The following is a 115343-nucleotide window of genomic DNA, read 5'->3' on the forward strand; positions in this document are numbered from 1 at the left end:
ATCCTTTGCATTCCTTGTGACGAAGAGGGTCTCATGCAAGGCATCAAACATTTCATAGAACAGGGCTGGGCAGATGGAGTCGATGGGGCCATTATTTGTGAGCCTGAAGAAAATCAGGTTTGCATTGCCCAACGAGGTGCAATCCGATTACAAGTCGATATTTACGGAAAAATGGCCCATGGCGCTATATCATGGAGCGGTATCAATCCCAATTGGCGATTGGCAAGGTTGCTTGTTCAATTGGAAAAGCTGGAAAAGGACGAGCAAGAAAGATATGGGGAAGACCCCTTGTTAAAATGGCCTTCCATTACACCGACCATTATTCAATCTCCAGTCAAAGGGGAAGCCCAAATTAATGTTATTCCTGACCATTGCATGCTGACATTGGATATACGCACCGTCCCCGCTCAAAATCATGATGATTTATTACAACAGATATATTCCATTGTGGATCGTCTTAAAGCGGAAGATGCGGATTTTCGTGCAGAATTGACCGTCGTCGATAATCGCCCGCCTACCGCTACGTCAAAAGACGACCCAGTCGTACAAGCAGTATATGAAGCAGTGAAAGGTGTAACTGGCAAAACACCTGTTTATAACGGTGTGCCAGGTGCAACAGATGGGACATTTTTACATGTACATGGCATTCCAATTGTGACAATTGGTGCTGGTGATCGGGACGTGCCACATCAATTAAATGAATATGTTGAGATTGAGGAATTGGCTGAAACAACAGCGATATACCGGGAGGCGGCATTGCGCTTCTTAAACAGGGAAAATGATTAGAAAGCTAGATTGTCATCAAGCCTTTCGGTGACAGTCCTAAGTTGCGCTTATGAAATAGTTTTCCTATCCGCTAAATTATAAAGCATGAGTCGGCAAGGATTATTGTAGTTCAAATTCCGGGGAGGACCTGAAATGAAATCGTCAACAGTTGAAACTAACAAGCATAAAGAAGTCCTGCTCGAGGTTAATGACTTAAAGGTCTATTTCGATATAAACCGAAAAAAGGTTGCGAAGGCCGTCGACGGCGTGGATTTTTCTATACATAAAGGTGAAACAGTCGCTTTGGTCGGTGAATCAGGCAGCGGGAAAAGTGTCACTTCATTATCTGTTATGAGGCTGATCCAGATGCCTCCAGGGAAAATTGTCAGCGGCTCGATTAAGCTGGATGACAAGGAGTTGCTTTCCTTACCGGAGAAATCGATGAGAAGAGTACGAGGAAATGAGATCGGGATGATTTTTCAGGAACCGATGACATCCCTTGACCCTGTATTCACGATTGGTAATCAAATCATCGAATCCCTTGTCTATCATCAAGGCCTGTCTAAAAAATCAGCAAGAAAACAGGCAATCGAGTTATTAAATATCGTTGGGATTGCTAACTCTGAAAAGGTCATTGATGGATATCCCCATCAATTGTCTGGAGGCATGCGACAGCGTGTCATGATTGCAATAGCACTGTCAAATAATCCTAAATTATTGATAGCAGATGAGCCGACAACCGCTTTAGATGTAACCGTGCAATCCCAGATCCTGAAGTTGATGTTAAAAATGAAAGATACATTTAACTCTTCGATTCTATTAATTACTCATGATATGGGAGTTGTCGCAGAAACAGCCGATCGTGTACTTGTTATGTATGGTGGACAAATTGTCGAAGAAGCAGAAGTTAAAGAATTATTTCTGAATCCAAACCATCCTTATACGATGGCTCTCCTTAAAACGATGCCGAATCTGGATCAACATGTGAGAAGATTACCATCCATAAAAGGAAATGTTCCACCTGCACATATGTTTCCAGAAGGATGCCGTTTTGCGGATCGATGTGAATTTGCGATGGAAAGATGCAGATTAGTTGCACCAGAGCTCGAAAATATTTCAGATGGACATAAAGTTCGCTGCCATCTTCCGTTCATGAAAGGCGGTGAAGCCCTTGGCCAATAAAGAAGTCTTGCTAAAGGTGTCTCATCTGAAAACATATTTTCCAGTCAAAGCAAACTTTAAATTGGGAAAACGAGCCGTATTAAAAGCGGTAGATGATATCTCGTTAAGCCTTTATAAAGGAGAAACCCTCGGGATAGTAGGAGAATCCGGGTCCGGCAAATCCACCTTGGGACGTACGATTTTGAAGCTGGAAGAGCCAACAGATGGGGAAATTATTTTTGAAGGTCAGCATATTGAAAAACTGAAATCGAAAGCACTTCAGATCTATCGCAACCAAATGCAAATGATATTTCAGGACCCATTTGGTTCCCTGAATCCCAGGATGAAAATCGAAAAGATTATCGAAGAGCCGATAAAAATGCATACAACGCTCACAAAGTCAGAACGGAAAGAAAGAGTTCTGGAATTGATCGAAAAGGTCGGTTTGTCTGAGGAAGCCTTGAAGAAACTTCCTCATGAGTTTTCGGGGGGACAACGGCAGCGCATTGGAATTGCCCGGGCGCTGGCGATTAATCCCAAGTTTATTATTGCAGATGAACCTGTGAGCGCACTTGATGTATCCATACAGTCCCAAGTGCTGAACTTAATGATGGATTTACAGGATGAATTTGGTTTAACGTATTTATTTATATCCCACGATTTAAGTGTGATTAAGCATATTAGTGACAGGGTTGCGGTGATGTATTTAGGAAGAATCGTAGAAATTGCATCAAAGGATTCACTTTATGCTAATCCCTTACATCCTTACACGAAAGCGTTACTTTCGGCCATTCCCGTTGTTAACTTTGATCAGAAGCGGGAGGAAATTCCGATAACAGGTGAATTGCCAAGCCCTGTAAATCCACCAGTTGGCTGTGCGTTCCATCAACGATGTCCATTTGCAATGGAAAAATGCAAACAAGAAAGACCACAGTTAAAAGAAATCAATGAACAGCAGCAGGTTGCATGCTTTTTATATGATGATAAGGAAGAGATAGAGAAAAACTTGGGTTCCAGTATGGTTCAAGTATAAATGAATGGAGAGTGTGGTGATCAATGAATGAGATATAACAATATTACGGATGTACCTGGTGTCAAAGTGGGGAATTGCGAAGATGACCATGCATTAACAGGCTGTACAGCCATTTTGACAGAGGAAGGTGCTGTGTGCGGGGTGGATGTACGCGGGTCTGCACCCGGAACAAGAGAAACAGATGCACTTGACCCAATCAATGCGATTCAGGAAGTTCATGCCATTTGTTTGTCTGGCGGCAGTGCTTACGGATTGGAAGCGGCATCTGGAGTGATGAAGTATTTGGAAGAGCAGCAGGTCGGATTTGACGTAGGAGTGGCAAAAGTGCCAATTGTTCCTGGGGCCGTAATTTTTGATCTCAATGTTGGCGATCCAAACGTAAGACCGGACATCCAAATGGGATACAAGGCGGCAAGTATGGCAAAGGCTGGGGATTTTCGCCAAGGTAATGCAGGTGCTGGCTGCGGGGCGACGGTTGGTAAACTGGCAGGACCTGAGCTTGCGATGAAATCTGGCTTAGGAAGCAGTTCGGTTGAGGGTGCGGAAGATTTAATCGTTGGAGCGATCGTTGCAGTGAATGCGGTTGGAGATATCCGAGAACCACAAACAAACAACCTCCTTGCAGGTGCGTGGGATCCGGAAACATCGGAATTCATCGATAGTATTGACTACATAAAAAGAAACGTTTCTTCAAAAGCCCAAGCAGGAACAAACACGACAATTGGTGTCGTAGCCATGAATGCAAAACTGACCAAAGCGGAGGCGAAAAAAATAGCCGGCCTAACTCAGAATGCATTGGCAAGAGTCATCTTTCCCGTTCATACGATGTTCGATGGTGATGCGATTTTTGTATTAGGGACAGGCACAAAAGAGTATTCGGTCGATTATTTGGGCACACTTGCGGCGGAAACCATGGAAAAAGCCATTTTAAAGGGCGTTAAAGCAGCAGAACCGATTAACCATATGAAAAGTTATTCCAGCTTCATCGATTAAAAATATAAAAGGGGTGATTGATTTGTCAAAAAGAAAATATTGGTTGACAATCGTTTTGTTAGTGGCCGTGCTCTTCATTAGTGCCTGTTCCAACTCAGAAGAAGGAAGCGAAAAAGCAACGGAGAGTGAAGACGGCTCTGAAGCAACAGCAGGAGCATCAGATCAGGCGCAGGAAATTCGTGTACGGATTAATGACGATCCAGACTTCCTGGATCCGCATCGTGCAACAGCATCGATTTCATTTCAAATGATTCTAAATATGTTTGAAGGTTTATTTATTCCGCAAACAGACGGATCGTTAACGGAAGGATTGGCAGAAAGCTATGAAGTGTCTGAAGATGGGTTGACATATACGTTTACGATTCGGGATGATGTGACATTCCATAATGGAGAGCCATTAACCATTGATGACGTTGTATACACTTTTGAACGTTTGATGGGGCTAAATGGCGGAGAAAAATTATCCGGTAACTTTGATAATGTCGCGTCCATTGATGCACCAGATGAGAAGACATTTGTAATGACATTAAAAGAAGCACATTCCAATTTCCTCTATTCTTTAACTGCATTACAATCAGCGATCATACCACAAAGTAATGATGGCGAACATAATGAAAATCCGATTGGAACTGGCCCATTTGCCTTTGTTGACTATTCACCAGGTGCAAACCTTGAGCTGACGAAAAATGAAGATTACTGGCAGGATGGATTACCTTATCTGGATAATGTGACATTTGTCTTCCAATCAGATGACCAGGCAGCCGTAATGAATCTGTTGGCTGGAGAAGTAGATGTGACCGGTGTTCCAGGCCATCGTGTTTCAGAGGTGGAGGACAGCTTTAACATTTCCCATCAAAATAACAACTCGACATTAATCATCACCTTTAATCAAGAAAAAGAGCCTTTTAAAGATATGAAGGTTCGCCAGGCGATTAACCTGGCAATTAATAAACAGGATATTATTGACTCTGTTTTCTCTGGTTATGCAACTCCAATCGGTTCCAATATGAGTCCTGCCATGGGAGAATATTATCTTGATGGGCTCCAGGATGTATATCAGCGTGATGTGGAGAAGGCCAAACAACTGTTGGCGGAGGCTGGCTATCCAGATGGATTTGAAACGAAAATTACGGTTTCTTCCCACAATGATTTGTACTCCAGCGTTGCCCAAATCGCAGTGGAAAATCTAAAAGAAATTGGTATTGATGTAGAAATCGAAGTAGTGGAATGGGGCATCTGGTTAGAGCGTGTATATTTTGGACGTGATTATGAACTGACAACGATTGATTTAACGGGCAGACCGTCCGCATACGAGATTTTAGATGACTATATTTCAACCAATGATGCAGAAAACTTCTTCCTTTTTGATAATCAGGAATTCGATCAGGTAATGGCAGACGTACGAAAAGAAACGGAAATAGAAAAGCAAATCGACTATTACCACCGGGCTCAAGAAATCTTAAATGAAGAATCAGCAGCAGTTTATATCGCGGACTACCAGATTTTATGGGGATCGAAGCAAAATATTTCAGGATTAAAGAGCTACCCATTCTGGTTCCATGATATGAAAGAAGTCAAATTCGATTAAGCAGAGGGTTGGTACTATGTTTTACATCATTCGCCGCATACTATTGCTTGTCATTACTGTCGCACTCGTGTCAGTCATTACGTTTTCCGTTTTTCAAATATTACCAGGAGATCCGGTACGCACCATGCTGGGGACAGAGGCGGATGAAACGCAAATTGAAAGCTTGAGGAATGAGCTGGGTTTAAATCGTCCCTTGCATGAACAGTACGTTGATTGGATTCGCGGAATATTCACTGGTGACTTAGGCAATTCGATTCGGTTTTCGATGCCGGTAAGCGTCCTGTTGATGGAACGGTTGCCTGTTACTTTGTCTGTAGCGGGTATGGCATTATTCATCGTTGTACTCTTTGCACTCCCTTTAGGAATATTTGCGGCAAAACGGCAAAAGAAATTTAGTGATGTCGTGTTATCCTCTGTGACACAATTAGGAATGGCAATCCCATCTTTTTGGCTGGGAATGATCATTATTCTTTATATTGGAATGAACGTTGATTTCTTTAAGATTAACGGATATATTCCTTGGTCAGAAAGTATAAAGGGTGCATTAAGCACATTGATTCTGCCCGCTTTAACGATTGCCATTCCACAAATCGCCGTGAAATTCCGTTATGTAAGGACTTCTATTTTAGACCAAATGCAGCTCGATTACGTTCGTACCATCCGGAGCAAAGGATTACCGGAAAGAATAGTCGTATATAAACATATATTAAAAAACGCTTTGATCCCCATACTCACTATTTTTGGATTGATTACCGCAGAGGTAGTTGCAGGGACCATTATTGTAGAACAAGTCTTTGCATTGCCGGGAATAGGGCAATTGCTGATAACATCGATTAGTTATCGCGATTTTCCGTTGGTACAGGGAATCGTTATGTATATCACGATCACAGTGGTTTTTATTAATTTTGTAGTGGATATCTTATATTCTGTCATCGATCCAAGGATCCGGTTGCGTTAGGATGTGCCAACATGTGTAAATATATCAAAAATATAAATCTCGTTTTGGGGTCGCTGATCCTTTTTGTCTTCCTTTGCATGATGGTAGTGAGTTTCTTTTACACTCCTTACGATGTTAATTCGATGGATATCCCAAACAAACTTCAGGAACCAAGCAGCAAGCATATCTTTGGTACAGATGAATTCGGACGCGATATTTTCAGCAGGATATTAAAAGGGAGCCAAACAGCATTTATTGTAGGGATACTGACAGTGGCCATCGGTGTGTTCTTCGGTGTATTAATCGGTGGTATCGCGGGTTATACAGGTGGATGGATAGATGAGGTTTTTATGCGGTTCATGGATGCACTCATGGCCTTTCCTGGAATCATTTTAGCCCTCATGCTTGTAGCTGTTTTCGGACCGGGAATTATAAATACATCGATAGCTCTCGGTATTATTGCGATTCCAAGTATTGCAAGGGTAACAAGGAGCGGGTTTGTTCAGCAGAAGGAAGCGGAATATGTCACAGCATCCAAACTGATTGGAGTCAATGTGTATAAGATTATGTTCCGTCATATTTTACCGAACGTTTCTTCGCAAATCATTGTAGCTGCATCGATTGCATTTGCCCTGGCGATGTTAGCTGAAGCAGCACTTAGCTATTTAGGTTTGGGTGTTCAGCCGCCAGATCCGAGCTGGGGAAGAATGCTGAAGGATGCACAGGCCTATCTGATTGGTTCCCCATGGTATACCTATGCGCCAGGCGGTGCCATCACGCTTTTAGTTTTAGGGTTGTATCTATTGAGTAATGCGATTAGAGATATCATGGATCCCCGTTCGAAATCATAATAAATAACAAGGGGCTGTCCAGAAAGTTAGTGAAACACAGAATTAACTTTCTGGACAGCCATATTTTTTAGATGGTTATAATAACTGAAAACCTCTGCAAGGTTGTTTCACCTAACTAAATAGGCTATTTCCTCACTGCTCTCATAATCAGGCTTACAATGAAAATCAATACGATCGCACCGATTAAAGCCGGTATAATAAAGAAATCTCCAATTTCAGGTCCCCAGTCTCCTAAGAGTGAAGAACCAAGCCAAGCACCAATAAAACCTGCAATAATATTACCGATAATTCCACCTGGTATATCTTTTCCAACGATTAGACTAGCCAACCAACCGAGGATACCACCAATAATTAAACTCCAAATAAATCCCATTTCCATCTCTCCTTTATATCATGATGTATTATCTTGTATATCCTATTCTTTGGATTTATAAACGGATAATTATTTTATCAGAAAATAGAAAAAGCACAAACCTTCCAATTTGAAACTTACAACGAAAGTGATTGCCCTGGGTAAAGAGCATAAGGCAAGTTTTCTAAAAAAATAAGAAAGCATAAATTTTGGCAGCAATTAATTCTTACACATAAACGGCCACGTCCAGCTCCAGCGCCCAGGGACTACCGAGACTTCCTTCGCCTCCGTACGATAAGTCAACATCGACTCTCTCCGTTCGTCGTGTTTCCTTTATCTCCTACGTAGGAATGTTCGACAAGTCGAACCACCCCACAGTTCGGGGCGCAGTCCGTACGTCCCTAAACAGGCGCTTGCGCTTTTGTTCAATCAATAGGTGGTAAACCGTAATAGTTTCTGCAGCCAATATATTCCATACTTAATAGGGGTGATTGCATCGTCCTGTGTATCGTAAACGAGCGTAAACACTGCATCTTCGTTAAACCATATCCTTTGAAAATAGCTGTCGATATCCTGGATGAATGCACTGTGTGAAAGAGCGGTAATGCTGATATTATTTTCCAGATTGTAGTCATCAAGATTTCTTGAAGTGAAATTCGTGGAACCAGCAGTGACATAGCTTTCCACATCACTTTTGATATATGCGATTTTTGAATGGTACTGTTCCTCATTTGTATTGTACCAACGGATTTCAATCGTATCATCGGAGCGTTCCAGCAGTTCACGTGCAACAGGTATATTCGGAAGGCCGATTTTTTGTGAACCAAAGGCATTCGGATCTAAGATAATTCTTGTTCGAATATTACGCTCAGCTGCCCGCTGGATGGCATCGATTACATCCCTGTCAGAAAGATAGAACATACCAATCCAAACCTCATCCCCCACTAAAGTTCGATCCAGAGCACGTATAAAATCTTTTTGGATTTCCTGTTCAGTCACAATTTTGGCAGCAATGGCAGCATCATGCTGTGTGTCGGACGATATCGATGCATTCACGTCTTCTTCTGTCGGGAAGGCATCTAAATCACCACCGGAAAAAGCAGCCACTGCCCGCTCGGATTCGACCATGTCTTTTATAATAGGCCCCCTCACTTTGATGGCAATATTGGAATGAAACCCACTGGCATCATGCGCGTTGGCTGATAATACAAGTCCATGGTTTTCCGTAATAACCGCTTTTCGGTGGTTTGCTTTGACGTTCAATAACTGCAAGTAAGAGCGGGCTGTCACATCGGGGGAAGTTTCTCCAAATGGATTCGGTAGCCAGCCGTTCCCTTCCTGGCCGAACCATTGGAAAAACATTCTCCAGACACCGGAGTAAAGCAGATTCGGATCACGCAGTCTCGTTAGATCGGTATAGACGACTTCCGCTCCGTAATCTGTCAAATAATCAATGTGCTCGGCCTCATGCGAGTTATAGGTCCGATTGATGTCATCGGTAATAAAAACGACTTTCAGATTGGGATGTGCTTCCATCTGCTCCCTGATTTTTTGTGAAAAGGAGGAACTTAATTTGGGGAAATCCCTGCCTTCATCGGAAAATTCATTAACCATGAACATATCAATAATAAGAAATTCCTCTGCCTGTTCAATCATTGCAAACACTTCATCGAAAATTTCATGTTCATAGACTTCCTGACCATCCTTCGGGTAGGTCAGGTCATATAAAAACTCAATCTCATCTTCTGTAAGCATATGGGTATCCCCTGCATAGGAAATTCCTTCAGGCAGCGGCTTCTGCTGGTGATAGATGAGCGTACATATGTAGAGGAAAACGATCGCAGCCCCAAGCCATCGCTTTTTCTGATAACCTTTTCTCTTTTTCTTCATGACTGTTCTCCCTTATGTAAATTCGTTTTTGCAGACAAGGAAAGGTGAGGTCTGCAAAAATGCAGCGAAGGCCCGCGGGAGCGCCTAGCTTTCTAATTAACTTACCCTTTATGACGGATAATTACACTTTAGGAAGCGGCTTGGGAGTCTGTTCTATTTGAACGGGAAAAAGCATATGTATGACGATGTGATAAAATTTACAAAAAACTTTTCGAATATTCACCCCCTGGGCAACACTTATTTCGATTATATAGGTGAAGGCATAGTTAAAAAGAGTTGCTTTTTAGCGACAAAGGGGGATGTATATGGATAAAAAGAAAGTAACCTTTGAAGAGATTTTTGAGCACAATGAGCGCAGAATTCACTTTTACATGAGAAAACTAAACATTCGAGATCCACATGATGAGTTTTATCAGGAAGGTATTGTCGCCATGTGGAACGCATACGAAAATTATCAGCCTGATAAGGGAACACTGGCAACATACTTCAACTATACCATTCGCAACCGCATGATTGACCTCATGAGAAAGCAGAACAGGGAACAGGAGAAAGAAGAGCTGTGTGTACGAAGAAGTAGTGCACAGCTGTATGATGGCAACCTTTTCCAAAGTGCAGGAGCCGCCTATCCAATCATAAAGGCAGAGAGTTTTCAAATTCCTGATCGGGATTTTTGGCAAAACGTAAAGGACGAGCTCTCGGATAAACAATGGAAATGGGTGAAGTTCCATATTATGGAAGGTATGTCCGCCGATGCGGTAAAAAGCTGGGGGAAAGAGGCAAGGAGAAAGTTAAAAAAAGCGGATTTTTGGGAGGGAGGGGTGGATTAGAAGCATTCGATTTCCAACAGTATTCTGGATGAAGAACAATACATAAACCTTTATTGATAATATTTTTAAAAATGTAAAAATTTTAAGTTTATATGGTATGATATTTGTATCATGGTGAATTTATGTTGATGAATAGGGGGTCAATTTCATTATGTGTGGTTTTGTAGGTATGGTATTTAATAGTCCGACAGAATTGAATGAGAGAGATAAGCGCTTAGTTGAAATGCAAAATAATATGGTCACACATCGGGGTCCTGATGATGAGGGCTATTATTTTGATACCTACATATCAATGGGGTTCAGACGATTAAGCATTATAGATATAGAGAGCGGTAATCAACCATTAAGCTATGAGGATGGAAACATCTGGATGGTCTTCAATGGCGAGATATATAATTACGTAGAATTGCGTGAACGTCTGGCAGCTGAAGGCTTCTCATTCGCAACAGAATCAGATACCGAAGTCATTGCAGCAATGTTTTCCAAATATAGAGAGAATGCATTTCAATATTTGAGAGGCATGTTTTCGGTTATACTTTGGGATAAAAACAGTAAGACTCTATATGGCGCGAGGGATCCATTTGGAATTAAGCCGTTATTTTATCATGAAAATTCGGCTGCTGTGGTTTTTGCTTCGGAGAAAAAAAGTATCACATTGCTTCTTGAGGAGGAAATCCTCAGTAAAGAAGCTCTGCAGCACTATTTAAGTTTTCAATATGTACCGGAGCCGTTGACGATGACAACCGGAATCCAAAAGGTGGCACCTGGCCATTACTTTATAAAAAAGCTTGGTGAGCCAATTGCATTCACAAGATTTTTTCAAGCCACTTTTTCTCCAAAGACAAAAGGGAAAAATGAGTGGATTAAAAAGATTCAGGATGTCATGTACGAATCGGTAAAGCTGCATATGCGGAGCGATGTTCCTGTCGGTTCATTTTTATCGGGAGGTATCGATTCAACGTTAATTGTTTCTTTGGCCAAAGAATTTAACCCGAATATAAAGACATTTTCTGTAGGGTTTAGGCAAGATGGTTTTTCAGAGGTTGATGTAGCGAAGGAAACGGCAGATAAACTGAACGTTGAAAATATCTCCTATATGATTTCGCCGGAGGAATATATCGAAAAACTCCCTAAAATTATGTGGCACATGGATGATCCGCTGGCAGACCCTTCCTGTGTGCCATTATACTTCGTTTCCAGAGAAGCGCGGAAGCACGTAAAAGTGGTATTGTCTGGAGAAGGTGCGGATGAATTATTCGGTGGCTATAATATCTATCGTGAGCCGGATTCGCTTAGCATGTTCCAAAACATCCCGTCACCAGCCAAACAATTGCTGGCAAAGGTTGCTGCAGTTCTGCCTGACGGCGTGAAAGGGAAGAGCTTCCTGGAACGGGGAACAACGCCATTGAGGGAACGCTATATCGGAAATGCGAAAATGTTTGAGGAAGCTGAAAAGCAGCAGTTATTAAAGACGTATTCAACTGAGCTGTCGTATAGGGATATTACAGGGAAGCTCTTTGACCATGTTGCTGATTATCCACCTGTAAATCAAATGCAATATATTGATATTCATACATGGATGCGCGGGGATATTTTGCTGAAGGCAGACCGTGTGACGATGGCAAATTCATTGGAATTGAGGGTCCCCTTTCTCGATACGGAGGTTTTCCGAGTGGCCAATGAAATTCCTGTGGATATGAAAATTGCCAATGGAACGACGAAGCACATTTTAAGGGAAGCGTCCCGCGGCATTATTCCCAATCATGTCCTCCATCGTAAGAAACTTGGATTCCCAGTGCCGATTCGCCATTGGCTAAAGGATGAAATCAATGGCTGGGCAAAAAATCTTATTAACGAAAGCTGTACAGAGCACCTGATCGAAAAGAAATTCGTCCTAGGCTTACTCGAAGCCCACTGTCATGGGAAAGGTGACTACAGCAGGAAGATATGGACTGTGTTGATGTTTATGCTGTGGCATCAGATATTCGTTGAAGGTAAATATGATGTTGGTGAGTTAAGCAGGCTGGAAAATGAGGTTGTTGGTGATGATAAGGTGGAGCAGGAGCTGCTAAGTGAAGCAACTGTGTAAAGGGAACTAAATGGTATTTCTTCATAATAGTAAGTAGGAAGCAGAAAAAATCTTCTGCTTCCTTTTTTGATGAACGAGCTATAGTATCAAAGAATTACCTATAATATACAGGATAATATGGAGCGTAATAGCCATATGGTGGATATGTTGGATATGGCGGGTAAGGCGGATAATAATATCCTCCACCGTGTGGATAGAAAAGTGCACCTGCAAGCAGCCCACCTGCAATGCCGCCGACTAATGGAACGAATGGAAATCTGTAATCTTGAGAAGTACCTTCAACCGAATACGCTGGTTCAGAACGGTATTCGGCATACGGATATGCCCCATGGTCTCCTGTTTCTGAAATAAAATTATTCATCAATCAACCCTCACTTCTATATTTCTTTTCTCCAATAACCTATGCATCTGCCTAATGGAACTATTGGGCTATTGACCTGGATTGAGAAATAAATGGCGCACTGGTTGTTCTGTTCGGCACAGATTAATCCCCCCGTAAGAATAGTATAAGAGATGCAATTACATAGAAAATTATCAAAATAGATTGACAATGTACGGGAATCAAGGTAACTTAGATGAATGAACTTCTTATCAAGAGAGGTGGAGGGAAATGGCCCTTTGAAACCTCGGCAGCAGGCTCTATATGAGTACTGTGCCAATTCCATCAGACAACTGTCTGGTAGATAGGAAGAGGAAATCGGTTTAAACGAACCCTCTTCTTATTGATGGAAGCGGGTTTTTTGTATGCTTTTTCAAACAAAAAGCAGGAGCAGACCCTGTTCTTCCATATGACAAGATGCATAGATTTATTGCATAAAAGGAGGAAAAGTATGACAACGTACGGGATATGGATCATTATTTTAGCTATCGGTTATACTGCTGCATTGATTATTGCTGGGCAGCTTGCCAAACGGAGATTGACCAGGAAAGACAGTTATTTTGTTGGTAACAGGAATTTCAATAAATGGATCGTGGCATTTTGTATAACCGGTTTATTTTCGGGTTCTACATTTATATCCATTCTTGAGTTATCCTATTTAACCGGTGTATCAGCAATCTGGTATGGTGTGGCGGAAATTGTACAGATAACGATTATCGCCCTATTGATCATCCGGTCTTTCCGGGAAAAAATGCTTGTCACAATCACTGGTTTGATCGGTGATAAATATGGACGTACAGCAAAAGGTGTCTCTGGAGCGATCACTGCTTTTGCATTTCCGATGTGGTCGGTTGCAACAGCGATTGCATTTGCCTCGGCTGTTCATGTATTCACAGGGATATCGCTAAGCATGTCCGTGGCATTTACGGCTATACTGCTATTCATCTATTTGCAGGCTGGTGGTATGTGGTCCATCGCTTTTACCCAAACGATGAATATGGTCCTGTTCGGGCTGATGTTTATCATTGGAGGTATTGCCTTTTTCATCAATCCGGGAATCGATGGATTGCGCACACTGGCCTTGGAGCAACCAGCAATGTTTAACTTCGGCAGTGTCGGACTGCAGGTGATCGTCGTCTGGTTTGGAACCTTTCTCGTAAATGTCATTCTTGCCCAAGCGGCATTCCAAATGGCATTATCCTCCAGATCTCCTGAAGAAGGACAAAAAGGGTTGGTGCTTGCTAGTTTTATGGCGATTCCCTTTATTATCGGAGGAGTTTTGTTCGGTATCTCAGCAGCGGTCGTAATTCCGAATGCGCAAACAGGCCTTATTGCAGTTCCTCAATATTTAATGGAAGTTTTACCAGCACCATTGGTAGGTCTATTTTTCTTAGGAGTGTGGGGTTGTGCACTTGGATGGGGCGGACCATGCCAATTCTCTGGTGCGACCAGTCTCGGCCGCGATGTAGGCAGTGCATTAAACCCGGCAGCAACAGAGAACCAATTAATCAAATATACCAAAATATCCTTGCTGATTTTAACAGCCTTAATGATTATGTTTGGTTTATTGCGGACAGAGCAATCTGCATGGTGGAATGTACTCGCTTGGACAATCCGAAACAGTGCAACCTTTGCACCTGTTGTAGCAACATTATTTTGGCCGGTTGTTACCAAGCGTGCAGTTATTGCATCACTGTTTACTGGGTTTCTCAGTGGACTATCCTGGTATTACCTCGGCGATTGGCATCCACAGGAATTCTACCTGAACATACATCCGGTCTGGGTTGGAAGTACAGTTAATATTTTAACAATCACACTGGTAACATTAGCAAGCAGAAAATCGGACTGGGTCATTCAAAAACAGGACCGGGCTGGTTATGCAGCTATAATCGGTGCACTCCTATTTACTTTGGTAAATGTCATTTATTTCCAGGCGCTTTATGATAATGGATTATTTGGAATGGTTCTGTTTGTTGCGGTATTATGTTTCTTTATTTCTGCGATACGATTTGTCCGGCCGCAGAAAGAGGAACAGGTAATTAGTGACGTCTCTTGATGGTGCCTGTCACTCCCCGGTTTTTGTCGGTAATTGTCGAATGAAATCGGGGTAACTGGCGATTTTTTCTGACTTCAAATGGTCCTCTTTTTTGAATCAATTTGTCTAAACCTGTATTATACACTTAAACCGTATCCGTTAAAGGAGACAGAATTGATGAAAGATGAGAAATCGTGGTACCGACTTGATAATGCAGGAAAGCTATATTCATCCATAATATCTTCCAGAGCAACCACCTTGTTCAGGGTGTCCGTCACGCTTACCAAGCCGATCGAGCCGCAACTTCTCCAGGAAGCGCTTGAAGCAACACTGGAGCGATTTCCTTTTTATAAGGTTCAATTAAAGCAGGGCTTCTTTTGGTACTATTTTGAAGGAACGAACCAGACTCCAAAGGTGGAAGAGGAAATTTACTATCCATGTATGAGCCTCTCCATTAAGAGGCGAGGTTCCTTCCCATATCGGATATTATATTTCAATAAGCGAATTGCCGTGGAATTATCACACAGTATTACGGATGGTACAGGAGCGCTTAAGTTTTTGCACGTACTTATGGCCAATTACCTTCATTTGAAGGAATCAGTGCCACTGAAACGGGAAAGTATAAACGAGGAACAGCTGCATTCCGAAACAGAGAATGCGTTTCGAAAATATTATGAAAAAGATATTCCGGCCCCGATATCGCCTGTTGGAAAGTCCTTTAAGCTTCCAATCCAGCTCGACAAAAAAGGGCATTATCATATTGTGACAGGGATCATAAATGTGGAGGCTTTAAAGAAAAAAGCAAAAGCATATGATGTATCGATCACGATATTTCTGACTGCTGTTTATATTGATAGTCTGTTAAAGATTCAGGAAAGAATATCACGACGTAAAAAGCCAATCGTAATAAATGTTCCGGTTAATATGCGTTCTTTTTTTGAAAGCGAAACGATGCGGAACTTTTTTGTCAGCATAACACCTTCCATTGATGCAAGGCTTGGCGAATATGAATTTGAGGAAATCATCACAGAGCTGAAAATTGAATTCAGCCGTTTGCTCACTCCGAAAAAGTTAAAGCAGTATATTAAGCGAAGTGTAATCAGCGAAAATTCTTTCGTGCTGCGGTTAATGCCATCACCCGTAAAAGATATCGTCGCCCCGTCAATCTATTCTTTTTTTGGTGAAGGCCAATATACAAGTGGGTTATCCAACCTGGGAATCGTGCAGCTGCCCAGTGAACTGGAGGAGCATGTCGAAAGAATTGAGTGTTACCCACCACCGAGCATCGGGAATAAAGTAAAGGCGATGATGGTTAGCTTTCAACAAAATGTTTATCTCTCTTTTGGCAATTTGTCCAAAGACCGACTGCTGGAGCGGGAATTCTTTCGGAATCTGCGTAAGCTGGGAATGGAAGTCACGATAGAAACAAACGATGAGGGGGATTGAGATGGCATATTGTCCAAAGTGCGGCATTAAAGTTGAAAAAGATAATCGACCTTGCCCATTATGCAATTTTCACATCCCGAAAGTGAATGATACCGAGGACGAAACGGTCAGGAAATTTCCTAAGGCAGCTAATCCATATCCTGCACATTTGAGAAGAGTGCTGAATCGGATTTTCGTATTTGTGACATTATTGGTTTTCGTGGCTGTCAGCATCATGTTTTACGTAGACTATGAACTGAACGGCACGTTTACATGGTCAAGATACAGTAATATAAGTATACTTGCCGGCTGGGGTGTTTTATACTTTTCCTTCGGTTATGTTCAAAGCTATTATAAAGTGATTATTGGTATTGGAATGATATGCTTAGTCCTGTTATTTGGATTGGACAATTTTAATGGCAGACTTGAATGGTTCTTTCCGTTAGCATTTCCTATTGTTGTCGGGACATCTGTCATAGGTGTAGCATACTGGAGCGTCATAAGAGCCTTGTCTGTAAGAGGTTTTAACGTCCTCGGATTTTTCTTTATCGCAGTCGTAATCCTATCGATGTGGATAAACTTTTTTATCACCAGGTATCAAGGCGAAACAAATCTTTCAAATTGGCTAATTGTCACAGCACTGCAACTGTTGCCTGTAGTATTGATTATGATTTATGTTAAGTATGGGATGCCTGAAAAGGTGAAGCAGAAGATTGCGAGGAAGTTTCATTTGTGAGGAAGGCACTATGTGGTTGGAGTTTTGGGTATTGAGGGCGAACAGTGGAATACACTGCTCGCTCTCTCTCTGTTTAAATTGCGTGATTATTTGCCAGTGACTAGAGCGAGTAACAGCATACATCAAGTGATATTCATCTCGAAACAAGCGGCAGCCCCTAAACGCAACCTCCCAAATCGATCGCCTCCCAACAACTGCCCCTGTCATCTCCGTTCAAACCTCACTCCCCACAGCCTCAAACACAAGTCCAGCAAAAAAACATCATCCGGGTTATCCAGTGACCGGTCCGTCAGTTTTTCAATTTTTCTCAATCGGTACAGTAGCGATTGACGGTGCAGTGATAGAGTTCGGGCTGTCTGGCTTACATTTTTCTGATGGTGTATATAGGTTGCGAGGGTGTGCAACAGGTCAAGTCCTTTATTTTTGTCATAGGCTGCAATGTTTCCAATGGTAGAATGCATGATTTCGCTAGCGGACGGGTTGTTCATCAGTGCGCTCAGCAGTTGGTAGATTCCTGTGTTGGCATAGGTGAATCGTTGTCCTGGGCCTTTATGGGTCCTGCCAATCTCGAGTGCTGTCCTTGCATTTTGATAGCTTAGGTGGAACGTGAATTTTCCTGCCTGATTTTCTCCAATCCCCAAGGAAAATGCGGGAATCTTGCCTTTTTCAACAGACAGATCAATTTTATCCAGAAAAAGGTGTGCGTCCTCGCTAGCCTTTTCTTCTGTACATTCAATAAAAACGATAACGAAATTGCGATGAAAGGTGTATATCATCTTTTTCTTAAGTGACTTGGCTGCAGACTCGAGAATAGTTGATACGCTTTTTTTGAACGTATTTTCGATTTTACCGATGGAATCGCTGTTTGGGATTTGATAAAATTCCATAAGATTTTCAGGGTAACCAACGATACATACATAAGGTAACTCAACCTCGTAATTTAATTTTTCCCCCTGTTTAATAAAATCCTCCTTGCCATCGGTGGACCAGTCTCCATTCAATAGAATTTGCATGAATTCTTCTTTTTCCTTCTCTTCTCTGTTTATTTTTGTTTCTTGTTGCAGAATCCAGAGGGAAAGAATCGTAACGGCCTGTTTGAGAATCAGCCATGGAATTGGAGTGGCGTTCGGCGATTTCGATTCCAGCAGAAGCCGATATGATTCATGTGCTGGCATATGGATCGGGACGATTTGCGTAAAGCCGTGATTCTTGGAATGAATGATGTATGGCTCTTTCTGATGGTATGTGGTTAGTAGTGTATCTGAGTCATTTAATGTAGGGTCAATCCATGTGTTTTTGTCATCATTTTCTACAGTGACAGTCATTTTAAGATTCTTTGATAAATAGGAAAGCGCGTCGTTGAGGGATTTATTTTCCATATATAATCGGAGAAGCTTGCGTTGAATAATATCTGCCTTTGCCTGAGAGTTCTGTTCCCATTGGTTAATCTGTTCCAACGTGATCTTAATAATATCTCCAAACCGCAGCTCCCAGGGAAGTTCAATCAAAGGGAAGTTCTCGTTCTGACAAAAGCTGATAATTTGCTCGGGGATATCCAGCACATGCCTCCCTGTGGAAATGGCCATGGCCGCTGCACCGGCAGAGAAGACAGCCTCGACATATGAAAGAAAAAGGTCAGGATTGTTTCCGCATCCGATGGCTGTTGTTAAGACAAGCTCATTGTGATAAACAAAATCCTCGACAGGCATCTCCATTACGGTAACCGATTCAATTGGCTGGGAGGAAATGATCGTTTCAGCAGCCAATAGATTGGCAGAATTCAATAATGGATTCGTTAATAAATCCTTCACGGTATATTGCAATGTATGACCTCCTTTTCTGAATATGTATATGTTGACTATCGGCTTCTCTTGCTTTTAAGTGAGAGTATTGTTGTCATGCTTCATAAAAATCCTCAAAGGTTAGTTGCAGAGGCGCTTTTCCTAAACTTCCCCAACCTGTAAACCTCTCCAATCCACAATACCTTTGTTATGTATTCTGGCATATATCTATGTGGAATTCCACAAAAATCATTAAAATTAAAATAATAAAAACTGTCTAATAAACTTCATACAAAATGGTGAATAGTAATAGCAGACGATAAGTTATAAGATTATTATAATAATTCAATTAAATTTAATGGGGTTATTTTAATTACAAAGGGGTTGATTTGTGAAATGACTGCTTTTGAACTTACAGAGTATAAGGAACGCATTCGGAAGACAAAAGAAAAGATGACTGTAAATGAGCTGGATGTATTGCTTATCACCGACCCGGCGAACATGAATTATTTAACCGGCTTTGATGGGTGGTCATTTTACGTACATCAGCTTCTAATGATTCTTCCAGATGAAGAGGAGCCATTCTGGATTGGCCGTGAGCTGGACTTGAATGGAGCGAAGGCAACTACCTGGCTTAGTGAGACGCATATCATCGGTTACCCAGATATTTATGTTCATTCCAGGGAAAACCATCCCATGGATTTTGTCTGCCGGATTTTAAGGGAAATAGGTCAGGCAGGAAGCAGGATAGGAATTGAAATGGATACGTATTATTTTACGGCAAAATGTTTGACGCAATTACAGGCGGGACTTCCGCAGGCTGTGTTCATGGATGCGACGAATCTCGTGAATGATGTACGAATGATTAAATCGGATCAAGAAATCGAATATATGAAAAATGCGGCAAAAATCGTTGAGAAGGCAATGCAAACAGGGATTGATGCCATTGAAGTCGGTGTAAGGGAGTGTGATGTGGTTGCGAAGATCATGCATGCACAAATAAGCGGGACTGTTGAATTTGGCGGGGATTATCCTGCAATCATGCCACTTCTGCCATCCGGCAAAAAAACAGGAGCCCCGCATCTTACCTGGACAGATGCCCCCTATAAATCCGGTGTCCCAGTCACTTTGGAATTGGCTGGTTGCTATAAGCGCTATCATTCGCCGCTTTCCCGTACCGTCTATCTTGGAGAAGCTAATCCTAAAGTGACCTACCTGGCAGATGCTGTCATTGAAGGATTAAATGCAACAATCGATGGGATCAAACCGGGAATGACCGGGGAAGAGGTTGAGGCAGTCTGGAGCAAGTCAATTGCGAAAAGTGGTTTTATCAAAAATACGCGCATCGGCTATTCGATGGGTCTCAATTATCCGCCAGACTGGGGAGAGCATACTGCAAGCCTGCGACCGGGTGATCAAACAGTCCTGCAGCCAAATATGACGTTTCACGTTATACCGGGAATTTGGCTTGAGGAGTATGGCGTGGAACTCAGTGAATCGATAAGGGTAACGGAAAACGGATGTGAAACTTTTGCCGATTTTCCAAGAAAGCTGTTTGTCAAACCTTCACAACAGGTCTTTAAGATTGGTGGCTTACATGAGAATACTTGATAAAAGGGAAGGGAGCCATCCTGAGATGCTGATGGGTAATTTACAGGTAAAAAAGGGCTTTGGAATGAATGCCGGTTTCTAGGTCAAGGAGATGGTGGTTACAGCATTCAGATGCTGGCAGCTGATTGGTAAAAGGAAAATATAAATAAATGGGAGGCTGGTAACATGAGTAAAGAACATGGCAGGATTGGAACAAAATCAGTTTGGGCAGGGGAAGAGGATGTACTCGTTCATGGAGCTTCACAGGTTCCGGTCATTGTGAGTGTGGCATATAACTATGACGATATGGATGAATGGTATGATGTGGCGGTTGGCAAGAAACAGGGTCATATTTACGGAAGGAACACAAATCCGACGGTTCAGGCTTTTGAGGAAAAGGTGCGGATTCTCGAAGGTGCAGAAGCATCGACCAGTTTTTCCACAGGAATGGCGGCAATCAGCAATACGCTTTATACCTTTCTGAGGCCAGGCGACAGGGTTGTTTCCATTAAAGACACGTATGGTGGCACAAATAAGATTTTCACGGAATTTTTACCGAAAATGGATGTCGAAGTTACCCTTTGTGATACGGGGAACCATGAGAATATGGAAGCGGAGGTCGAGAAAGGCTGTAAAATTCTGTATTTGGAAACACCGACAAACCCTACCGTAAAGATTACCGATATCGAGCGGATGGCGAGAAAAGGAAAAGAGGCAGGTGCGCTTGTCATTGTAGATAATACATTTGCGACGCCAATAAATCAAAATCCGCTTGATCTCGGTGCTGACCTTGTGCTGCATAGCGCGACGAAATTTTTGGGAGGCCATGCGGATGCATTGGGTGGAGTCATTTGCGGATCGAAGGAATTAATTGAGCCGATCTATCATTACCGGGAAATCAATGGAGCTACGATGGACCCGTGGGCAGCCTACTTGCTGCTGAGAGGAATGAAGACGTTGAAGCTGCGGGTGGAGCAGCAGGAAAAGAATGCAATGGCGATCGCTGAATTTCTGCTTCAACAGGATGTGGTGGAAGATGTCTATTATCCAGGACTGAAGACACATGTCAATCATGATATTGCCTTGAAGCAGATGAGGGGGTTTGGCGGAATGCTCAGCTTTTCCCTTAAAGGTGGTATGGATGCTGTGAGAATCCTCCTTCCCAATTTAGTCTATGCCAATCGAGCTGCAAATTTGGGTGCCGTGGAAACAACATATGGACCTGCCAGAACAACAAGCCATATAGAATGTACACCGGAAGAAAGGGCGAAAATGGGAATTCCAGAAGGACTGGTGCGCCTTTCTGCCGGGATTGAAGATACAGAAGATTTAATTCGAGACCTGCAACAAGCATTCGCTACTTTATAGGTGCCTGTCACTTCCCGGTTTTTGTCATATTTTGTCGAGAGATGTGAGGAAGATGCTCGGCCAAAAGTGGTTTAGTTATAGAAAAATCCGAACTGTGATTCTGAATTCTTTAGTTAGAATTCGAATTAGTTCGGATTTTTTTCTTTTTTAAGCCTGCTAATCTTGCAATCACATGTTTTAGAAATGGTATTTTTAGTTATGGACCAGCCACTTATTTTCAATATACATAGTATATTTCTTAACTTCTCACCGTTCACTGCCACTTCATCAGATTCTATGATATTCTTATGCTAAACAGGAATATGAAAAATTCCGATAACGATGTCTTTAATCAACTTGATGCTGTTTGAATTAATTAACCACACAGTGGAACGCGGAAAAACACAACCCGCCTATAAACACATTATAAAGGATGGCGAATGATGGGAAACACGATTGAACAAAAAGTTAATGATACATTTCATTATCTGCATAATCATGCAGAGATCAGCTGGGAAGAGGTGGAGACGACTAAATATATTAAGAATCAACTAGAAAAAAGCGGCTGTAATGTTACAGTTTTTGAGGATTGTACAGGGGTCATTGGGGAGTTTGGGAATTTTGACAAAGGCCTTCCGGTTGTAGGGATACGTGCGGATATGGATGCATTGTGGCAGGAAGTCAACGGCAAATTTCAGGCGAATCACTCCTGTGGTCATGATGCACATATGGCGATGGTTTTAGGTGTGTTGTGGAAACTGGTGCAAACACCGGAAATAGCTGATCAGGTAGCGGTAAAATTTATTTTTCAGCCTGCTGAGGAAAATGGAACTGGCGCACTGAAAATGGTGGAGAAGAAGGTTATAGACAATGTCGATTATCTATTTGGTATTCACCTTAGACCTTCACAGGAAACTAAAATGGGACAGGCGACACCAGTAATCGTCCATGGTGCCACGAAAATGTACAGTGCAGACATTAAGGGAGAGGATGCTCATGGGGCGAGACCTCATCTTAATCATAATGCCATTGAAATTGGTGCACAGATTGTCAATATGATCAGCCAGATTCACTTGGATCCAAGGATTCCCCATTCTGTTAAAATGACTAAGTTCCAGGCTGGTGGAAAAAATACAAACATCATACCGGGAAACGCATCTTTCTCACTTGATCTCCGGGCACAAAATAATAAATTGATAGACCAATTGGAAAAGAAAGTGAACAGTATATTTGAATCGATTCGGAATTTATACGATGTAGATATCGAAATAACCTCTGTTGGCGGAATAGCTGCTGCTGAAACAAATGAAGAAGCAATTTCGATTATGAGTCAATCCATCAAAGAGACAATCGGTGAGGAGAATCTTACCCCGCCACTTGTTACACCTGGTGGCGATGATTTCCACTTTTATACGATAGAAAAACCATCCCTGAAAGCTACCATGTTAGGGTTGGGCTGTGATCTTCAGCCTGGACTGCATCATCCTCACATGACATTCAATGAGAAGGCATTGATGAATGGCGTGGAAATTTTGCACAGAGCGGTGCTGAATACGTATAACATTCAATAGGATTTTGAACTTCCGCAGTGGTTGCTGCGGAAGTTAGAGTTTTTTAGCAAGTAAGAAAGGGAGTATAAACTTTCTTGCTTGCATAAGTGCAACTAAGGCATTCGCCGAAAGGCTTGGCGCATGCCAAGTTTTCTAACGAAATAGCATCTCAGGAAAATGGATGTATGCAGCTATTGTTTTGGATATTACAATATCTTTCATGATAAGATAATTTGTAAACAGGAAAATTCATAGGAGTGGGGTGTAACGAATGAACATAGCTACAATTGGAACAGGAAGTATTGTTGAACTATTCCTTTCCGCCGTAGATGAAGTGGATGGGGAGCAGTGTGTGGCAGTTTATTCCCGCAGAGAGGAGTCTGCTGAAAGATTGGCAGATAAATTTGATATCTCTGCTATTTATACAGATTTGCATGCGTTAATGGAAAATACGGCGATTGATTTTGTGTATATTGCATCGCCGAACAGTATCCATTTTGAGCAGGCATATATGGCACTTCAACATGGCAAAAACGTTATTTGTGAAAAGCCATTTACATCAACCCTTCGAGAAGCGGAACAGTTAGCTGGGCTGGCGAGAGAAAAACAGCTGATGATTTTTGAAGCCATTTCAACGATACATATGCCAAATTATAAATTAATCAGCAAACATCTCGACAGTCTTGGTCCAATTAAGCTGGTTCAATGCAATTACAGCCAGTTTTCAAGCCGTTACGAAAAGTTGAAGAACGGTGAAATGCCGAATGTGTTCCACCCTAAATTTTCAGGTGGCGCTTTAGCGGATATCAACATTTATAATCTGCATTTTGTCATGAACCTCTTTGGCGGGCCGGAATCGGTAAGTTATACAGCGAATAAGCATGCGAATGGAATTGATACATCGGGCGTCGCTGTAATGAAATATCCGGATTTTATTGCCGAGTGTGTTGGCGCGAAGGATACGCAAAGTATGAACTTTGCAATGATCCAAGGGGAAAAAGGGTATCTGAATGTTTTAAACGGTGCGAATGGCTGTCAGGAAGTGATGATAACGATTGGCGATAGGGAAATAAGGATGAATGCCCAGACGAAAACAAACCGCCTATACTATGAAGTCGCAGAATTCCAGAAGATTTTTCAAGCGGGAGATTTTGAACGTTGTTATGAGCTGCTGGATTATACGCTGTCTGTTGTGGGTGTATTGGAAGAAGCAAGAAAAGACGGTGGGATAGTTTTTGAAGCGGATTGAATGGTGCAGGGTTACATAAAAGGAAATTTGCGTGATTCCAAAATAGATGTTTATTTCAACTTTCGAAAATTTAATTGCTGGAAGGAGTGGAATGATGGAGATTTTTGGTTACACAATTGATTTTGGGGAGATAGTTGGCGCTATTTTACCGGTGATTGGGCAAATAATTCTGCTGCTTATTCTATATGCGATCGTTGTTCCGATTGGCAAAAAACTTATAGAAAGAGCCTTGAACAAAGCATCCATTAGGCAGAAAACATCGCCTGGACGGATGAAAACACTTGAAAAATTGCTTGTTAACCTATTTTCATATGTAATGATTTTTATTTTAATTGTCATGTTATTAACGACACTCGGAATTGAAATAGGACCGATCATTGCTGGTGCCGGGGTAGCTGGGCTTGCAATTGCCTTTGGTGCACAGGGCCTCGTCAGTGATGTTGTAACAGGATTTTTTGTGCTGCTGGAGCGGCAAATTGAGGTCGATGATTATGTAACAACTGCAGGCTATGATGGAATCGTAGAGGAAATCGGTCTGCGCACCACTAAAATTCGCAGCTTTGATGGTACATTAAATTATGTGCCGAACCGTTACATTGAAGGGGTGGCGAATCACTCGAGAGGGAATATGCGAGCCCTCGTTGATATTGGCATTAGTTATGATACGGATATTGACCAGGCCATCAAGGTTCTGGAAACGATTTGCTCGGAGTTCCAGTTGGATGAACGTTTTAAAGATGGCCCAAATGCAATCGGCGTCCAAAGCTTTGGTGCCTCCGATGTTGTTCTCCGTGTGGTCGGCCAGACAGAGAATGGACTGCAATGGGAATGTGAGCGTGACATGAAAAAACGAATCAAAGAAGTATTTGATCAACAAAACATCGAAATCCCATATCCACATCAGGTGCTCATACAGAAATAACGGTGCCTGTCACTTCCCGGAATTTGTAGAATATTGTCGAATGAAGTAGTCCTTATTTTTATGGGGCTACTTTTTGTTTTGTTGGGGCCTACCTCACATACTGGAAATAGTTATCTGCCTCTAATAAATAGTCATTAATCCCTAGCCCACATTACCAATTTTTCCTGTAAAATAAACATCGGTGTTTATAAATATTACAACAAGAGGGGCTATTAATCATGAATGGAACAGCACACGCTGCAATAGGTGCAGCAGCAGGATTTATTGTTGCAAACAATGTTGCTTCAACGCCTGTTGATACATTCCTTCTAGTTGGATTGGGAGCGGTATCGGGATTGATGCCTGATCTTGATGTCGATGGCAAACTGCGCAATAGAATAACCTTTTCCCACAGGGTAATCCAGTCTGTTGCCCAAATAATCGGGCTATTGATGATTATTTATAGTATTTATGAAGGAAGGGCAGCGGATTGTTTTTCAGGTATAGGAATAGGTGTCGGAATGCTGGTATTATCCTCATACCTTAAGCAGAGGCATATGCTGTTGATTACAGGTATTGGAGTGATCGGGGGCGGTATTTCCCTGCAGGAAGTCTGGCTGATACTGCTCGGAGTATACATTCTGATCGCATCCTATGTTTCACATCGAACCTACACACACTCGGTATTGGGAGTTGTTTTTCTCGGAGCCATTGCTTATCAACTGGAAATATCCATTCAAGCTGACGGTGTTTTCTACACTTGCCTGGCTGGATACATAAGTCACCTGATTGCAGACAGCAAATTTCTCCCGGTCAACAAACGTGGAGTAAAATTGTTCTTACCTTTCTCTTCAGCGGAATTTTAGATGCCTGTCACTCCCCGAAATATGTCGAATTATGTCAAAAAGGATTTCCCGGAATCATACTTCCGATGGGAAATCCTTTTTTCATAGTATATATTTTATCAAGTTATATACGTTCAATAAAATAATCATCATTAGTGTTGAGTTAAATACCAGTTCTATTCGTACATTCGCCAGTTTGTTTACGAGTTTGCTACCGATAAAACCTCCGATTATGCCACCGACAATCATATAACCGATCATTGATAGATCATAATCGCCAAATCCTTCCGTTACAGCAATTAGTGCAAGAGCGGATAGCTGTGAGAAGAAAATGATGAATGTGGAGTTTACGACAGCATTTTTTGCATTCATGGAAAAAAGCAAATACAGGACAGCTACATTGAGTGGTCCACCGCCTATACCAAGGAAGGAGGAAAGCATCCCTAGGATGATGCCTACCGACAGAATAATTCCTTTACTGTACAGCTGGTAAGACTTCAGCAATCCTTTGTATCTCACATACAGGAAAATGATGGCTAATATGATGGCCAATAGCCCGGATTGCAGCATACCGATCATACTCGCCGAATTGACTTGATTAAGCAGAAAATTAAATAAACCTTTTCCTAAAAATCCTCCCAAAATAGATCCAAACGCAATAAGCAGTCCAATCTTTTTATCAACATTGGCATCCATATGTCTAACTTGGATAAGTGATACAGTAGCCATTGCCAGAACAGTAGCAGCTGACAATACGCCAATTGTCGCCAAATCATAATGACCGAACAGATCGAGTACAGGTTTTATAATAATTCCGCCACCCAATCCAGCCATTGCACCAAGCAATGAAGCTGACAGACCGATTAAAAAATACAAAATAAAAATCCAAATCATCTCCGCCCATAAGAAAATGGAGCTATCATATAATAGAATCACGTTTTCCAGAATAAATGAAAATATACCCTACAGAACTTCCATTTACCAATCCTAAATCAGGGAGCTATAAACGAAAGTATATTTATTATTGAATCATATTCCATGTGAAATTGGAAGCAGGTGGGTGCAAACCATAAGAGATACAGAGAAGACCACATGCTGCTTACAGCGATTGAAATGGACAAACGAAGTATATGCCTATGACAGTACACCTTCAAAAGTTGCCGGATATTACTCCTGATGAAAAGTTTTCATTAGAAAACTTGTTTGTCGCTAAGTCTTTTGGTGAAAGCCTTATCCGAACTTATTCAGATAGTTGCAGGAAACAGGCATTTATTAGCAGTAATGCAATTAATAAGTATAACTATTGTTAAGGTGGATTTTTTTACACTCTGACTAATGGCGGACGAACTGTTCATGATCGCCATGCAGGTTTCCGTCTGCCAAGAAAAGGAATCAGGGACACTATATCCCGGATTCCCCATGTTTGGAACATTTATTATCACTACCAACTGTAATTAAACATATCGACTCTATTTTCCGTACACAGAATCCACGATTGTACGTTTAAATGTATGCCCATCGTTTGTAATGCCTTCAATATCCACTGTTATATTATAAACGGTATTTGCTTTATCCAATTTCAATTGCTGGGAAAGATTTGATTTCCCTTTTACGGTCCATTTCTTTTCATTATTCGGTTTCGCTGATTCAGTTAAGTGATAGGTTGCACTTAAAGAGTCTTCAATAAGATGCTTCGTATCGATATTTAGTTGGTATAGATCGTCCTGCATCGTGAAATTCTTTATCAGTTCTGCCTGCATATACGGTTCTTTTTTCAAATCAGCAACCAATAAGTATGCATTGTCATCTGTATTGGTGCGCAATTCCAATTGCCATTCACCGGCTTCAGGATTTTCAATCGTAAGTGCGGAGCTGACAGCATCTTTGAAAATACCTTCTTCCAAATGAATCTGCTGTACATTCGTTTTCGCATTTTTTCCGGAGGGATTCGTTACTTTTAACTTGGATAGCTGTTTAGCGGTCAACAGATTAATCGTAAGTTTTTCAACATCCTCCTCCACATTTACAGTGATCACATCTTTCTTCGCCAATGGTGCCCCATGAACCCACTGGTTTGCCTTCGGTGGAAATGATTCGCTCTCACTGGTTTGAGTCGAAAAATCACTTGCAGGTGGCAATTGATCCCCTTCCAAATAGTCCTGAAAAGTTGGAAAAGTTATTCCAGTGCGAATGGTAGCGTGATTCCACTCTCTGATTGCCAATTCATATCCACCTGGAAGATTGCTGCTTCTGGCCGTGACAACCCCGTCGTTAGGTCCATAGCTTGATAGGTACATGCCGCCAAACCAGTTGGAGGAAAAAACTGCTCCCCAATCTGTTCCGCCGAGCGTAAAGTAGTCGTTCACATATGCATTGGGATTCGTGTCTGTCTCCGAGCGGAAGTTTTCCATATATGCCATTTGCATGGAATAGGTGCCCTCGCCCTGCATTCCGATTAAATCTGCAAGCCACCCTGCATCGGAGCTATAAGCAAGATCTGCCAGCTGGGAACCATGGTGTGGGCTCGATAAAGTGATGACATTGTCCACATAATCTGATGCTCCATAGTAAGTCAAGGCTGCCTGCGAATCGACCCCGCCTTTGCTGTAGGCAACAATGGTAATGTCTTTTCCACCAAAGTGATTTGAAATTTCTGTGATTTTTTCAGCCAGCAGTCTCCCATTATTCCACATGTCAGCCGACTCTCCACCAGCATCGTACAGCTGAACAAATGCCGTCTGATAACCTGCATGGTAGGCGGTCTGATACATATCATTGTCTTCCCAAAATATTTGAGCGACATTGTTTAATCCTGGAACGAACAACAATACGGGGGCATCGGGTTGTAAATCAGCAGGTGTTGCACCAAGATACCAAGTGCCAGGCGTTTCCTCATTGCCATTCCCGCCTTTTCCCATTATGGAGAATGATGCGGGGGAATCTATTCTGACGGGGTCGGTGACGGTTTTTGTGCTGGCGGAAACCTGTGATACCGGATAAATTCCAACGGTGATTAGTGCGGAAAGACAAAGCATAAAACCACTCCTTAAGCTTTTCATTTTTTCCTCTCCCTTAGAGTTTTTATAGGACATCATAAATGATGGGATTTTGAAAAAGCTGTGATTATAAGATGCTATTTTTAGAGGTTTAAATAAAATTAGGTGATATAGATAGGGGACCTTGGTGTAACCTTGGTGTATTTTCTACTATTATAGTTTATTAGAGTGTTAATTATACAGATGCTAATATTACTATTTTTATAAGAAAGTAGTATAACTTCATACTTGCAGTGGTGCAACTGAGGCATTCTCTGAGGAATTATATTCAGAGAAGAGTTCTCTTATACGGAAAAAATGTATGCTCCCTTTCCTATTTCGGAAAAGGAATATCCAATAACGGATGGTAAGCTCCGCTATAGATTTATTTATTCCAGTAATGACTGACCAATACACACTTCGACAATAACCGACAAAAACCGGGAAGTGACAGGCACTTTTTTCGTGGTTGAAATAAAACCGTCCAGCTAGTATAGTAAAAATATATTCCTCAGAAGTAGGTGAAATGATCATGGGAAGAAATTCTCGTAAGTTGGATATTTTGGATGCAGCTTCAAAGATAGTGAATGAACGTGGTATTTTTAATTTGACTTTGGATGCTGTTGCAGCTGAAGCCGGGTTTAGTAAAGGTGGTCTTCTCTATCATTACCCGTCTAAAGAAGCACTTGTTAGAGGAATGGTGGAGCATTTGGCTGAAAATTATCAGGAAAAGGTTCAAGCAGATATGGATAAAGATCCGGAACAAATAGGTAAATGGATCCGTGCCTATGTTAATGTCACTTTTAATCAAACCGATGAGAATAAGAATAAAAATGCAGTATTACTTGCCGCAAAAGCAGTGGGTCCCGAGTTGCTTGATCCGATCAGGGAAGTGTATGAAAGTTGGAAAGATCAAGCGGAGAAGGATGGAATTGATCCGATGAAAGCAACGATTATACAGCTGGCAGCAGATGGAATTTGGTTATCTGAGCTATTTGACATCAATCGGATGGAGGATAGTAAAAAAGAAGAAGTCTTTCAAGCGCTCATCAAATGGGCAAAAGAATAGCCAAACAGTTAACAATATAAATATCTATCGTGCGTGAACTGTCCTAAATTGTTCATTTACGATGGATTTTTTTATTTGCAATTTTCCTTTCCTGCTTCCAATTCCGGAAATTTTCAATTTAATTTAAATTTCGCCGAAGCCTTTTAGCATGTACATTGTAAGCGCCTAAAAATAGGTTTGAAACACTGAATCGCCTTGAAACGAATCAGGTATGATGTTATAGTTTCAAATGTATTTATAAACCGTCTGGATGGTAAAGTAAAAAATATTGGAAAAGGACACGGAGGTTTTACGATGAAAAAAGTTCTACTTACAGCTGCAGTTACTGGAGCTGGTGATACTTCACATAAAAGCAGCTATGTTCCTGTAACACCAAAGGAAATTGCTGATTCGGCCATTGCTTCGGCAAAAGCAGGTGCGACCGTAGCACATATTCATGCACGAGATCCGAAAACTGGCGGAATCAGTCACGATGTAGCGCATTATCGTGAGATTGTTGATCGTATTCGTGAGTCTGAAACGGATGTTGTCATCAACATTACAGCTGGTGGTGGCGGTGACTTTATCCCAAGCCTGGACACACCTGCAATGGGAGGCACCGGCACATTCATACAGACACCGGAGGAGCGGCATCGTCCAGTTGGGGAATTGCTTCCTGAAATGTGTACATTGGATTGCGGCAGCATTAATTTTGGCAACATTATTTATATGAGTCCGACTGATTGGTTGGAACAGCAAGCAAAATTAATTCAGCAAAGCGGTGTGAAACCGGAAATGGAATGTTTTGATACGGGTCATTTAAGCTATGCGAAACATTTGGTGGATCAAGGATTAGTCGATGGAGACCCAATGTTCCAGTTTTGCCTTGGGATTCCATGGGGAGCTGAAGCAGATGTGGAAACAATGCTTTATATGAAAAACCGTCTGCCTGAAAATGCAACATGGTCAGCATTTGGGATTGGACGCATGCAGCTTCCTATTGCACTACAGACTGCACTTCTTGGTGGAAATGTTCGCGTTGGACTTGAAGATAATCTTTATTTGGAAAAAGGTGTACTTGCACGTAATGAACAGCTTGTAGATAAGACTGTGAATATGCTTGGACAAAATGGTATTGAAATAATGACACCGGCAGAGGCACGTGAACAATATGGATTGCGGAAGATAAAATAGGAGGATTTTTTGATGAATAAGGAAATAATAAATATTGCCATTGTCGGTACAGGTGTGATCGGCAACGGATGGATAGCACGTTTTATAGCAAAAGGATATAAAGTAACTGCATTTGATCTTGCAGAGGGTGCAGAAGAACGTACGCGAGCAATGATCAATCGCGTTTGGCCTTCTTTGAAGGAGCTTGGGATAAGTGAAAATGCTTCCCTGGACAACTTAACTTTTGCAGAAACCCTGGAAGAGGCTGTTGTTGATGCTGATTATGTTCAGGAAAATGTACCGGAACGCGAAGACCTGAAAAAGAGCGTGCTTCAGTCAATCGATGCAAGCACTCGCTCATCCGTTATTATCGGCTCCAGTACTTCCGGAATTATGCCAAGCACACTGCAGGACGGACTGCAACATCCGAACCGACTGATTGTTGCACATCCATTTAATCCTGTTTATATCCTCCCATTGGTTGAGATTGTAGGAGGAGACAAAACGAGCAAAGAAACGATTGAAATAGCAGAAGCTCTGTTCACGGATATTGCAATGAAACCATTGATTGTCAATAAAGAAATCGAGGGGCATATAGCAGACCGCCTGATGGAAGCACTATGGCGCGAAGCACTTCACTTGGTTAATGATGGTATCGCGACAACAGAGGAAGTCGATAAGGCAATCATTTACGGTGCTGGTCTTCGCTGGGCACAAATGGGACCGTTCATGACATTCCATCTTGCTGGTGGAGATGCAGGAATGCGTCATATGCTGGAGCAATTCGGCCCGGCATTGAAACTGCCATGGACGAAGCTTGTGGCGCCGGAATTAACAGATGACCTGAAGGACAAAGTTATTACTGGTTGCGAAAGCAGTGCAGGTAATATGTCTATTTCCCAACTTGAAGAAATGCGAAACGAATTTTTAGTAAAACAATTGGAATTAGTAGCAGATTACTGGCCAGTGTTTAATAAGAAAGAAGAATCGATAGGGGGCTAACAATGGATCATACGTCTTTTGAATATGCTTGTCATGTTCCATCTGAATGGGTTGATTATAACGGCCATATGAATGATGCCGAATATGCGAGGATATTCAGCCTTGCTGTCGATAGCTGGATGGAAAAAATCGGTCTCGATGCCGATGCAAGGGAACGTTATGCCTATACGATTTTCACATTGGAAACCCATCTTTGCTATTTACAGGAAGCACATGAAAAAGAAAAACTCACGGTTTCCCTTCAGCTCCTTGATATGGATGCAAAAAGAGTCCATGGAATTTTTCTTATGAACAATGAAGAAGGACAACGGATTGCAACAAGTGAGCAAATGCTGATGGGAATTGATGCAGCCAGTAATCGTCCTGCACCATTTCCAGAAGCTGTTAATGAAAAAATCATTGAAATCTATAACAGGGATAAGGAAATGGAAAAACCGATACAAGCAGGACGGACAATAGGGATAAAGAGATAGTTCGTTCATAGACAAAAGAAAAGAGGAGAAAAGAAGCATGAATAAGATTGAAGTAAAAAATCTGACGAAAATTTTTGGTTCCCATCCTCAACAAGGTCTTAAACGAATGAATAATGGGGAAACGAAAGAAGAAATTTTGAAGAAGACTGGAATGACAGTTGGTGTCAGCCAGGCGAATTTCTCCGTAAAACCAGGAGAAATCTTCGTTATTATGGGGCTATCCGGAAGTGGTAAGTCAACTTTAATTCGTCTGGTCAACCGGCTAATTGATTCAACGAGTGGTGAGGTATACATCGACGGGGAAGACATCACCCAGATGAATAAAAATAAGCTGATCGAAACACGCCGTAAAAAACTTGCGATGGTGTTTCAAAAGTTTGGTTTGTTGCCGCATCGTACCGTATTGAATAATGTCGCGTATGGCCTGGAACTACAAGGTATTAATAAACAGGAACGCGAGGAACGTGCTGAAAAAACAATTGCAGATGTTGGCTTGAAAGGCTATGAAAGCAGTTATCCGAGTCAGTTGAGTGGCGGTATGCAGCAGCGTGTCGGACTGGCGCGTGCACTGACAAACGACAGTGACATTCTGTTAATGGATGAAGCATTCAGTGCACTCGATCCGATTATTCGTAAAGAAATGCAGGACGAGCTGATCCGTCTGCAAAATAAACTGGAAAAAACAGTGCTGTTCATTACGCATGACCTTGATGAAGCATTAAAACTTGGCGATCGGATTGCAATTATGAAAGACGGGGAAATTGTTCAAATTGGCACACCGGAAGAGATTCTTGAAAATCCTGCCAATGATTATGTCTCAAGTTTTGTTAAAGATGTGGATCGTTCCAAAGTTCTGGATGCCAGCGTTGTTATGAAAAAACCCGAAGTGCTCGTTACCTATAAGGATGGTTTACGGGTGGCTGTAAGAAAAATGGAAGATGTAGGCGCTTCAAGTATCTTTGTCGTAGATAAGGAGAAGAACTTCAAAGGCCTGCTGACCATTGATGATGCTATTCGGGCTTACAAAGAAGGCATACCGATGGAAGACGTTCTAGTAGATAATGTGTCGATAACATCTTCAGATACATTGCTGAATGATCTTGTCGGAATAGCTGCCGAGGCTAAATATCCAATAGCAGTAGTAGATGAAGGGAAATTAAGTGGGATTGTCTCCCGAGTATCAATCCTTTCAGGTCTTGTACTTGGTAAGGAAAGAGAGGAGGAAACAGAATGAATTATTTCAATTTCCCGCTCGAGGATGTTACCAACGATTTTGTAAATAATTGGCTGCTGCCAAACTTTAGTGGTTTTTTTGATGAAATCAGTGTCATTCTGCGATCTTTTGTAGATTCCGTTACAAATGTTTTGATTGCTACACCAGCTGAAGTAATTGCGCTTATCTTTGTTCTGCTTGCCTGGTGGATATCTGGAAAGGGTGTTGCGTTTTTTGCTGTCATTGGATTTTTATTTATCGGATCGATTGATTTATGGGATGAGTCGATGCAGACACTAGCAATTGTCATTGTATCAACAGTAATATCCATCATTTTCGGTGTTCCAGTCGGAATTTTAAGTGCAACGAATTCAATCATTGATAAAATTGTCAGGCCAGTTCTTGACTTTATGCAGACATTACCAATATTCGTTTATTTGATTCCTTCCATTTTATTATTTGGTTTAGGAGGAGTGCCTGCAGTAATTGCGACATTTGTATTTGCTGCACCACCAGCAGTAAGAATGACAAGTCTTGGTATTAAACAAGTACCTGAAGAAGTCGTTGAAGCTTCCAGGGCATATGGATCAACACCAAAGCAGTTATTGCTAAAAGTGCAATTGCCACTTGCTATGCCAACCATTATGGCCGGTGTCAATCAGACGATTATGTTGGCATTATCGATGGCAGTAGTTGCATCAATGATCGGTGCACCTGGACTTGGATCAACCGTATTGACAGGTATATCCCAGGTTAATGTAGGTCTTGGATTGACTGGTGGACTTGCGATTGTTGTATTGGCCATTTTGCTGGACCGAATTACACAAGGAATTACAAAAAAAGTTTAACGTGAGGAGTTTTATGGATGAGAAAAAAATTATTATTTTTAACAGTATTGCTAACCGTGTTAGTGCTGGCAGCATGTTCATCAAGTGATGAAACATCAAATGCGGCAAATGAGGAATCAGGAGATAAACCTGTCATTACCTTTGGTGTAACTCCATGGACAAGTACTGTACCACCAACAGAAGTAGCGAGCCTTATCTTGCAGGATATGGGATATGAAGTGGAACAAACGAGTGCAGATGCAGGTAACGTCTATATTGGACTTTCCCGAGGAGATATCGATGTGTTTATGGATGCATGGCTCCCGGCACATGAAGTTTATTTGGATAAATACAGTGAAAACATTGAAAGTGTTGCTGTTAGCTATGATGGAGCAGATGCAGGTTGGGTTGTCCCTACCTATATGGAAGATATAAATTCTATAGAAGATATCAAAGGGAATGAAGAACTGTTCAAAAACGAAATGTATTCCATTGAAGAAGGTGCAAGTGCAACTGGAATTATTGATGAAATGATTGCTGACTATGAACTTGACATAAACCAGGTGAATTCCTCAGAAGGAGGTATGATTGCACAGGCAATGCGCTTGATGCAGCAGGAAGAACCAGTAATTTTCTATGGATGGCGCCCACATACCATGTTCAATAAATTTGATTTGAAATTTGTTGAAGAAAATCGTGGCCACTTTAACAGTGCATCTGTTGAGGTTATCGCAAATAATGAACTAAAAGAGAATGCTCCAGATGTGTATGAATTCCTAAGCAATTGGACGATTTCGATTGATGATGTGGAATATATGATCCAGCAGATTGAAGATGAAGGTCGTGATTCTGCCGAAGTAGCACAGGAATGGATCGACAACAATCAGGATTTAGTAGATGAAATGCTTGGAGAGTAATCTTTAAAAGAAGGTGATGGACATGTTGTAGCTTCAAGAGCTTCAACGTGTCTATTCCTTTATCTTAGGCTTTTTTTGTAATGTTTGTTGCTTAATGGTAGTCGGGAGTTGATATAAAATGCGAAGTAAATTAAGTTTATTCGTGGAGATAAGTGCTCTTGCCGCCGTTCGGGATCGCTCTGGGCGGGTGCGCATCCTTAGGGCACGGCCTCAGCCCCGAAGAGAAAACCACTCTTCTGGTCTTCGGACACGTGCTTTTCCCGCAGGACAAGGAAAGCTTCGTCAGCTTTCACATCGCACGAAGGAAATTGATTTGTATTTCCGAGGAGTCACCGCCCGCCGCTCACCCGGACTGGTGAAACTGTGTGTTGCTAGTTTAGCTATTGCACAGGTAGTAATTGAGAGTAATCTTCAAACAAGCTCGGGGGAATACACGGAGACTCCTACGGGAAGAAAGGAATAGGTGAGACAACGTAGCGCTTTAGCGCAAGTTGGCTCACCAGCCGCCCGTGGAAAGCGCAGTGTATTTCCCCGAGCGGTCGCCGAAGACACCTTTCCCGCGTCACGGCTTATTCAAATCCAATTGTAATTAATTAAGTTACGTCGCAGTTAACATATTTTTTGTCATAAACAACAATTTCTTTGGTGAACGAGTAACCGCATCTCAAACTTTTAGAAAACAGCAATATTTAATAACAAGTGAGGGGTAGAACAATGAATGAAACGAGTAAAAATGTCCAGATTATTGTAGATCGAGAAGTTGCATGTACCCTGCGTGATGGAATAAAATTATATGCCAATATTTATCGGCCAAATGACGATGGTAAATATCCGGTTTTACTTACGCGTCTTCCATATGATAAAAATCTTCCTAATTTTTCACACCGGTATATCGATCCTATTAGGCTTGCCATGAATGGGTATGTTGTAATCATCCAGGATGTACGCGGAAGATTTGCTTCTGAGGGAGAATTTGAGCCATTTGTACAGGAGTTGAAAGATGGATATGACACGGTCGAGTGGGCAGCAGCACTACCATATGCCAACGGTAAGGTCGGTATGTTCGGATTATCTTATTATGCTTTTACGCAATTGTATGCCTTGATGGAGCAACCACCATCTCTAAAAGCAATTTTTCCTGCTATGACTGGTCATATATTTGGTGATGCTTTTAAACAGAGTGGTGTGCATATGCTGGCTTCCACAGAAACATGGGTATTGGATTCTGTTGCTGCTGATTATCTGAAGCGTAAACAGTCAGCTGAACAGTATGAACATACGATACAGGAGATTACGAATGATTTGGATAAGATGGATGAATGGCATGGATTCAAGCCTGTTAAAGAGTGGCCACCGGTCAAAAAGCATCCGGAACTTGTGGAGTTTTTCAGAAAATATCTGCATCAGGACTTCACAAAGGATGCTATGAAGCAATTCAGCTTCAAAGGGGATCCAAGTGAATTAGGTGTTCCGGCATATCATCTTGCTGGATGGTATGATAACTTTTTAGACGCTACAATCCGAAATTATGAATCGATGAAAGGATCTGCCAATAATCAGAAATTGATTATCGGGCCATGGGGTCATGGCATGTTTCATTCTGAACTTGGCGAGCGTAATTTTGGCATTAACAGTTCAGGTAATTCCATAGAAGGAAAAGAAGATATAACAGGACTGCATATCAAATGGTTTGATTACTGGTTGAAAGCTGATTTCGAGCAGCTTCCTGAAGATGAGGATCCTGTGAAAATCTTTATCATGGGAGAAAATAAATGGCGTTCTGAAAAAACATGGCCGTTGGAGCGGACCGTCTATACACCGTACTATTTACATGAAAATGGATCACTGTCTAAAAATGATCCAGCTGAAGAAGCACCGGATTCGTATGTTCATGATCCGAATCATCCTGTTCCAACTACTGGTGGTGGCGTATTATTTTACAATGGCAGAGGTGCTGGGCCACGTGATCAGAGCGAGTTGGAAAAACGGGATGATGTGCTTACTTATACATCAGAAGTCTTGGATACTCCTGTCGAAGTGACCGGTTGGATCAAGATGAAGCTTTGGGCTTCATACGATGCTCATGATACAGATTTTGTTGTAAAACTTATTGATGTTATGCCTGATGGAACTGCCTATAACCTGACAGACGGTGTTATTAGGGCTAAATATCGCGGTGGTAATGGGGGTAATAATCATTTACCAGAGGAAATCGTTGAGTTGGATGTGGATATGTGGGCGACAAGCAACGTATTTTTACCTGGACATTCCATTCGAATTGAAATTTCATCAAGCAGTTTTCCACGATACGATGTGAATCCAGGAACAGGGAATACAACAATTGATTCAACGGAAATGGTAACATCCAATCAAAAAATCTACCATGACCAAGAACACCCATCACATGTAATATTACCAATCATTAACTAGTGCCTGTCACTCCCCGAATTTTGTCGAAAACCGAACAGTGCCAGGCACCACCCGGATTTTGTCGAATATTATTAAAGGGCAGGAAATCGTTAACAGATTTCCTGCCCTTATTCATGTTTTGCCTACTTCCCAAAAAAAAGAGATTGTCCTTAGCTCGGGACAGGCAGTCACAACATCAACTAAATATTTTCAGAAATCCCATCTCGAAGGAAACGATCACGGCTGTGGTGAATCCAATCAGCATTACTAATGGAAAGAACCAATCTGTTTTCCTGATGGTAAATTGGCGGTAAAAGGTTCTGTCTTTATCCCCTGTAAATCCTTTCGATTCCATTGCCATCGCAGTTCTTTCGGCTTTACGAATTGCGCTTGCAAGCAGCGGAATGGAATAGCGTTTGTAATTATTCCATTTTTCCTTAATTGTTTTCGCCTGGTTCACCCCGCGCACACGATGTGCATCGTGAATAATTTTTATTTCGTCACGCATCATGGGCAGGAATCGATAGCCAGCCAAGACAGCATAAGCAATTTTAGGCGGCAATCGCAATTGCTGCATCATGCTCAGAATAAAATGAGCAATGTTTGTTGTGAAAATAAACAGCAAGGACAGTGCTGCAACATTGAGCACCCTCAAGGAAAGTGCAAGAGCGGTAAGAATGGATTCCCTTGGGTATTCCATGCCAAATATCAGAAGAATATCATTTTTGTTTGCTGGTGCATCAGCAAAGATGACAGTCGTCCAAAGCATTCCAAAAGCAAAGATCATAAAAGGTATAAAATACAATACATATTTTTTCCATGCCACTTTCCCAAATAAAAATGTAATGGATACTGTCCAAATCAGAAACAGCGACGGTGTAATAGGATCAAAAATTAATGCCAGCAGTACAACAAACAACAATATCGTCAATGCTTTTAAACTTGGATTAAGACGTTGTAGAAACATAATAAGCTTCCTCTTCACATATTTTTTGAATCTGGACCGAGACAGGGAGCTCAAGCTGCCATTCTTTTAATTTTTCTGGAGTCATGTCCCATAACTTTTCCGGCGGGCAATCGGCGACAGGCGCTCCATTATTCATGACGATGACCCTCGTTGCATATTGGTCCACAATTTCCATATCATGCGTGATCATTACAATTGTCGATCCTGATTGATGACGCTGCTGTAATAGGTGCATTAGCTCAGCATTTGAATGTGCATCCTGGCCGAACGTAGGCTCATCGAGAAGCAGGAAGGATTGATCGTCCACTATCATCGTCGCAACGCTCAAGCGGCGTTTTTGCCCCTGGCTTAATGAGAAAGGATGTTCATGCTTCAGCTCAAGCAGTTCACAAATTTCCAATATCAAATTGACTTTTTCTTCCATATTGTTTTCATTTTTTAGTTGCAAACTGAATGCAACCTCCTCAAACACAGTATTCGTAATGAATTGATGCTCCGGATTTTGAAAAACATACCCAATTTCCTGGCGCAGAAGCGATTCTTTCCAATCCTTCAATGCTTTTCCCTTTACCATGACACTTCCGGAAGAGGGCTTTTGAATGCCTGCAAGTATCCTGGAAAGAGAGGTTTTCCCACTGCCATTCGCTCCAACAATGGCGATAAATTCCCCGTCCCCGAACATGAGGGAGACATTGCTTATGATATCTCGTCTTTTTGTGGACCATGTGACATCATGTGTTTCAACAATCGTATCTGCCGTATATGCTGCTGTGCGTTTCCTCGGTTGTGGTTTTACATTAACTAATGTGGAAGCGAACTTGGAAAATTCCTCAACGGTGAGTGGAAGCTCCTCCAAGTCCGGCTGGCTATTTAATAAATACTGTGCCGTTTTTGGCAGCCAGATGCCTTGTTCCATCAATTGCAGACGATTTCTGCGTATTGCATGGCGTAATGAACCATCATAAAAGATTTCGCCTTGGCGATTCAGCAGGAGGCATCTTTCCGCTAAATCGGTCCAGCCTTCCAGCTTATGCTCAATAATGATCAGCCCAAAGGGAATTTTCCCCTGCAAATTTTTGATTGTTTCAATTAAATCTTTTGTTGCAATGGGATCCAAATTGGCAGTAGGCTCATCCAAAATAAGCAGGGATGGCTCCAAGGCAAGTATGCATGCAAGGGCAAGTTTTTGCTTTTGACCGCCAGATAATGATGCAATGGCAGATTCTTTGTATTCCTGCATGTGAACCAGTGAGAGGGCAGCATCAATTTTTGCTGACATCTCTTCAAATTCTTCACCGATATTTTCCAACCCAAACGCTACTTCATCTTCAACAGTAAGCATGCAAAACTGTGTTTCCGGATCCTGAAAAACAACTCCGACCTGTCTGCTTAGTTCACCTGGTCGGTAATCGGTTGTTCTTTTACCATCGATAAAAATGTCGCCTTCCATCTCACCATCCAATTCACGGGGGAACAGCCCGTTTAAACAGGAAGTTAATGTGCTTTTTCCACTTCCGCTTGGGCCAAGTAATAAGACACTTTCACCAGGATTTAGCTTGAAGCTAATATTGGATAGAATATTGCTTTGACTCGTTTCAAAACGTAAGCAAAGCCCGTTTACTTCCACAAATGGTTTCATGCCGCATTCTTCTTTCGGTATTCTTTTCCTAATGCAAAGCTTGACAGGACACCAGTTTGTGCCAGCCCATCACTCAATGCTTTACCAAGCAGTCCTGCAATCAATGCCCCACTGATCATACGGACAATGAACATGGCGGTCACATAGCCAGGTGCAAGTGCCGCATAACCACTCATGAAATATCCATAGATAAAACTAGTCACTGCGGAACCGACACCGGCAGCCATCAGTATCCATACGGAATAATTTTTCCAGCGGGTTGCAGCAAATGCAGCTTCCGCACCTAGTCCCTGAACCATCCCGGTAACGATGAGCATTGGTCCTATTGCATTCCCAATTAATACTTCAACCATTGCCGCAATCGTTTCGGATAGAAATGCGGCTCCAGGTTTCCGAATGATATAGGCTGCAATAATGGAAACGATGAACCAAATACCAAAAATGAAATCATAACCAATTGGTCCAAAAAATCCGACCAGAACCCCGCCTAGAGGTAAAAATGCTAAGTAAACAACTCCAAAAACGACAGATAGTGCTGCCATCACAACAATTTCCTTAAATCTCCAATTAGCCATTTGCTGCATCTCCTTTATGGGAAGGGCTGTTTGCTGAAATCGATAAGGTCATAACGGTGTGACTTGATCCGCCTTCAACGGTTGCCTGGAAGACCTGTTCCAACCCATCAAAAATCGCTGTGGCCTCTCCATCCAGACGTGTTGAATAATGTGCCGGGGATACGGTAACATGTTTTTTCATTGCTTCAATCTGTCCATAGATCACATCCATATAATCTCCGCCGCCTAGTGGGTAAAGTGAAAATTTGGATGCGACTGGTTGTTTGATGTCTTTTACACTTTCAAAATTTAGAGGTGTTTCATCCTCCGCCATGTATGCCTCGCCTTGGGAATCTCCAGGACACCCGAGGGAATAGGTTGCCTGAAATGCTACATGTTCTCCGGTTTTTGCTGCGTGAAGAAAGACTGCTTTTGTTACATCAAATACATGGACAAGCTTCCCTCTTACTGTTGTTGTAACGTCATCCGTTTTCATATGAACCTTGGAAGTATCGACTTCCTCAAGTGCACCCAGGATGATATCGATAAATTGATTGCTCATCGGGTGAATGGAAAAGCTTGCTCCTGCGATATCGCTTTTTGTACATGCTTGACTTTGATTGACCATGTAAATTTCCTCCTCGTTAAATTTTTTGAATAAAAAAGACTGCATCCCGGGGGAATGCAGTCTTATTGTAGGTATCTTTACTATTGCAAAAATGCAGATATACATGTCGACCGCACTTCCCCACGCTGGTATTATCCAGTTCGGGTGCAAAGGGTCAGAACAAAACAGTTCTTCTCAGCCGTTCAAACAGCTCCCCCAGCGCTACTAATTATGAAATTTTCTAATTATAGCCTAACACGATACATGACCGATGTAAAGACAGCAGTGCCGACTGTAGTGCCTGTCACTTCCCGAATTATGTCGAAAACCGAACAGTGCCTGTCACTTCCCGGATTTTGTCGAATGGCCAGTATGTTGCCACTGCCGGTTTCAGCTCCAATGAAAGCGGGTATAAAAGCCTATCTGATTTATTCAGTACACTACAAGGTAAAGGTGGGTGATTCAGCATGTTATTTACAATTATATCCTGTGCTTTTTTTATGGGATTGGTCGCATGGTATTCGTATGTGAAAACGAAGAATACGGTGAGTGATTCAGATGGGTACTTCCTGGCGGGTCGCGGATTGACTGGTGGCTTCATTGCTGGATCGCTGGTGCTGACAAATTTGTCCGCAGAGCAATTGGTTGGGTTGAACGGACAGGCATATAACGCCAATTTATCCAATATGGCATGGGAAGTAACTGCTGGTTTGTCTGTTATTATTTTGGCTTTAATCTTATTACCGCGCTACCTCGGTGGAGCTTTTACGACACTTCCTCAGTTTTTGAGTAACCGATTTGATAATGGGACGCGTACATATGTCGTTATTTTGTTTATGCTTGGGTATGCCTTTGTAACGATACCATCTGTACTGTATTCAGGTGGAATTGCCGTGCTTCAGCTGTTCAATGTACCGGAGCTTTTGGGGATTTCCCTTGAGCAGGCGCTTTGGATTGTTGTCTGGATTATCGGGATCATCGGTGCTGCTTATGCAATTTTCGGCGGTCTGCGGGCGGTCGCTATTTCCGATACATTGAATGGGATTGGTCTTCTTATTGTTGGTCTGCTCATCCCGATTCTTGGGTTTATTGCCCTTGGGGATGGAAGCATGGTGGAAGGGATGAAAACAATCTCTACAGAAAATCCGGAAAAATTGAATGCGATTGGTTCAGCGGATGACGCAGTCCCGTTTGGCACGATATTTTCCGGGATGATTTTTATGAATCTCTTTTACTGGGGGACCAATCAGTATGTTATTCAGTGAACCCTCGGAGCAAAGAGTTTGGCGGAAGGGCAAAAAGGGGTGCTGCTTACAGGATTTCTGAAAATAATGGTTCCGTTCATGATGATGATCCCTGGGGTGATCGCATTCCATCTGTATGGGCCTTCCTTGGCAACGATGGACTTAGCCTATCCAACTTTGGTAAATGATCTTTTTCCCGCGTTATTAACGGGTTTTTTCCTTGCTGTATTGCTAGGTGCAGTATTATCGAGCTTCAATTCATTATTGAACAGTGCCTCTACGATGTTTGCATATGACATATACAAGGCAGCGATTAAAAAGGATGCTACCGATAGGCAGATGATCCGCGTAAGTCAGTGGTTCGGCACTTGCCTTGCACTCTTTACGTTTTTCATTGCTCCATTGCTTTTACGGGCTCCGGATGGATTGTGGAACATCATCAGGGAGTTCACGGGGTTTTTCAATATACCGATCGTAGCTATTGTTCTAGTCGGGATTTTTGCAAAACGGGTACCGCCAATTGGACCAAAGATAGTCATTATATTTCATGTGATTACCTATTATATGCTGCTATGGGGATTACCTGCCTTCTTTAATGTGGAGGTGCCAATTAACTTTATTCACATCTCTGGAATGTTATTTGTTATTGAAGTAGCTATTATGCTTGTGGCAGGAAAAGTCAAACCATTGCCTAAGGATTTTGTGTTTAAAGCGAATGCAAAAGTAAATACGACTCCATGGAAATATGCGGTTCCAGTCTCAATACTGCTGTTTGGATTGATGGTGTTTGTGTATATTCTGTTTTCACCGATTGGACTCGCATTTGCTGACGGTATTGTTTCCCAGTGGTTCTGGCCTGCCAGCATCGCATTGGTGATTGTTACAGCATTGCTTTATTTCCTTGCGTTAAAATTATGGAACCAGAAACATGCAGTAGCGGAAAACGAACAAGAAAAATTGCAGATTTAATGCTGCAATACTTATCGACAAATTTCGGGCGGTGCCTGGCACTGTTCGGTTTTCGACAAATTTCGGGGAGTGACAGGCACCTTAAAATTTAGTATAGTAGATTAAAAGATTAAAAGATTGAATGATAGAAAAGGAGATTTGATAATTGTCCAGAGTAGCGTTTAGTCGTCTGATGTGTCTATTTTTTTCTTTATTTGTTCTCATTTCATTTGCCCCTGTAACCTCATATGGTATGGATAGTAATGAGGTTGAGGTGATCATAGGGTATGAAAATGAAGCTGGGAAACAGGTAATATTGGAAAAAAGTAGTGAGCTGGATTTTGATTTTAGTCGCATATCCGCTGTTGCCGTAACTATTGACCGAAATAATCTAAATGAATTCTATGACAATCCCAATATTACGTACATAGAAAATAATGCAGCTATAAAACTATCAAATACTGCTCAAACAATTACAGAAATTTCCGGGACGGATAGCGTAAACGAAACAGAACATTGGAATATACAATCAACTGGTGCCCCATTTGCATGGGCAGAAGGTTTTACCGGTAAGGGAATTAATATAGCAATCATTGATACTGGCATCTCCTCACACCCTGATCTGGAAATCGCTGGTGGATATTCAGCGGTTGATTATACAACAGAATGGACGGATGATAATGGCCATGGGACACATGTGGCTGGCGTTATCGGTTCAAAGCGGGATGATATTGGTGTTGTTGGTATTGCCCCAGAATCCAGCCTTTATGCTGTCAAGGCACTGGATGCTGATGGTAAAGGTGGGATATTCAATGTAGTGGATGCTATTGAATGGTCCATTGAAAACAACATGGATATTATTAATCTTTCCTTAGGTTATGAAAAGGATAGCGAAGACAGCGAAGCATTGCGAAATATGCTGGATGAGGCGTATGACTCTGGAATACTTGTCGTTGGAGCAAGTGGCAATGATGGAAACAGTGTCACCTATCCGGCCAAGTATGATAGTGTTATCGGGGTTTCCGCTGTAGATGGACGTTTGAACATTGCCGGATTTTCTTCAACTGGGGCGGAAGTGGAATTTTCCGCACCTGGATTCAATATTATCAGCACTTATTTGAATGATTCATATGGGATGGGAAGCGGTACATCACAGGCATCACCGCATGTGAGCGGAATGCTCGCCATATTGAAGCAAAAGTTTCCCCAGATGACAAATGGTGAACTCCGGGAAGAACTAATTAACCATACTGAAGATTTAGGAGAGCCAGGAAGAGATCCACTTTACGGCCATGGATTTATTACCTACACTCCTGATGATCAAATTGCTCCCGGAGAAGTTGCAGACATTAAAGTGAATGAATCAACTGCTGATTCTCTTTCAATAGGGTGGAAAAACCCGGAAGATGAGGATTTTTCTTCGGTCGCCATCTACTGGGATGATTCCTATCTAACAACTGTTGATAAGGATGAAGAAGCTGTTTATTTCGTGGAGGGATTGGAAGCTGATACGGAATATACCTTTACTTTTTATACCGAGGACATTTTCGGAAACCAATCTGAAGGTATATCCTTTACGGCACGTACAGTAGCTGAGGAACCCGAAGGAAATAATGAAGAAGTTACCATTAAAGAAAAAGACGATGAAGCAACGTTGGATAACGAACAAGATGAAAAGAAACAGAACAGCACTAGTGATTCTGATAATGAGCAAGTGGCCGTGACACCTGTAACAGATAAACCTAAGGAGGAGCAATTGAGCTCCGTTAAGGGAAAACACAGTTCCGAGAAAGAGGAGCAGCCCGCCGTATCAGACACAGTCGATGATTCAAAAGGTACCGATGGTGAACAAGGGGTTATTTCAGAAGATAATGAGGTTACTGAAGAGTCTCCTTCCAAAAGACCAGCTGCAGAAAAAGCATCACAAACGAGTGGCCGAGGAAATGCTAACCCAGTTGATTCAGATAAAATCAGATCTTCGCTTAATTCAGGGAAAAATAAGGAAGACGTTAGTGACTCGGAACAGAACGAAGCGGAAGAAAAAGAACAATTCGAGCTGACTCAACAGGCTGATGAAGGATCAGATGAAGAAAAAGACGAAGAAAATACAGAAGAAAAAGAGAGCGAAAGCAAAAACATTTTTACGCGTTTCTTCAACTTTATCGGAAACTTATTTGTAACAATAATTGACTGGCTAGGCAGCCTATTTAGTTAGGTGCCTGTCACTCCCCGAATTTTGTCGAATAAAAAGGCTGCAAGAATTAATGTTTAGTATGGACATTAAGCAGGGCAGCCTTTTAATATGTATATTAAAGATATGCAGTATTTCGGTGCTGTAATCGACAATTTATGACAAAAACCGGGAAGTGACAGGCACCATCCTGGAAAGAAATGGGGAATATGATGATGAACAGTTACTCTGAAGGAAAAATAAAAGCATATCAAGATAAAAATGAAAACCGTGCTCGTTTTTTAATCAAGTGTCCAGACCAGCCGGGAATTGTAGCGGCAGTGTCTCAATTTCTATATGAACACGACGCAAACATTGTAGCTTCCAATCAATATACAATAGACCCTGACGGTGGGGAATTTTTCATGCGGGTTGAGTTTGACTGTCCGAACCTTAAAAGTCGGAAAGAAAAGCTGGAAGAGTCATTTATTCCACTGGCAGAGAATTTCCATATGGACTGGAAAATCATGTATGTGAGTGAACTTAAAAATATGGCGATCTTTGTTTCGAAAGAACCACACTGCTTGCTCGAGCTTCTTTGGGAATGGCAAAGCGGCGATCTCATGGCAAATATTTCTCTTGTCATCAGCAATCATGAAACATCAAGAGAAATGGTAGAATCACTGGGTATCCCGTACTATTATATCCCTGCAAACAAGGAAATACGCAAGCAAGTTGAAGATAAACAGAAAGAGCTGCTCAAGCAATATGATGTGGACCTGATTGTGCTTGCGCGCTACATGCAGATTCTCACGAATGATTTTGTCCGGGGGTACGAAAACCGGATAATCAACATCCACCATTCATTCCTGCCAGCTTTTATTGGAGCAAAGCCATATGAGCGCGCATACCAGCGCGGGGTAAAGATGATCGGGGCAACTTCCCATTATGTAACGAGTGACCTGGACGAGGGTCCGATCATTGAGCAGAATATCGGCAGGGTCGACCACCGTGATAATGAGGAAGATATGAAAAAAATTGGCCAGTCCATCGAGCGGAGTGTGCTTGCTCGGGCAGTAAAATGGCATTTGGAAGACAGGGTCATTGTGCATCAGAATAAGACGATCGTTTTTTAAAAGAAAAAATAGTAGATGCTCCCCATCAGACAGCAAGATATTTTTTATTGCTGTCTGATGGGGAGTTTTTGCATTCTTATGGAATAATTGTTAATACGTTTGAAAACTGCAAAAAATAGCATTAAACATAGTAGATTCCCTCTAATATTTAGACATAACACCCTTTTTACTAGATACCGAAAACATAATCCCCTATCATTCGCAGCAATCTGTTTTAACCTAATAGGTAAATAGAATCAGAGATAATCACGAATATAGTTCCAAATGATTATTTTAGAATAATAGATTGTTATTACAATTTTTATACTATAAAATCGATTACAATAATTGAAATAACTTATATAGTTATTTTACAAAACTATCAAGGGGGAAAGTTGATGTACAAAAGTAAATACAAGCAAGCAGTATGTATTCTATTTAGTGTTTTGCTAGTTTTGACACCTTTTGCCAATGTACAGGCTGAGGGGTTTGATTATGATGAGAATTTTGTAAACTCTTACTATGAGCAGGAGCCAAGTGCAATAGGGAATGGGGGAGCAGTAGCAACAGAGCATCCGCTAGCATCAGAGGCGGCCATTGAAATTATGGAAAAGGGAGGAAATGCGATTGATGCTGCCATTGCTGCTGCAGCTGTGCAAAATTTAACACGACCGTTTTCAGGTGGAATTGGTGGTGGGGGAATGATGAACATTTACTTTGCAGAGGATGAAGAGAATGTAACACTTACCCATCGTTCTATGTCTCCCGCTTCGTTTGATATAGAATCGTTTGAGGACGAGAACGGAGATATCTACCCAAGTGACGTACGTATAAATGGAGGCAGATCTGTAGGAGTCCCTGGTACCGTATTAGCATGGGAAGAAGCCTTAGATAACTATGGAACGATGACATTAGCAGAGGTTCTTCAGCCGGCTATTACATCAGCTAAAGAGGGATTTGTCATTGATGATAACTTTGTCAGAGAAGTTACTGAAAATGCAGATCGTTTCCGTTTGTTTGAATCGACATCCGAGATTTTCTTGACGGAAAATGGGGAAATTCCCGAGGCTGGCAGTATATTAAAAAATCCCGATTTAGCATATGCATTTGAGCTGATAGCTGAGCATGGAAGTGAGGTTTTTTATAATGGCGAGATTGGAGAGGCCATAATAGGGGCGGTAAATAATCCGCCAACAGTTGATAATCCTGGTGCTGAGGTTTTAGCAGGAGAAATGACAATGGCAGATTTTGCCGCTTATGAGGTGGTTACTGGAGAACCAATCACGACGACGTACAGGGGATATGATTTTTACGGAATGCCTCCTGTGTCCAGTGGTGGCCTTTTAATTGGAGAAATACTTAATATTCTTGAGGCCTATGATCTCAGCAGTATGTCAGATACGGAATTTTATCATCATTTTATTGAAGCTTCCCGTCTGGGATTTGCTGATCGCGGTGCCTATCATGCGGACCCAGAACATATTGATGTACCAGTTAATGGATTGATTTCAAAACAGTTTGCTGCAGATCGTCGTCAGCATATAAATGATACGGCAGCCGTCGGAAAAATTGCTCCTGGGGATGCTTGGAAGTATGAAGAAGACCCCAATCGTGATCCTGATCCATTACCGGAGCTCGAAGCGAATTTCTCTTATGATTTTGCCGGAGATCAAGGGGATGCATGGGATAGTGACACGTTTTTTGTAGATACATCTTATGATACGACATTCGAGCTTGATGGAGAGGGGTTTGCTAACCTTCATATAGGAGATCGCAGAAATTCAGCCGGTCGTGCAACAGCTCAAATGGAATGGTCGGAAAATCAGGAATTATTAGTACCGTTTCGAATTAATGATCCTGGTCCAAATCGGTACATGCGTTTTTGGTTACGTGCTGATGGCTTTAATTTAAGCTCGAGTCCACATAACGGGTATGGGGTGGAAATCCGCTCTGGTTACAATGATATCCGATTGATTAATAGAGCTGATGGTGAAGGTGGAGCCTTCGCCCAATTCGATCATGATTTGACAGACGAATTACAATGGCTGCGATTTAAAGTTGTAGACAATCAACTATCTGTAAAAGTATGGAAGGACGGTACTGAGGAGCCAGAGAACTGGAATCTGGTTGTCGAGGATGATTCTGTTACAGATCCAGGAAGATTATTGATCAGTACAATTGAATTCGAAGACACAAACGGTGGTGGATCCTTCAGTATAGGACCACTTCAAGTGGAAGAAACGGACGAACGAAGCCCTGATTTAGAACCTGGATTTGAATACGACTTTTCCGGGGCTGAAGGTGATGGATGGGATAATGGTAAATTTTCCACTGAGACCGAGGATGGTGCCGTAGTCGATCTTGATGGGGAAGGATTTGGCCGTGTTGAACTTGCTGATCAGGATAGATCATCAGCAAGAATGTCAGCGCTAATGAAGCCAGCTGAAAATCAGGAATTGCTTGTCCCGTTCAGTATGGACCCAGGTAATAGCAGGGATCTGCGTTTCTGGTTGCGTTCAGACAATTTCACGAACCTTCAGAGTCCGAGTAATGGATATGGTGTGGATATTCGATCAGCATGGAACAGTATTCGGCTCGTGAAAACTGTAGATGGTTCACTTCAAGAGATTGGGCGATTCAATCATACAGTTACAGATGAACTGCAATGGCTGCGATTTAAAGTTGTGGATGAGCAATTGTCTGTAAAGGTCTGGAAAGGTGGGGAGGACGAACCTGACGACTGGAACTTGATTGCTGCAGATGATTCGGTTTCTTCTCCTGGAAAATTACTGATCAGTGCCCGGGAGTATAGGGATGGAGAGGGTGCAGGCGGATTTAAGATAGGATCCATCTCAGTAGAGGAAACGGATGAACAAACCTATACAGAACAAGGGTTTTCCCATCAATTTACCGGTGATGCCGGTGACCCATGGGATGAAAGCAAGTTTACACTTTATACTAGAAATTCCATTATGGACCAAAGTGGAGATGGTTATGGACGCATTGAGATACCAGAAAATACGTCTTACGGAACTGCAGTTGCCAATATGAGTGCAGCTGAAAATACAGAAATGCTGGTTCCATACCAATTTACAGATATGGATGAAGGTTCCAATCCACATCTTAGATTCTGGCTGCGTGCAGACTACCCTTCTCCGACTGTTTCACCATACAATGGTTACGGGGTTGATATCAGACCGTCAGAGGACCGAATTCGCCTGGTCAAAGCAGTGAATGGCGATAACACATGGTACCATGACATTGCATATGAATTTACAGATGAAGAACAGATGCTGCGGTTTAAGGTTGAAAATAACCAAATTTATGTCAAAGTATGGAATGGAAATGATGAAGAACCTAGTGAGTGGAGCTTTGTGACAGAGGATGATTCAGTTAGCACATCCGGAAGCCTGATGATCGGTGCGTATGAGTTCGGAACAGATGGTGCTGGAATTCATATTGGTGATATTCAAGTTGAGGATTTGGAAGCTTCCACGGTTGATAGCATGCAAACAGAATCTCAAGAAAATGAGCAAGATGAAACGGAAGAAAATTCTGATGAAGAAAAGAAGAATAGTGAAACAATTAATTTAACCGTAGCAGATTCGTATGGAAATGTTGTTGCATATACGAATACCATTGTCTCTATCGGTGGAAACGGTATGGTGGTTCCCGGGTATGGATTTTTACTGAATGATGTTTTGGCTAATCGGACCCGTTCTTTTGCCGCGGAAGGAGAGCCTAATAGTGCCGCTCCACATATGAAACCGTTAAGCACGATGGCTCCTACGATTATTATGCAGGATGGCGAACCTGTCTTTGCGGGTGGTGCTCCTGGCAGCCTTACCATTATTTCAACCGTAACACAAATTATTTTAGCTTATCTTGATCGTGGTGTGGAATTGCCGGATGCAGTTGAAATGGCCAGGCTGTCACAACAGAATAAAATATCTGGCAGAACAATTATTGAAAAACAATTTACAGAGACAGAAGAATATGAGGAGTTAAAAGCTCTGGGGCATAAATTTGAAGTTTCTGATCTTACTCAAGGTATAGGGTCATTTAACGGAATAGGATTTATGCCGGATGGTAATAAGCAGCCTGTTGCAGAAGCGGTTCGCAGGGGTGGCGGAAGTGCCATGGCGTATGATATAAATCTGGAACAAATGAATAATCTGTTGGAGCATTATATAGAAACAGCTGAAGTTAACGATCCGCTTAAAAGTCAGTTAACTACCAGCTTAAATCAAGTAGAACACCATGACGACAAAGGTCAAATGGAACAGTCAATAAAGAAGATGGAAGACTTTTTGAAGAAAATAAATAACAACGAATTGGAAAATCATATTTCACAAGATGCCAAAAATGCACTAATTAGTCACGCAGAGACTTTGATTGGGCAATGGAAGTAATGAATTGTGCTTGAGAAAAGCAGAACTATTTTAAGAGGCTGGGCCATAAGTAAAAGTCCCATTACAAAAGACAGATGATTGCAAGATAAATAATTTTATAAAGAAGAAAAAACCCGAACTAATTCGAATTCTAACTAAAGAATTCTGAATCAAAGTTCGGGTTTTTCTTTAAATAAACCAATTTTATCCAAGGATCTATTATGTTTTCTAGCAGTTAAGAAAAGCTGTCTTACTATATTTGCAACCAGCGCTGACACTGAAAAGACTTGGTAACAGTCCAAGTTTTCTATAGATTCTTCATATAACCCAAACAGCTGAAAAATAGATTCGAAAAAACCGGGCAAAATAGAGGCCCGGTTTTTCTAATTAAACAGCTTGCCGTTTATTCTTCTGAAGTTTCGCTAATGAAAACACTGCTACAACTAATAGGGCAGTTGTTAAAATAAGTGTCCATGCGCTTCCGGTGATACCGGCAACGATAAATCCTACAAAGGAAACAATCCCATTAAGCAAGGCATATGGAAACTGTGTTTTCACGTGATCGATATGGTCAGCTCCTGCCCCTGTCGAGGAAAGCAAGGTAGTGTCGGAAATCGGTGACGTATGGTCACCAAACATTCCGCCTGAAAGAATTGCACCGATACAGACAAGTAAGTGTGCATCCAGTGCAAATGCCATTGGGATAGCAATTGGGAGCATAATTGCGAATGTTCCCCACGATGTTCCGGAGGCAAGAGACATAATAAGACCTACAACAAATAATAGTGCAGGAATAATGAATACTGGAAGATTGCCATCGATGATTTCCACAATATACATTGCCGTACCCATTTCACTGATGATTGTGCCCAGGGCCCATGCAAGGATGAGTGTGACAGCAACATAGGCCATACGCTGCATCCCGGATGTATAAATATCAAAAATCGCGTTGAAGCTTTTAATCTTATAGACAAGCATCAAGATAATGATTGTTACTGCTGCAAATAGGTATGCAGTTGTCAATGAAATTCTGAAATCACTGCCTGCAACTTGTTCGAACGGGAATCCGAAAGAGATCATCAATCCGAATAAAGTTGTAAACAAGACCAATAGTGGCAGCCAAATCAGGATGGCTTTCGATCCTTCTGTATATTTCGCATTTTCATCAGGTTTCCGAAGTGGTTTGGACTCAGGCCAGTATAGTTCACCTGTCTCCTGAATTCGTCTTTCTGCCGTTGCCATCGGTCCAAAATCCAAATTTGTCATCGTAATGAGTGGTACCATGATGATCGCCATGATGGCATAAAATTGGAAAGGAATGACCTGGACAAGCGTATCAAATTCAGATGCGGTAATATTCAGCAGATCGAATTCATTTCGAATCAATCCCATGATATAGACTCCCCAACCGATGAAAGGAATCAGGACAGCAACTGGAGATGAGGTGGAATCAATGATCCACGCCAGTTTCTCCCTTGAGATCTTCAATTTATCAAAAACTTTTTCAAAAACAGGTCCAACGATCAGTGGCGTACCTAAATCAGAGAAAAAGATAATAATGCCGCCAATCCATGCAGACATTTGCGCTTTTGCGCGCGTATTGATGTATTTGATCGCGTTATAAGCAAGCGCTGCTCCCCCGCCCGAATTTTCCATCAGCGCAACAAATCCACCAATGAAGAATAATAATACGATGATCCCTGCATTATATCCATCTGACAGCTGTGGATAGATATAGTTGCCGATGGTCGACATCGTTGCTTCCAGTGGATTTCCTCCTACTATAATCAATACACCGATAAATACACCTGAAAATAAAGAAATAATAACATTCTTAGTAATGATTGCTAAAATAACTGCTACAATCGGCGGAATTAATGATATGAGTCCCATGTGTTCCAAAATAGTCTCTCTCCTTCTTTGTCAAACAATAATGTATATTTATGCACTTTAATGTAAAAATATACACTTGAGTATACTACGGTTTTATTGCTTTGTAAATAATATTTTTAACTTTATATATCAAAGTGATTAATAGTTGAAGAATTGCTTACCGCACATCTTCTTTTATTATATTCGACAAATTCCGCCAAAAAACGGGGAGTGACAGGCACTAGTTTGCAACTTCTCTGTAAAGGGTATTTTTTCTTTTGGGAGGGGATTTGCGTGGCGGCGATAACACATATTGGACTGGCTGTTCCTGATATTGAGAAGGCAATTGAATGGTATGAGGAAGTACTTGGTTTCAAATTAATAGCGGGACCCTATTCATTTAATGCAGAAAAGGAAGATAGGCGCAATATGACGAATGATTTGCTGGGCGGTCATATCAAAAAGATGAGAAATGCCCATCTGACGTCAGATAATCAGGTAGGGATCGAGCTGTTTGAAATTCAGGATCCAACGATGGAAAAAAGCGATAACAGGAATTATGATGGCTTTTTTCACATATGCCTGATAGCAGATGATATTGAAAAACTGGCTGACGAAATAGATTCTTCTGGAGGGAAGAAGCGGAGTGATATATGGAATACATGGAAAGGAAAACCATACTATCTTATCTACTGTGAAGATCCGTACGGCAATATTATTGAACTGTACAGCCACAGTACAGAAACGATGTATGTTAATAAAGATTAATAATTTATATAACGTAGAAAAAAGTTAGAATTGCGTGATAAAATAGGTATAGCAATAAAAAACAGGGAATAAAAAAGCAATTCTATCAGTGAGTATGATAACAAACAAGGTTTCTGAGAGTTTACACAGATTGAAAATGGAGGGGATTTTATGGGGAAAGTTCGAAAAGCCATTATTCCGGCTGCCGGAATGGGAACGCGGTTTTTACCTGCGACAAAAGCGATGCCCAAGGAGATGCTTCCTATCGTTGATAGACCGACAATTGAATATGTCGTACAGGAGGCGATTGAATCCGGTATAGAAGATATTATTATTGTCACTGGTAAAGGAAAACGGGCAATAGAAGACCATTTTGACAATAATTTTGAGCTTGAAAATAATTTAATGAAAAAAGAGAAGTATGATTTGCTGGAGAAAATAAACAAGTCGGCAAATGTGGAAATCCACTACATAAGGCAGAAGGAAGCGAAGGGACTTGGCCATGCGGTATGGTGTGCAAGAAAGTTTATCGGCAACGAACCTTTTGCAGTACTGCTTGGTGATGACATTGTCCAAGCTGAAAAGCCTTGTTTGAAACAGCTGATCGAACAATACGAAGAAACCCGTTCATCCATTATCGGTGTTCAAAGAGTTGCCGATGAAGATACACATCGGTATGGAATCATTGATCCCAAAACAACCCAGGGCCAACGTTATCAGGTTAGTAATTTTGTTGAAAAGCCTGAACAAGGGACTGCTCCATCAAATCTGGCAATTATGGGACGTTACATTTTAACTCCAGAGATTTTTGATTTTCTAGGCAAGCAGGAAACCGGTACAGGTGGAGAAATACAATTGACAGATGCTATCCAGAAACTAAATGAGCATCAAACTGTCTTTGCTTACGATTTTGACGGTAAGAGGTATGATGTGGGTGAAAAACTCGGGTTCATACGGACTACTATAGAGTTTGCCTTAAATAATGAAGAGATTGGTGAAGATGTCCGCAAAATACTGAAAGAGCTTGTGTTAGACAAAGAGGTTGTTAAAGAGTAGTACGGACATCGGAAGTTATCCGATAATTTTCGACAAATTTCGGGAAGTGACAGGCACTCTAGGAGGGGTAAGGATGAATATTTCAGTGGTTGGAACTGGCTATGTTGGGCTTGTGACAGGTGTGAGTCTATCGGAAATAGGCCATACCGTAACATGCATAGATATCGATGAAGTAAAAGTCGAGAAAATGAAGAAGGGAATTTCACCTATTTATGAACCTGGTTTGAATGACATGATGAAGCAAAATATCGAGAGGGACCGTTTATTTTTTACAACCTCCCATAAAACCGGTTTTAAGGATGCCGATGTTATCTATATCGCTGTAGGCACTCCTGAAAATACGGAAGGGGCTGCAGACCTGACATATGTGATGCAGGCAGCGAAGGATATCGCTGTGAATGTAACAAAGGATGCTGTCGTGGCGACTAAAAGTACGGTGCCTGTAGGAACAAACGATAAAATCAGGCAGACGATCAATCGGCATCTAAAAAACGATGTAAAAATTGACGTTGTATCCAATCCCGAATTCTTAAGGGAAGGTTCAGCCATTTACGATTCCTTTAACGGGGACCGCATTGTCATTGGGACAGATAGTGAAGAAGCGGCAAATATCATGGAAGAAATCAATAAACCGTTTGGTGTTCCGGTCTATAAAACAGATATCCGCAGTGCTGAAATGATTAAATATGCATCGAATGCATTCTTGGCCACGAAAATCAGCTTCATTAATGAAATTGCCAATATTTGCGAGCTTGTTGATGCAAACGTTGATCAAGTGGCAGCCGGAGTAGGTATGGACCAGCGGATTGGAAACCAGTTCCTGAAAGCGGGAATTGGCTATGGAGGTTCTTGTTTTCCGAAAGACACAAAAGCGCTTATTAAAATTGCTGGAAATGTAGATTACCATTTTGAACTGTTGAAAGGGGTCGTCCATGTTAACACCAAACAACAGGCACTTCTGGTCGAAAAATTAAACGAGCGCTTTTCATCTCTGGAAGGAAAGCGCGTTGCCGTCCTCGGACTGGCCTTTAAGCCGAACACCGATGACATGCGGGAAGCGGCGTCTCTGATCGTTACAGAAAAATTGATCGAACAAGGTGCAAATGTGGTCGGCTATGATCCAATTGCTGCAGACAATGCGCGCAGGTTGTTAAGCGAAAAAATGCACTATGCAGACAGCGTGGAAGAAGCCATAAAAGACAGTGATATCGTACTGATTTTGACAGAATGGGATGAAATCAGAAATGTCGATCTCAATGTTTTTCATACAATGAATATGCCACTGATTTTTGATGGAAGAAACTGTTTCGATTTACAGGGAATGAAAGCTCAAGGAATTGAATATCATTCGGTTGGCCGCCCACCGGTTTTGAGAAACGAGGATGTGCTGCTAGCCGACTAGTTAAAAATCTTTTAGGAAGGGAACGATTTCAGTACGAATAAGTATTTTGAAATCAAAAATGAACATCCCGTAGTTCCGATGAAAGATTCAGGAACTGCTGTGACAGAGGAACGGCTGTAAAGAGAATTGAAATGGGGGGTTCTGCCCTGTCCCTCAATTTCCCCGATTCGTCAAGAGTGACAGGCCCGCTTCCTGCTGCAAAATGTTTTCACCATAGGATTCCGGTGGTATAATAAGAACCTATGGTAGAAAGGATTGGTTTTGTGAATACATTTTCAGTCATAAAAGTACTCAACAATAATGTACTGATTGCAGCAGATACCGAAGGCCAGGAAGTGGTGCTCATAGGCAAAGGCATTGGTTTCAACAGCAAAAAAAATGACCCCATTGCCAAGGAAACCGTCGAAAAGCTGTTTGTGCTCCGAAATGAAAATGAGCAGGAGAACTATAAAAAACTGGTTAATGATATAGATGAAGATACACTGAATGCAATTGTATCGGGGGTTGAGATTATTAAAAAGAGATCCCAATCCATGCTTAATGAAAGTGTCCATGTAGCGCTGACAGACCATATTGTATTTGCAATTACACGTTTGCTGAAAGGCATGGCAATACGCAATCCGTTTTTGCTGGAAACGAAAGCGCTTTACCCTGGAGAATATGAAATTGCCGCTGAAGTAGTTGATTTCATTAACCAGTCACTGGATATCAATTTGCCGGAGGGAGAAGTCGGCTTTATTGCTCTGCATGTGCACAGTGCAATCACAGATTCCACTTTATCGGAGATTAACAGATATTCCCAGCTTGTCACTAAACTAATTGGAGTTATCGAGGAACAGTTTCGTATGGAAATAGACCGTGAAAGTATCGATTATATTCGTCTTATTAGACATCTTCGCTATACAATTGAAAGAGTGATGAACGATGAAAGGCTGGAAGAACCAAAAAAGATCGCAGACCTGTTGAAAAAAGAATATCCATCATGCTATAATCTTTCGTGGAAGCTTGTTAAAATCATGCAGCAGACGTTGAAAAAACAAGTTTATGACGCCGAGGCTGTATATCTGACGATGCACCTTCAGCGTTTAAGTGAAAAAATCGAAACGTATTGACAAGAGTGCAATTTTAATAAAATATATATCTCTTACGTGTTACTGATTCGATCAGGCATGAGTAGAGACATGTAAAAGTGGTATCAGGGCATAATAATGTGCACCTGTATCTTTTTTCGTGTTCTCTGTTCATGCCTTTTTTCGTTGTTTTAAACAAATGAATGCTGCAAATAATATTGATAAAGGAGAATTTCTTATGTTTAAAAAAGCTTTTGGTGTACTGCAAAAAATCGGTAAAGCACTGATGCTGCCAGTGGCACTTTTACCTGCTGCCGGTCTGTTGCTTGGGTTTGGTAATGCTGCCCAGCAGGAAACGATGATCGGCTATCTGCCATTTTTACAGACTGAATGGATTCAGCTTCTGGCAACCGTAATGGAAGATGCAGGGGGCGTTATTTTTGATAATCTGCCACTTATATTTGCCATTGGTGTTGCGATAGGACTTGCCAGTGACGGCGCGGCAGGACTTGCTGCACTTGTTGGTTATCTTGTGTTGAATCAGGTAATGGGTTCCTGGATGGGCGTTACCCCGGATATGGTTGCTGAGGACCCCGGATTTGCATCGGTTTTAGGTATTCAGACATTGCAAACCGGTGTATTTGGAGGGATCATAGCCGGGCTTATTGCGGCATACTGTTTTAATCGGTTCCACGATATAGAAATGCCTTCCTTCTTAGGATTCTTTGCCGGAAAGCGGTTTGTACCGATTGTAACTGCCGCATTGTCGTTTGTGGTTGGTCTTTTATTGATGATTGTATGGCCGCCAGTACAGGAGGCAATGAATGCTGCATCCTACTGGCTGATTGAAGAAGGCACATATATCGCTGTATTTATGTTTGGCTTTGTTAAGCGTCTATTGATTCCATTCGGATTGCATCATATTTTTCATGCGCCATTCTGGTATGAATTTGGTTCTTATACAAGTGCTGCCGGAGAATTGGTACGTGGGGATATGACAATCTTTTTCCAGCAATTGAAAGATGGCGTGGAAATTACTGCTGGTAACTTTATGGCTGGGGAATATCCGATTATGATGTTCGGTCTGCCGGCAGCGGCACTTGCAATGTACCATACAGCCCGTCCGGAAAAGAAAAAACTTGTTGCAGGATTACTCGGTTCTGGAGCACTGACATCTTTTCTGACAGGTATCACAGAACCACTTGAATTTTCATTCTTATTCGTTTCACCAGTATTATTCTTTATCCACGCAGTGTTGGATGGTCTCTCATTCGTACTTATGACATTTCTTGGTGTCAATATCGGTTACACGTTCTCGGGCGGCGCGATCGACTTTATGCTGTTTGGTATTTTACCGGGAAGAGAACCATGGTGGATTGCAATCCTTCTTGGACTCGTATTTGCGATACTTTACTACATTATTTTCCGATTCTTTATCAAAAAGTTCAACTTGATGACGCCAGGTCGTGAAGAGACAGTTGAAGCAGAAGAAAAAGAAGGCAAAAAAGCGGGAAATGGAGATCTTGCTTATAATGTACTTGAAGCGATGGGTGGACAGGAAAATATCGCACATTTGGATGCTTGTATCACTCGTCTGCGTGTCTCCGTCAATTCTATAAGTGATGTAAATAAAGCTGAATTGAAGAACTTAGGCGCAGCCGGTGTTCTTGAAGTAGGAGACAATATCCAGGCGATATTCGGTCCCCGTTCAGAAATCATCAAAGGACAAATGCAGGATATCATTTCCGGTAAAAAACCTCGACCAGCTGCCAAAGTGGATCAGCAGGAAGAAATACAGCAACAGATTGAGGACGTAAATCCGGAAGCATTACGTAACGAGGAACATAAGGGTGCAGAAGAAGTTATTTTCTCCCCGTTAAAAGGTAAAATTGTACCGATTACCGAGGTCCCCGACGAAGTGTTTGCAGGAAAGATGATGGGTGACGGCTTTGCGATTGACCCTTCTGAAGGGCTTGTTGTTTCCCCTGTCAACGGAAAAATCATCAATGTTTTCCCGACGAAGCATGCTATCGGAATTCAATCTGAACGAGGGAAAGAAATCCTGATTCATGTGGGTCTTGATACGGTTAACCTAAAAGGTGAAGGTTTCGAATTGCTTATTGAAGAAGGACAGGAAGTGAAAGCTGGACAGCCATTGCTAAAAGCCGACTTGTCCTATATTAGTAAACATGCCAAATCAACGATAACGCCAATTGTTTTCACCAATTTAGGCGAAGCTGAGAAGATTGTCTTCAAAAAAGAAGGCAATGTAGAAAGGGAAGATGATCTAGCAGAAATAGAATAGATATTCTTCGTTTACAAAAGCTATTCGTACGTCATGGTAATTTTAAATCATGACGGTACGGATAGCTTTTTATATTTTGTAACTATAGCCTCAATTTTTTTTGCTGATTGTTCATTCGTCCAGTAATATTCCAGTATTTAGCTAATGAACATGTCTGAGGTGTTCTTGACTTTTTTAAAGAAATACTATAAATTTTAATATATTGTCGTGAATTGTCGAATTATGCAAAAAATAGGATAGTTAATAATTTACGTACATAGCTTGGCTGGGGGAGTAACATATTCAGAAAAGTCTCAAGTATTTTCGCAAAGTGAAGGATCACCTTAAGAGAAACTATCTCATCGAGGAAAGAATGGAGGATTTTTATTGGAAACGAAGGAAAAAAATGGGTTTATGGATAAATTTTTAAACAAGATAGAAGTGTGGGGCAACAAATTGCCCGATCCTATCGTAATTTTCATCTTTTTAATGGGAGTTATTCTCGCATCTTCTTTTATTGCCTCATTATTCAATCTAAAAGCAACTAACCCCGCTACGGGAGAAGTGGTAGAAGCAGTGAACCTGCTATCCGGTGATGGATTGATCCTCATCGTCACGGAAAGCATCAATAATTTCAGTGCATTTCCACCACTTGGTATGGTGCTCGTAGTGATGCTGGGTATCGGGATCGCTGAAAAGACTGGTTATTTTGAAACAGCGATGAGACGTGTTATTGAAATTTCACCACGCAAATTAATTATTCCTGCAATCATTTTGGTCGGTATTATCGGTAATGTCGCCGGTGATGCTGCACCAGTTATTCTCCCGCCAATTGCCGCTATGGTTATGATCAGACTTGGTTACCATCCTTTTGCAGGTCTTGTAATGGCATATGGTGCAACACTTGGTGCATTTTCGGCCAACTTTATTATCGGAATGACGGACGCCCTGGCATTTGGCTTTACAGAACCTGCCGCACAGCTTGTTGATCCAAGCTACACAGGGAACGTTGCGATGAACTATTATTTTATCGCTGCTTCTGCTGTTCTATTGCTTATTGTGACGTATTTTATTACTACTAAAGTAACGATTCCTCGTCTAGGCAGCTACAAAGGTGAGGCAATCAATGAAAAGGCAGTGGGGGAAAGGGAAATCAAAGCACTTCGCTGGGCTAATATTTCCTTGTTGATTACTGCTGCGGTCATTTTGTCATTGGTAATCCCTGAAAACGGGATATTACGTAATCCAGAAACGAACTCTATCATTAACAATTCTCCATTCATGGATGGGGTCGTATTTCTTATAACAATTTTATTCTTTGTACCTGGCCTTGTTTATGGCTTGAAGGCAAAGACGATCAAGAACACGAAAGATTTTGGCGCAGTATTGAGTGATTCGATGTCAACAATGGGAAGCTATATTGTTCTCGTCTTTTTCGCAGCACAAATGCTTGCCTACTTTAGCTGGAGTAATCTTGGGCCGATTATAGCCATAAATGGTGCAGATCTGCTTCAAGCAATGAACTTTACTGGAATACCTTTGATTATTTGCTTCATCTTGCTTGCTGGTATGATTAATTTACTTATCGGAAGTGCCTCGGCAAAATGGGCTATCCTTGCACCGGTATTTATTCCGCTATTTATGTTTTTAGGGTATGACCCGGCATTTACGCAAATGCTTTATCGAATTGGAGATTCTTTCACAAATCCGATTACACCGATGCTGCCATATTTGCCATTATTATTAGCGTTTGCGAAACGATATGATAAAAATGCGGGGATAGGAACTTTGATTTCCAATTTACTCCCTTATTCTATTGCATTCTTTATCATCTGGACATTATTTATAATCGTTTGGTACCTGATTGGGCTGCCAGTAGGTCCAGGGGGGCCAATCTTCTTGTCATAGAAGCAACAGGAGTTTGACCTGCGATAGCTGCGATTTATAAATTAAACAATCAGTTAATATTTTTAAAGGGGTTATGAAGCATGGACATAAATAAACAAATAGAAGAAATAATGCCAAAAGTGATTGACTGGCGCAGAACAATGCATCAGCACCCGGAGGTATCTTTTGAAGAACATTGGACAAGCCAGTACATCGAAGAACAACTCCGTGAACTGGGCAATGTTGAAATTTCAAGACCGACAAAAACGAGTGTTCTTGGCATTATAAAAGGTAAAAATCCCGGAAAGAAAATTGGTTTGCGAGCAGACATTGATGCACTTCCAATCCAGGAAGAACGGGATGAGCTTGCGTTCAAGTCAAAAAATGATGGCGTCATGCATGCTTGTGGTCATGATGGACATGCGTCGATTCTTCTTGGAGCCGCTAGTGTGCTTTCAAAAAACACGGATTTATTGAGTGGTGAAATTTATTTGATTTTCCAGCATGCAGAAGAGCTTCCACCAGGTGGGGCGCAGGAAATGGTCGCAACCGGTATGTTTGATGATCTGGATTTTGTGTATGGACAGCATTTATTCACACCGATTCCTGTTGGACAAATCGGAATCACAAAAGGGCCAATCACATCCAATTCAGACACGTATGACCTTGTTATCAAAGGAAAAGGCGGGCATGCCGCACTGCCGGATAGCACAATTGATCCAATTATTGTCGGGAACCAGATTATCAGCCAGTTCCAGACGATTGTATCGAGAATAACCTCCCCATTGGATTCTGTAGTTATTTCAACGACGACTTTCCATGCTGGTACAGCGAAGAACATCATTCCTGATACTGCTGTAATTGGAGGAAGTGTCCGTACAATCAATGATGAAACAAGAGAATTGGTAAAGCGAAAAATGGGGGAAATCGCAGCCTCTGTCTGCGATTCCTATGGCGCTGATTGTGATTTCTCATTTAACTATGGGTATAGTGCTGTGGTCAATAATGAGGAGAAAACAGATCAAGTCCTGGATATTGCCACTGACTTATTCGGTGATCGTGTTTTCAATTACCCATTGACAATGGGGGGAGAAGATTTTTCCGCATTTTCCCGAATCATCCCAGCCACTTATATTTTCATTGGGGTAGGAAATGAAGAGAAAGATTTTGACTTCCCACACCACCATCCTAAATTCGGGATGGATGAAGATGGTTTCATCGACGGCGTAAAAATGATGGTCCACATCGCCATGGAAATGGGAAAATAGAGGTTCAAATAGAGGTGCCTGTCACTTCCCGAAATTTGTTGAAAACCGAACAGTGCCAGGCACCACCCGGATTTTGTCGAAAAAAAGGGCGAGTTCTAATTCATTTTAGAACTCGCCCTTTTCATGTTGTTCTGAATTATTATCCATCTCGTTTAAGCTCTTTTTCTTTCATCAGTAGTGGAGGTCTTGGTTCTTTGGCTGTTTGCTCTGGTTGTGCGTTTTTTTGGTGCCGGTTTTTTAGATGCTGATTGGCTTGATTTTGCAGCAGATCTCTTCGTAGCAGTGGAGGATTTTTCTTTTTGCTCATTCTCCTCCTGTGCCTCATTTTGATTATCTTGGTCTTCATAATCCTGCTGATCTTCCTGGTTTTCCGCTGTCATCCCCTCATCGCTTTCCTGCTCATTACCCATTGCACCTTCCATTTCATTCGAGTGCAGTTGTGAGCCATTTTCAGTGTCTTCATCTTCTTCATTGTCCTGGTCATCTGACTGTTTCTTCCTGCTTATTTTGTCTTTTAATCCCTTGGTTTTGTTCGTAGCGTTTTCTTTAATAGAATTGTATTTCTCCATTGTCGAATCACTAAGCTCTTTTGATTTGTCTACTGCTTTCTCCTTTGCACTGCCGACCTGATAAGTTATATCTCCACGAAGCTCTTTCCCGGATTTGGGTGCAAGGAACATGGTAGTGGCGACACCAAGCGCCCAACCGATTGCACCGCCTTTAATTACGTCTTTTTTTGTGTATACTTTATCAAGTACCTCTACATTGTCCTGTTCCTTATGGTTATTTTGCATTTCCTGCTTATTTTGTTCAACCATCATTAATTCCTCCTAGTAAAATTTTTGAATTATAATCTATGGTAAACGGCTATCATCAGCCATTTTACCTTCCAGTTTTTCCAGCCGTTCCAGCAGCATTTGATTCTCTTCCTTCAATTTATCCTGTTCCTGCATTGCTGCCTGGGAGTTGAGGTAGGGGTCTGTTTCCCACCAATCCATTCCGATTTCTTTTGCTTTATCGACAGATGCAACAATCAGTCTGATTTTAATGGACAGTAATTCCACATCTGCAATTCCTACCCGTATATCACCTGCAATGACAACACCTTTATCCAATACGGTTTCAAGAACGTCCACTAGACTACTGGATTGTGCTGTTGTCTGTGGGGAGTTTCCATTGGCCATGATTATCCTCCTTCAGGGGAAGGTCTCCTACAAAAATTATAGTAAATTCCCCAGTGGTCCCAAATCGATATTTAAATCCTCATCGGTAAAATTAAATATCTCTTTCAGTTCTTCCATCTTCAAATCCAAATTCATAAGCGCAACACCTAACTTTTCAATTTCTTCCTCCGTCAGGTTTCCACCGTCCACCCGGCGAATTGCCTGTCTCTCAACGAGCTGGCGTAACAGCTCGATAACGGTAAGAACCAGCTGGGCAAGCCCTTCTTCAGCACCTTCAGAATCAAGCTCAATGCGCCCGCTTTTTTCCGGGCGATGGTCCAAATTTGCGAATGATCCTGACTGGTTATTAAGATTGATGGATGACACGATCCAATTCCTCCTTTTCATAATCAAATTGTTTGGATGATAATTTCTCGGCAGTTTTCTTATTCGATTCTATCAATGTCTCAACGGATGAAATCAAAACCCGTAAATCGAGATAGACTAAATCAATTCCTGCGACGGAGAGGATCAGGTCGCCTTTGATTGCCACACCTTTATCAAGCACCACATCCAGTATATCAATGAGGCCGACTTCCTTATTTTCAAACTCCTGTCTCTGTGACATGTGTATCCTCCAAACTAGCTGATCTTGGCGAAATGGTAGGATGGCCATGGTCCAGTAACTTCTATTTGCCAGCCCGATTCCGTCCATTTCTCCTGTAGCTTTTTAATAACGGATATGAAATCCTCGACTGCAGATTTCTCAAGCAGATAGACACTGTTCCAGCACATTTCTTCTACACGGCCAGTAACATCCTTATTCCAATTCTTCTTCACTTCGTTATCAACACTCAATGCTGCCAATTCATCATGGATCTTTTCTGAAAAGGTCTGTTTTTCTTTTTCCGCTTCCTGATCGATCAATTGGTTTAATTTTCTTTTCTCCAAATACTGCCGGCCTGGCGACATAGATGCGATTTCCTCTTTTTTTGTCTCGATTGTTTCATTGTGGCCTGCCACCGCATCTTTAACCTTGTCTGCTTCACAATAGATTTTCATTATCCATTCTTCTTTATCTGTGATGCCATCAAGCAATTCGATCATGTTAGGCTTATGTGAATCAATCGTATTTTTCAGGCTTTCGGCTCCGGAATAGATGGTACCGAACTTCATTGGGATGATGGGATATTTCTCATAAAGCTTCATCAATGCTTCATGGTGATGAAATGCTTTTTGATGAAGCCAATTTGCATCATTTGTTTTCTTCTCGAGTTCCTTTTCACCGTATTCGGCAGCGTCCAGCTCGCAGACAACCGCTTCGATTTCTCCAAAAGGAATACTGTAGACCTCCGATTCCCCATCCAGGCCTTTTAAAGAGGGGAGGGGAGACGAATCATTTTCCTCAGCAGGTATGATCCCATATAAATAAATTAATTTTTCCATGGTTTGTTCCTCACCTTTTACCTTTGGTTAGTTCATTGATTTGTTCCATTTCCCGCTTTTTGGCAATTTCATATCGGAGTAACAATTCTGCCTCCGATTGCTTGTAGGATTCTTCATCGATTTCCTCAAGCTCATACATCATCTGCAAATGAATTAATTTCTTCTGGATATGCTCCAGGTCATAAAACTCTTTTTCCACTTCCTCCTGAACCTTTTCCCCAATTCTTACAATCAGATTGATAGGCGAAGTGAAAATTTTGTGAATCATGTGGAGGGCTCCTCAACCTTCAATTTAATATTGATAAAGTTATATGCCGGCCATGGACCCGTGTATTTGAAGTCCACTTTATCCTGCCAGCTGTCATGGAGTTCATTTACCTTCTCATCGAATTCCGCTTCCTTCCCGCGGTCAATGAGGTAGGCTGCATTCAGAAGCATTTTTTCGCCAATGGGATCATTGATTTGATCTGCTTCGGCAAGAGGTGTTAATGCATCATGGATATCTGTCTGGATGTCATTCTGCAGAGCTTGAAAGAAGTTTTTCGCCATTTCCCCAAGCTGAATCCTGTCAAAATAGCCGGCAGCCTCCGATTTGGAATGTACCACCTGTTTTTTCTTCATGACCTCTTCGTTTTGGTTGATGTTTTTCTCCAGCCAATCCTTCTTGCCGACAACTTTCAAGCCAACTTCGATTTTCCCTTTAATTTGCGGAAATATCTTCTCCAATTGTGGATAGAGACTTTCGGCTAGTGCCACCACATCCTCTTCACTGTGGAACATATTACCGAAACTGATTGGAACGACCGTATCCGCCGTTTCCATTACCTTTGAAAGCACCTGCTGATGCATCATCAGGTTGTCTTTGCTTGGATGATAGATCTTCATCGGAACGTTGGTGACGACCATTGCGGCGTCTTTATAATGGACCGTATAGACTTCTCTGTCCTCTCCTTCAAAATGTACAGTTCCAAACGATTGCTCTTGGTCTGTTTGTATCCCGCAAAAAACATAAATTCCTTGTTCCTCACTCATGTTAGTCACCCCACTGTTATTTTTTTGCATTCCTGTATGAGCTGTCTTTTCACCCGATGTTTATGTTTGTCATCTACACATGTCTGAAGGGGAAACCATGTGATGTCAAAACAGAGCTGATTAAACTCCTCATTTGATCCATCAACCGGAATATCATAACGATTTACCAATTCAGCAATCATGATGGAAGCTCTCAGTGACGGACCTTGAAAGTCCTGTCCGGAATGGCAAAGCTTCCTGATCTTCATCATAAATTCAACAATTGCTTCCGCTTTTTCCCGTTCAATCGATGTCTTATTGATCACGGCTGTAATTTCCGCCTCCTGCTCCAGGGATCCGAGCGTCAGTGTCACCATCCGGTCAAGCAGGGCATCCTGAGACTCGTAGACTCCGGCATACTCGACAGGGTTACTTGTGAAAATGACGGAAAAATCCGGATGGACATTGATATATGATTTTTTCTGCTTCGTTCCATAGAGAGGCAAAATCTTCTCTTCCAGAATCGGCAGAAAAATGTTATTTGCCTCTGGCTGGGAGCGGGTAAACTCATCATAAACAAGGGTATAGCCTTTTTTGACTGCTTCAAGGAGCCGTCCATCTGACCAGGATTCCGTTACATTTTCCTCGATTTTATGGACGCTTCGTACGTAATTGTCTTTTAATTTTCGCCGCTTATAGCCTGAAAACGCACCAATCAGATCTTCTGTGGAAAGATCTTTATTCCCGTTGATCAGCATCACTGGCCGTTTTCTCTTTTTGGCAATATGAAGGGCGAGTGTTGTTTTCCCAATGCCTGAAGGTCCTGTGAAATGAAGCGGATAGCCAGTTTCAAGGTATCGCAATGACCGTTTGATGATGCCTTTATAGTAGGATGATTGTTCATATAAGCTTGTCTGGTTTTCCTCTGCATGTTCGGTCATGTTTGATCCTCCTGTCCATCTATGCCTGTTCCTCCAAATCACTTCGGTACCTGAGGCTTATTCTTGAAAAGCCGGTAACCTCGGAATCGGCATCAAGAAAAACCTCATACAGGCCAATCATTTGATCGTTGGCGTATTTTTTCATATATTCTTTTTCCTCTATTACTTCGACTAGTGCCCGCCATCCATTCTCAGCGTTATCCTCGTGCTTTTTTACGGAAATAATTTTATGTGGAGGGGCGATATTTTCATTGAAGAACTGTTTTACTTCCTCCATAACTTTCATATGTTCCACTTCCTTCATGGTTTGTTGTAAGTATGGGAGGAATCAGGATCTGTTGCACCTGATTCCAGTCTGTGACTTATGCTTCTTCCTCTTCATATTCCAGACTGTCTGACCGTGCAGACAATCGGTCTGACAGGCCATCCTCCTCGAAATCATCCTGCAGCAGACCAACAGCCTCCGCATATCGCAGCCATGTATCCACACTGGCAATCACCACGCGTGCTTCAACGGTGATCAGTTCAATTCCCACTACAGAAACTCTCGCAAATGCATCAATGACAATCCCTTTGTCAAGTATTCGGTCAATAACCTCCGCCAAACTTGAACTATCGGTTGATTTTTGAATAGCCATGTAAACATGCTCCTTTCTGGTTGTTAAGTTTTATATTTAGGAAATGGTTACGCTCTTTTCAAGTCTGAATGATGCTTAATACTTCCTGGACCTTTTATATTTGTAGAGCTTTTTATGGAAGTGGCGCTTTTAATGTGACGCACTCCTTTTATCTGATTTACACCTCGTATACCTGATTCTGAATTCGTTCTTTTTTTCATGTTCCTTTGGAAATCCTGGCCGCTTTCCTTTACCCCAGCCACTTTATCTCTTACTTGCATGAGGGTGTTTTGCATTCTGTCTTCTACTTTTTCTGCATTGGCGTGAACCTTTTCGGCATTTTCATCTTTCTTTTTCCGAAGCTTTTCAGCAGCCTCATTCGCTTTCGATTGAATTCCTTCCGTCAAGTGATTGCGGAATTGATCCGCCATTTCTTCCTTCAATTCTGATTCTACCGATTCTTTAAGTTCTGTTGGGTCATCTGCCCGCTTGATTATATTTTTGACTCTCGGCAGTGCATGGCCCAGGCCTTTTCGAATTTTTGGAAACAATAGTGGTGCGGTAGTAGCCACAAACGTAATTCCGCCAGCAAGGACAGATGCTTGTACACCAGGATTATCAGCTATTTTTTTAGGTGCTTCCATAGGTAACCTCCTTGAAGGAATCCAGGGTGTATACGCCCTTTGCAAGTAGATACCCTCCCAATTTTTTTGAGAAACTGGTTATTTTAACCTGCTATGGATGATTATGAGAGAATGTAACAAGGAAAATGCACTAAAAACAGGATACACAGGAGATTAAGGGAGGCAGTATTACAAACATTACAGTTTTATTAAAGGTGCCTGTCACTTCCCGAATTGTGTCGAATATTATTTAGAATTGTATGTGCTTGGGTTGGTACATCTGATTTTCTGTCGTGTAGTGAAAACTCCGGGCTTCTATGTTGTTGCCACCACTTTGGAAATGTCATTCTCCGGTTTTTCGCTTAAATAGCCGACATTTAATAGAATTTTTCAAGAAAATGAGATTAATAGGGAGATTTTGTGAGCATTTGGCAGTAAATACGCATCAAATCAATGCTATAGTGTTATAAGCACTAATAGCATGTTTGCCTGTAAGCAAGCAAAATGATAATCTATAATGGAGTTCATAGTGATTGTGAAACACTTCACAATATTTAATCGTTTTTATTTAAAACTTAATAATGGGAAAGGAAGTTGGTATTTATGAGATCTGGGGAATTTGCAGATCGCAAAGTAGTCGAAGAGAGCAGTGATGATTATTCACTAGAAAGGATCCCTCGAGACAAAAGGAATATGGGTTGGTTAAGTATTACAAACATTACTTTCGGTATAGCTACTGCTATTTTTTATTTGCAAATGGGGAGTGTCATGGCTCTTCAATTCGGTGCAGTAAATGCAATCATTTCAGCCGTTTACGCTATTATTGTTGCTGGTATACTTGGAACAATTATTGCCTACCTATCCGCTAAAACCGGTATGAACGTTAATTTATTATCGAGAGGTGGAGGGTTTGGATATATCGGTGCCTCATTAACATCCTTAATTTACGCATCAAACTTTATCATGTACTGTGCTTTTGAAGGAATGATATTGGTTGCTGCAATCAATGCATTTTTCCCCTCTATTCCAGTATGGCTATTAATAATAGTATTTGGAACAATCATCATCCCGCTAAACTGGTTCGGAATTAAACAATTGGATAAATTACAAAAATGGTCATTACCGCTTTTCGGTATTTTTTTAGTTGCAGCAATTTTAGTGGCACTCAATACGCCATCCGTGTATGAGGGAAGTTTTTGGAGCTATATGCCTGAGGGAGTTCAAATGGGAGGAACTGCTCTGCTTCTTTGTATTGGAATGCAGCACGGTATTATGGGTCTTACTGCACTAATTGCTTCGGATTATGCAAGATATCTTAAACCGAAAGACATTAAGTTTGGTTCAGTAATAATCGGATTTCTCCCGCAAATTTTCTGTTTCGGTGTCATGGGCGGCCTGGGAATATGGTTTGGTGTTCGTTTAGGTGAAGGAAATCCTGGTATCTATATTGTATTTCTTCTGGGACTGGGTGGAGCAATTTTCACATTGCTTACTCAAATAAGAATTAATATCACTAATATATACAGCAGCTCACTGTCCTTATCGAACTTCTTTGAGAATGTCTTTAATTTTAAACCTGGAAGACGTTTTTGGGTTGTTGTGGCAGGAATTATAGCAATATTATTAATGCTTGGTGGCATCGTCGATCATTTAGGTACAGCGATGACATTCCAAGGGGTGTTTCTCTTAACTTGGGCAGCAATCCTTGTTACAGATGCATTGGTTGTTAAAAGACTTATGAAAACTGGGCCTGGTTATTATGAATCAAGACAGCAATATTTGTTCAAATGGAATCCGGTAGGTGTTGTGCCACTACTTGTATCCAGTGCACTTGGTACCATCGCTGCACTAGGATTCATGGGAACATTCCTGCAAAGTACTGCCGCATTCTTCGCCGCATTTCTTGCAGCAATACTAACTATTGTTTTTGCAAAAATTACAGACGGAAAATACTATATTAAAGAACACAAAGAAGACATACCAAAACAAGACTACATCGCTTAATGGTGCCTGTCACTCCCCGAAATATGTGGAAAAATATAGTGAAACATAATGAAAAAGCATCCCAGCTGACTGATATTGGTCAGCTAGGATGCTTTTCTTTTCAAAGGGGTGCCTGTCACTCCCCGAATTTTGTCGAAATTATTTTAGGATTTTATTACCAGTCTTCGATATAAAATATTCTTGTATCCCTCACTGATTCTCCGTTTTCGGCTGCTGCTTCAAAAGTTACGACATGGAATTTTTCCCTTAGTGGTTCTTGTACCTGTACGGACATGGTAGATTGGTCAGAATCGAATTGGGCTTCATATTCTATTCCATCTACAACAACATGAAGACTACTTTCCTCAATTTTTACATCATTGGCAGTTTTGATCTCTGCTGTAAGAAGGGGGGTGGTGCTGTCCAGCATTTCACCCATCTCGAATGCAGCGTCGATTGCCAAATCAGTGGTGTTGCCATTATTGTAAGGTACGAGTTCCGCTGCTTTTTCCACATCCATAAGCAGTCGCAGCGTATTTTTACCAAGGATTTTTTCTATGTCCTCATTGGAGTAGCCTCTATTTAAAAGTTCGTCCGTGATTTTTGGAAGGTCAGTGACATCTTGTATATCTGCTGGCATGTCAGAACCGTCAAAGTCTGAGCCAAGTGCAACATGGTCGATGCCAATCAGATTTACGACATACTCAATATGATCGACAACATCTTCTGCATATGCCTCAGGTTCGTCTGTTAAAAATGCCGGGTAAAAGACAATCCCTACGACACCGTTATTTTCTTTAATTGCCTTCAGTTGCTCATCTGTTAAATTGCGTTGATGGTCATGCAACGCATTGACACCGGAATGTGTGGCCATAATAGGGGCTCCAGTAACTTCCATGACATCCCAGAAGGTACTTTCGGCCATATGGGAAACATCGATAACCATTCCTAATTTGTTCATTTCCTTGGCAACAGCAGCTCCAAGCTCTGTTAATCCGCCCTGTGAAGGAGTTTTTTCCGGGTCACCATAGACGCGGTTGGCACCTTCCCCAAGCGCGTTGGAGTAATTCCAATTAAACCCGACAGCTTTTATACCCAAGTCATGGTATTGGTGAAGCAGTTCGATTGCATTGTGTTCCTCCAGGGAATAACCACCTTCAATTGTAGGGACTGCTGCGATTTCTCCTCTTCTTATTGACTCGATAATATCCAATGTATTTGACGTGATTTGCAATTGATCTGCATTGTTTTTTTCTGTCCAATAAAGAGCGTTGATCATTGCCAATGTACGGCTGATGCTGCGAGGGTTATTGCCATGATAGCCGGATGTATAAGCAGCGAAAAATATTGCGTCGAGGCCGCCTTCCTGAAGCTTTGGTATATCGATATTCAGGGAGGTATCCTCGCCAATGTTCACTTCCGGAAGCCAAGAATCCTCGTTGATGATATGCATCATTGTGTCTGCGTGCCCATCAATTACGGTAGAGTCAAAATGGATATCACCGGTAATCTGATCTTTCCGCTCTGGTGAATAAAAGGTATTGACCAGCTTCTCAATCTCGGGTATCGGATTAGGCGAGCTTAAGAGTAAAGAAACAATCATCCAAAATACCGAAAAAGCCACATTAACCCCTCCCTTTTTTTAACGGTGCCTGTCACTTCCCGGAATTTGTCGAAAAATATTATGCTCCGCAGCATTTTTTAAACTTCTTGCCGCTGCCGCAGATACATGGATCATTCCGACCGATTCCTTTGCTTTTTGCTTCTTCCGCAATATGTTTCTTCTTTTCCAATTCCCAATAACTATCCGTCTCGACGATGTCTTGCTTCCATTCCGCTAGACGTGGATGATCGATTTTGTTTATTACACAAATTGGGTAAAGGACCTCTGCTAAGTGGACTATTGCAGCATCAAAGCCATCTTCCAGCATCTGTTCGAGCTTTGGTATTGCCTTCGTAGAGAGCTGGAGGCAAAGTGATTCGGCTATTAATGTTTTCGTAGTTATATCTTTTTCTTTATCAAAATAACGCAGCAATATTTCTTCAGCTGCCGGATGTTTAATGCTAGCAACAATATCAAGGGCGCCGATGGCAGTAGCTTCATTATCAATATATTTCTCCACTGCCTCAAGGACACCCACACTGCCAATTTTGATTAAAGCAGCTACAACTTCTTCGATCAACAGGTCTTCTTCTGCCCGGACCAATAGTACTGCCAGGTCCTGTATGAGGGGGGAAGCTTTTTGTTCACCAGCTACATAGGCATTATATATAGCATTCATGGACATGTATTCTTCATCAGACTCATTTTCAAAGGCATGTCTAATGTCCTTGAAATTCTCCTGATCGTATTCACCGCGCTCAATAAGTTCCTGAAAGATTCGTTTTCCGTAAAGGTAGTTATCATCATCAAACTTACGCTCGAGGCGATTCATCACTTGACCGGCCTCCATAAAGAGGGACTCTGTATCTAATGATTGCAATTTAGTGATCTTAGCCATCTTCGTCTTTTTGACATATGGCGTCAGTTTTTCTTGATATGCTGCAAAAAGATCTGTTGGACAGTAATCTAAAATAGATAGATACCATTTATGGTTCTCGTCTTTTTTATCCAGACGCTTTAAAACTTCCAGGAGTACTTTCTCTGTAACCGGAAGATTCCTTGTGTACGGTACAATCGGGTTTACGTTGGAATCAGGAGTGAGCTTGTCCATTGCCTGTAAAGCCAGCAAAAATGTGTGCTCCGTACCTAAATAAGCGCGATCAATAGCTTCCAATACAAAATCCCGTACATGTTTATCATCACTTATAATAAAAGGCTCCACTTTTTCTAAGAAATTCATCCAAAAAACCTCACTTTTCCCTTCATTGTACAGAAGAAAAAGTGCCTGTCACTTCCCGGAATTTGTCGAAAACCGAACAGTGACAGGCACCACCCGAATTATGTCGAATTTGGTACAGTGCCTGTATGTTTTGCTGTTTACTTGTTGGTATCCTTTGTGCCAGTACTGGTGCGTTCCCAACACTCGATACCGTCCTGGTTATCCAGTACATCTTTGTAAAATACAGGATCTTTACCTTCTTTTCGTTGTTTCATGTAATCATTGAGCAAGCGATTTGCGATTTTGAAAAGCCTTGTGATGGCATATAAGTTAATCAAAGCCATGATTGCCATCGTCAAGTCTGCCAGTGCCCAAACAAAATTAAATGAAGCTACTGCTCCGAAGACAACCATAGCCAGCACGGCAATACGGTAGATAAACAGTCCGGCTTTGCTTTCTTTAATATAGGCGATATTGCTTTCCCCATAATAATAGTTTCCTAAAATGGAACTGAATGCGAAGAGGAAAATGGCGATGGCGATAAATACACCAGCCCAGTCACCAAGCATTTGTGCAAAAGCGTTCTGTGTGATCTGAATCCCGTCAGCTTCACTACCAGCAAATCCACCGGCAGAAAGAATGACGAATCCAGTGGCGGTACACACAAGAATGGTATCGAAAAACACTCCCATCGCCTGAATCAGTCCCTGTTTAACGGGATGTGTTACTTCTGCGGTAGCGGCTGCATTGGGAGCAGCCCCCATCCCAGCCTCATTGGAGAACAGTCCACGTTTGATCCCCATCATAATTGCGGCACCAAATCCACCACCTGCAACCTGCTGCAGACCAAATGCATTTGCAAAAATAAGTGAAAACATATCTGGTATAGCTGGAAGATTCATGAAAAGAATGATAACAGCCAGTACAACATATAAGACCGCCATTACTGGAACAATGATCTGAGAAACATTAGCAATGCTTTTTAAACCACCGAAAATAACGGCGGCTGTCAAAATTACTAAAGCAATTGCGATGATTGTAGGATCAATCGAAAACTGCCCTACAAAAGCAAGACTTATTGTATTGGACTGTACGGAGTTGAATACGAGGCCATATGTAAATGTAATGGTGACTGCAAATACAATACCAAGCCATCTCTTTTTCAGACCTTTTTCAATATAGTAGGCGGGTCCACCACGATATTGATCAGCATCCCTGACTTTATAAACCTGTGCAAGCGTACTCTCCACGAAGCCTGAAGCAGCACCTAAAAGAGCAATCAACCACATCCAGAACAACGCTCCAGGCCCGCCAAGTGCAACAGCTGAAGCAACACCAGCCATATTACCTGTACCGACACGGGAAGCTGCACTGATTGCGAATGCCTGGAAGGAACTTGTCCCTTTCTTGCCCGAAGCATCGTATGCCCGTTTATCCGTAATTACCCGAAACATTTCAGGAATGGTCCTGAACTGAACAAATTTTGTTTTAATAGTATAGTAGAGTCCTAATCCAATTAAAACAATGATTAATATGTAACTCCACAGAAAATCATTAATGATACCAATGATTCCTTCCAAAAATTCCATAACTAACACTCCTTAAAATAATATAATACCTTGATACCCTAAATTAAGCAAAACGAACCCTAACGGTGCCTGGCACTCCCCGAATTATGTCGAATATTCTCACCCCCTTCTCTTTAAAAAGTAGGATAGAATCCGCAGAAGGTCCATAAAGAGATTCACAAAATCAAGATACAGACTTAAAACCATTCTTGGAACATCTTTCTTTGTTAGATTTCTATGTTTTATCCGATTGAAATCGTACATAATATACACGGAAAACAGCACGGCTGAAATACAGGCAACAATTACCAACATCGTCTCAGACTGTGGGACGAAAAAATTAAAAATGCTAAAAGCAATCAGCCCAATTAATATAATGAACAGGGTAGATCCCATGAACGATAAGTCCTTTTTAATCACCCAGCCAAATATTCCCATGAAAACAAAGATAACCAGTGTCAGCAGAAAGGCAAATAAAACAATATCTGCTCCGATTTCACTGAGATAGTAATAGATTGCCGGATACATTGTAATCCCTGAAATGGTTACAAATAGGAAAAGGAAGGTATAACTGATTTTTTTTCGTCTTCTTAAAAAGGCTGCGGCAAGAAGCATAATGAGTTCGATTACCATTAGCGGCAGCATCAATGGTTCCGGAACAAATTGACCAATGTATATTCCGAGACAGGCTACCGCAAGAGAAAACGTAAAAATTCTAAGAATCTTATTCAGTAATTCACTTTTGCTCATAAAAAAAGCACCACTTTCGCTTTCTGAGTATTTTTCGACATAATTCGGGTGGTGCCTGTCACTGTTCGGTTTTCGACAAATTTCGGGGAGTGACAGGCACCCAGACTTCGAGGAGGTTTGTGATGGCTGTCGGCAGTTCTTCCTCTGGGACGCCGGCAAATCCTAGAATGATTTTCGGCGGATTTTCATAGTTTTTCCCCAATGAATAGCCTGAAAGGGGGTAAACCTTAATGCCTGCAGCTGTTGCCTTTTGAACGAGCTCATCCTCACACATGCCATTATTGACCGAAAGTACGATATGCAGTCCAGATCGCTCTCCTATGATGGAAACTGTTTCCTCGTACGGCTTCACCAGCTCTGAAATTTTTTCCAGTTTGCGCCGGTAGATTTTTCTCATTCGGTTTAAGTGTCTTTCAAAATCTCCCTCTTTCATAAACTGAGCAAGAATATGCTGGTCGATCCGTGAAACAGAAGAATGATAGAATGCCAACTCACGCTTATATCGCTTAAGCAACGGTTTAGGCAAAACCATATAACTGATACGCAATGATGGAATCAAAGACTTGGAGAAGGAACCTAAATAAATTACTTTTCCTGCCTGGTCCATGCTTTTTAAAGATGGTATCGATTTCCCTGTATAACGGAATTCACTGTCATAATCATCTTCTATAATGTACCTGCTTTCTTGCTCAGCTGCCCAGTTTAATAGCTGTGTCCGCCGATTTACAGAAAGCACAGTACCATACGGAAAATGATGGGACGGTGTCACATAAACGACATCTGGATTTGCTTTTTCAATTGGCTCGACTTGAATCCCCTCATCGTCAACTTCAAGCGGATAAACATCATTAGGAAAGCTTTTTAAAATTCGAGAAATCAGATGGTAACCCGGATCTTCGACACCATAAATCGTATCTTTATTGAATAAAAGCAGAAGCTGCTGCAGTAGCACCTCAACCCCAGCTCCTACGATAATAGCTTCCGGTGAACACTGCATCCCCCGGGCATGATACAAATAGTTTGATATTTCCTGGCGAAGCGCAAATTCACCTTGTGCATCTCCAAGCAAGAGAAGGGAATGGTTTTGTTTATCTATCGTATTTTTTGCATATTTTCGCCACTGTGCAAAGGGGAAATTTTCAGTATCCACCCAGCTTGGATGAAAATTATATCGAATGGTTGACTGCTTTTCTTCATGGAGCTCATGGTTTGGAGGCACATCTGCTGCCTGCACATATTCCAAATCACCGCTTGCCATGACAAAATAGCCTTTTCGCGGCAGAGATTCTACATAACCCTCAGCAATCAACTGATCATATGCGGTTTCCACGGTATTTTGACTAATATTAAGAAAATCCGCTAGTTTACGTTTAGAAGGAAGTTTGGAGCCATATTCCAGACGCCCCTCCGTAATTTCATTTTTTATATAAATATATAACTGCTCGTATAAGGGTAAATCAGTATCTCGGTTTAAATGACAGGATAGCATTTCCATAATATTACCTCCATTCCATCTGACCTTATTATTTTTTAAAAAACTGACACTTTCAATAGGTTCACATAGTTTTTATAATAAACTACATATTAGAAAATTACAAACTGACTTTTAAGGAGTGGGGATATTGGAAAAATTAATAGGCAGTGAAACAGTTAAAAGAGGGATGGCCCAGATGCAAAAAGGTGGCGTCATTATGGATGTCGTCAATGCAGAACAGGCAAAAATAGCGGAAGCATCAGGAGCGGTCGCTGTAATGGCCTTGGAAAGAGTACCATCTGACATACGTGCGGCTGGTGGGGTGGCAAGAATGGCTGACCCGCGAATTGTGGAAGAAGTGTTGAATGCTGTATCCATTCCGGTCATGGCAAAAGCGCGTATCGGCCACATTGTGGAAGCGAGGGTGCTTGAAGCGATGGGTGTTGACTATATCGATGAAAGTGAAGTACTCACTCCGGCTGATGAAGAATTTCATCTTTTAAAAAGTGACTATACCGTGCCATTTGTCTGCGGCTGCCGTGATTTAGGTGAAGCCTCCCGACGTATCGGTGAAGGTGCTGCAATGCTTCGTACAAAAGGCGAGCCTGGTACAGGGAACATTGTGGAAGCTGTCCGTCATATGCGCAAGGTGCAGGCACAGGTTAGAAAAGTCGTTCACATGAATGATGATGAATTGATGACAGAGGCAAAATTATTGGGTGCTCCTTATGAAGTTTTAAAACAGATCAGAGCGGAAGGAAAGCTTCCAGTCGTTAACTTTGCTGCCGGTGGTGTAGCAACTCCAGCAGATGCTGCGTTAATGATGGAGCTTGGCGCGGATGGAGTCTTCGTAGGATCAGGAGTCTTCAAATCGGAAAACCCGGAAAAATTCGCCAGTGCGATTGTTCAGGCAACAACTTACTATAATGATTACGAATTAATCGGAAAACTATCAAAAGAACTTGGCAGCGCAATGAAAGGAATCGACATCTCCAAACTATCCGCCGAAGAAAGAATGCAAGAACGCGGCTGGTAATCGAACAGTGCCTGGCACCACCCGAATTTTGTCGAATATTTTCAGGTTAAAAAGGGGTCGAACAAGTATGGAAAATAAAATGAAAACAATTGGTGTTCTTGGACTGCAAGGTGCAGTACAAGAGCATCTAAAACAAATTGAAGCTTTAGGCATGAACGGATTAATTGTGAAAAAGCCTGAGCAGATGAACGAAATTGACGGCTTAATCATACCAGGCGGGGAAAGTACCGCAATAAAAAACCTGATCGTCAGGTATGGTTTTCTTGCCCCATTAAGAGACTTTTCTCAAAAAGGAAAACCAATCCTCGGAACGTGTGCAGGCATGGTGCTTCTTGCGAAAGAGATTACGGATACTGACGAATCACATTTAGGTTTGATGGATATTAAAGTAAAGCGTAATGCCTATGGAAGACAGCGTGACAGCTTTGAAGTCGATTTAGAAGTGAAAGGGATAGAGGACGTTTTCCCGTCTGTTTTTATCCGTGCTCCATATATTGAAGCGGTTGGTGGGAATGTGGAAGTCCTGGCCACTTATGAGGACAAGATTGTCGCAGCCCGTCAAGGGAATCTCATGGTCTCATCTTTTCATCCTGAATTGACCGCTGATACAAGATTTATCAATTTATTTGCCGAATTGGTTGATGCACCTGCAATGGCCCCGGTTGCCCCATAATTTCAGCAAAGCCAAATAGATGCCAAGTTTAAAATCTCCTGCAGCGGGTACTCGTATATTAACTTCAAATTGGAGGGATTTATATGGCAGACAATGGTTTTAAAGAAAAAGCAAAAGGCGCCGGAAATAAAATAAAAGGTGAAGCAAAAGATCAATGGGGCAGTGCAACAAACGACTCCAGCAAAAAGACAGACGGAAAGCTGGATAAAGTAAAAGGTGAAGTCCAAGATAGTGTTGGGGATAGCAAGAATAATAATGTAAATAATAAGTAAGATAACAGAAGCCATTGGAGTGGAATCATTCCAATGGCTTTTTCCATCGACAATATTCAACAAAATTCGGGTAGTGACAGGCACTCCAGAATGGTTGTATAAGAGTGGTAATTCTGTTAATCTATTTAAAACCATACTAAATATATAGGGATTATTACCTTTAACCAAAAGGAGGAATAGGAAATGAGTAAAGTACCTCTCATTGTGAGTACGGAATGGTTGGCTAAAAGGATGGATGATCCTAAATTAAGGCTGCTGGACGCTACAACGTTTTTAAAGCAATCCCCTGAAGGTGGCTATTATGATGTTTGGTCAGGAAAGGAAGCATACGAAAAAGGTCATATTCCAGGTGCGGTATATGCCGATTTACTTGGAGACCTTTCAGATCCAGATTCAGAATACAAATTTACTGTCCCATCGAGAGCAAGATTTGTAAATAAAATCAGTGAACTAGGTGTTGGAGATGACACGTATGTGGTGGTGTATGATCAAGGATATGCGGTTGCCGGAGCTCCTGTGATTGCCTCTGATTGGGCTTCCCGACTTGCATGGCAACTGCGCTACGAAGGGTTTGAAAACGTAGCGGTGCTTGATGGCGGATTTCCTAAGTGGCAAGAAGAAGGGCGGCCTGTTACAACAGAGCCAGGTTCTTATCCTCCCGCAACATTTACCGGAGAACGCCGACCAGAACTTTTAGCAACAAAAGAGGACGTGAAAAATGCACTGGACGATGATAACGTACTCCTGCTGAATAGCTTATCTGAAGCGGATTTTAAAGGAGAATCAGATACGTATGCAAGAAGCGGCCACATTCCAGGAAGTGTGAATGTATTTTTCGGTGATCTATCCGATATGGAAACGAAAAAACTTTTCGATGATGAACAGTTACGTGAGAAATTTGAAAAAGCAGGCGCACTGGACCAAAATAAAAAGGTAATTACTTATTGCGGAAGCGGAATTGCTGCAACATGGAATGCCCTTGTACTGAATAAACTTGGACAAAATAATGTGGCAATGTATGATGGATCGATGACCGAATGGGCGGCTGATCCTTCCTTGCCATTACACAAGATTAAAGACTGACAAAATGAAACCAAAATAAAAGGTTAGCTCTGAAGTTGGGTTTTCACCACAAAGAGCTAACCTTCTCATCGACAATATTCGCCAAAATTCGGGGAGTGACAGGCACCTACTTCTTTTTAAATTTACTTCCGCTGCTTTTGGCTCTTAGTTTGGCCATTAGGTCAGATGATTTCTGCGCTTCTGCCTGTGTGCTGGCAGTATCGACGGAAAGAATGGTATATTCCCCATTATTCTCCTCTACAAGCAAAACAGTGTTGACTTTGCTTCCCGGTGGTAATTCGCTTTTCTCAACAATAAGCTCGGTTTTATTTTCTTCAACTAGGATGACTGCTTTGTCACCTTCAAAGCGATCAAGAATCCCCTTCATATGTTAACCTCCCTAAAATGATTATCCTCCATAACGAGGTTAGCTATCTGCCAGTTTAACAGACAGTCAGACCAACGCAGTGAAGTTTTACTTTACGTGCACGCTAATCCTTCATTTTTTATATCGGTAATACGGGCAGGGCCAATTCCGCTGATGCGGCTTAACTGATCTACTGAATCATATGGTCTCAAGTCGATTAAATCCTGTGCTCGTTCTGGTCCAATATGAATAATTCCTTGTACTTCCTCAAATGAAGCGTTATTGATATTGACACAGGAACTGTTGGAGGGAGTTTCTTCGACAGCTTCTTCCTCAGTCTCACCCTCGTCGGCCTCTGATTTTTCCTCAGCAGGTGGTGCAGAAGCTGGCTCTTCTCCCGGGCTTACAGTGCCATCTTTGTTCGTTGCAATGGTATAGTTCTCTCCATCTGAAGTAACGATGATTGTTCCGTTCACATCTGTACCATAAAGGTCGATTCCTGCATTCTGAATCAATGAAACCACTTCAGCGCTTGGATGTCCATAACTATTATTTTCCCCAGCGCTATAAATGGCAACGGACGGATTCACAGCCTCAATGAATGCGGGATCACTGGACGTTTTGGAACCGTGATGACCGAGCTGCAGGATATCTGCCTGTATATCAATTCCACTGTTTATCATTTTTAATTCATCACTTCTGCCGGCATCACCAGTAAATAAAAATTTTGTGCTGCCATATGTGAAAAGCAATGAAACAGATTCTTCATTTGCTTTCCCTGAGATAGTTTCAGGGTATAGCACATCAATTTCAAGCGGGCCAATTTGATATTCTTCCCCTGTTCGCGGTTCATGAAAATCTGCCCCGCTGTTCAGTACTGCTTCGATCCCCCGTTGAAATGTTTGGGAGGAGCTTTCATTGCCGGACATCCAAACCTCACCGACATCAAACGTATTCACGACTTTATCCAGCTGACCGATATGATCGGCATCCGGGTGGCTCACTACAACAAGATCAATGGAGGAAACATTTTGTGCTTGGAGGTAATTAACTACCTCATTCCCTCGCCAATCACCTGTATCGTAAAGAATCGTGTAGGCTTTCCCATCATCGGAATACTGAAAAAGCGTTGCATCTGCCTGTCCAACATCCATATAATGAATTTTTAAATCGTCAAATTCTGTTTGACTGATTTCTTCTTTTTCCTCTGCGGCTGTTTCTGACGCAGCATCATCCTCATTTTCCTTTTCCTCAGGCTCATCGGATGCTTCGGTTTCATTTTTACTTTCATTTTCACTTTCAGAAACATCTTCCGTTTCTGATATAACTTCGGTGCTTGTATCATCCTGACTATCTTCTATCGGTTGTGTTGTGTCCCCTTGTCCACATGCAACAAGGAAAATTGATAGAATCATTGCTAATAAAAATTTTATATTCAATTTTATTCCTCCATAATTTTACAGTCGTCTTTAGCGTATCAAAGATTTTCTGAGAAATCTATGTGATTCGCCAGTTGAATTTATAAAATCTATGAAAAATAAGTTTTACATATCATTTTGCAAGGAACTATTGCATTTTATCTAGGGGTAAAATTGGTTTTTCCAAGGTATAAAAGTATCGATTTTTCATTTTTTGGAATGTGCAAGTTTTCAGGACAGTTGGCATAATGGAGAAAATGGAAAGGAGCGATGTGTATGTTAGTTGAATTGAACAGCAAACGAAGCATTATCTATTTTCTCTCGGTGATAGTCGGATTGATCGTTTTTTTATTATTCAGTGGCATAGTGTTTTCATATGATGAAGGAAACAGAGTAGAGATTACCGGTTTAATCGACCGATTCGAAGATGATTCTGCTGTTATACTTCTGGAAGATATTGGGGAAGAACTGATCCTGCCCCCAGCACTTCTCCCCCAAAACAGCCAAGACGACACATACCTCAAACTCGAAGTGGTGCCTGTCACTCCCCGAATTATGTCGAAAAATAATTGAAAAAGGAGATGGTTTATTTGCCAAGAAACAAACGATTATGGATTCCCGATACGTACTATCATATAACATCACGAGGAAATCGAAGGGAGCAATTATTCAAGGAAGAAGAAGATTATAAGACCTTTTTATCCATTCTGCGCATGATTCATCAAAAAACCCCCTTCAAACTGGCTTCTTATTGTTTGCTATCAAATCACTATCATTTGCTGATGAGCACAACCGAGCAACCGATATCCAAAGTAATGGCTTTGGTAAACAAGCGATATGCCGATTATTTCAATACTAAAAATAATGTAAGTGGCCATGTTTTTGAAAAACGATACTTTGATAAACCGATTGGTACGGCATATGGTCTGTTGGAAGTAAGCAGGTATATTCATCTAAATCCAGTAAAGGCAGGTATCGTTGAGCGGCCAGAAACCTATCAATGGAGCAGCTACCGCCACTATTACTACCATTCGAAGGCAGCTTTATTAAATAAACAAGATATATTACAGTACCTCGCTGAAGATGAAAGTGACCAGAAGAAAAAGTACGAAGAGTTTATGAACAGAACAGACGAAAGTATCATTTTAAGTAAGGTATGAACTTGCAATTTATGACCTTTCTGCAGGATATTCAACAAATATCAAAGGGATGATTCACTGTCCCTCCTACACAGGATATTCGACAAATTTCGGGAAGTGACAGGCACTCTGATTAGCATGGCATTTAATAGGGAACAGTTCAATGTGTGGCAATGAGCTTTCTATCTTGTCAGCACTGATTATTTCGCATACTGCAGGGAGGAAGTCGAAAAAAATCTGGACGCAGCTATTTTGGAACAGCATATGGAATCAATGATTTTCAGGTTTTTTTAGTCATATAACAGATAATTATAGATAGATGGAAGGATTGAATTCATACCTAAAAAATTACGGCATATATAAAAGGAAGCTAAACAAATCGTTTCCCGGCACTAGTTCAAAGGCATACAATACAGCTTTAATGTTTACCAGAACAGAATAAGAAGAATCGCGAGCCATCATCAAAGGAGGTAAAGAATGGAAATCGATCTAACCAAATTGCAGGATGACAAAAAAATGGACAAGGCAACGTATAAGAAACAGCTTGATAAATACCAAAAAAGATTAATGAGCTTACAAAGGAAAATCGTCGATGAAAACATTGGTGTGATTATCGCGTTTGAAGGTGTTGATGCCGCGGGGAAGGGAGGGGCGATCAAACGTCTGACATCAGATCTTGACCCACGCGGGATTACAGTTCACCCAATCGCAGCACCAAAACCGCACGAAAAGAGGTACCATTACATGCAGCGTTTTTGGCGGAAAATTCCTCAATATGGTCAGTTCGGGGTTTTTGACCGTTCTTGGTATGGAAGGGTGCTCGTCGAACGTATTGAAGGTTTTGCAACGAGTGAGGAATGGCAACGGGCCTATGATGAAATTAATCATTTTGAGAGGCTATTAACGGATGATCACTATATTCTTCTGAAGTTCTGGATTCAGATTTCAAAAGAAGAGCAGTTAAATCGCTTTGAAAAAAGGCAAAATGACCCACTGAAAAGCTGGAAAATAACAGAGGAGGATTGGCGTAATCGGGAAAAATGGGATGAGAATTTAACGGCAGCAGAGGAAATGCTCCGTCGTACCGATCACGGTTATGCTCCGTGGATAGTCGTTGAAGGAACGAATAAAAGATATGCCCGTGTCAAGGTACTTAAAAGTACGGTGAAACACATGGAGAAATATTTTAAAGAAAACGGAATCGATTTACCGGACTATTCTTTATTCGAAAAGTAAGTCGGACAAGTGAATCTTGCCCGGCTTATTTTTATACGGATTCACCAGCACTTTAAAGTTGACGGAAGTTATGTTAGCTGGAATGGTTAAGAAATCAGTGCACCGATCGCTCCAGCATATGGTCCTTTTTCAAGAAAAACAGGTTCATATGGCATTATGTTCTGGAAACTGCTTAATGCGTCTTTAAGTGGTTTATTGCCATTTAATGTGCTGCCAACGAAAACAATTTTCTGCGCATTTTTCATTGCAGCTGCCTGGGTGGCGAGTAAAATGGTTGATTCAGCAATTAATTGTATAAGTGCAGCCATGTGGTCATTGGTAGTTGCAAGCTCATGATCATGTGCTTTGCCAAAATTAGCTGCGGTGAGATCACCAAAAAGCGGTGGTACTTCAGGTGCATAGATATCTTTCACCAATAGATCACTGTTTTCATGTTTCCCATTTGCAGCTGCCTTAACAAGTTCTTTAAATTCCTTTTTGCCAGTGATCAGTGAGCCAAGTCCGATTAATGTGCCACCGCCAATTCCACTCCCGGTTACTCGTTCAAAATTCGTCTGTGTGACATGGAAAATGGATGTCCCGGTCCCAATACTGACTACAATATAATTATCGATCTGACGATGGCTTTCCATGTCGAGTAAATAGCGCGTCCCTTCCACTATTGCCTGAAATTCATCTGCTTGCAGCTGTTTATGTTTCGCGATGGTGGTCATGTGCCGGCTCTTTCCCCCTGTCATATGTAATTCAGCATCAGGGGTGACATTGTTCAGCCAGTGCACAAGCTTTTCCATTTCCTGATTGGGATAGGTCTTTACATGAAGCCTGCCGCGTTCCTCATAGGCAATTTTTATAAGCGTTCCTCCTGCATCAATACCAATTCGTTTCATCGATTACCCTCCTCCATTCAACACATTTCTCTATTTAAACATCATATCGTACACACTCCTCTTCGACAAAATTCAACAAAACCCGGGGAGTGACAGGCACTGTTCGGTTTTCGACATAATTCGGGGAGTGACAGGCACCAAAAAAGTATGAAACCTTTGGCGGGTGGCTATCGTAGTAGTATAATAGAAGGTGTAGTTTTAATTTAACTAAAAATCTATTGGGATTTTATATAGGAGTGTTGGAGATGAGGGCTGTGTTTCAACTAATGATTCAGTCGATGACAGGTTTCGTCGGTACCGTAGCGACCTGGCTGATCAGTTTTTTTGCTTTTGAACAAACGTTTCTGCTCTCGAGTTTATTTGCGGTTGCAGGGGGAGCAGTGGTCTATCTCACCTCGAAGCAAATGCTGGATTACCGTTTTGTAAAGATTAATGGGCTTACAAGACGGGAATATAAATTTATCGAAAATAATCTGAAAGACGCCAAGCGGAAGATTTCACGGCTGCAAAAGGCATTATTCCGGGTTAGGTCGCTTCAGCATGCAAAGCAGAATCTTGAAATAGCGCGAACTGCTCAAAAGATCTATTCCAATGCAAAAAAAGAGCCAAAGCGTTTTTATCAGGCGGAGGGATTTTTCTACAATCATCTGGATTCCCTCGTCGAATTAGCTGAAAAATATGCTTACCTCTCTTCTCAGCCGGCGAAAACACGAGAGATGGAACAATCACTGCGGAATACCCGCCAGACGGTTTCCATGCTGGGCGAGACAATAAAAAAAGACTTGCACATTATGCTGGATGACGACATCGACACATTGCATTTTGAACTGGATGTGGCCAAACAGTCCATTAATAGAACGAACAAGAATAACAGGAGGTTAACGAAATGAGTGAACAAAGCGAACGCCGAGAAAAAACGTCCGAAGAAATAGATGATTTACTTGCAAATCCGTTTGGCATATTGAAAGATGAAATCCCGGCTGCCCCGGTAGCACAGCGGAATCAGCCAAAGGACAAGCCTGAAAAGCTAATCAATAAATTAACGGATGAAAATCGGGAGCGGGCAACTCAACTGGCAGAACAAATTGATCCGAAAAATAATCAGTCTATTGCCCAATATGGTACCGAGGCACAGTCAAAGCTCTTGGATTTTTCACATGGAATGCTTGAACACGTGCAAAATCAGGATGTCGGTGAGATTGGTTCCATCTTAAGTGATCTAATGAAAAAGCTCGAGCAAGTGAACCCCGATGAATTGAAGCCTGAAAAGCGTGGATTGATTTCCCGTGTATTTGGAAAAATTTCTGGCTCAGTGAATGAAATCCTATCCAAATATCAAAAAACCGGTGCACAGATTGACCGAATCAGCGTAAAACTGAATCGCAGCAAAGATGTACTGATGTCTGACAATAGCATGCTAGAGCAGCTTTTTGAGAAAAACAGAGATTATTATGATGCGCTGAATATTTATATTGCAGCTGGGGAACTAAAGCTGGAGGAGCTTGAGACACAAACCATTCCGGAACTGAGACGGAAAGCTGAACTAAGTCAAAGTCAGATGGATTTTCAGGAAGTCAATGATATGATGCAGTTTGCTGACCGTCTGGAAAAACGGACACATGATTTGAAACTGAGCAGACAGATTACGATGCAGAGCGCTCCGCAAATCCGTCTTATCCAAAACACGAACCAAGCACTGGTCGAAAAAATTCAATCTTCCATTCTGACAGCTATTCCATTATGGAAAAACCAGGTAGCCATTGCACTCACACTTCTGCGCCAGCGGAATGCGGTCGAAGCACAAAAGCAAGTATCGAAAACGACCAATGATTTACTGTTGAAAAATGCGGAAATGCTTAAGACGAATACAGTTGAAACAGCAAGAGAAAACGAACGCGGTCTGATTGATATCGAGACATTAAAGCAGACACAGGAACACTTAGTATCAACGATTGAAGAAACAATCCACATTCAAACAGAAGGCCGGGAAAAACGAAACCAGGCCGAACAGGAACTGCAAGGCATGGAGGAAGAACTCAAACAAAAACTCCTCGAACTTCGTTAGTGCCTGTCACTCCCCGAATTTTGTCGAAATTAGTATGGTCGGCGATTCTCCATAAACGGAGGGTCGCCGATTTTTGTATACGCTCAATTTCATTTGCTTCTTGAAAATGATATGATGGTATAATAAATCTCTTCTGACTTTATGTATCGCAGCCATCCATGCGAAAATACAAAACATCCATCTTCCTCCAAGTAATACTAATATATTCAGTAGCATGGTAACATCCTAATAGAAGACGCAGAAAAAGGAGAGTGACATCATGACAAAAAATGACCCGAAAATGATGACAGAGAAAGATAAAAAAAGCAGAAGAAATTCGTTGATTGGTGCCGCTTTTCTGATGGCAACATCAGCAGTCGGACCAGGATTTCTGACACAGACTGCCGTTTTTACGGAAACACTTCTTGCAAGCTTTGGGTTTGTAATTTTAGCTTCCATATTTTTAGATATTGGTGCACAGCTGAATGTATGGCGGATTATTGTTGTATCAAAGAAACGGGGGCAGGAAATAGCCAACGCTGTTTTACCTGGATTAGGATTTGTTGTAGCGATTTTCATTGTGATTGGCGGACTTGCTTTCAACATCGGAAATATTGGTGGTGCAGGGCTTGGTACAAATGTACTGTTTGGATTTGACCCGAGAGTAGGAGCAATCATCACTGCAGCCATTGCGATTTTTATATTTTTATCCAAAGAAGCCGGTGCTGCGATGGACCAGATTGTGAAGTGGCTCGGTGGCATATTGATTATTTTGATTGCCTATGTGATGTTCGTCAGCCAGCCACCGGTAGGAGAAGCGATTTATCGGTCTTTCGTTCCTTTAGAACTTGATTTTTATGCAATCATTACGATTGTTGGTGGTACAGTCGGCGGATATATTACTTTTTCCGGTGGCCATCGCTTATTGGATGCAGGAATTTCAGGGAAGGAAAGCATACCTGAGGTTAATCGGACATCTGTCATGGGGATTTTAGTGGCATCCTTTATCCGGATTATGCTTTTCCTTGCTGTGCTCGGTGTCGTTTCTGCTGGTGTGAGCTTGAATCCGGAAAATCCCGCAGCAACGGTGTTTCAGTATGCTGCCGGAGAAATCGGCTACCGAATGTTCGGGCTCGTTCTATGGGTTGCAGGGATCACTTCTGTAATCGGGGCAGCGTATACTTCCGTGTCATTTCTAAGGTCGTTTCACGGAAAAATTGAAAAACATTACAGATATTGGATTATCGGTTTTATTATATTTTCAACAACTGTTTTTGTTTTTGTCGGCCAAGCAGTAACGCTGCTCGTCCTGGCTGGTGCTGTAAACGGATTGATTTTGCCATTGACTTTGGGATGTATTCTGTTGGCTGCACATAATTCGAAAATTGTCGGTGATTACAAGCACCCCGTCTGGCTGACCGTGTTTGGTGCAATTGTTGTTATCTTAACAGCATATCTCGGAATCAGAACACTGCTCCAAACATTGCCGCAATTGTTTTAGGGGCAGTTTGAAAAGCGTCTAATAAAAAATGTTATAATATAAAGAGGATAATGAGTAAATCCTCTTAATCTTTATGATGGTGGGATACGAATGTTACAAATAACTGCTTATGGGGATGCAGGCCTGCGGGTTGATTTTGGAAACACTATTTCCGAAGAGATAAATGAAAAAATCCGGAGCTTTTGCATGTACCTTGAAAAAGAACAGATACCAGGTGTCATCGAATGGATTCCAACATATACGGCGGTTTCCATAGTCTATGACCCGTATCTTATTTTATTTGATGAATTAAAAAAGCGAATAAAATTGATGGAGGATCAGCTTTCCAATCTAGATCTGCCTGCAGCAGAGGTCGTGCATATTCCTGTGCTTTACGGGGGAGAAAAAGGTCCAGATCTTTTACGGGTTGCACAAAGAAATGGGCTTTCAGAAGAGGAAGTCATCTCAGTTCACACCGGAACAGACTACTTAATCTACATGATGGGCTTCATTCCAGGTTTTCCTTATCTTGGAGGTATGTCAAAAAAAATTGCCGCACCGAGGTTATCCAATCCGAGGGAGGCAATTCCAGCCGGGTCAGTGGGAATCGCGGGCGAACAGACCGGAATATATCCGCTCGATTCACCGGGTGGCTGGCAAATCATTGGACAAACCCCAGTGACCATCTATGATCCGAATCGGGAGCAGCCAATTTTGCTTCGTGCGGGAAATTATATACGTTTCGTTCCAATTACTTCGGAGGAATTTGACAGGATTGAGGCGGAAGTCAAAGCGGGAAGCTACATTACTCATGTCGAAAAATATAAAAAATAACGATGGGAGAGAGATACGATGGCAAATCACGTCGACCTGAACAGCGATTTGGGAGAAAGTTTTGGCGCATATACAATTGGGCAGGATGATTTAGTGATGAACTACATATCTTCTGCCAATATTGCCTGCGGTTATCATGCCGGCGATCATAATGTCATGCAACTGACAGTAAAAAATGCAACGGAAAAAAACGTTGGACTTGGGGCACATCCGGGATTGCAGGATTTGATCGGGTTTGGTCGCCGTCCGATGAAAATTGCTCCGGAAGAAGTCTATAATCTCGTTGTATACCAGGTAGGAGCAATCGAATCGTTCGCAAAAATCAATGGCAACAGACTGAATCATGTTAAACCACATGGTGCTTTGTATAATATGGCTGCAAAGGATAAGGAAATATCCCAGGCAATTGCCGAAGCAGTTTATGCTATAAATCCAAACCTTATTTTATTTGGCCTTGCAGGCAGTGAACTTGTTAAGCATGGAAGAGAAACGGGTCTTACTGTTGCCGAAGAAGTATTTGCAGACCGCACGTATCAGCCTGATGGCACATTAACCCCACGCACTGCGGAAAACGCGATGATTGAAGATGCCGATGAAGCTGTCAGTCGGGTCATCCGCATGGTAAAGGATGGAAAAGTGGAAGCAGTCGATGGCTCTGATGTCGCAATTCAAGCGGATACGATCTGCATCCATGGGGACGAACAAAAGTCATTGGAATTTGCAAAAAGACTTTATAATGAATTAACAGCACAAGGTATTTCTATAGAAAAAGTAGGGAAGTAAATGGGGAAACTATTTGAAGTAATCAAGTCAGGGCTGGCAACCTCTGTACAGGATCTTGGCAGAACGGGCTACCAGCAGTATGGCGTAGTCGTCTCGGGTGCCATGGACAGTTTTGCGTTGCAGGTAGCAAACTTACTCGTTGGAAATCACCGAAATGAAGCAGGTCTAGAGGTAGTAATTATGGGTCCAGAGCTGCGTGTGCTCGAAGAAACGGTACTTGCAATTTGTGGGGCCGATTTATCTCCTAAACTGGATGGTAAGCCGGTTGCAAATTGGAAGTCCTTTAAAGCAAAAAGAGGGCAACATCTGACATTCGGCCAGCCTCAAAGCGGAAGCTATACTTATATCGCTGTGGCTGGAGGCATAAAAACTTCTTCAGTTATGGGAAGTAAATCCACGTATGTCAAAGCAGGGATAGGTGGATTCGAAGGGCGTTATCTTCAAAATGACGATCGTTTGGATGCAGGTGAAGCGAATGAACCGCTTGGAAAACTATCTGGAAGAGGGTTATCCGACAGTCTTGTCCCGGATTATCGTTCACAAAAAAAAATCCGAGTGATTCCAGGGCCTGACCAGCAAGCATTTTCGGAAGAAGAGTTTGAAAAATTTTGCACGTCAACATTTACAATGACTGCTCAATCTGATCGTATGGGTTACCGTCTGGAAGGACCCGAAATATCCCATCTTAATGGGGCAGATATTATCTCAGATGCCATTTTACCTGGGGCGATCCAAGTGCCAGCAAACGGACAGCCAATTATTTTGCTTGCAGACAGGCAAACGACAGGAGGCTATACGAGAATCGCCACGGTAATTACCGTCGATCTTCCATATGTCGTTCAGAAAATGTCCGGCAGTGAACTGCAATTTGAAGCCATGAGCGTGGAAGAGGCACAACAGCTGTATGTCGAACGTGAAATTTTATTGCGAAATCTGAGTCTGCATGCGGGAGTTATTTGATTGTAGATTTAAGTGAGGAAGCCATAGTTCACAGTGACTTCGCCGTAGTATTACTCCATTTTGCCGAAGTTTCCTGCAACTATGCCATAGTTCACAATATAAATAACAATGTTCACAATTTCAAAAGCCATAATAGTAATAATACATTCATCTCAACAAGGAGGCCTTCGCATGTATCAGAGCCCGAAAGAAATTCGCAGCGCAATCAGAACTGGTGAGTGGACGAAGCCAACAACCGGTTTGGCTCCAAGGTTTACACAGGCAAACCTTGTCATTATGCCGAAGAAATATGCTTATGATTTTTTACTGTTCTGCGTACGCAATCCCAAATCCTGTCCGCTTATTGAGGTTACGGATGCAGGTTCAGCAGAGCCAGGAAAAACTGCACCTGAAGCAGACTTGAGAACGGATCTTCCTAAATATCGTATTTATCATGATGGTGTTCTGACGGAAGAGACAACAGAAATTGCTACCTATTGGCAGGAAGATTTCGTTTCTTTCCTGATCGGCTGCAGTTTTACTTTTGAAAAGCCACTTCTCGAAAACGGGATTCCAATCCGCTATATTGAACAGGAACGTAATGTATCGATGTACAGTACAAATATTGCTTGTGATGCAGCTGGAATATTCAGCGGGCCGATGGTAGTAAGTATGCGGCCAATGAAACCTTCAGAGGCAATCCGCGCAACACAGATAACATCACGCTTTCCTTCCGTCCACGGGGCACCTGTTCATATTGGTGATCCTGCAGCAATTGGAATCGATGATATAGACAAGCCGGATTTCGGAGATGCTGTTACGATTCATGAAGGAGAAGTTCCCGTTTTTTGGGCTTGTGGTGTAACACCACAGGCAGCTGTAATGGCCAGCAAACCGGAGCTGGTCATTACCCATGCACCAGGTCATATGTTTATTACAGATGTGAAGGACGATACGCATGCTGTAATATAATTGGAAAAGGTAAGCTATTGTTTGGCTGAAAACGAGTCTGGAGTGGATCTCTGGCTCGTTTTTTATTTTGTCTGGAAAAAGAATGCAGAACTCTATTAGGATAATTTAGTTATAACCAACCTACATAAATAACGAGACAGTATTTAATGCCTATTTTAACTTCATTACAACATCTAATTGGCATTATTCGTCAAAATATTTCCCGGGTAATAAATCAGGAGTTTTCCCTTTCATATTAGAGAGTGAAGGAGGCTGCTGATTTTTTTCACGAAGGTCTCAATCTCAATTGAACTGTTAACTTCCTCAGGGTAATTGTGCTTAATCTTTAAATCACCCTTATTAGAGTTGCTGAGACACTCCTATAACATATCCATAAGCACTTTTAAGAAATGAAAATCAGAAAGGAAAATGACTTTCCTGAAATTAAAAATATTTCTTAAAACTCTATTTACAAATAATTTTAAATTAGGTAGTATATGTTTTAAACATTGCGACAAATTTATTGAAATTACGTCAATTAATTTTATGTTGATTTCAGTAACATGTAGCATGCAGTAATTAGTACTGGGATCGTACATTATCTGTTTTTTGAATAATGTGATTTTGTGTTAAAAAGAGTAACTGGTGTCTTTAGAAAAAAATACAGAAAGTAACGGGGAGGCAATTATTGTGAAAAAGAAACTGATTATGGTTATGATTTTTTCGGCCATGGTGTTAATGGCAGCCTGCAATAGTGGTGACGCAGATGGGCAAGAAGTTTATACATTACAGGCAGGACATTCTTTACCGGATGATCATCCATATCATCTTGGGTTGTTGGAAATGAAAGAAAATGTGGAAGAGAGAACAGATGGCAGGGTAGTAATCGAAGTTTTTCCATGCAGTGAACTAGGTGCTGAACGGGAGTTGACGGAAGGCATGACATTGGGTACTGTCGACCTTGTTGTCTCATCAACCGCACCTGTGACCAACTTTGTTCCCGAACTTGCAGTATTGGATGCACCATTTCTATTTAATGATCGTGAATCCGCTGTTGAAGTTTTAAATGGGGAGATTGGTAATGAACTGTTCGATGCTTTAGATGAAAAGGGGATTATCGGTTTGTCTTGGGCTGAAAATGGATACCGACACATTACAAACAGTACACATCCAATTGAAAAACCAGAAGATCTAAAGGGAGTAAAAATCAGAACACAGGAAAATGAAATCCACTTGGCTGCTTTTGAAAAGTTGGGAGCACAACCGACTCCAATGGCATGGACGGAAGCTTTAACAGCTTTGCAGCAGGGAGTAGTTGATGCCCAGGAGAATCCGGCAATCGTTGCAGATCAATATAGTCTCTATGAATCCAATCAAGAATACATGACATTAACCGGACATGTCTATTCTGTCGCGATTTACATGATGAGTAAGCAGACATATGAGGAACTCCCTGAAGATTTACGTGACATCGTTGTAGAGGAAGGTGAACGAATCGGGGCTGTCGAACGAGATATGATCGTAGAGATGGAAAAAGATTCAATTGAAACATTGAAAGAACAAGGTATGGAAATTATTGAGGATATCGATGTTGCACCATTCCAGGAAGCTGTAAGTGAAGTATATGAATTGGTAGAGCATCAGGAACTATTGAATAAAATTTTGGATGCACAAAAATAGAATACATGCTTTGATAAGCGGAGGAACAGGAGAATCTAATTTTCTCCTGTTTTCTCTCATGAAATAGGGAGAGGATTTAGTGCAGCGAATTGTAAATTACATAAATTACGGTATGAAACATTTTCTCAATATCATAATGGCTGTTCTCGTGTTTTCCACTTTTATGCAAGTCGTGTTCAGATTTGTTATGAATAATCCACTTGCCTGGACCGAGGAACTTGCGAGATATAGTTTAATCGTTTTGACATTTTTGGGTGCTGCCTATGCAATGTCTTTAAAACAACATATAGGTATAGAAATTTTAGTAGATAAATTTCCACCGGCTGGAAAGAAATTTTTGCAAACAATTGCACTTCTTGTCTGTCTGTTGTTCTATCTGCTTATGATTGTTCATGGATTCAGTTTGGCGAATAGCGCTATGAACCAATTATCTCCGGTGCTCCGCATACCGATGGGGATGCTCTATTTAGTCATTACGATCAGTGGCCTGCTTTTGGCGGTAAATCATCTGTCCAATTTCGTGGAAGCTTTGAAAGGGGGCGGTGAGCATGACGATTCTGTTGTTTAGTCTGATGATTTTATTGTTTTTCATAAATGTACCGATCGCAATTGCACTTGCCATCTCTGCTTCGTTTATTTTCCTGATTCAGGGAGATGTTTCATTGATTGTAATCATGCAACGAATGTTTAACTCAGTAGACTCGTTTCCACTTCTTGCCATTCCATTCTTTATACTTGCCGGTAAATTAATGGAAAGTGGGGGTATCTCCAGAAGGCTGATTCACTTTGCCAATGTAATATTTGGTCGGGTAAATGGTGGACTGGCGATTGTTTCGATTGCAGCGTGTGCATTTTTTGCAGCCATATCTGGCTCGGCAGCAGCGACTACAGCTGCCGTCGGCTCCATTCTGATCCCGGCAATGGTGAAAAAAGGATATGATAAAAGTTTTTCTACAGCGATCCAGGCTGCTGGCGGAACAATCGGGGTGATGATTCCTCCAAGTGTACCGCTTGTGTTGTACGGGGTTACTGCAGGTGTATCGATCAGTGAGCTGTTTATTGCTGGTGTAATTCCAGGGGTACTGGTTACGTTGTCTCTCATGATTTTAGTTTATGTCATATCTTTGAAACAGGGGTATGGTGGGGGAGAGACATTTACATTCAAGGAATTGACCAAAGCTTTCTTTGACGCCATTCTTGCGATGCTGATGCCTGTTATTATATTAGGCGGTATTTACGGAGGTATATTTACTCCTACTGAAGCAGCAGTCGTGGCTGTGGTTTACGGGCTTATCGTTGGAATTGTTATCTATCGGGAAATCAAGTTAAAGGATCTGCCGGAGATATTTTCTAAATCTGTTGTAATGAGTGCGGTTATTATGTTCATTATTGCGGGGGCTTCCGTATTCGGATATTACCTGACAAGGGAAAGAGTACCTAGGGAAATGGCAGAATTCATGCTTGGTATTACGGATAATGTAATCATTGCTCTCTTGATCATTAACCTGTTATTGCTCATCATCGGTACGTTTATCGAGACTTCTGCCGCAATCATTATTATGACACCAATCCTTGCTCCGATTGCAACGGCACTTGGTATTGATTTGATCCATTTTGGGATTATCATGATTGTCAATCTAGCTATCGGATTTATTACGCCGCCGGTCGGAGTGAATCTGTTCGTAGCCTCCAATATATCGGGCACAAAAATCGAACATGTCATACGGGCAATCATACCGTTTATTATCGTAATGATCATTAGTTTATTAGTTATTTCATTTCTACCGGCATTAAGTTTGCTGATGCTGAATAGATAGGAGAGGTGTTTAATATTGAGTACTTATAAAATTGCTGTCCTGCCTGGAGATGGTATTGGACCTGAAGTTACAAAGGAAGCAGTGAAGGTTTTACATGCTCTGGCAAAGATTGACGCCAGTTTTGAATTCGAAGTTGAAGAGCTCAATTGGAATAGTCAGTATTATTTGGATCATGGACGAATGATGCCTGAGAATGGGTTGGAAGTTTTAAAGGAATATGACAGCATTCTGTTTGGAGCAATCGGAGACGAACGTGTGCCTGATCAGATATCGATTTGGGACTTGATTATGCCAATCCGCAAGAACTTCCAGCAATATGTCAACTTCAGACCCGTCAAGCTATTGAAGGGCTTGGCAAGTCCATTGAGGAAAGAAGACCCAATAGATTTCGTAATCATTCGTGAAAATGGTGAAGGTGAATATTCCAATATTGGAGGGACAATGTTTCATGGAGAATCTCGTGAAATGGCCGTCCAAAACACCATTATGACGCGGCAGGGTGTAACCCAGATAACGGAATTTGCCTACCGCTATGCCCGTGAGCATGATTTAACTAAAGTGACCAATGCGACAAAATCCAATGCCATCATCCATGCGATGAAATTCTGGGATCAGATTGTGGAAGAAGTTGCGGAAGCCAATTCCGATATTGCTTATGAACGCTATTATATTGATGCGCTTGCCGCATATTTTGTCCAGCGGCCGGAAAGCTTTCAGGTCGTATTGGCCTCAAACTTATTTGGCGATATTTTATCTGACTTGGGTTCGGCAATTGTCGGCGGACTTGGCGTTGCTCCCTCGGGAAATATCAATCCGTCTCGTGAGTTCCCCTCCATGTTTGAAGCTGTTCATGGCTCGGCACCCGATATTGCAGGAAAAGGAATCGCGAATCCAATTGCACAAATATGGTCGGCTGCACTAATGCTGGAACATTTGGGAAGAAGAGATTTGCACGATAAAATTTTACAAGCAATTGAAGAATTATTGGTAGAGAAAAAACATTTGACTCCAGATATTGGAGGTTCAGCAACAACAGAAGAAGTAGGTAGTGCCATTGCAGAAAAACTGCTTGGATAGAACAAAACAGTTCACGAATAACTCACATGAAGCAAAACTACAGTAAATGGAGTGATAATGATGACTGTCAAAGGAAAAACAATTGTAGTAACAGGTGCAGGCGGCGGAATGGGAAAAGCTACCGTGGAATTACTTTTGAAGAATGGTGCGAATGTGGTCGGCTGTGATCTCAATACAGATTCACTGGAACCATTTGCTGGGCAGAAAAATTTCATGGCTTATAAAGGTAACTTTCTGGACGAAGATACTGTTAAGAGAGCCTTTAAAACAGTGTCTGAGAAATTTGGCAGTATAGATGGCCTGGCGAATATCGCAGGAATTGCGCAAAGCAATACGCCAATTGAGAAAGTGAGTTTGCAGGAATTCCATAAAATAATGGATATCAATTTGACAATGACTTTCCTGACCTGCCGGGAAGCGGCACTCTATATGAAAGGAAACAAAACCGGTAAGATTGTTAATGTGGGTTCTGTCTCAGCGACAAGACCGAGACCTGGACTGCAAGCTTATGTTGCATCAAAGGGAGCAGTCGAGTCATTTACGAAGGCGATGGCATTAGAACTGGCACCATTTCATATAAATGTAAATATCTTGCATCCCGGGCCAGCGGACACAACGATGCTTGGCAAATTCACTGCAGCAGAAGCAGAGATAGAAGACACGAAAAAGGAAATCTTCGAAAAAAGTGTACCACTCGGAAGACTGATTCAGCCAGACGACATAGCAAACTCCATTAAATTTCTATTATCTGAGGAAGCCAACATGATTACAGGCACCATCCTGCACGTAGACGGCGGCAGAAATATATAGGTGCCTGTCACTCCCCGGATTTTGTCGGTATTTGTCGAACAGAAAAATAAAAGAGGAGGGTTTATGTGGAAAGATTAAAGATGTTTATCAATGGAGAATGGGTTGAAAGTTCGAATGGTGAGGCAATCGATGTAAAAAATCCATCTTCCGGTGAAGTGATTGCGAGTATCCCTTGTGGCACGAAGGAAGATGTAAGTTCAGCTGTAGAGGCGGCGAAGAAGGCATTTCACGATGAAGAATGGCGAAAGGTTAACCCCCATGAAAGAGGGGATCTATTATTTGCCATCGCAGACAAACTGAAAGCGAACCGTGATGAACTAGCCAAATTAGAGACAATTGATGTGGGAAAACCACTGGCCCAGGGATATGCAGATGTCGATGCAGCCATCCGCTATTTCCGATTTTATGGAGGAGCGGCAGATAAAGTTATGGGTGATACGATTCCGATTGAGGATGGGCTGATTGATTATGTCGTGAGGGAACCGGTAGGCGTTACCGCACATATTATCCCTTGGAATTACCCGATACAAATCATCTCACGCAGTGTTGCGGCAGCGATAGCAATGGGAAATACCGTTGTTGTAAAAAGTGCAGAAGATACGCCAATGACAGCAAACAAACTGACCGAATACTTTGCTGAACTGGGGCTTCCAAATGGCGTCTTCAATCATATTACAGGATATGGTTTCGAAGCTGGTGCAGCCTTATCAGGACACCCGTCTGTCAACCACGTCACGTTTACCGGATCTGTTCAGACAGGCGTTGCAGTAGCACAGGCAGCAACTGCAAATGTCGTCCCGGTAACATTGGAGCTCGGCGGGAAGTCACCGAACATTGTTTTTGCCGATTGTGATGTTGAAAAAACGGTTGATGGCGTTGTCCGCGCAATTATCCAAAATGCAGGACAGACATGTTCGGCAGGTTCCAGGTTACTCATTGAGGAATCGTTTAAAGATGAATTCTTGGGTAAAGTGGTCAATCGGTTTAAAAGTCTCGAAGTCAATGCCGGCATAGAAGATAAGGATATCGGTCCGATCCTGAATGAGAAACAATTCAATCGTGTGATGGAATTTGTGGAACTTGCTAAAGCAGAAGGGCAAATTGTAACAGGTGGAAATCGTGTACACGTTGATGGTTATGAAGGGGGTTATTATCTGGAACCTACCATTATTGATGGAGTCAGCCCCGAAAGCAAGCTTGCCCAGGAGGAAATCTTTGGACCGGTCTTGACTGTATTTACATTTAAAGATACGAAGGAAGCGCTTGAATTAGCGAACAGTACCGAGTATGGGCTGGTTACCGGAATTTGGACAAAAGATATTAATCGTGCCCATTATCTTGCAAGCAGAATTGATGCAGGACAGGTATTTGTAAATAATTACGGTGCCGGCGGCGGTGTCCAGATGCCGTTCGGTGGATATAGGAAGAGTGGATTTGGCCGGGAAAAGGGCTGGATTGCGCTTTATAATTATACGGTTGTTAAGAATGTCGCAATCAAGTACGGCGATTAGCTGCAAGATTCAAAATAAAACTGTTTATCTCAAAAACTGGAGATAAGCAGTTTTTATTGTTATTGGAAATCAGCAATCATGTGTGTCGCTATAGACGAACTGATGAATTTATGAAAAAATAGGAATAAAAAGTAATTTAGGAGCATTTGCTATGAAGAAAGTTATCCAGTGGGGTTTAACCCTTTCGATTACCTTATTTACGATTTTGCATTTTTATACTTATTTTAATGAACACGATATATTACTTACTTCACTGTCCATCAGCGGTATGGGCATATTTGTTTTCACTGTCATTATCTATACACCGCCAAAAATAAAAATGCCGCTTGGTCTGTTTATGGTAGGCGTCGTGATTTTAGTATTTTCGGACACCTCGCTTACACAAGGTGTGTTGAATGGTTTTCTTCAGATGCGTAATATGATCGGGTTGCTTGTTATTGTACCGATGATCAGCTGGGTGCTGCGGGAAGAGCCTTATTTGGAAGCTATAATGGGGTTTGGTCATCGCCTTCTCAATACAAGCAGAAAGTTTTACTTCGGCATTATTTCATTTACGCAAATCATCGCTTACTTCATGTTATTTGGTTCAATTCCAATGATGTATCAATTTGTGAATATGATTTTGAAAGATGAAAAGGGAGAAGCCTGGGAGAACTTTAAAGGGACAGCCATCCTTCGTGGTTTTGCACTTTCCGTCATGTGGGTTGTGAGTATCCCAAGCTTTGCATATGTTGTGGAAACAATGGATGCCTCGCTTGGAGTTTCCATTTTACAGGGGATGCTTGTAGCTGTTGCCGGTGTTATTGTCTCACTTATCTTTTCCAAATTTGAGGAAAGAAAATATGGCGTGAACCTTACTGCTGGGCTAACGTCAGAAATAGAAGATCTTCTCAGCCATACTTCCAATAAGAAGGCAATGAACCGGAATGTTATCGAATTTAGTATTCTATTTGTTTCACTTTTCGGTTCCATTTTTATTCTAAGCTCCTTCGTGGATATCGAGCTGCTTGTGTTAATTCCACTAATCGTAATGATATGGATTGTTTCGTACTATGTATTCAAAGGCAAAATGAATAGACTGATAGATACTGCAAAAACATACGTCCGAAAAGACATGGCACATCAATCCTATCAGCTCTGTGTCATGCTTGGCGCTGGAATACTTATTTTTGGACTGAGTCAAACTGGTTTTGCAAGCTTCTTCGTGAATGGTATCTATTCCCTTCAGGAGGTGCTGCCTTTCCTGAATGTCTTATACTTCCTTCCCTTTATGATTATTATACTTGGGTTTGTGGGGCTCGGGCCACTCACGGTAATGGTTCTGGTTGCAGGGATTCTGGAAAGTATCTATCTTCCTTATCCACCTGAACTTATCGTTCTTACTGTAACGTTGGGAAGTTCGATATCAATTTTATTGTCGCCGGTACTGATGCCCATTATCGTGCTGAGTGGTGCAAATGGATTGAGTGGATTTAAGAATGGGGTGAAGTTTAATTGGAAGTTTGCGCTCGTCCTCTATGTGATGGTGATGGGGTATGTGCAGGTTAGGGTTTATATGGGGTGGTAGGTGTTTAGTGACCTGAATAATAGTAATACAAAATTAACTTTTCTAAAATTAATAAAGATGGAAAGCGCTAATACATTTAAGCTGCTTTCTATCTTTTATTTACAATCCTTTCACATCCAACGTCCGAATAAAACTAACAAATGCATGAACAATATTCATCTTCAATGATTCTTCATGATAATACATCCATGTTTTACGTGTAATTGGCTTACCTAAATGATTATATAATGGTTTAGTGATAAGTTCGGGGTGTGGGCGGACAACTAAGTCTGCCAAAATAGCATAGCCTAACCCATTGATAACCATCTCTTTACATGTTTCCACTTGATTGACTTGAATATTTATATTGGGACTTTGCTTGTAATTATTGTACCACCAATGATCTACGAGACTTTTCATCCGTTCATCCGTAAAATAATCGATACGTGGTAAGGTTGGAAGTGATTCCCATTCAAATTCCCATGGAGATGCGATGCAGATATTCTCTTCATAGAGTAATTCTTTTCGTTCCTTCCAGGGATAGTCCCCTTTGATAAAGCTAATATGTACATCATTATTCAAAATTAACCGATGCATTTCGCTGCTCCATCCAGAAACAACTTGGAATTCCACGTTTGGATATTCTTGTTTAAATAAACGTAGCAATTTAGGCATTTTATTTAGAGCAAAAAAATTAGAGACTCCTACTCGAAGTGTTCCTGCGACTTGTTTTCCCATGTTGTTTAACTTTTCTTCAATTTTTCTTTGCTCATTTAGCATATGTATAGCATGTTCAGCAAGCTTTTCTCCCTCGGGGGTAAACGTGACCCCTCTTCGCTTTCTCATAATAATTTGTATCTTGTAATAGTCTTCTAATTTCTTTATGCGAGAAGTCAATGTTGGCTGTGATAAAAATAAACGGTGTGCTGCCTGTGTGATGTTCTCTGTAGAATGCAATGTTGCAAGCATTTCCCAATCTTGATAATTCATTCCCACCACCCCTTAGTTTTGGAAAATAATGGATTAAGCAAATAGGTATTGATATACTCTATGGCTGATTATAAATATTATATATTTTCCTAATCTTCAAATCAATATTATAATAGAATCAGTTGATATGATAACGTTTTCAAAAATGCTTTTAGTTGAAGATTTTGCATCATAAGATACCTCATAAAGATTAAATAAGGAGGATTTTGATGAAGACAGTAGACAAGTATTTTCCAGGTTTAGAAGGGGTTATCGCATCAGAAACAGCAATTTCTTTTCTTGATGTGGAGCAAGAGAAAATCATTATTAAAGGGTATGAACTGATTGAACTATCGAAGGACAAGGAATACGTCGACATTGTCAATCTATTATTGGAAGGGACCTTGCCTTCAGCAACTGACAAAGTGGGTTTGGAAGAAAAGTTAAGTTCAAATTATGATGTGCCCTCAAGGCTATTTGATGTCCTTCAACTATTACCAAAACAGACTCACCCGATGGATGGATTGAGAACTGGAATATCCGTACTTTCTGGTTACGATGAGAATATAGACAATCGTTCACTAAATAAGGAAAGAGCATACCAACTTTTAGGGAAACTCCCAACCATTACTGTAAATAGCTACCGAATTATTAATGAACAAAAACCTGTATATCCGCAGAAGGACCTTTCCTATAGCGCTAACTTCTTATATATGATCACAGGTGAGAAACCAACCGAACTAGAGGCAAATATCTTTGATCGCTCTCTTCTTTTATACAGCGAACATGAAATGCCTAATTCAACCTTCACTGCAAGAGTTATTGCATCGACCCAATCTGATATTTACGGTGCTCTGACCGGTGCAGTTGCCTCTTTGAAAGGAAGTTTGCATGGTGGAGCGAACGAAGCGGTTATGTATATGTTGAATGAAGCTAGTTCAGTTACAGAATTTGAAGATTTACTGAGAGAAAAATTACTGAATAAAGAGAAAATTATGGGATTCGGTCATCGTGTATACATGAAAAAGATGGATCCAAGAGCACTTATCATGAAAGAATCCTTAAAGCAATTATGTGATAAAAAGGGCGATTATCTGCTGTTGGAAATGTGTGAGGCTGGTGAAAAGATAATGGAGCAGGAAAAAGGACTATATCCAAATCTAGATTATTACGCAGCACCTGTTTATTGGATGCTAGGTATACCAATTCCATTATATACGCCAATTTTCTTCAGTGCGAGAACAGTTGGACTATGTGCCCATGTTATGGAACAGCATGAAAACAATCGGTTATTTCGCCCTCGAGTAAATTATACTGGTGAACGCTATGTGTAAGGAAGGTATTCTGTAATTTTTAATGAATACAAAAACGAAACATAAAGAGAAAGGGAGATAAGCATGTTGAAAGTGGATGAACGGCAGAAAACAGATGCCCTCATAGAAGAAATTACTGACTATGTATTAAATAAAGAAATAACAAGTGAGGAAGCTTTCAAAACTGCGCAGTATGTATTAATCGATACCCTTGGGTGTGGAATTCTGGCGCTCAGTTACCCTGAATGTACAAAATTACTAGGACCAGTTGTACCTGGTACGGTTGTTCCTAATGGAAGCCGTGTTCCAGGAACTTCTTATGTGCTTGATCCAGTACAGGGGGCATTCAATATTGGGGCGATGATTCGTTGGCTTGATTATAACGATACATGGCTTGCTGCAGAGTGGGGGCATCCATCCGATAACTTAGGAGGAATATTGGCAGTAGCTGATTATGTCAGCCAGCAACGTATTTCCAAAGGTCAAGAGCCACTTAAAATTTATGATGTGCTGGAAATGATGATTAAAGCACATGAGATTCAAGGGGTTTTAGCATTAGAGAACAGTTTAAACCGTGTAGGGTTAGACCATGTGCTATATGTAAAAATTGCAACAACAGCAGTCGTAACAAAGATGTTGGGTGGTGAAAAAGAGGAAATTAACAATGCATTATCGAATGCCTGGATAGACAATTCCAGCTTACGAACGTACCGACACGCACCTAATACAGGGTCCCGCAAATCTTGGGCTGCTGGGGATGCTACAAGTAGAGCGGTTCGTTTAGCGATGATGGCTGTAAAAGGAGAAATGGGTTATCCTACCGCACTGACTGCACAGGGCTGGGGATTCCAGGACGTGTTATTTAACAAACAAAGCTTAAAGCTTAGCCAACCGTTAGATAGTTATGTGATGGAGAATGTATTATTTAAAGTTTCCTACCCAGCAGAATTCCATGCGCAAACTGCTGCAGAGGCAGCAGTACAATTGCATCCAGATGTGGTAGATCGGATAGATGAAATTGAAAAAATAACCATTACCACCCATGAATCAGCTATCAGAATCATTGATAAGAAAGGACCTTTAAACAATCCAGCTGATCGTGACCATTGTCTTCAATATATTACAGCAGTGGGACTTTTAAAAGGCGATATTACAGCTGAAGACTATGAAGATACAGTGGCTGCAGATCCTAGAATTGATTTATTGAGAGATAAAATGGTTGTTGTGGAAAACAAACAGTATACGAAAGATTATCTAGATCCGAGCAAGCGCTCAATCGCAAATGCAGTTCAGGTTCAATTTAAGGATGGATTTGCAACGGAAAATGTTGAATGCGAATATCCATTGGGGCATCGGTTCCGCAGAGAGGAAGCAGGACCGAAAATTTTAGAAAAATTTACGGCCAACCTCGCTACACACTATACAGAAAAGCAGCGAAAGAAAACCGAAGAAATAAGCAATGATTATCAAAAGCTCATCAAAATGAATGTAAATGAATTTGTTGAGTTATTTATTTAAGGAGGCTCATCTAGTATGGCATGGATTGTAAATCAACAGTCAACGCAAATAGAATTAGCAAATCAATTTAAGGAACTTATACAGTTAGAAACTATTTTACAAATCCCCGGTGCACATGATGCGATGGCCGCACTGGTTGCAAAAGATGCTGGATTCTCAGCCCTTTATTTATCTGGCGCAGCATACACCGCTAGTCGCGGATTACCAGATCTTGGCATTGTAACCTCAACAGAAGTTACCGAACGAGCTCGGGATCTCGTTCGGGCTACTAATTTACCGGTACTTGTTGATATTGACACGGGATTCGGCGGGGTACTTAATGCTGCACGAACTGCACTTGAAATGGTGGAAGCCAATGTAGCAGCAGTACAGATAGAAGATCAACAATTACCTAAAAAATGCGGACATCTGAATGGGAAACAGCTTGTTACAACAGAAGAGATGGCACAAAAAATTAAAGCTATAAAAGAGGTAGCTCCATCCTTAATTGTTGTAGCAAGAACTGATGCTAGGGCAGTTGAAGGGATAGAAGCAGCTTTAGAGAGAGTGCAAGCATATATTGATGCTGGTGCCGACGCTATTTTCCCAGAAGCATTACAGAATGAAGAAGAGTTTCGCTGGTTTGCAGATAAGGTAGAAGTACCGCTGCTTGCAAACATGACTGAGTTTGGTAAGACACCGTTTATATCGGCAGGGGCATTTCAAGATATGGGATTTAGTATGGTGATTTATCCCGTGACTTCGCTTAGAGTAGCTGCGAAAGCTTATGAACGTATTTTTAATTTGATTAAAGAGCAGGGATCTCAAGAAGAGGGCGTTTCTGATATGCAGACGCGAAAAGAGCTTTATGAGACGATTAGTTATGATGCGTTTGAGGAGTTGGATGAGAGTATTGCGAAGACGGTGTTGGTGGGAGATGAATAGGAAATAAAAATAATGCAATTTTATCTTTACTAAATTCTAGTTTTAAAGCAATATACCTTTTCTCAAAAATTAGTATTTAATTCTTTTTTACTTACTTTTGAATAGAGAGGATTAACAAAAATTAAAACTATTATGAGTATAATTTCGTAAAACAGTTTAGTTTGAAATGACAGCGTTTTCTGATTTGCCTTATAATCCAAAGGAGGGATTTTATGGATGTAAAAAAAGTGGGGTTTATAGGTTTAGGTAACATGGGATTTCCAATGGCATCAAATTTGTTGAAAGCTGGATATACCGTTTATGGGGTGGACGTTAATAAGGAGAATGAAAAACGTTTTGTTGAAATCGGTGGCAGAGTTGGTTTTACTCCAGCAACTCTTTCAAGTGAAGTAGATATTATGCTTACTAGCTTGCCTACTCCACAGATTGTAGAAAGTGTTTATTTGAATCCAGATGGACTTATACCGAATGGCGAGGCACCGTTAACATTAATTGATTTAAGTACAGTATCTCCTGAAGTAAATAAAAAGATTGCCCAAACTGCCGAAGAGAATGGTATTCAATATTTGGCTGCTCCAGTAAGTGGAAGTGTGACAGGAGCTGAGGCAGCAACATTAAGTGTGATGGTTGGTGGAGCTCAGGATACCTTTGAATTCGCGATACCTTATTTAAATACAATTGGGAAAAATATTTTCCATGTTGGGGAAGACCATGGACTAGGGACTATTGTTAAATTGATCAATAACTTAATGGCTGGTATTCATACCCAAGCAGTAGCTGAAGCTTTATCGCTTGCAGATGCCGCGGGATTAAGTCATGAAAAAGTTTACGAAATTGTAAATGTAAGCTCTGGCCAGAGTGGAGTATTTACACGAAACTATAAAAGCTTTATTGAAAAAAATGAGTATATTAAGGGATCATTTACAACAGCTCTTTTACTGAAAGATTTGAAGTTAGCAAATCATGTATCGGAATCTCTGAATAGAGAGTTACCTTTAGGGAAAATGTTAGTTGATTATTTCGAATCAAATATTGAAGGTTATGCTGAGAAGGATATGTCATCAGCATATCTCATGCTCACAAATAAAACAGTAGAAGCTGCTAAATAGTTATTTACAAAAGGTCTACTTTTGGGCAATTAATTAACAGATTATACATTAAATATAAGCTATTCCAAAAATAGGGAGTGTAATTAATGGAAACAGTGACGTTAGAAGCCGTATCACATTATATTAATGGTGAAAAGGTTAGAGGGAAGAATGATAAGTTTGGTTATGTATATAGTCCGTCAACAGGTCAAAAAATAGCCACCGTCCCTTATGCATCGGTTGAAGAAGTGGACGAGACCGTAAAACTTGCGAAAGAAGCGGGAAAAAAATGGGCTAATACTTCAGTTGGAAAAAGAGTAGAGGTTCTTTTTAAATTTCGTCAGTTATTAGTAGATAATACAGACAAATTAGCCAGATTGATTGGTAAAGAAAATGGGAAAACTGTGTCAGATGCCGCAGGTGAAGTAAGTAGAGGAATTGAATCCGTTGATTTGGCTATAGGAGCACCACAAATCCTAAAAGGAGAACATTCTGTTAACGTAGGTGGGGAAATTAATGCATACTCTATGAAGCAACCTTTAGGTGTTGTCACTTGTATCTCACCTTTTAATTTTCCTGTTATGGTTCCACTTGCTATGAGTACAATGGCAGTTGCTGTTGGAAATGCAATGATCTTAAAACCATCTGAAAAGGTTCCATATTCTGCTCTTTTAATATCTGACCTGTGGGAAGAGGCTGGATTACCTAATGGAGTTTGGAATGTTTTAAATGGTGATAAAGATACTGTAAATTCTATTATTACACACAAGGATGTACAGGCAATCAGCTTTGTAGGCTCCACAAAAGTGGCTGAAATCATTTATGAAACAGGAACCAAGCATCATAAGAGAGTAAATGCCTTTGGTGGTGGAAAGAATCACATGGTTATCATGCCAGATGCAGATTTAGATAAAGCGGTTGATTCCTTTTTAGGTGCTGCTTATGGATCCGCTTCTCAGCGATGTATGGCAATTTCAGTAGCGATGACTGTAGGTCAAAAAACAAAAGAATTATTTACGGAAAAACTAAAAGTAAAAGTGGAAAACTTAAAACCTGGGTCCTATGATGACGTAAGCGCAGATTTTGGTGCAGTAATTAGTGCAGAAGCGAAGCAAACTATTCTAGAAGCAATTGACGAAGCAATTAATGAAGGAGCTAACATTGTTGTTGACGGTAGAAATCCCGATGTTGAAAATAAAGAAGGTTTCTATCTTGGTGCAACGTTGTTAGATAATGTTACTCCTGATATGAATGTATACAAAGAGGAGGTATTTGGTCCCGCACGTGTAATCGTTTCAGTAGACTCAATTGAAGAGGCGATACAATTAATTAATGATCATCAATATGGTAATGGAGTGACTGTATTTACTAACAGTGGACGTGATGCTCGGAAATTTACACAAGAAATTGAAGTGGGAATGGTTGGTGTAAATGTTCCTATCCCAATCCCAGTAGGATACCACAATTTCGGAGGGTGGAAGGATTCTAGATTTGGTGAGGGTCAAATGTTTGGACCGGACACTGCAAGATTCTTCACAAAAACCAAAACAGTATCTGAGAGATGGTTTGACGAAACAGACTCTGACGAAACAAACTTTGCCTTTCCTAGTAGCTAAAATAAGGGGCCATTCAGTTGGCCCTTGTTTTATAAATATTGATTGTGAGTATAAAAATTTATTTTATATTTTAATAATGTAAGGGGTTACATAAAGGTAAATATAATTGTTGATTTAAGGGGGGATTTAATGTTAGGAATATTATTAGGACTAATTTTGTTAATAGTCCTAGCTTATCGTGGTTGGTCAATTATATGGATAGCTCCGATTTGTGCTGGGGTCGTGGCAATTTTCGGAGGACTCGACTTACTTGATGCATATACAAACACATATATGCAAGGATTTGTAGATTTCACGAAAAGTTGGTTCCCTGTATTTATGTTAGGTGCAATATTTGGTAAATTAATGGAATACAGTGGAATGGCTCAATCCGTCGCTCAAGGTATTATTAAACTATTTGGTGAAAAGCAGGCAATAATAGGTGTGATTATGGCCTCTGCGACATTGGCATATGGCGGTATTAGTGTATTTGTGGTTGTATTTGCAGTTTACCCACTTGCAGTAAGTATGTTTAGACAAGCCGATATTCCCAGAAGACTTATGCCGGGAACAATTGTAGCGGGCATGATGACCTTTTCAATGACAGCGCTTCCTGGAACGCCGCAAATCCAAAATTTAATTCCAACCGTGTATTTTAATACTACGGCAACCGCAGCGCCAATTATGGGGCTTGCTGCTTCGTTAGTTATGGGTGGAGGAGCTTTTTATTATCTTAAAAGAAGAGAAAAAAAATTAAAAGCAGCTGGTGAAGGTTTCAAAGAGTTAAAAAAGGATGCCGAATCGAAAGGCAAATTAATTGAAAATCCTCCACATATTATTATATCTCTACTACCTCTTGTTTCAGTAATCTTTACACTTAACGTACTTAAATGGGATATAGTTGTTTGTTTAATAGTAGCTGTTTTACTAATCATTTTATTATCTATCAATAAACTGAAAGGTTTTATTCCAGCTTTAAACCAAGGGGCTTCAGATTCGGTAATGGCAATGATTAATACATCTGCTGCAGTTGGATTTGGAACAGTTGTACGTGTTGTTCCAGGATTTCAAAAATTAAGTGATTATATTCTAGGAATTGATGCAAATCCTTTAATCTCTATGGCAATTGCATCAAATGTATTGTCAGGTGCAACCGGTTCTGCATCTGGAGGTTTAGGTATTACAATGGAAGCATTAGGTGAAAAATACAATGAAATAGCTCTATCTTCAGGGATAGCTCCAGAAGCTTTTCACCGTATTGCATCCATTTCATCTGGTGGCCTAGATGCATTGCCACACAATGGTGCAGTTATTACAATCCTTATTGTAACAGGTTTAACACATAAAGAATCATACAGAGATATTGCGGTAGTTGCAATTGTGTTCCCGATATTATCGTTAATTCCAGCTATTTTACTTGCTAGTGTAGGGGTTTACTAACTTTTAGGAACCTGGAAACAGATCGAACTAATGGGGGAAGTTACAATATGTTGAAGTGGCGAAAAACAGCTAGTACTATGCTCATAGGAGATTAATGCGAAGACTTGAAGCCAAAACCTGGAGCAGGCGACAATAAACCCATGCTAGCTGATAGAATCGGATATCCTTCAAAGAAGGGAGTGTCTAGTTCCAGACTTGTATGTATAAGTGCAGGATGCTTTTGTTTCCTGATGTTGGTGTTGATAAGAGAAAAAGTATTAACCGGGCTCGCTTTTGATCTACTAAATAACATTAATTAGTAGCTTTGACCCTGTCTATTTTCGTCAGTATTGTTCTACAATAATTTTACTTACTAGCTTCTGACGATCAAGAGAGCAGCTGCAGAAAATATTATTCCAATTACACTGGAATTGGGAGGTAAATCACCACAAGTTGTTTTTGCAGATGCAGATCTCGATGAAGCAGCAAAAGTTGTTGCAAAAGCAATTACCTTGAATACTGGCCAAGTATGTTCTGCGGGATCCCGTTTACTTGTGTCCGTACATGAATCCTTTGTAGCAAAAGTAAGAAACTATATGAAAGCAATGACAAGAAGACCAGGTGAAAGCAATCCAGATCAAAGACAATTGGAAATAGTAGAATCATATGTTGATTATGCAATGCAAAAGAAAAGTGGTATAGGACGCGAAAAGGGTCTGGAAGTATTGAAATATTATACTTAAGTTTAAGAATGTAGCGATAAAATATTGATAAATATATTAAGTAGTGGTACATTACAATCTTTTTAATGATTGCTGTGCCACCTTTTTGTAGTATTTTACCGTTGATTTTTATGTATAGGTGCAGGTAAAGTCTTTCTGCACTTATTATAATTCACGCCACTTTTACGTCCAAGTCCGAATAGTTATTCCTGAACATTATTCGCCTTTAATGAAACTTCATGCTAATACATCCACATTTTTGGATAACAGAACCAAATTTATCAATGTATTGTATCCTTAAGGGAGTTTATGGACACAAACATTGAGGTAATCACTTTAAAAAAATTTACAAAGGATTTAATAGATTGATATAAGGAGATTCTTCAAAAATATTAATAAGGTTCTAAAATGGAAGAACTGTAATATATCTCTAAAGAGACTTACTAAGGAGGAAAGATATGAATACGAATAGACAAATTCTATTAATTAATAGACCGAAAGGAATGCCGAGTCAAGAAAACTTTAAACTCATTAGCAGTCAGATTCCTGAAATAAACGATGGTGAAGTGCTTATTCAAACTATTTATTTATCTGTCGATCCTTACATGCGAGGTAGAATGCGTGGAATTAAAACATATACGAATCCATATGAATTGAATGAAGTCCTTACTGGTGGTGTTGTTGGGGAGATAATCGAGTCTAAAAATGATTGGTTTAGCCCTGGAGATATTATTGAAGGAAGGCTGGACTGGGCTGATTACTCGGTATCAGACGGTAATGGTATTCGGAAAGTTAATCCTACTATTGCTCCAATTACAACAGCATTGGGAGTAGTTGGTATGCCAGGGTTGACTGCTTACTTCGGATTACTGGATATTGGAAAACCCAAAGAAGGAGAAACGATTGTCGTATCTGGAGCAGCTGGCGCTGTTGGAACAGTAGTAGGTCAGATTGCGAAACTAAAAGGATGTCGAGTAGTTGGAATAGCTGGTTCACAAGAAAAAAGGGATTATCTGGAGAAGGAACTGGGTTTTGATGTGACAATTAATTATAAAGAAGAAAATATGCTACAAACTTTAAGGAAGAAGTGTCCGGATGGAATCGATGTTTATTTTGATAATGTTGGAGGAGAAGTATCGGACGCGGTAATGCATCTAATTAATTTTCAAGCTAGAATTATCGTTTGTGGCCAGATATCTGAATATAATAAAGAACAACCACAGTACGGCCCACGAGTTCAAAGGTTTATGCTTAACAGTAGTGCGTTAATGAAGGCATTTATAGTTGGGGACTATGCTGATCGATTTCAGGAAGGGTATAATCAGTTAGGGAAATGGGTGCAAGAAGGTAAATTAAAATACAGGGAAAATATAGTAGAAGGATTAGAAAACACTCCTCGTGCTTTTATGGGATTATTTATGGGGGAAAATATTGGAAAACAGTTAGTTAGGGTCTTGACTGAATCATAAGATAGTTTAAAGATTGCTAGGATATCATGAAATACCAGCTATTCATTTCATCGTATTTCATATACAAAAACAAACGTGAAAGCGCTTTACTTTTTGATTCGCCTTTGCTATAATATAAGCAATATTCAGAACATACTATACAGTAGGTATGTAAAAATAATGTTAGGGGAGAAGAAAAATGAATTTTTCACATTCTGAGAAAGTACTAGATTTACAAAAAAAAGTTAGCGCATTTATGGAAGAGCATGTTTACCCAAATGAAAAGGTTTATCAGGAACAATTAAATCAGCAAGAAACCAGATGGTCTAATACCCCTCCAATCATGAACGAATTAAAAAAGAGGGCGCAAGCGGATGGATTATGGAACCTATTTTTACCTGAAAGTGAGTATGGAGCAGGATTAACTAATTTAGAATATGCACCCCTATGTGAAATCATGGGAAGATCTGTAATAGGGCCTGAAGCATTTAACTGTAGTGCCCCGGATACAGGGAACATGGAAGTGATTGCACGCTATGGTTCAGAAAATCAAAAAAAGAATGGCTTGAACCGCTATTAGCTGGTGAAATTAGATCATGTTTTTCTATGACAGAACCTGACGTTGCTTCCAGTGATGCAACGAATATCTCTACAAGTATTGTAAGAGATGGGGATGAGTATGTAATTAATGGAAGAAAATGGTGGTCTTCTGGTGCTGGGGATCCAAGATGTAAAATTGCAATAGTTATGGGGAAAACAGATACGTCAGCATCGAAACACGAACAACAATCCATGATTCTAGTTCCATTAGACACTCCTGGAGTTAAAATAGAAAGAATGCTTCCGGTTTTTGGATATGATGATGCTCCACATGGTCATGCCGAAATTCATTATGACAATGTAAGAGTACCTGCTGAAAATATGTTATGGGAGGAAGGAAAGGGCTTTGCCATTGCTCAAGGAAGACTTGGACCAGGAAGAATTCACCATTGTATGCGTTTAATTGGGCTTGCTGAACGAGCACTGGAAGATTTATGTAATCGCATACAGGAGAAGGAGACATTTGGTAAAAAATTGTCAGAACAAGGAGTTATTCAAGAATGGATTGCAGATTCTCGAATTGAGATTGAACAGGCACGCTTGTTAACTCTTAAAGCAGCCTACATGATGGATACGGTTGGAAATAAAATCGCAAAAGCGGAAATTGCAATGATTAAAGTTGTTGCACCAAATATGGCATTAAAAGTGCTGGATCGTGCTATACAGGCTCATGGTGGTGCAGGAGTGAGTGATGATTTTACTTTAGCATATCATTGGGCGAACGCTAGAACACTTCGACTTGCAGACGGTCCGGACGAGGTGCATCGCCGTCAAATTGCAAAATTAGAGTTAAGAAAATACAAATAAAAGTAATGGAGGAATAGTTATGAGTGTAATGGATTTATTTGATTTAAAAGGTAAAACTGCAATTATTACTGGTGGAGGACGTGGGCTTGGTGCACAGATTGCAGAAGCCTACGCAGAAGCAGGTGCAAATGTGGTATTATGCTCAAGAAAAGTTGATGCTTGTAAAGAAAAAAGTGAAGAGCTTAAAAATAAGTATGGTGTGGGGGCACTAGCATTCAGTTGCGATGTTTCCAACGGTGAAGATGTAAAGAAGGTAGTTAATAAGACGGTCGAACATTTTGGTACGGTAGATATTTTAGTAAATAATAGTGGTGCAACATGGGGAGCACCGGTAACTGAAATGCCATTTGAAGCCTGGGAAAAGGTAATGAATGTAAATATAACCGGAACATACTTAATGAGCTTAGAGGCTGGAAAAGTGATGATTAATCAAAAGAGTGGAAAGATCATTAATATAGCTTCCGTTGCAGGGTTTGGTGGAACAGATCCTAGTGTAATGGATACGATTGGATATAATACTAGTAAAGGGGCTGTGATGACATTTACAAAAGATTTATCAGTAAAATGGGGACCTCACAATATCAATGTAAATGCAATTGCCCCAGGATTTTTTCCCACGAAGATGTCGAAAGGTTTATTGGAAAAAGGTGGGGATAAGATTTTGGCTAGAACACCATTAAATCGTTTCGGAAGTGATGAAGACATGAAAGGTGCTGCACTCTTTCTGGCATCAAAGGCATCGGACTTTGTAACGGGAGACGTTTTAAGGGTTGATGGTGGATCGAGTGCCTATGCATAATGGATTATGATTTATGATAGACGTTGTGTTACATTAAATATGTACAAAAATCTACGCAGCGAGGAAAGATAGTATGAAAGATAAAATAATAGGAGAGAGTATCAAGCTTTTTGAGAGAAAGGGATTCAGCGCAACGTCTATCCAAGATATTGTAGATGCAATTGGAGTAACAAAAGGGACCTTTTACTATTATTATCCCAGTAAAGAACAATTATTAATGGATATTCATAACGATTATATTACAACTCTGCTAAAAAGACAGAACAGTATTGTGGAAAAGAGGCATTTATCACAAAAGGAAAAACTTACGGCAATTATCCAATTACTAATTATGGATGTTGCTGAACAAGGTCCTCATGCAAGAGTCTTCTTTAGGGAAATGAGACATTTAACTGATGAAAATGTTGAGAAAATCAAAATGATCAGAAAACAGTTTTTTATAAATGTTAGAACAGTGATTCAAGAAGGAATTAATCAAGGAGAATTTAAAAAAACTAATCATCCGGATATGCTTGCATATGGTGTAGTAGGTATAACTA

99 protein-coding genes, 2 pseudogenes and 2 riboswitches (2 of these 103 cut by a window edge) are annotated in these 115343 nt (G+C 41.2%); of the genes and pseudogenes, 70 read left to right on the forward strand and 31 right to left on the reverse strand.

Going from position 1 to position 115343, the window contains the following annotated elements; all coding sequences use genetic code 11:
- The 7 genes from A4245_RS04140 to A4245_RS04170 all read left to right on the forward strand — a co-directional run.
- On the forward strand, nucleotides 1–786 hold the 3' portion of the coding sequence (locus A4245_RS04140) for a M20 family metallopeptidase (protein ID WP_067725955.1). It extends 441 nt beyond the left edge of the window; 786 of the gene's 1227 nt are visible here — the last part of the coding sequence; its start codon lies beyond the left edge, outside the window; it ends in the stop codon at nucleotides 784–786.
- Between the two features lie 132 nt (nucleotides 787–918).
- The gene (locus A4245_RS04145) at nucleotides 919–1947 is read left to right on the forward strand and encodes an ABC transporter ATP-binding protein (protein ID WP_067725957.1); all 1029 of its coding nucleotides are present in this window, start codon (nucleotides 919–921) and stop codon (nucleotides 1945–1947) included.
- Nucleotides 1937–2959: an ABC transporter ATP-binding protein gene (locus tag A4245_RS04150; RefSeq protein ID WP_067725959.1), complete on the forward strand. Its 1023-nt coding sequence runs from the start codon at nucleotides 1937–1939 to the stop codon at nucleotides 2957–2959. Before A4245_RS04145 ends, A4245_RS04150 begins: the two co-directional genes overlap by 11 nt.
- A gap of 27 nt (nucleotides 2960–2986) precedes the next feature.
- Nucleotides 2987–3952 carry a P1 family peptidase gene (locus tag A4245_RS04155; protein WP_067725961.1) on the forward strand — a complete coding sequence of 322 codons (966 nt, stop codon included), beginning with the start codon at nucleotides 2987–2989 and terminating at the stop codon, nucleotides 3950–3952.
- A 22-nt stretch (nucleotides 3953–3974) separates the two neighbouring features.
- Nucleotides 3975–5540, forward strand: a complete 1566-nt coding sequence (locus A4245_RS04160; RefSeq protein ID WP_067725962.1) for an ABC transporter substrate-binding protein — start codon at nucleotides 3975–3977, stop codon at nucleotides 5538–5540.
- Between the two features lie 16 nt (nucleotides 5541–5556).
- Nucleotides 5557–6498: an ABC transporter permease gene (locus A4245_RS04165; protein WP_067725964.1), complete on the forward strand. Its 942-nt coding sequence runs from the start codon at nucleotides 5557–5559 to the stop codon at nucleotides 6496–6498.
- An 11-nt stretch (nucleotides 6499–6509) separates the two neighbouring features.
- Nucleotides 6510–7328 (forward strand): ABC transporter permease, encoded by an 819-nt coding sequence (locus tag A4245_RS04170; protein WP_067725966.1) that lies wholly within the window; start codon nucleotides 6510–6512, stop codon nucleotides 7326–7328.
- 124 nt (nucleotides 7329–7452) lie between these two features.
- Here A4245_RS04170 and A4245_RS04175 read toward each other — a convergent pair whose 3' ends face one another.
- Nucleotides 7453–7701 carry a GlsB/YeaQ/YmgE family stress response membrane protein gene (locus tag A4245_RS04175; protein ID WP_067725968.1) on the reverse strand — a complete coding sequence of 83 codons (249 nt, stop codon included), beginning with the start codon at nucleotides 7699–7701 and terminating at the stop codon, nucleotides 7453–7455.
- A 408-nt stretch (nucleotides 7702–8109) separates the two neighbouring features.
- Complete coding sequence (locus tag A4245_RS04180; protein WP_067725970.1) at nucleotides 8110–9570, reverse strand: phospholipase D family protein; 1461 nt, start codon at nucleotides 9568–9570, stop codon at nucleotides 8110–8112.
- A 305-nt stretch (nucleotides 9571–9875) separates the two neighbouring features.
- Here A4245_RS04180 and A4245_RS04185 point away from each other — a divergent pair, with 305 nt between their 5' ends.
- Complete coding sequence (locus tag A4245_RS04185) at nucleotides 9876–10397, forward strand: sigma-70 family RNA polymerase sigma factor (RefSeq protein ID WP_067725972.1); 522 nt, start codon at nucleotides 9876–9878, stop codon at nucleotides 10395–10397.
- Nucleotides 10398–10548: 151 nt separating this feature from the next.
- Nucleotides 10549–12486, forward strand: coding sequence for an asparagine synthase (glutamine-hydrolyzing) (asnB, locus tag A4245_RS04190; protein ID WP_067725974.1), 1938 nt, complete (start codon nucleotides 10549–10551; stop codon nucleotides 12484–12486).
- 94 nt (nucleotides 12487–12580) lie between these two features.
- Here asnB and A4245_RS04195 read toward each other — a convergent pair whose 3' ends face one another.
- On the reverse strand, nucleotides 12581–12847 hold the full coding sequence (locus A4245_RS04195) for a hypothetical protein (protein ID WP_067725976.1): 267 nt from the start codon (nucleotides 12845–12847) through the stop codon (nucleotides 12581–12583).
- A 224-nt stretch (nucleotides 12848–13071) separates the two neighbouring features.
- Nucleotides 13072–13176, forward strand: a riboswitch (SAM riboswitch).
- Between the two features lie 140 nt (nucleotides 13177–13316).
- Here A4245_RS04195 and A4245_RS04200 point away from each other — a divergent pair.
- From A4245_RS04200 to A4245_RS04210, 3 genes are all read left to right on the forward strand, one after another.
- Nucleotides 13317–14921 (forward strand): sodium:solute symporter family protein, encoded by a 1605-nt coding sequence (locus A4245_RS04200; protein WP_067725978.1) that lies wholly within the window; start codon nucleotides 13317–13319, stop codon nucleotides 14919–14921.
- Nucleotides 14922–15077: 156 nt separating this feature from the next.
- Nucleotides 15078–16346, forward strand: coding sequence for an alcohol acetyltransferase (locus tag A4245_RS04205; protein WP_067725980.1), 1269 nt, complete (start codon nucleotides 15078–15080; stop codon nucleotides 16344–16346).
- A gap of 1 nt (nucleotide 16347) precedes the next feature.
- The gene (locus A4245_RS04210) at nucleotides 16348–17061 is read left to right on the forward strand and encodes a DUF6320 domain-containing protein (RefSeq protein ID WP_067725982.1); all 714 of its coding nucleotides are present in this window, start codon (nucleotides 16348–16350) and stop codon (nucleotides 17059–17061) included.
- A gap of 203 nt (nucleotides 17062–17264) precedes the next feature.
- Here A4245_RS04210 and A4245_RS04215 read toward each other — a convergent pair whose 3' ends face one another.
- Entirely contained in the window at nucleotides 17265–18884 is a 1620-nt protein-coding gene (locus A4245_RS04215) for a PucR family transcriptional regulator (RefSeq protein ID WP_067725984.1), read from the reverse strand.
- A 354-nt stretch (nucleotides 18885–19238) separates the two neighbouring features.
- On the opposite strand from A4245_RS04215, the gene A4245_RS04220 reads away from it, so the two are divergent.
- The 6 genes from A4245_RS04220 (at nucleotide 19239) to A4245_RS04245 (ending at nucleotide 26345) form a co-directional block, all read left to right on the forward strand.
- Nucleotides 19239–20453: a M24 family metallopeptidase gene (locus A4245_RS04220; protein ID WP_067725987.1), complete on the forward strand. Its 1215-nt coding sequence runs from the start codon at nucleotides 19239–19241 to the stop codon at nucleotides 20451–20453.
- Nucleotides 20454–20618: 165 nt separating this feature from the next.
- Complete coding sequence (locus tag A4245_RS04225; RefSeq protein WP_067725988.1) at nucleotides 20619–21800, forward strand: cystathionine gamma-synthase family protein; 1182 nt, start codon at nucleotides 20619–20621, stop codon at nucleotides 21798–21800.
- 422 nt (nucleotides 21801–22222) lie between these two features.
- A complete protein-coding gene (locus tag A4245_RS04230) occupies nucleotides 22223–23350 on the forward strand; it encodes a M20 peptidase aminoacylase family protein (protein ID WP_067725990.1) in 1128 nt (375 codons plus the stop codon).
- A gap of 250 nt (nucleotides 23351–23600) precedes the next feature.
- On the forward strand, nucleotides 23601–24578 hold the full coding sequence (locus A4245_RS04235) for a Gfo/Idh/MocA family protein (protein ID WP_067725993.1): 978 nt from the start codon (nucleotides 23601–23603) through the stop codon (nucleotides 24576–24578).
- A gap of 94 nt (nucleotides 24579–24672) precedes the next feature.
- The gene (locus tag A4245_RS04240; protein WP_067725994.1) at nucleotides 24673–25500 is read left to right on the forward strand and encodes a mechanosensitive ion channel family protein; all 828 of its coding nucleotides are present in this window, start codon (nucleotides 24673–24675) and stop codon (nucleotides 25498–25500) included.
- A 218-nt stretch (nucleotides 25501–25718) separates the two neighbouring features.
- Nucleotides 25719–26345, forward strand: a complete 627-nt coding sequence (locus tag A4245_RS04245; RefSeq protein WP_067725997.1) for a metal-dependent hydrolase — start codon at nucleotides 25719–25721, stop codon at nucleotides 26343–26345.
- Between the two features lie 81 nt (nucleotides 26346–26426).
- On the opposite strand, the gene A4245_RS04250 is transcribed toward A4245_RS04245, so the two are convergent.
- Both A4245_RS04250 and A4245_RS04255 read right to left on the reverse strand, forming a co-directional pair.
- Nucleotides 26427–27200 carry a sulfite exporter TauE/SafE family protein gene (locus tag A4245_RS04250; protein ID WP_234402344.1) on the reverse strand — a complete coding sequence of 258 codons (774 nt, stop codon included), beginning with the start codon at nucleotides 27198–27200 and terminating at the stop codon, nucleotides 26427–26429.
- Nucleotides 27201–27793: 593 nt separating this feature from the next.
- A complete protein-coding gene (locus A4245_RS04255) occupies nucleotides 27794–29383 on the reverse strand; it encodes an esterase/lipase family protein (RefSeq protein WP_157087654.1) in 1590 nt (529 codons plus the stop codon).
- Nucleotides 29384–29891: 508 nt separating this feature from the next.
- On the opposite strand from A4245_RS04255, the gene A4245_RS04260 reads away from it, so the two are divergent.
- The 8 genes from A4245_RS04260 (at nucleotide 29892) to A4245_RS04300 (ending at nucleotide 38442) form a co-directional block, all read left to right on the forward strand.
- Nucleotides 29892–30428 (forward strand): TetR/AcrR family transcriptional regulator, encoded by a 537-nt coding sequence (locus tag A4245_RS04260; protein ID WP_067725998.1) that lies wholly within the window; start codon nucleotides 29892–29894, stop codon nucleotides 30426–30428.
- Nucleotides 30429–30722: 294 nt separating this feature from the next.
- A complete protein-coding gene (locus tag A4245_RS04265; RefSeq protein WP_067726000.1) occupies nucleotides 30723–31601 on the forward strand; it encodes a beta-keto acid cleavage family enzyme in 879 nt (292 codons plus the stop codon).
- A 12-nt stretch (nucleotides 31602–31613) separates the two neighbouring features.
- Nucleotides 31614–32582 (forward strand): 3-hydroxyacyl-CoA dehydrogenase NAD-binding domain-containing protein, encoded by a 969-nt coding sequence (locus tag A4245_RS04270; protein ID WP_067726002.1) that lies wholly within the window; start codon nucleotides 31614–31616, stop codon nucleotides 32580–32582.
- A gap of 2 nt (nucleotides 32583–32584) precedes the next feature.
- A complete protein-coding gene (locus tag A4245_RS04275; protein WP_067726004.1) occupies nucleotides 32585–33055 on the forward strand; it encodes a thioesterase family protein in 471 nt (156 codons plus the stop codon).
- 37 nt (nucleotides 33056–33092) lie between these two features.
- The gene (locus tag A4245_RS04280; protein ID WP_067726006.1) at nucleotides 33093–34289 is read left to right on the forward strand and encodes a quaternary amine ABC transporter ATP-binding protein; all 1197 of its coding nucleotides are present in this window, start codon (nucleotides 33093–33095) and stop codon (nucleotides 34287–34289) included.
- Nucleotides 34286–35116 (forward strand): ABC transporter permease, encoded by an 831-nt coding sequence (locus A4245_RS04285; protein ID WP_067726008.1) that lies wholly within the window; start codon nucleotides 34286–34288, stop codon nucleotides 35114–35116. The genes A4245_RS04280 and A4245_RS04285 overlap by 4 nt, the downstream gene beginning before the upstream one ends.
- Nucleotides 35117–35133: 17 nt before the next feature.
- Complete coding sequence (locus tag A4245_RS04290; RefSeq protein ID WP_067726011.1) at nucleotides 35134–36012, forward strand: glycine betaine ABC transporter substrate-binding protein; 879 nt, start codon at nucleotides 35134–35136, stop codon at nucleotides 36010–36012.
- 714 nt (nucleotides 36013–36726) lie between these two features.
- Nucleotides 36727–38442 (forward strand): CocE/NonD family hydrolase, encoded by a 1716-nt coding sequence (locus A4245_RS04300; protein WP_067726015.1) that lies wholly within the window; start codon nucleotides 36727–36729, stop codon nucleotides 38440–38442.
- A gap of 175 nt (nucleotides 38443–38617) precedes the next feature.
- On the opposite strand, the gene A4245_RS04305 is transcribed toward A4245_RS04300, so the two are convergent.
- The 4 genes from A4245_RS04305 to A4245_RS04320 are packed head-to-tail and all read right to left on the reverse strand — an operon-like array spanning nucleotide 38618 to nucleotide 42209.
- Complete coding sequence (locus A4245_RS04305; protein WP_067726017.1) at nucleotides 38618–39388, reverse strand: energy-coupling factor transporter transmembrane component T family protein; 771 nt, start codon at nucleotides 39386–39388, stop codon at nucleotides 38618–38620.
- Entirely contained in the window at nucleotides 39369–41027 is a 1659-nt protein-coding gene (locus tag A4245_RS04310) for an ABC transporter ATP-binding protein (protein WP_067726019.1), read from the reverse strand. Before A4245_RS04310 ends, A4245_RS04305 begins: the two co-directional genes overlap by 20 nt.
- On the reverse strand, nucleotides 41024–41602 hold the full coding sequence (locus A4245_RS04315; protein WP_067726021.1) for an ECF transporter S component: 579 nt from the start codon (nucleotides 41600–41602) through the stop codon (nucleotides 41024–41026). Before A4245_RS04315 ends, A4245_RS04310 begins: the two co-directional genes overlap by 4 nt.
- Nucleotides 41595–42209: a YkoF family thiamine/hydroxymethylpyrimidine-binding protein gene (locus A4245_RS04320; RefSeq protein ID WP_067726023.1), complete on the reverse strand. Its 615-nt coding sequence runs from the start codon at nucleotides 42207–42209 to the stop codon at nucleotides 41595–41597. Before A4245_RS04320 ends, A4245_RS04315 begins: the two co-directional genes overlap by 8 nt.
- A gap of 100 nt (nucleotides 42210–42309) precedes the next feature.
- Nucleotides 42310–42416: riboswitch (TPP riboswitch) on the reverse strand.
- 239 nt (nucleotides 42417–42655) lie between these two features.
- On the opposite strand from A4245_RS04320, the pseudogene A4245_RS04325 reads away from it, so the two are divergent.
- The 4 genes and pseudogenes from A4245_RS04325 (at nucleotide 42656) to A4245_RS04340 (ending at nucleotide 52077) form a co-directional block, all read left to right on the forward strand.
- A pseudogene (locus A4245_RS04325) lies at nucleotides 42656–44401 on the forward strand (solute:sodium symporter family transporter).
- Between the two features lie 145 nt (nucleotides 44402–44546).
- Nucleotides 44547–46595, forward strand: coding sequence for a S8 family serine peptidase (locus A4245_RS04330; protein ID WP_067726025.1), 2049 nt, complete (start codon nucleotides 44547–44549; stop codon nucleotides 46593–46595).
- Nucleotides 46596–46786: 191 nt separating this feature from the next.
- Nucleotides 46787–47686 carry a formyltetrahydrofolate deformylase gene (gene purU, locus A4245_RS04335; protein ID WP_067726027.1) on the forward strand — a complete coding sequence of 300 codons (900 nt, stop codon included), beginning with the start codon at nucleotides 46787–46789 and terminating at the stop codon, nucleotides 47684–47686.
- Between the two features lie 377 nt (nucleotides 47687–48063).
- Nucleotides 48064–52077: a gamma-glutamyltransferase gene (locus tag A4245_RS04340; RefSeq protein WP_067726030.1), complete on the forward strand. Its 4014-nt coding sequence runs from the start codon at nucleotides 48064–48066 to the stop codon at nucleotides 52075–52077.
- A gap of 366 nt (nucleotides 52078–52443) precedes the next feature.
- Here A4245_RS04340 and A4245_RS04345 read toward each other — a convergent pair whose 3' ends face one another.
- Nucleotides 52444–53949, reverse strand: a complete 1506-nt coding sequence (locus A4245_RS04345; RefSeq protein ID WP_157087662.1) for a Na+/H+ antiporter NhaC family protein — start codon at nucleotides 53947–53949, stop codon at nucleotides 52444–52446.
- A 273-nt stretch (nucleotides 53950–54222) separates the two neighbouring features.
- Between A4245_RS04345 and A4245_RS04350 the strand changes: the two genes are divergently transcribed.
- From A4245_RS04350 to A4245_RS04380, 7 genes are all read left to right on the forward strand, one after another.
- Nucleotides 54223–54696: a VOC family protein gene (locus A4245_RS04350; RefSeq protein WP_067726034.1), complete on the forward strand. Its 474-nt coding sequence runs from the start codon at nucleotides 54223–54225 to the stop codon at nucleotides 54694–54696.
- A gap of 150 nt (nucleotides 54697–54846) precedes the next feature.
- Nucleotides 54847–55731, forward strand: coding sequence for a UTP--glucose-1-phosphate uridylyltransferase GalU (galU, locus tag A4245_RS04355; RefSeq protein WP_067726036.1), 885 nt, complete (start codon nucleotides 54847–54849; stop codon nucleotides 55729–55731).
- 73 nt (nucleotides 55732–55804) lie between these two features.
- Entirely contained in the window at nucleotides 55805–57133 is a 1329-nt protein-coding gene (locus A4245_RS04360; RefSeq protein ID WP_067726038.1) for a UDP-glucose dehydrogenase family protein, read from the forward strand.
- A gap of 263 nt (nucleotides 57134–57396) precedes the next feature.
- Entirely contained in the window at nucleotides 57397–58245 is an 849-nt protein-coding gene (glcT, locus tag A4245_RS04365; RefSeq protein ID WP_067726285.1) for a glucose PTS transporter transcription antiterminator GlcT, read from the forward strand.
- Between the two features lie 196 nt (nucleotides 58246–58441).
- Nucleotides 58442–60508: a glucose-specific PTS transporter subunit IIBC gene (ptsG, locus tag A4245_RS04370; RefSeq protein ID WP_067726040.1), complete on the forward strand. Its 2067-nt coding sequence runs from the start codon at nucleotides 58442–58444 to the stop codon at nucleotides 60506–60508.
- A gap of 393 nt (nucleotides 60509–60901) precedes the next feature.
- Entirely contained in the window at nucleotides 60902–62395 is a 1494-nt protein-coding gene (locus tag A4245_RS04375; RefSeq protein WP_067726286.1) for an AbgT family transporter, read from the forward strand.
- A gap of 80 nt (nucleotides 62396–62475) precedes the next feature.
- Nucleotides 62476–63642, forward strand: a complete 1167-nt coding sequence (locus tag A4245_RS04380; RefSeq protein WP_067726042.1) for a M20 metallopeptidase family protein — start codon at nucleotides 62476–62478, stop codon at nucleotides 63640–63642.
- 152 nt (nucleotides 63643–63794) lie between these two features.
- Here A4245_RS04380 and A4245_RS04385 read toward each other — a convergent pair whose 3' ends face one another.
- From A4245_RS04385 to gvpQ, 11 genes are read right to left on the reverse strand one after another with little or no spacing between them, the layout of a single operon-like run.
- On the reverse strand, nucleotides 63795–64460 hold the full coding sequence (locus A4245_RS04385) for a YtxH domain-containing protein (protein WP_067726044.1): 666 nt from the start codon (nucleotides 64458–64460) through the stop codon (nucleotides 63795–63797).
- Nucleotides 64461–64496: 36 nt separating this feature from the next.
- Nucleotides 64497–64826, reverse strand: a complete 330-nt coding sequence (gvpJ, locus tag A4245_RS04390) for a gas vesicle protein (protein ID WP_067726046.1) — start codon at nucleotides 64824–64826, stop codon at nucleotides 64497–64499.
- A 36-nt stretch (nucleotides 64827–64862) separates the two neighbouring features.
- A complete protein-coding gene (locus tag A4245_RS04395) occupies nucleotides 64863–65147 on the reverse strand; it encodes a gas vesicle protein K (RefSeq protein ID WP_067726288.1) in 285 nt (94 codons plus the stop codon).
- 25 nt (nucleotides 65148–65172) lie between these two features.
- Nucleotides 65173–65433, reverse strand: coding sequence for a gas vesicle protein (locus tag A4245_RS04400; RefSeq protein WP_067726048.1), 261 nt, complete (start codon nucleotides 65431–65433; stop codon nucleotides 65173–65175).
- A 14-nt stretch (nucleotides 65434–65447) separates the two neighbouring features.
- Nucleotides 65448–66251 (reverse strand): GvpL/GvpF family gas vesicle protein, encoded by an 804-nt coding sequence (locus A4245_RS04405; protein WP_067726050.1) that lies wholly within the window; start codon nucleotides 66249–66251, stop codon nucleotides 65448–65450.
- A gap of 10 nt (nucleotides 66252–66261) precedes the next feature.
- Nucleotides 66262–66519 (reverse strand): gas vesicle protein GvpG, encoded by a 258-nt coding sequence (locus A4245_RS04410; protein WP_067726052.1) that lies wholly within the window; start codon nucleotides 66517–66519, stop codon nucleotides 66262–66264.
- Nucleotides 66516–67283 carry a GvpL/GvpF family gas vesicle protein gene (locus A4245_RS04415; protein ID WP_067726054.1) on the reverse strand — a complete coding sequence of 256 codons (768 nt, stop codon included), beginning with the start codon at nucleotides 67281–67283 and terminating at the stop codon, nucleotides 66516–66518. Before A4245_RS04415 ends, A4245_RS04410 begins: the two co-directional genes overlap by 4 nt.
- Nucleotides 67284–67288: 5 nt before the next feature.
- Nucleotides 67289–68203, reverse strand: a complete 915-nt coding sequence (gene gvpN / locus A4245_RS04420; protein ID WP_067726056.1) for a gas vesicle protein GvpN — start codon at nucleotides 68201–68203, stop codon at nucleotides 67289–67291.
- 19 nt (nucleotides 68204–68222) lie between these two features.
- Nucleotides 68223–68507 (reverse strand): gas vesicle protein GvpO, encoded by a 285-nt coding sequence (gene gvpO, locus A4245_RS04425; RefSeq protein ID WP_267886893.1) that lies wholly within the window; start codon nucleotides 68505–68507, stop codon nucleotides 68223–68225.
- Nucleotides 68508–68565: 58 nt separating this feature from the next.
- The gene (gene gvpA, locus A4245_RS04430; protein WP_067726060.1) at nucleotides 68566–68841 is read right to left on the reverse strand and encodes a gas vesicle structural protein GvpA; all 276 of its coding nucleotides are present in this window, start codon (nucleotides 68839–68841) and stop codon (nucleotides 68566–68568) included.
- 47 nt (nucleotides 68842–68888) lie between these two features.
- Nucleotides 68889–69464 carry a gas vesicle protein GvpQ gene (gene gvpQ / locus A4245_RS04435; RefSeq protein WP_067726061.1) on the reverse strand — a complete coding sequence of 192 codons (576 nt, stop codon included), beginning with the start codon at nucleotides 69462–69464 and terminating at the stop codon, nucleotides 68889–68891.
- A gap of 582 nt (nucleotides 69465–70046) precedes the next feature.
- Here gvpQ and A4245_RS04440 point away from each other — a divergent pair.
- Nucleotides 70047–71447, forward strand: a complete 1401-nt coding sequence (locus tag A4245_RS04440) for a purine-cytosine permease family protein (RefSeq protein WP_067726063.1) — start codon at nucleotides 70047–70049, stop codon at nucleotides 71445–71447.
- Nucleotides 71448–71601: 154 nt separating this feature from the next.
- On the opposite strand, the gene A4245_RS04445 is transcribed toward A4245_RS04440, so the two are convergent.
- From A4245_RS04445 to pdxR, 5 genes are all read right to left on the reverse strand, one after another.
- Nucleotides 71602–73050 carry a dipeptidase gene (locus tag A4245_RS04445; RefSeq protein ID WP_067726065.1) on the reverse strand — a complete coding sequence of 483 codons (1449 nt, stop codon included), beginning with the start codon at nucleotides 73048–73050 and terminating at the stop codon, nucleotides 71602–71604.
- 58 nt (nucleotides 73051–73108) lie between these two features.
- The gene (locus tag A4245_RS20025; protein ID WP_067726067.1) at nucleotides 73109–74269 is read right to left on the reverse strand and encodes an SEC-C metal-binding domain-containing protein; all 1161 of its coding nucleotides are present in this window, start codon (nucleotides 74267–74269) and stop codon (nucleotides 73109–73111) included.
- 137 nt (nucleotides 74270–74406) lie between these two features.
- A complete protein-coding gene (locus tag A4245_RS04455; RefSeq protein ID WP_067726070.1) occupies nucleotides 74407–75837 on the reverse strand; it encodes an alanine/glycine:cation symporter family protein in 1431 nt (476 codons plus the stop codon).
- A 99-nt stretch (nucleotides 75838–75936) separates the two neighbouring features.
- A complete protein-coding gene (locus tag A4245_RS04460; RefSeq protein ID WP_267886894.1) occupies nucleotides 75937–76725 on the reverse strand; it encodes a Bax inhibitor-1/YccA family protein in 789 nt (262 codons plus the stop codon).
- Complete coding sequence (gene pdxR / locus A4245_RS04465; RefSeq protein WP_067726073.1) at nucleotides 76625–78061, reverse strand: MocR-like pyridoxine biosynthesis transcription factor PdxR; 1437 nt, start codon at nucleotides 78059–78061, stop codon at nucleotides 76625–76627. Before pdxR ends, A4245_RS04460 begins: the two co-directional genes overlap by 101 nt.
- A gap of 127 nt (nucleotides 78062–78188) precedes the next feature.
- On the opposite strand from pdxR, the gene pdxS reads away from it, so the two are divergent.
- The 4 genes from pdxS (at nucleotide 78189) to A4245_RS04485 (ending at nucleotide 81104) form a co-directional block, all read left to right on the forward strand.
- Nucleotides 78189–79076, forward strand: coding sequence for a pyridoxal 5'-phosphate synthase lyase subunit PdxS (gene pdxS / locus A4245_RS04470; protein WP_067726075.1), 888 nt, complete (start codon nucleotides 78189–78191; stop codon nucleotides 79074–79076).
- A gap of 79 nt (nucleotides 79077–79155) precedes the next feature.
- On the forward strand, nucleotides 79156–79749 hold the full coding sequence (pdxT, locus tag A4245_RS04475; protein WP_067726290.1) for a pyridoxal 5'-phosphate synthase glutaminase subunit PdxT: 594 nt from the start codon (nucleotides 79156–79158) through the stop codon (nucleotides 79747–79749).
- Nucleotides 79750–79832: 83 nt separating this feature from the next.
- Nucleotides 79833–80021 carry a CsbD family protein gene (locus A4245_RS04480; protein ID WP_067726076.1) on the forward strand — a complete coding sequence of 63 codons (189 nt, stop codon included), beginning with the start codon at nucleotides 79833–79835 and terminating at the stop codon, nucleotides 80019–80021.
- Nucleotides 80022–80204: 183 nt separating this feature from the next.
- Nucleotides 80205–81104: a sulfurtransferase gene (locus tag A4245_RS04485; RefSeq protein ID WP_067726078.1), complete on the forward strand. Its 900-nt coding sequence runs from the start codon at nucleotides 80205–80207 to the stop codon at nucleotides 81102–81104.
- Between the two features lie 106 nt (nucleotides 81105–81210).
- Here A4245_RS04485 and A4245_RS04490 read toward each other — a convergent pair whose 3' ends face one another.
- Both A4245_RS04490 and A4245_RS04495 read right to left on the reverse strand, forming a co-directional pair.
- Complete coding sequence (locus A4245_RS04490; protein WP_067726080.1) at nucleotides 81211–81471, reverse strand: DUF3006 domain-containing protein; 261 nt, start codon at nucleotides 81469–81471, stop codon at nucleotides 81211–81213.
- A 92-nt stretch (nucleotides 81472–81563) separates the two neighbouring features.
- A complete protein-coding gene (locus A4245_RS04495) occupies nucleotides 81564–82889 on the reverse strand; it encodes an MBL fold metallo-hydrolase (protein WP_084268667.1) in 1326 nt (441 codons plus the stop codon).
- Between the two features lie 255 nt (nucleotides 82890–83144).
- On the opposite strand from A4245_RS04495, the gene A4245_RS04500 reads away from it, so the two are divergent.
- The 3 genes from A4245_RS04500 (at nucleotide 83145) to A4245_RS04510 (ending at nucleotide 85243) form a co-directional block, all read left to right on the forward strand.
- Entirely contained in the window at nucleotides 83145–83441 is a 297-nt protein-coding gene (locus A4245_RS04500) for a DUF3006 family protein (protein WP_067726082.1), read from the forward strand.
- A 17-nt stretch (nucleotides 83442–83458) separates the two neighbouring features.
- Nucleotides 83459–84028, forward strand: a complete 570-nt coding sequence (locus A4245_RS04505; RefSeq protein ID WP_067726084.1) for an REP-associated tyrosine transposase — start codon at nucleotides 83459–83461, stop codon at nucleotides 84026–84028.
- 456 nt (nucleotides 84029–84484) lie between these two features.
- A complete protein-coding gene (locus A4245_RS04510) occupies nucleotides 84485–85243 on the forward strand; it encodes a polyphosphate kinase 2 family protein (RefSeq protein WP_067726086.1) in 759 nt (252 codons plus the stop codon).
- A gap of 86 nt (nucleotides 85244–85329) precedes the next feature.
- On the opposite strand, the gene coaW is transcribed toward A4245_RS04510, so the two are convergent.
- Nucleotides 85330–86130 carry a type II pantothenate kinase gene (coaW, locus tag A4245_RS04515; protein ID WP_067726088.1) on the reverse strand — a complete coding sequence of 267 codons (801 nt, stop codon included), beginning with the start codon at nucleotides 86128–86130 and terminating at the stop codon, nucleotides 85330–85332.
- A gap of 245 nt (nucleotides 86131–86375) precedes the next feature.
- Between coaW and A4245_RS04520 the strand changes: the two genes are divergently transcribed.
- The 14 genes from A4245_RS04520 to A4245_RS04585 all read left to right on the forward strand — a co-directional run bounded on the left by A4245_RS04520 (nucleotide 86376) and on the right by A4245_RS04585 (nucleotide 101623).
- Nucleotides 86376–87020 carry a 5-bromo-4-chloroindolyl phosphate hydrolysis family protein gene (locus tag A4245_RS04520; RefSeq protein WP_067726090.1) on the forward strand — a complete coding sequence of 215 codons (645 nt, stop codon included), beginning with the start codon at nucleotides 86376–86378 and terminating at the stop codon, nucleotides 87018–87020.
- The gene (locus tag A4245_RS04525; protein ID WP_067726092.1) at nucleotides 87017–88195 is read left to right on the forward strand and encodes a toxic anion resistance protein; all 1179 of its coding nucleotides are present in this window, start codon (nucleotides 87017–87019) and stop codon (nucleotides 88193–88195) included. Before A4245_RS04520 ends, A4245_RS04525 begins: the two co-directional genes overlap by 4 nt.
- 259 nt (nucleotides 88196–88454) lie before the next feature.
- Nucleotides 88455–89675, forward strand: coding sequence for an NRAMP family divalent metal transporter (locus tag A4245_RS04530; protein ID WP_067726094.1), 1221 nt, complete (start codon nucleotides 88455–88457; stop codon nucleotides 89673–89675).
- A gap of 90 nt (nucleotides 89676–89765) precedes the next feature.
- Complete coding sequence (gene pxpB / locus A4245_RS04535) at nucleotides 89766–90488, forward strand: 5-oxoprolinase subunit PxpB (protein ID WP_067726096.1); 723 nt, start codon at nucleotides 89766–89768, stop codon at nucleotides 90486–90488.
- An 18-nt stretch (nucleotides 90489–90506) separates the two neighbouring features.
- On the forward strand, nucleotides 90507–91271 hold the full coding sequence (locus tag A4245_RS04540; protein WP_067726098.1) for a LamB/YcsF family protein: 765 nt from the start codon (nucleotides 90507–90509) through the stop codon (nucleotides 91269–91271).
- Nucleotides 91272–92231: a 5-oxoprolinase subunit C family protein gene (locus A4245_RS04545; protein ID WP_067726100.1), complete on the forward strand. Its 960-nt coding sequence runs from the start codon at nucleotides 91272–91274 to the stop codon at nucleotides 92229–92231.
- Nucleotides 92232–92402: 171 nt separating this feature from the next.
- Nucleotides 92403–93182 carry a putative hydro-lyase gene (locus A4245_RS04550; RefSeq protein WP_067726102.1) on the forward strand — a complete coding sequence of 260 codons (780 nt, stop codon included), beginning with the start codon at nucleotides 92403–92405 and terminating at the stop codon, nucleotides 93180–93182.
- A 669-nt stretch (nucleotides 93183–93851) separates the two neighbouring features.
- Nucleotides 93852–94841 (forward strand): TRAP transporter substrate-binding protein, encoded by a 990-nt coding sequence (locus A4245_RS04555; RefSeq protein ID WP_067726294.1) that lies wholly within the window; start codon nucleotides 93852–93854, stop codon nucleotides 94839–94841.
- Between the two features lie 79 nt (nucleotides 94842–94920).
- Entirely contained in the window at nucleotides 94921–95409 is a 489-nt protein-coding gene (locus A4245_RS04560; RefSeq protein WP_067726104.1) for a TRAP transporter small permease, read from the forward strand.
- The gene (locus tag A4245_RS04565) at nucleotides 95390–96658 is read left to right on the forward strand and encodes a TRAP transporter large permease (protein WP_067726106.1); all 1269 of its coding nucleotides are present in this window, start codon (nucleotides 95390–95392) and stop codon (nucleotides 96656–96658) included. The genes A4245_RS04560 and A4245_RS04565 overlap by 20 nt, the downstream gene beginning before the upstream one ends.
- A 15-nt stretch (nucleotides 96659–96673) precedes the next feature.
- The gene (locus tag A4245_RS04570) at nucleotides 96674–97735 is read left to right on the forward strand and encodes a tartrate dehydrogenase (RefSeq protein ID WP_067726108.1); all 1062 of its coding nucleotides are present in this window, start codon (nucleotides 96674–96676) and stop codon (nucleotides 97733–97735) included.
- A 60-nt stretch (nucleotides 97736–97795) separates the two neighbouring features.
- Complete coding sequence (locus A4245_RS04575; RefSeq protein WP_067726110.1) at nucleotides 97796–98545, forward strand: SDR family NAD(P)-dependent oxidoreductase; 750 nt, start codon at nucleotides 97796–97798, stop codon at nucleotides 98543–98545.
- Nucleotides 98546–98610: 65 nt separating this feature from the next.
- A complete protein-coding gene (locus A4245_RS04580; protein ID WP_067726112.1) occupies nucleotides 98611–100056 on the forward strand; it encodes an aldehyde dehydrogenase family protein in 1446 nt (481 codons plus the stop codon).
- 151 nt (nucleotides 100057–100207) lie between these two features.
- Nucleotides 100208–101623, forward strand: a complete 1416-nt coding sequence (locus A4245_RS04585) for a hypothetical protein (protein ID WP_067726114.1) — start codon at nucleotides 100208–100210, stop codon at nucleotides 101621–101623.
- A gap of 99 nt (nucleotides 101624–101722) precedes the next feature.
- On the opposite strand, the gene A4245_RS04590 is transcribed toward A4245_RS04585, so the two are convergent.
- Nucleotides 101723–102592 carry a LysR family transcriptional regulator gene (locus A4245_RS04590; RefSeq protein WP_067726116.1) on the reverse strand — a complete coding sequence of 290 codons (870 nt, stop codon included), beginning with the start codon at nucleotides 102590–102592 and terminating at the stop codon, nucleotides 101723–101725.
- A 206-nt stretch (nucleotides 102593–102798) separates the two neighbouring features.
- On the opposite strand from A4245_RS04590, the gene mmgD reads away from it, so the two are divergent.
- The 11 genes and pseudogenes from mmgD to A4245_RS04650 form a co-directional block, all read left to right on the forward strand.
- Nucleotides 102799–103905 carry a citrate synthase gene (gene mmgD, locus A4245_RS04595; protein ID WP_407668352.1) on the forward strand — a complete coding sequence of 369 codons (1107 nt, stop codon included), beginning with the start codon at nucleotides 102799–102801 and terminating at the stop codon, nucleotides 103903–103905.
- A 63-nt stretch (nucleotides 103906–103968) separates the two neighbouring features.
- Entirely contained in the window at nucleotides 103969–105402 is a 1434-nt protein-coding gene (locus tag A4245_RS04600; RefSeq protein ID WP_067726120.1) for a bifunctional 2-methylcitrate dehydratase/aconitate hydratase, read from the forward strand.
- Nucleotides 105403–105417: 15 nt separating this feature from the next.
- Entirely contained in the window at nucleotides 105418–106326 is a 909-nt protein-coding gene (gene prpB / locus A4245_RS04605; protein ID WP_067726122.1) for a methylisocitrate lyase, read from the forward strand.
- Between the two features lie 212 nt (nucleotides 106327–106538).
- On the forward strand, nucleotides 106539–107435 hold the full coding sequence (locus A4245_RS04610) for an NAD(P)-dependent oxidoreductase (protein WP_067726125.1): 897 nt from the start codon (nucleotides 106539–106541) through the stop codon (nucleotides 107433–107435).
- Between the two features lie 86 nt (nucleotides 107436–107521).
- Complete coding sequence (locus tag A4245_RS04615; protein WP_067726126.1) at nucleotides 107522–109030, forward strand: CoA-acylating methylmalonate-semialdehyde dehydrogenase; 1509 nt, start codon at nucleotides 107522–107524, stop codon at nucleotides 109028–109030.
- Between the two features lie 129 nt (nucleotides 109031–109159).
- On the forward strand, nucleotides 109160–110449 hold the full coding sequence (locus tag A4245_RS04620) for a GntP family permease (protein ID WP_067726127.1): 1290 nt from the start codon (nucleotides 109160–109162) through the stop codon (nucleotides 110447–110449).
- A gap of 365 nt (nucleotides 110450–110814) precedes the next feature.
- Nucleotides 110815–111171 carry an aldehyde dehydrogenase family protein gene (locus tag A4245_RS04630; RefSeq protein ID WP_267886897.1) on the forward strand — a complete coding sequence of 119 codons (357 nt, stop codon included), beginning with the start codon at nucleotides 110815–110817 and terminating at the stop codon, nucleotides 111169–111171.
- A gap of 437 nt (nucleotides 111172–111608) precedes the next feature.
- Nucleotides 111609–112619: an NADP-dependent oxidoreductase gene (locus A4245_RS04635; protein WP_067726132.1), complete on the forward strand. Its 1011-nt coding sequence runs from the start codon at nucleotides 111609–111611 to the stop codon at nucleotides 112617–112619.
- A 178-nt stretch (nucleotides 112620–112797) separates the two neighbouring features.
- Nucleotides 112798–114005 (forward strand): annotated as a pseudogene (locus A4245_RS04640) (acyl-CoA dehydrogenase).
- Between the two features lie 19 nt (nucleotides 114006–114024).
- Nucleotides 114025–114804 carry an SDR family oxidoreductase gene (locus tag A4245_RS04645; protein ID WP_067726134.1) on the forward strand — a complete coding sequence of 260 codons (780 nt, stop codon included), beginning with the start codon at nucleotides 114025–114027 and terminating at the stop codon, nucleotides 114802–114804.
- A 73-nt stretch (nucleotides 114805–114877) separates the two neighbouring features.
- Nucleotides 114878–115343: the 5' portion of a TetR/AcrR family transcriptional regulator gene (locus A4245_RS04650; protein WP_067726135.1), read on the forward strand. The gene runs 98 nt beyond the window's last position; the window shows 466 of its 564 coding nt (coding positions 1–466); the start codon lies at nucleotides 114878–114880; its stop codon lies beyond the right edge, outside the window.

The organism is Oceanobacillus damuensis (assembly GCF_001618145.1).
GTDB lineage: Bacteria > Bacillota > Bacilli > Bacillales > Amphibacillaceae > Oceanobacillus > Oceanobacillus damuensis.

Bases quoted from the DNA above. Each gene is read 5' to 3' on its own strand.
- A4245_RS04145 (WP_067725957.1), top strand. From the start codon at position 919: ATGAAATCGTCAACAGTTGAAACTAACAAGCATAAAGAAGTCCTGCTC.
- A4245_RS04155 (WP_067725961.1), top strand. From the start codon at position 2,987: ATGAGATATAACAATATTACGGATGTACCTGGTGTCAAAGTGGGGAAT.
- A4245_RS04165 (WP_067725964.1), top strand. From the start codon at position 5,557: ATGTTTTACATCATTCGCCGCATACTATTGCTTGTCATTACTGTCGCA.
- A4245_RS04170 (WP_067725966.1), top strand. From the start codon at position 6,510: ATGTGTAAATATATCAAAAATATAAATCTCGTTTTGGGGTCGCTGATC.
- A4245_RS04175 (WP_067725968.1), bottom strand. From the start codon at position 7,701: ATGGGATTTATTTGGAGTTTAATTATTGGTGGTATCCTCGGTTGGTTG.
- A4245_RS04180 (WP_067725970.1), bottom strand. From the start codon at position 9,570: ATGAAGAAAAAGAGAAAAGGTTATCAGAAAAAGCGATGGCTTGGGGCT.
- A4245_RS04185 (WP_067725972.1), top strand. From the start codon at position 9,876: ATGGATAAAAAGAAAGTAACCTTTGAAGAGATTTTTGAGCACAATGAG.
- asnB (WP_067725974.1), top strand. From the start codon at position 10,549: ATGTGTGGTTTTGTAGGTATGGTATTTAATAGTCCGACAGAATTGAAT.
- A4245_RS04195 (WP_067725976.1), bottom strand. From the start codon at position 12,847: ATGAATAATTTTATTTCAGAAACAGGAGACCATGGGGCATATCCGTAT.
- A4245_RS04200 (WP_067725978.1), top strand. From the start codon at position 13,317: ATGACAACGTACGGGATATGGATCATTATTTTAGCTATCGGTTATACT.
- A4245_RS04205 (WP_067725980.1), top strand. From the start codon at position 15,078: ATGAAAGATGAGAAATCGTGGTACCGACTTGATAATGCAGGAAAGCTA.
- A4245_RS04210 (WP_067725982.1), top strand. From the start codon at position 16,348: ATGGCATATTGTCCAAAGTGCGGCATTAAAGTTGAAAAAGATAATCGA.
- A4245_RS04220 (WP_067725987.1), top strand. From the start codon at position 19,239: ATGACTGCTTTTGAACTTACAGAGTATAAGGAACGCATTCGGAAGACA.
- A4245_RS04225 (WP_067725988.1), top strand. From the start codon at position 20,619: ATGAGTAAAGAACATGGCAGGATTGGAACAAAATCAGTTTGGGCAGGG.
- A4245_RS04230 (WP_067725990.1), top strand. From the start codon at position 22,223: ATGGGAAACACGATTGAACAAAAAGTTAATGATACATTTCATTATCTG.
- A4245_RS04235 (WP_067725993.1), top strand. From the start codon at position 23,601: ATGAACATAGCTACAATTGGAACAGGAAGTATTGTTGAACTATTCCTT.
- A4245_RS04240 (WP_067725994.1), top strand. From the start codon at position 24,673: ATGGAGATTTTTGGTTACACAATTGATTTTGGGGAGATAGTTGGCGCT.
- A4245_RS04245 (WP_067725997.1), top strand. From the start codon at position 25,719: ATGAATGGAACAGCACACGCTGCAATAGGTGCAGCAGCAGGATTTATT.
- A4245_RS04255 (WP_157087654.1), bottom strand. From the start codon at position 29,383: ATGAAAAGCTTAAGGAGTGGTTTTATGCTTTGTCTTTCCGCACTAATC.
- A4245_RS04260 (WP_067725998.1), top strand. From the start codon at position 29,892: ATGGGAAGAAATTCTCGTAAGTTGGATATTTTGGATGCAGCTTCAAAG.
- A4245_RS04265 (WP_067726000.1), top strand. From the start codon at position 30,723: ATGAAAAAAGTTCTACTTACAGCTGCAGTTACTGGAGCTGGTGATACT.
- A4245_RS04270 (WP_067726002.1), top strand. From the start codon at position 31,614: ATGAATAAGGAAATAATAAATATTGCCATTGTCGGTACAGGTGTGATC.
- A4245_RS04275 (WP_067726004.1), top strand. From the start codon at position 32,585: ATGGATCATACGTCTTTTGAATATGCTTGTCATGTTCCATCTGAATGG.
- A4245_RS04280 (WP_067726006.1), top strand. From the start codon at position 33,093: ATGAATAAGATTGAAGTAAAAAATCTGACGAAAATTTTTGGTTCCCAT.
- A4245_RS04285 (WP_067726008.1), top strand. From the start codon at position 34,286: ATGAATTATTTCAATTTCCCGCTCGAGGATGTTACCAACGATTTTGTA.
- A4245_RS04290 (WP_067726011.1), top strand. From the start codon at position 35,134: ATGAGAAAAAAATTATTATTTTTAACAGTATTGCTAACCGTGTTAGTG.
- A4245_RS04300 (WP_067726015.1), top strand. From the start codon at position 36,727: ATGAATGAAACGAGTAAAAATGTCCAGATTATTGTAGATCGAGAAGTT.
- A4245_RS04305 (WP_067726017.1), bottom strand. From the start codon at position 39,388: ATGTTTCTACAACGTCTTAATCCAAGTTTAAAAGCATTGACGATATTG.
- A4245_RS04310 (WP_067726019.1), bottom strand. From the start codon at position 41,027: ATGAAACCATTTGTGGAAGTAAACGGGCTTTGCTTACGTTTTGAAACG.
- A4245_RS04315 (WP_067726021.1), bottom strand. From the start codon at position 41,602: ATGGCTAATTGGAGATTTAAGGAAATTGTTGTGATGGCAGCACTATCT.
- A4245_RS04320 (WP_067726023.1), bottom strand. From the start codon at position 42,209: ATGGTCAATCAAAGTCAAGCATGTACAAAAAGCGATATCGCAGGAGCA.
- purU (WP_067726027.1), top strand. From the start codon at position 46,787: ATGAACAGTTACTCTGAAGGAAAAATAAAAGCATATCAAGATAAAAAT.
- A4245_RS04340 (WP_067726030.1), top strand. From the start codon at position 48,064: ATGTACAAAAGTAAATACAAGCAAGCAGTATGTATTCTATTTAGTGTT.
- A4245_RS04345 (WP_157087662.1), bottom strand. From the start codon at position 53,949: ATGGGACTCATATCATTAATTCCGCCGATTGTAGCAGTTATTTTAGCA.
- galU (WP_067726036.1), top strand. From the start codon at position 54,847: ATGGGGAAAGTTCGAAAAGCCATTATTCCGGCTGCCGGAATGGGAACG.
- A4245_RS04360 (WP_067726038.1), top strand. From the start codon at position 55,805: ATGAATATTTCAGTGGTTGGAACTGGCTATGTTGGGCTTGTGACAGGT.
- ptsG (WP_067726040.1), top strand. From the start codon at position 58,442: ATGTTTAAAAAAGCTTTTGGTGTACTGCAAAAAATCGGTAAAGCACTG.
- A4245_RS04375 (WP_067726286.1), top strand. From the start codon at position 60,902: ATGGATAAATTTTTAAACAAGATAGAAGTGTGGGGCAACAAATTGCCC.
- A4245_RS04380 (WP_067726042.1), top strand. From the start codon at position 62,476: ATGGACATAAATAAACAAATAGAAGAAATAATGCCAAAAGTGATTGAC.
- A4245_RS04385 (WP_067726044.1), bottom strand. From the start codon at position 64,460: ATGGTTGAACAAAATAAGCAGGAAATGCAAAATAACCATAAGGAACAG.
- gvpJ (WP_067726046.1), bottom strand. From the start codon at position 64,826: ATGGCCAATGGAAACTCCCCACAGACAACAGCACAATCCAGTAGTCTA.
- A4245_RS04400 (WP_067726048.1), bottom strand. From the start codon at position 65,433: ATGTCACAGAGACAGGAGTTTGAAAATAAGGAAGTCGGCCTCATTGAT.
- A4245_RS04405 (WP_067726050.1), bottom strand. From the start codon at position 66,251: ATGGAAAAATTAATTTATTTATATGGGATCATACCTGCTGAGGAAAAT.
- A4245_RS04410 (WP_067726052.1), bottom strand. From the start codon at position 66,519: ATGATTCACAAAATTTTCACTTCGCCTATCAATCTGATTGTAAGAATT.
- A4245_RS04415 (WP_067726054.1), bottom strand. From the start codon at position 67,283: ATGAGTGAGGAACAAGGAATTTATGTTTTTTGCGGGATACAAACAGAC.
- gvpN (WP_067726056.1), bottom strand. From the start codon at position 68,203: ATGACCGAACATGCAGAGGAAAACCAGACAAGCTTATATGAACAATCA.
- gvpO (WP_267886893.1), bottom strand. From the start codon at position 68,507: ATGAAGGAAGTGGAACATATGAAAGTTATGGAGGAAGTAAAACAGTTC.
- gvpA (WP_067726060.1), bottom strand. From the start codon at position 68,841: ATGGCTATTCAAAAATCAACCGATAGTTCAAGTTTGGCGGAGGTTATT.
- gvpQ (WP_067726061.1), bottom strand. From the start codon at position 69,464: ATGGAAGCACCTAAAAAAATAGCTGATAATCCTGGTGTACAAGCATCT.
- A4245_RS04440 (WP_067726063.1), top strand. From the start codon at position 70,047: ATGAGATCTGGGGAATTTGCAGATCGCAAAGTAGTCGAAGAGAGCAGT.
- A4245_RS20025 (WP_067726067.1), bottom strand. From the start codon at position 74,269: ATGAATTTCTTAGAAAAAGTGGAGCCTTTTATTATAAGTGATGATAAA.
- A4245_RS04455 (WP_067726070.1), bottom strand. From the start codon at position 75,837: ATGGAATTTTTGGAAGGAATCATTGGTATCATTAATGATTTTCTGTGG.
- pdxR (WP_067726073.1), bottom strand. From the start codon at position 78,061: ATGGAAATGCTATCCTGTCATTTAAACCGAGATACTGATTTACCCTTA.
- pdxT (WP_067726290.1), top strand. From the start codon at position 79,156: ATGAAAACAATTGGTGTTCTTGGACTGCAAGGTGCAGTACAAGAGCAT.
- A4245_RS04480 (WP_067726076.1), top strand. From the start codon at position 79,833: ATGGCAGACAATGGTTTTAAAGAAAAAGCAAAAGGCGCCGGAAATAAA.
- A4245_RS04485 (WP_067726078.1), top strand. From the start codon at position 80,205: ATGAGTAAAGTACCTCTCATTGTGAGTACGGAATGGTTGGCTAAAAGG.
- A4245_RS04490 (WP_067726080.1), bottom strand. From the start codon at position 81,471: ATGAAGGGGATTCTTGATCGCTTTGAAGGTGACAAAGCAGTCATCCTA.
- A4245_RS04500 (WP_067726082.1), top strand. From the start codon at position 83,145: ATGTTAGTTGAATTGAACAGCAAACGAAGCATTATCTATTTTCTCTCG.
- A4245_RS04510 (WP_067726086.1), top strand. From the start codon at position 84,485: ATGGAAATCGATCTAACCAAATTGCAGGATGACAAAAAAATGGACAAG.
- coaW (WP_067726088.1), bottom strand. From the start codon at position 86,130: ATGAAACGAATTGGTATTGATGCAGGAGGAACGCTTATAAAAATTGCC.
- A4245_RS04520 (WP_067726090.1), top strand. From the start codon at position 86,376: ATGAGGGCTGTGTTTCAACTAATGATTCAGTCGATGACAGGTTTCGTC.
- A4245_RS04525 (WP_067726092.1), top strand. From the start codon at position 87,017: ATGAGTGAACAAAGCGAACGCCGAGAAAAAACGTCCGAAGAAATAGAT.
- A4245_RS04530 (WP_067726094.1), top strand. From the start codon at position 88,455: ATGACAAAAAATGACCCGAAAATGATGACAGAGAAAGATAAAAAAAGC.
- pxpB (WP_067726096.1), top strand. From the start codon at position 89,766: ATGTTACAAATAACTGCTTATGGGGATGCAGGCCTGCGGGTTGATTTT.
- A4245_RS04540 (WP_067726098.1), top strand. From the start codon at position 90,507: ATGGCAAATCACGTCGACCTGAACAGCGATTTGGGAGAAAGTTTTGGC.
- A4245_RS04545 (WP_067726100.1), top strand. From the start codon at position 91,272: ATGGGGAAACTATTTGAAGTAATCAAGTCAGGGCTGGCAACCTCTGTA.
- A4245_RS04550 (WP_067726102.1), top strand. From the start codon at position 92,403: ATGTATCAGAGCCCGAAAGAAATTCGCAGCGCAATCAGAACTGGTGAG.
- A4245_RS04565 (WP_067726106.1), top strand. From the start codon at position 95,390: ATGACGATTCTGTTGTTTAGTCTGATGATTTTATTGTTTTTCATAAAT.
- A4245_RS04575 (WP_067726110.1), top strand. From the start codon at position 97,796: ATGACTGTCAAAGGAAAAACAATTGTAGTAACAGGTGCAGGCGGCGGA.
- A4245_RS04585 (WP_067726114.1), top strand. From the start codon at position 100,208: ATGAAGAAAGTTATCCAGTGGGGTTTAACCCTTTCGATTACCTTATTT.
- A4245_RS04590 (WP_067726116.1), bottom strand. From the start codon at position 102,592: ATGAATTATCAAGATTGGGAAATGCTTGCAACATTGCATTCTACAGAG.
- A4245_RS04600 (WP_067726120.1), top strand. From the start codon at position 103,969: ATGTTGAAAGTGGATGAACGGCAGAAAACAGATGCCCTCATAGAAGAA.
- prpB (WP_067726122.1), top strand. From the start codon at position 105,418: ATGGCATGGATTGTAAATCAACAGTCAACGCAAATAGAATTAGCAAAT.
- A4245_RS04610 (WP_067726125.1), top strand. From the start codon at position 106,539: ATGGATGTAAAAAAAGTGGGGTTTATAGGTTTAGGTAACATGGGATTT.
- A4245_RS04615 (WP_067726126.1), top strand. From the start codon at position 107,522: ATGGAAACAGTGACGTTAGAAGCCGTATCACATTATATTAATGGTGAA.
- A4245_RS04620 (WP_067726127.1), top strand. From the start codon at position 109,160: ATGTTAGGAATATTATTAGGACTAATTTTGTTAATAGTCCTAGCTTAT.
- A4245_RS04635 (WP_067726132.1), top strand. From the start codon at position 111,609: ATGAATACGAATAGACAAATTCTATTAATTAATAGACCGAAAGGAATG.
- A4245_RS04645 (WP_067726134.1), top strand. From the start codon at position 114,025: ATGAGTGTAATGGATTTATTTGATTTAAAAGGTAAAACTGCAATTATT.